Here is a 110,823-nt window from a genome sequence, read left to right as displayed (position 1 = left end):
CTGGAGTGGCTGGCTCGCCGAGGACCTGGCCTGGGGCGCCGTCGAACTGCACACCGGTCTCGCCGGCCCCACCGGAACCGTCCGCGCGGCGCTCGCCGCCCGCCCCGCCCTGCGCGACCGCCTGACCGAGCTCGCCCTGCCCGTCCGGCCGTGGGGCTGCACCGCCGGGCCCGGCCTGGACGCCGTCCGGCGCTACGAGTCCAAGGCCGCCTCGCACCGGCTCTTCACCCGGCTCGCCCCCGCCCACCCCGGCATCCGGGTGCCCCGGCAGGAGGCCGCCGACGGCCCCCGCCGGGCCGCCCGCCTGCTCGCCGCCCGGGCCCGCCGCGGAGAGACCACCGTCCTGAAGGCCCACCACGGCGTCGGCGGGTACGGGACGGTCGTCGTCACCCCGTGGGAGGTCGCGGCGGCCGGCGGCGCCCGTGCCCTGCTGCGCGGCCTGACCGCCGCCGGCCTGCTGCCCGACGGCGCCCCGCTGATCGAGGAGTACGTGCCGGGGCGGGGCCGGCTGCGCAACCTCACCTTCGACGCGGTCGTCGCCGAGGACGGCAGCGTCCATCCGGTCGGCACCGCCCTGATGCACGTGGACGGCACCGCCTACCGGGGTGCCACGGTGGGGCCCGCGGCCGGCCCGGGCGGCCCCGTGCCGGCCGGGACGGCCGCCACCGCCGAGGCGTTCGGCCTCGCGGTCGGCGCCGAGCTGGCCGCGGCGGGCCACCGCGGCTGGTACGACGTGGACTTCGTCACCGACCCGGCCGGCCGGCTCGCCCCGACCGAGGCCAACCTCCGGCTGACCGGCCCTGCCGTGGCGTTCATGCTGCAGGCCCGGCTGGACGCCGTGCACGGGCCGGGCCACCTCGTCCGGACCTTGGACCGGATGCCGCTCGGCGCCCGGCTCCCGCAGCAGGCCCTGCTCGGACACCTGCGCGAACTCGCCGAGCGCTGCGCCCGGTTCGGCACCCGGCTGCTGCCGACCATCCCGACCGCCGGCGACGACGGGTTCCCCACCGCGGGCATCGCGCTCGCCGCCCGGGACGGCGACGCCCTGGACGCCGCCGAGGCGGTGGTGCACGCTGCGAACGCCGGGCTGGCCGACGCGTTCGCCGCCCTCCCGGATCCCGGCATCGCGGACCGGCCGGGCCACGACGGCCCGCCCCGGTTCAGCGCTTCGCTGCTGCCGCTCCCGGCCGGCCGGCCTTGGCCGCGGGGCCGTCGGGGCCGGTGGCCCGCACCGGTCGGCGGGCCAGGAACACCAGCACCACCAGCGCCGCCACGATCAGGGTGACGTTGTAGCCGTAGACCAGCCCGGCCTGCGCGGGCCAGTCGTGCGGCCGGGACACCCGGTAGGCGTTGTCCTGCGGCCACCAGGCCGCCAGCAGCCAGGCGACGGCGACCCGGGCGAGCCCGGTGACCACCGGCCCGCGGCCCTGGCGGGCCATCAGCGGGCCGCCCAGGACCAGGAACGTCACGCCGAAGCCGAACGCCACCACCTCGATCAGGTAGAGCCCCTCGAACATCGACGCCCACGGCTCCGGCACCGGGCCGAGGTCGGTGGAGCCGGGCCAGAGGGTGTCGGTGAAAGCGCTCGCCAGCACGGTGACCAGCAGGGTGACCGCGACCCAGACGCAGCCGCCGGCACCCTGCGTGGCTCCGGCGGCCCGTCCGCCGCCGCCCTTTCCGGAGGGCGGGGCCGTCTTGCCGGGCCGGGGCGGCCCGTCCGCCGCGTCACGCGGGGCCGGCAGCGGCAGTGCACCGCGGTCGACCTTGCCGGCCCGGGTGCGGGGGAGCGACGGCAGCGGGACGACCGCGTCCGGGAGCAGCGGCTCGGGCAGCCGTTCCGCGAGGTAGGCGCGGACGGCCGCGGCCTCGGGGCGGCGCCGTCGGCGCCGACCAGATAGGCGACCAGGTGGGCGACGGGTGCGCGGTGCCGTCCGCCGCGCCGTCCGCCGCGCCGTCCGTCGGGCGGTGCGGTGACGGCGTTGACCGCGCACTCGCGGACCTCGGGGTGACCGCGCAGCACCGCCTCGACGCGGGCCGCGGTCACCTCGGCCGACTCGGTGTCGCCCTCGCCCGCCTGTGTCCCGGGCGCGCCGGCGCTCCCCGCCCGGCCGATGTACTCCAGGACGCCGTCGGGGCGCAGGCGACCGAGGTCGCCCGTCCGGTAGAGGCGGCCGTCCGGGTCGAGGTCGGTGGGGGTGAAGCGGGCCGCCGTCAGGTCGGGCAGCGCGGGGTATCCGGGCCCGACTCCCGGGCCGGCCAGGCAGATCTCGCCCGGCACGCCGTCCGGGACGGGCCGGCCGGCCGCATCCAGCAGGTGGACCCGGTTCCCGGGGAACGGGACGCCGATCAGCGAGATCCGCTCCGGGTGCTCGGGGACGTCCCCCAGCGTGGCCGGGTCGAAGTAGGTGCTGTCGACGGCGGCTTCGGCGACCCCGTAGACGTTGATCACCCGGACACCGGGGCCGAGGTAGCCCTGCAGGCGCAGGTGTTCGTCGAGGTACCACTTCTCGGCGCCCACCGTGAGCAGCCGCAGGCCGCCGAGCTCCAGGCCGCGGGGCTGCAGATGGTCGAGCAGCCGCCTGGCGGTGTGCACGTTGGTCTCCATGACGGTGATCCGCTCGTCCAGCACCAGCCGGTGGAGTTCGGAGAGTTCGGCCGTCCGGTCGAGGGTGAAGTTGCGGCGGGCCAGCACCAGGGTGCCGCCGGTGCACAGCGCGCGGACGACGTCGGCGGTGAACACGTCGAACTCCAGGGTGGCCGTCTGGAGGAACCGGTCGGCTGCGGTCAGCCCGTACACCTCGCACCAACCGCGGTGCGAGTGCAGCAGGTTGCGGTGTTCGACCAGAGTGGCCTTGGGCAGCCCGGTCGACCCGGAGGTGGTGAAGAGGCAGGCCGCGGCGTCCGGGGGCAGCACGACGTCGAGCGGAGCGCTGTCCTCGGCGGCCGTCTCCGCGGCGGCGGTGTCCAGACAGAGCACCGCCCGCTCGCCGCAGTCGGCCAGCCGCACCCGGTGCGCCTCCTCGGTGACGATCACCGAGGGCCGGGCCGCCGCCATGGCATGACGGACCGTCAGATCAGGTCCGGAGGGCTCGACCGGCAGGTAGGCGGCGCCCGTCTTGAGCACGGCGAGGACGGCGACGACGAGTTCGGTGTCGCGGCCGAGTGCGATGGCGGCGAGCCTGCCCGGCCCCAGGCCGAGCCGGTTCAGGTGGCGCGCGAGCCGGTTCGCCCGGGCGTCCAACTCCCCGTAACTGAGCCGTACTCCACCACAGACCACGGCCGGTGCGTCCGGCGCGAGCGCCGCCAGCCGCTCGAACAGGCCGTGGACGGTCTGTGCCTCCCCTGCATCGGGCCACCCCTCCGTCGTGGCGGTGCGCCCCCGCGCCCGCCCGTACTGACAGTGTGCAGGCAGTACGGCTGAGTGACGAGCGGGGGAGTCGGGGTAGTTGCACACCTGTCACCGCATCGGGACCTTTTACTGACGCTCCGTCAGTCCCTTCCGCCTCCGGCGGGCGGCGGCGGCACATCACGGACCTGCGGCGTCGTCCTTCCGGGAGCGCTCGGAGCGGGCCAGGTGCAGCGCGCGCAGCGCCACCTCGGTGGCGAACCGGCTCTCCGGGTAAGAGAGTTGCGGACCGAAGATGCGTTCGAGCAGTCGCATGCGGTAGCGGACGGTCTACGGGTGCACGCCGAGGATCCGGGCGATCTCCGCGGCCGTGCCGCGGGTGGTGGGCCAGACCCGCAGGGTGTCGGTCAGCCGGTGGTGCTGGATCGGCGTCATCCCGGCCGGCGCGGAGAGGTACCGGCTGGTCATCCGGCGGACGAGAGTGGGGTCGCCGAGGAGCCAGAGCCGCACGAGATGGTCGTCGCAGTGCGCGATCGAGCGCTCGGGGGCGACGCCGGTCTCGGTCGCGAGCAGGTGCCGGGCCCGGCGCAGGGCGACCTGGCAGCCGGGCCGGTATGCGTCCTGCAGCATGTCCAGGCTGCGGCCCTCGTAGGCCTCGAAGCGGCCGAAGCGGCGGTACATGTCGTCGCGCAGGGCGGTGGTCGCGGTCGGGGCGGCGAGGTCGACGAAGGTGGCGACGTTCTGCTTGATGCCCATTCTGATCAGCCGGGCGTTCGGGCCGTCGAGCAGCTCCCGGTACTCGGGGATCGCGGCGACGATCTCGGTGGCCATCTCCTTGAGCAGACTGGGTAGTTCGGGCCGCGGATGGCGGCGGGCTCGCCGCGGAGCGGCCCGACCCCGCGCGGGGGGGGGGCGACCGCGTGCGGTCAATTCCTCGGTGGTTCAACGAAGATGGACCACGAGCGGCATCCGGCGCAGCACCGCCCGTACACGATTTCCCGGGCCGGTGCAGAGGGCTCCGGCCGCGGACGGTGGCAGATCGAGGCCATCGACACCCTGGGCCGGTGACGTTCCGTCGTCGCTGACGGTGCTTCAACTCCGTCCCCGGCGAACCGGCGACGGCGATCTGTGGCCGCTCCGCGCCGCCGGTGTGCGCAAGCCGCGGGCGGGCCCCGCAAAGAATTAACCTCCCGGGTCTACCCGCGTAAACTCCCCGGCCCCCATGCTGGTTGACCGTCCGGGCCGTATGCCGCCCGGGCGGTCCCGCGCTTCCCGCACCCCTTGGAGTCACGCATGCCCTGGATACGTCCGCTGCGCCGTGCCGCCGCCACCCTCGGCGCCACCGCGATCGCTGCGACCGCCCTGCTCACCGGCGCCGGTACGGCCGAGGCCGCCCTGCCCACCCCGGTCTCCGCCGCGACGGCCAAGACCTACCTGGCCTCGCTGACCGTCGCGGCCGACTCCCACACCTCGACCTACGACCGCAGCCTGTTCCCGCCCTGGATCACCATCTCGGGCACCTGCAACACCCGCGAGACGATCATCAAGCGGGACGGCACCAACGTCGTCGTCGACTCCGCCTGTACCGCCACCAGCGGCAACTGGTCCTCCCCGTACGACGGCGTCACCACCACCAGTGCCTCCAGCTTCGACATCGACCACCTGGTGCCGCTCGCCGAGGCGTGGCGCTCGGGCGCGTGGGCGTGGACGACCGCCCAGCGCCAGGCCTTCGCCAACGATGTCACCCGTCCGCAGCTGCTGGCCGTCTCCGCCAGCTCGAACCGCTCCAAGGGCGACCAGGACCCGACCACCCGGCTGCCGCAGGCCTCCTACCAGTGCACCTACGTCCGCGCCTGGGTGCAGGTGAAGTACTACTACGGTCTCGCGGTCGACAGCGCCGAGAAGTCGAAGCTCAGCAGTGTCCTGAACGGCTGCTGACGCCCGACACGCAGCACGCCGGCCGCACCCCGGGGGTGCGGCCGGCGTGCGGTGGCCACCGGAGCGGCGCCGGACGGGTCAGGCCGGCAGTTGCGCCTCGACGGCGGCGACGATCTCGTCGGCCTCCGGCTCGGTGCGCGGACGGAAGCGGCCCACCACGGAGCCGTCGGGGGCGACCAGGAACTTCTCGAAGTTCCACTGCACGTCGCCCGCGGTGCCCTCGGCATCGGCGGTTTCGGTCAGCCGCTGGTACAGCGGGTGCCGGTCGTCACCGTTCACGTCGATCTTCTCGAAGAGCGGGAAGGAGACGCCGTAGGTGGTGGAACAGAAGGTCTGGATCTCCTCGGCCGTACCCGGCTCCTGGCCCATGAACTGGTTGCAGGGGAAGCCGAGCACGGTGAAGCCGCGGGCCGCGTAGCGCTCCTGGAGGCGCTCCAGACCGGCGTACTGCGGGGTCAGGCCGCACTTCGAGGCCACATTGACCAGCAGCAGGGCCTTGCCCTTGTGGTCGCCGAGCGACGTCGGCTCGCCGGACAGGGTGCGCAGGGGGATGTCGTACAGGCTCAACGGAGGGTCCCTTCGGGGGCGGCAGAGGCTTCTGGTGCTCCGCAGCCGTCAACGCGGGCCTGCCCCGCGATGTTCCCCGAGGTCGGAACGGGTGCAGATCGAAGGGAGAGGCGGCGCGCGGGAGCCACCCGATCGGCGCAGGGTGCTGGCCCGCGCCGGTCGGCTGTGCTGTCCTGACCGGCATGAGCAACCAGGACGCGGGCCCCCGCTACGACGACCTCCGGGCGATCTTCCTGAACTGCACCCTCAAGCGGTCGCCGGAGCGGAGCCACACCCAGGGACTGATCGACGTCAGCCGCGCGATCATGGAGCGCCAGGGCGTCGCCGTGGACGTCGTCCGGGCCGTGGACCACGACCTGGCCACCGGCGTCTGGCCCGACATGACCGAGCACGGCTGGGAGACCGACGAGTGGCCCGTCCTCTACAGCCAGGTGATGGCGGCGGACATCCTCGTCGTGGCCGGCCCGATCTGGCTGGGGGACAACGGCTCGGTCACCAAGCACGTGATCGAGCGCCTCTACGCCTGCTCGTCGATCCTCAACGAGCGTGGGCAGTACGCCTACTACGGCCGGGTCGGCGGCTGCCTGATCACCGGCAACGAGGACGGCATCAAGCACTGCGCGATGAACGTCCTCTACAGCCTGCAGCACCTCGGCTACACGATCCCGCCGCAGGCCGACGCGGGCTGGATCGGCGAGGCGGGCCCCGGCCCGTCCTACCTGGACCCGGGCTCCGGTGGCCCGGAGAACGAGTTCACCAACCGCAACACCACCTTCATGACCTGGAACCTGCTCCACCTCGCCCGGATGCTCAAGGACGCCGGCGGCGTCCCGCCCACGGCAACCAGCGCTCCGAGTGGGACGCCGGCTGCCGCTTCGACTTCGAGAACCCCGAGCACCGCTGAGGACGCGGACACGCCTGAGCCGGTAGGTCCGCCGGCGCTCACGACCGCGGTTCACGGGGTCGCGCGCAGGGCGTGCTGAACGCTCGCGAGGAACCGGTCGAGGACGGCGGGGTATCCGGCGGCGCGGGAAGGGTTGAGCTCGCCGATCGAGAGCGCTCGGAAGCGCGGGTCCCGGCAGGCGGTGTCCAGTGCCTCGGACACGGCGTCGAGGGTGGGGCCGACGTTGCGGCCGTCCGTGCTCTCGGCGAGCGGCGCGTCGGTGAAGTCCAGGACGTCGACGTCGAGGTGCACGGCCAGGGGACCGGGCGGGAGCGTACCGAGAGCCCGCGTCACCTCGGCGCCCGGCGCCTCGGCGAGGTCGGTGTTCGAGCCCCAGCGCAGGCCCAGGCGTTCTGCCTGCTCGCGTTCCCAGGAGGTGGCGGCCTCGGGGTCGATGCCGAGGAGGTGGAGCCGGTCCGGGGTGAGCAGCGGGCGGCGCCCGAAGGCGGCCGTCAGCGGCTCCGCGGCCCCGGGCAGGTCCAGTCCGTGGGCGAGCCCCATCCAGTCGAAGGCGCCCTCGCGGGTGCTCGCGGGTGTGTTGAGATCGAAGTGCCGGTCGAGGTAGAGCAGGCCGGCGTCCGGTTCGTGTGCCGTGAGCGCTGACATCAGGCCCAGTGCGACGGTGCAGTTGCCGCCGATGACCAGGACGTCCGCGTCCTCCTCCAGGGCCCCGGCGACATGGTCGGCGACCGCCCGGACGGATCGGACCACTGCATCGAGGTTCTGGGCCCGCGGGTGCTGCGGGTCCGGCGCCCACACGTGCAGCGGCCCGTCCCCGGCGTCCCGGACCCGGCGGCCCGCCGCCCGCAGGCGATCGATCAGGCCCAGCTCACGCAGCACGCCCGGCGCCGCCTCCTGGCCGGGTGCGTAGCTGCCTGCGCTGCTCGGCGCGCCCACCACAACGAGATCCCGTCGCATCCACCCATCATTGCCGTCGGCCCGGATGGCCGCGAGCGGGCCGCGCATGAGGGTCGGCAGGGGGAAGGACGATGCCGCACGGCGGAGAGGGGCCGAGCCCCTCGGCTGCGGCGAAGGCCGGTTGACGTCCCCGCTACGCTCGGGGCTCTTCGACCGACCGATCATTCGACCGACCGATCAGGAGTCCTGCCGATGAGGATGGCCCGACTTCGTGGGCTGTGTGGTGCGGGCGTGTTCCGGCGAGGAGCGGGGCTCCTCGTGCTGACGGCCGTCGTCGCGGGGGTGCGGCCGGGTGCGGGCCGAACACGGACGCCTACGTCGACCTGCAGAACGCGATGAAGTCGCACCTGACCGATGTGGACCGCCGACCGGTCACCTCGGTGTCCTGCACCCCGCACGTCCACGGCACGACGCGCGGTGACACCGCCCACCTGCGCTGTTCGGTGGTCTTCGACGACGGGACGTCCTACACGGCCGACGCGCAGATCAAGAACCAGAACTCCGGCGGACGGCACAACATGCCAGACCTCTACAGCTGGGACAGCCCACCCCCGAAGTGAGCGGCCCCCGTTCCCCGAGGAGCAAGCGCGGTGCGGCGCCGGCCTCCTGACGCCGGTCGACAAGGTCCGCTCCCGATCCCGGCTCGGCCTCCGCACGTTACTGCTTGACACAATGCGTCATGCTGTAACGTGCGCAGTCCGAGACGCCGTCGGAGTGGGCAGCACCGACCGGCCCCGCAGGCCCGTCCGGTACCACGCCCTGCGACGCGGAGGACGACATGCACCCCTTCCTCGACCAACCCGGGCCGCTCGCCTTCGCGCACCGGGGCGGTGACCTCGGCCATCCCGAGAACTCGTTCGCCGCCTTCGCGGCTGCCGTCGCCCTGGGGTACCGCTACCTGGAGACGGACGTGCACGCCACGCGTGACGGTGTGCTCGTGGCATTCCACGACTCCCGCCTCGACCGGGTCACCGACCGGACCGGGGCCGTGGCCGACCTGACCTGGGAGACCGTCGGCCGGGCCCGGATCGGTGGCACCGAGCCCGTACCGCTGCTGGAGGACCTGCTCGACGCGTTCCCCGGTGCCCGCTTCAACGTCGACGTCAAGGCGGCGCCGGCCGTCGGGCCGCTCGTCGAGGCGATCCGCCGGACCAACGCCTGGGACCGGGTCTGCGTCGGCGGTTTCTCGGACAGCCGCCTCGCCGCAGTCCGTGCCGGCGCCGGCTCCCGCCTCGCCACCTCGCTCGGCCCGCGCGAGGTGGCCCGACTGCGGCTGCTCTCGTTGGCCGGGCCGGTGCTGAGCGGGCGCAGGGCGGCGTTCGCCGGGGTGTGCGCGCAGGTGCCGGAACGGCACCGGGGCGTGCGGGTCGTCGACCGGGCCTTCGTCCGCGCCGCCCACCGCCTCGGTCTGCAGGTGCACGTCTGGACGGTGGACGATCCCGCACGGATCAGGGCTCTCCTCGACCTCGGCGTGGATGGCATCATGGCCGATCGCATAGACGTCCTGCGGGACGTTCTCGCCGAGCGCGGGTGCTGGAGCGACGGCGGCACCAACTCCGTTACTGCGATGGGAGCCCCATGAACACCGCGGCCCACCTGCCGGATCACGTGCCGGACGACCTGGCCACTGCGGCCGACGGCCGCGCTCTGCGCCGGATGCAGTTCGGCTGGTACGTCAACGACTGGGCCAACGCCGCCTTCTCGGCCACCGTCCTGACGGTCTTCCTCGGGCCGTACCTGACCTCCGTCGCACGGAACGCCGCCGACGCCTCCGGCGACGTGCACCCGCTCGGCCTCGCGATCCCCGCGGGATCGTTCTTCCCGTACACGGTCTCCTTCTCCGTGCTGGTGTCGGTCGCCGTGATGCTGCTGACCGGCACGGTCGCGGACCGCACCGGGCGGCACAAGGAGCTGATGTGCGGCTTCGCCTATGTCGGCGCCTTCGCCACCATGGGGATGTTCTTCCTCGGCGGCGACCGCTACCTGCTCGGCGGGGCACTGCTGGTGGTCGCCAACATCGCCTACGCGGTGTCGGTCGCACTCTCCTACGCCTACCTTCCGGGCCTGGCCGCCCCCGACGAGCGTGACGCGGTCTCCTCCAAGGGGTGGGCCTACGGTTACGCGGGCGGCGGACTGCTGCTGATCGCCAACCTGGCACTGTTCGAGGGCCACGACGCGCTCGGCCTGTCCTCGGGCACCGCGGTGCGGATCTGCCTGGCCTCGGCCGGCCTGTGGTGGGCGCTCTTCACGATCGCCCCGATGCTGCGGCTGCCGTCCCGGGCCGGCGTGGCCCCGGACCGTGCCGCGGCGGTGCCCGGCCGGCCCGCCGCCGGCAGCCTGCGCGAACTCGCCCGCACGCTGCGCGGCATGCGCGAGTACCCGCTGACCCTGCTCTTTCTGGGTGCCTTCCTCTGCTACAACGACGGCATCCAGACCGTCGTCTCCCAAGCCTCGCTCTACGGCAGCGAGGAACTCGGCATGGACCAGACCTCGTTGGTCGCAGCGGTGCTGCTCGTCCAGATCGTGGCGATCGGCGGCGCACTGCTCCTGGGCCGGATCGCCCGCCGGTACGGCGCCAAGCGGACCGTCCTCGGCTCCCTGGTCGGCTGGGTGGTCACCCTCGCCCTCGGCTACCTCATGCCCGCCCACCGGCCCGCCTGGTTCTTCGCCCTGGCCTGCATGATCGGCCTGGTGCTCGGCGGCAGCCAGGCGCTCTCCCGCTCGCTGTTCTCCCATCTCATCCCGGCCGGCAAGGAGGCCGAGTACTTCAGCGTCTACAAGGTCAGCGACCGCGGCACCAGTTGGATGGGCCCGCTGGTCTTCGGTCTCGCGTACCAGATCACCGGCAGCTACCGCTCCGCGATCATCTCCCTGCTGGTGTTCTTCGTGATCGGCTTCGCCGTGCTGGTCAAGGTCCCCGTCCGCCGTGCCGTCGAGGCCGTCGGAAACCCCGTCCCCGAACGGTTGTGACAACCCGGCCCACGGCGCTCGGTGAGGTGGCGGCCGTGGCCGGAGGCGGTCGCGTGCCCACCGCGAGATCAATGACCGGAGAAGCCTTAGAATCCGAACTATGGGAGAGCGCCCGGGCGCGCCCACCGCGCCGCCACTGGTTCTCGTCACCGACACGGACTCGCAGCTGATCGATCCGTGCCGGGCCTACCACGTGGGCCGCGACCCCACCGGTGAGATCGTCCTCGACGACCCCCGGGTCTCCTGGCACCACGCCGTGCTGCGCGCCGCCGACGGCCACTGGCTGCTGGACGACGTCGGCAGCACCAACGGCACCTTCGCCGACGGACGCCGGATCCAGCACGAGGACATCGGCCCCGGCATGCGGCTGCGGTTCGGCAGCGCGGCCGACGGTCCGTCCGCGACCTTCGCCGACCTGCCCGTGCCGACCGACGGCCAGCGGACCTCGCTGCTCGCCCCGCAGAGCTCCAGCGTGTTCCGTCGGCCCACCACCGTGCTGCGGCTGCCCGGCCGGACGGTGCGGATCGGACGGGCCGGCGACAACGACCTCGTCCTCGACGACCTGGAGGTCTCCCGGCACCACGCCGAGCTCCGCATCCTGCCGGACGGCAGCCACGAGATCTTCGACCTGGCCAGCCACAACGGGACCTACGTCAACGGCCGCCCGGTGGTGCGGGCCCCGGTCGGCCCGGCCGACATCATCGGCATCGGCCACTCCGCCCTCTGCCTCTCCGGCGACGAGCTGGTCGAGTACACCGACACCGGCGAGGTCTCGCTCGACGTGCAGGGCCTTTTCGTCCGGGTCGGCCCGGACCGGCGGGTCCTGCTGGACGGCGTCGGCTTCCCGCTCGCCGAGAAGACGCTGGTCGCGGTGGCCGGCCCCAGCGGCGCCGGCAAGTCCACCCTGCTCAACGCGCTCACCGGGCTGCGCCCCGCCGACGAGGGCACCGTCCTCTACGACGGACGCGACCTCTACCGGGACTACGCCGAACTGCGGCGCCGGATCGGCCTGGTGCCGCAGGACGACATCCTGCACACCCAGCTGACCGTGCGCCGCGCGCTCTCCTACGCGGCCGAATTACGCTTCCCCGGTGACACGGCCAAGCACGAGCGGGCGGCCCGGGTCACCGAGGTGATCCGCGAACTCGGCCTGGACAGCCGGGCCGACCTGGTGATCTCCAGTCTCTCCGGCGGCCAGCGCAAACGCGTCAGCGTCGCCCTGGAACTGCTCACCAAGCCGTCGCTGCTCTTCCTCGACGAGCCGACCTCCGGTCTGGACCCGGGGATGGAGCGCTCGGTGATGCAGATGCTGCGAGGCCTCGCCGACGACGGCCGCACGGTGGTCGTGGTCACCCACAGCGTGCTCAGCCTGAACGTCTGCGACCGGCTGCTGGTGCTGGCCCCCGGCGGCCGGACCGCCTACTTCGGCCCGCCCGACGAGGCGCTGCCGTTCTTCGGCTACACCGAGTGGCCGGAGGCCTTCGAGGCCTTCGAGAGCGAGGACCACGCCACCTGGCAGCGCCGGTTCCGGGAGTCCCCGCAGTACCAGCAGTACGTGGCCGCCGGAGCCGCGTCGGCCGCACACCCCTGGCAGTCGGCCGCGCCGGGCGGCGGGGGCCCCGCCAGGACCCGGATCCGTCCGGAGCAGCCACAGGGCTGGTTCTCCCAACTGTCCACGCTGGTCCGCCGGTACACCTCGGTGCTGGCCGCCGACCGGCTCTTCCTGACCGTGATGATCGCCCTGCCGTTCGTCATCGGCGCGATGTGCCGGGCGATGGCCGGCTCGGCGATCTCCTCGGAGAACGCGATCAACGTCCTGCTCACGCTCTGCATCGGCGGCGTGCTCACCGGTTCCGCCAACGCGGTCCGCGAGGTGGTCAAGGAACGGCCGATCTATCAGCGCGAACGCGTGGTCGGCCTGTCCAGATCGGCCTACCTGGTCTCCAAGGTGGTGGTGCTCGGCACGGTCACGGTGGTGCAGTCGGCCCTGCTGACCGTGGTCGGTCTGGCGGGCGTCGACCTCAGCGCGAGCCTCCCGTCCGGACGGCGGGTGGAGAGCGGGGTGGTGCTGCCGCCGCTGGCCGAACTGGTCATCGCCGTCGCGTTGCTGTCGTTCGCCTCCATGATGCTCGGCCTGCTGGTCTCCGCACTCGTCCGCAAGGAGGAGGCGACCATGCCGATGCTGGTGCTCCTCGCGGTGGTGCAGATCGTGTTCTGCGGCGCCATGCTGAAGCTGCACGGGGTGCCCGGCCTTGAGCAGTTCGCCTGGCTGGTCCCGTCCCGCTGGGGTCTGGCCGCGATGGCCCAGACCATCGATCTGCACAAGGTCTTCCCGACCGGGATCACAGCCGACCCGCTGTTCCGGCCCGACCGCTCCCGCTGGCTGCGCTGCATGGTGATGCTGATCGCCCTCTCGGCGGCGCTGGGCGTCGCCGTCCTGGCCCTGCTGCGCCGACAGGAACCGGCGATCATGCGGAAGTAGCGGAACCGCACGCCGCGCTGCCGGGCCGCCGCGCCGCCGTCGTGCGGCGCCTCCCGCCGGCATCCCCCGGAACGACCCCTGGCCGCAGGCACGTCCGCGCGGCCTCATACGATCGTTTCGCATTCGTCGACTTCCCGGACGGGCGCTGCTGCCTGCTCGGCCGTGCGCCCGCCGTCCGACACCCCACCCGACATGATGGCTCCACCGCATGGCGACGGAGCCATGCATCGAGGAGGAACGTCCATGCAAGCCCGGAAGATCGGGGCGGCCGCCGCAACAGCGGTGGCGCTTCTGGCTGCCCGCGACCTCGTCCAGAAGCGGCACGCGCTGCTCCGGAACTTCCCGGTGCTCGGTCACGCCCGGTACCTGTTGGAGACGATCGGGCCGGAGCTGCGGCAGTACATCGTGACCTCCAACGAGGAGGAGCGTCCGTTCAGCCGTGACCAGCGCACGTGGATCTACGCGTCGGCGAAGGAGGAGAACAACTACTCCGGGTTCGGCACCGAGGTCGACGTCGAGCACGTCCAGGGGCACGCCTACGTCAAGCAGCGCACGTTCGCCGCCGCCCGGCCCGACCTGCACGATCCGCAGGCTCCGCTGCCCTCGGCCAAGGTGCTCGGCGGGCCGCGCGGGCGGGCCAGGGCGTTCCGGCCGGCGAGCGTCGTGAACATCTCGGCGATGAGCTTCGGATCCCTCTCCGGCTCGGCCGTCACGGCGCTCAACCGAGGAGCGGCGCTGGCAGGCACGATGCACAACACCGGCGAGGAGGCCTCTCGCCGTACCACCGCAACGGCGGTGACCTCGTCCTCCAGCTCGGCACGGCGTACTTCGGCTGCCGCAACGAGGACGGCACCTTCAACCTCGACAAGCTCAAGGACGTGGTCGCCGGTGCGCCGGTCAAGGCGATCGAGATCAAGCTCTCGCAGGGCGCCAAGCCGGGCCTGGGCGGGATGCTGCCGGGCGCGAAGGTGACCCCCGAGATCGCCGGGATCCGCGGCATCGAGGCGGGCAAGGACTGTGCGTCCCCGTCGCGGCACACCGCGTTCCACGACGTCGACTCGATGCTCGACTTCGTCGAGTTGATCGCCGCCGAGACCGGGGTGCCGGTCGGGGTCAAGAGCGCGGTGGGGGAGACGGGCTTCTGGCAGGAGCTGGCCACGCTGATGGCGCGTGGTGACCGCGGGGTCGACTTCGTGACGATCGACGGCGGCGAGGGCGGCACCGGTGCGGCGCCGCGGATGTTCGCCGACTCGGTGTCGCTGCCGTTCCGGATGGGCTTCTCCCGGGTCTACGGCACCTTCGCCGAGCTGGGGCTGACCGACGACCTGACCTTCATCGGCTCCGGCAAGCTCGGCCTGCCCGAGAACGCCGCAGTCGCCTTCGCCCTGGGTGTCGACATGATCAACGTGGCCCGCGAGGCCATGCTGTCGATCGGCTGCATCCAGGCGCAGAAGTGCCACACCGACAAGTGCCCCACCGGCATCGCGACCCAGAACCCGTGGCTGGCCCGCGGCATCGACCCGACCTCGAAGGCCGAGCGGGCCGCCAACTACCTGCGGACCCTGCGCAAGGAGCTGATGAAGGTCTCGGCAGCGGTCGGCGTCGCCCACCCGGCACTCATCACGGCCGACGACATCGAGATCATGAACGGCGACTACGAGGCCCGCACCCTGGCCGGCGTCTACGGCTACAAGGAGGGCTGGGGAGAGCTCGGCCCGCACCTCGCCGAGGAGATCACGGCCCTCCTCGCCGCCGCGCCGGCCCCGCTCCGGAAGCCGGCGGTCTGACGCGCCGGCCGCGGCCGACGACGACACGACGTGAGGGGCGGGACCGCCAAACGGTGGGCTCCGGAGCCGGGGAATCCCCGGCCCCGGACCCCACCCGGCGAAACCCCCGAACGCCCCGGGGCCCGGCCAGCCTGGCCGGGGCGGGGCGGGGCGACGGCGCATCGGGCGCTGACGCAGGCGCGTCGGCTGCGTCAGGACGCGGGCGACCCTGCCCGCAGGTCCTGCGGGCGCGGCCCGGTGTAGCTGCCGCGGGCGCGCATCCGCAGCGGCTCCTCGCGGTACTCCTCCACCGCGTGGGCCAGCCAGCCCGGCGTGCGGGCCACCGCGAAGACCACCTCGCCGGCGTCCGCCGGCAGCCCGGCGGCCAGGGCCATGGCGGCCAGGGCCAGGTCGACGTTGGCCCGCAGGGCCGGGCGCCCCGCCGGGCCGGCCGCCGCCTCCACCTCGGCGACCGCCGCCACCACGGCGGCGCCGCCGTCGAGCTGCCCCACCGCGTCGAGCAGGGCCACCGCCCGGGGGTCACCCTCCGGGTAGAGCCGGTGGCCGAGGCCCGGGATCGGCCGGCCGGTGCGCAGGTAGTCGGAGACCACCGGTACGGCGCCGCCGGCCAGGACCTCGCCGAGCATCCGGTGCGCCAGCGGGCTGGCCGCGCCGTGCAGCGGGCCGTCGGTGGCGCCGAGCCCGGCGGAGACCACCGCGTAGGGATGGGCCCGGGCCGAGGCCGCCACCCGGGCGGCCACCGTGGAGACCGCCAACTCGTGGTCGAGCAGCAGCACCAGGGCGCGGTCCAGGCAGGCCAGTGCCTCCGGCGAGGGGGCGGCGGTGGCCAGCCGGCTCCACAGTCGTGCCGCCAGCGAGGCGTCGGGCCCGGGGACAGGCGCGGTGCGCGGCAGTGCCTCCACCATTCCGGCGATCAGGGCCGCCCCGGCCGCGTGCACGGTCTGCTCACGCAGGTCGAAGCGGAGCGGGTCGAGCGCGGCGGCGACGGTGGCCGAGATCCGGAGCCGGTCGGGCAGCCGGATCCCGTCGGGCAGTGCGGCGGCGGCCCGGGCCAGCGCCTCGGCGGTGGCGGGCGGGACGCGCAGCGCCACCGGGGCGTCGGCGCCCATCCCCCAGAACCATCCGATCGCGGCCTCGAAGCCGTGCCGGGCGGCCAGTTCCACGGCGTCCCGGCCGCGGTAATAGAGCCGGCCGTCCTCGATCAGGGTCAGGCCGGTCCGCACCGTGACCGGCTCGTCGGCCGGTGGACGCACCGGGGTGCGGCGACCGCGGGCGGCCAGTTCGGCCACCTCGCCCGCGTCGAAGGTGCTGCCCTTGCCGCCCGGGGCCCGCTCGCTGCTGAGCTGGCCGCGGCTCGCGTAGGCGTACACCGTCTCCACCTTGACGCCGAGCTGCTCGGCGACCTGCTGGGTGGTCAAGCGTCCGGCCATGGTTCGCCCTCGTCCTCCTGCCGTATCCCGATGATGATCCACAGTATTGCACATTGATCAGGATCAACATTGACAACATCGATCAATGATCGGAGAGTACAGAACGTCCACGGAATCACCCACGAAAGGGGCCACTGCCATGCCGAGCACCACCGAGATCGAGGTCCCGCGCGGCCTGAAGGGCGTCGTGGTCACCGACACCGAGCTCAGCGACGTCCGCGGGCTGGAGGGCTTCTACCACTACCGCCAGTACTCGGCGATAGAGCTCGCCGAGGAGCGCACCCTGGAGGACGTCTGGCACCTGATGCTGCTCGGCGACCTGCCCGACGCCTCCCGCCGCGCCGCCTTCCTCGCCCGCACCGCACCGCTGCGCCGGCTGCCCGACGTACTGCGCCCGCTGCTTCCCGCGCTGGCGGCGGGCACCGTCCACGGCGGTCCGCTCGCAGCCCTGGGTGCTGCGCTCTCGATCGCCGCCGCCGACCGCGGCATCCGGCCGCTCTTCGACACCGGGTCCGACCGGCGGGTCGAGGACGCGCTGTTCGCCGCGGCGCTGGTGCCCACCGTCCTGACCGCGCTGCACCGGCTTCAGCAGGGGCAGCAGCCGGTCGAACCGCGCGACGACCTCGGCCACGCGGCCAACTACCTCTACATGCTGACCGGCGAGGAACCCGAGCCGGCCAAGGCGCGGGCGATCGAGCAGTACCTGATCTCCACGGTGGACCACGGCTTCAACGCCTCCACCTTCACGGTCAGGGTGATCGCCTCCACCGGGGCCGACCTGGTGGCCTGCCTGGTGGGCGGGCTGGGCGCGCTCTCCGGGCCGCTGCACGGCGGTGCGCCGAGCCGGGCGCTGGACACCCTGGACGCGATCGGCACTCCGGAGCGGATCGACGGCTGGATCCGCGAGCGCGTCCTGGCCGGCGACCGGATCATGGGCTTCGGTCACGCCGTCTACCGCACCGAGGATCCGCGCTCGCGGATGCTGCGCGGGATCGCCGAGTCGATCGGCGGCGAACTGGTCGACCTCGCCGTGCAGGTGGAGGTCCAGGTCGAGGCGATCCTGGCCGAGCTGAAGCCCGGTCGTGAACTCCACACCAACGTCGAGTTCTACGCCGGCGTGGTGATGCACCTGTGCGGTCTCCCCAGGGAGATGTTCACCCCCACCTTCGCCGCCGCCCGCGCGATCGGCTGGAGCGCCAACATCCTGGAGCAGGCCGCCGACCCGAAGATCATCCGACCGGCCGCCCGCTACACCGGCCCGGTGGCCCCGCAGCCGCTGCCGACGGCCTGACCGGCCCCGCCGGCCCTGTCGATGTCGGAGAGGCGCTCCGGGTGGGGGCGGCGGGGCCGCTCCCACCCGGGTGGTGGTGCGGATCAGATGATCGTCCGGCAGACCGTTCCGTTCAGCCTGAAGACGGTCGGGGACGGGTTGGCGCCGTTGTTGCCGCCGACGAAGCCGAAGTTGACGGAGTTGCCCCCGTTCGGCGCGAGCTTCGCGTTGTACTGACCGTTGGTCACCCGGACGTGCTGGCCCGTACTGGTGATGTCGGCGTTCCACCACGAGCTCGTGGACTGCCCGGTGGACGGCCAGTCGAAGTCCAGCGTCCAGCCGTTGATGTCCGCCGGGCCGAGGTTGCTCACCACGACGTTGGCGACGAAGCCGTTGCTCCAGCTGGTGGTCACCTGGTAGGAGACCGTGCAGGTGCTGTCGTTCGGCGTGCCGGTGGTGAAGGTCAGCGGGACGGAGGGCCGGGAGAGGCGCCCTGCCTGGTCCCGGGCCAGCACGTTGACCGTGTGCCGGGAGCCCGGCGGCAGGTTGTAGAGCGTGGCGGAGGTGCCGGTGGACGAACCGAGCAGCTGGATGGTGGTGCCGAGCTGCTCGTAGACCTCGTAGCGGTCCACGGCGCCGGTGGTGGCCGGCCAGCTCACCGTGACGGTGTTGGCGCCCACCGAGGTGGTCTGCGGAGCCCCGGGGGTGCCGACAGTGGCGGCGGACGAACCGGTGCCGCTCTTCGGGTGCACGGTCAGCACGGTGACGGAGTACGGGGCCAGGGTAGCCGACGCGGAGGTGGCCGTCCCGGTCGCGTCCACCAGTCCGTCGTCACCGGGCGCCCAGCGCTGGACGGAGGGGGCCGAGGAGTCGGCGGTGAAGCCCAGGTACCGCAGGTCCACGGTGTGTGAGGCGGTGGAACTCTTGTTCAGCAGCAGAACGCTGAGGTCGCCGTCGGCCCGGAGCACCGCGTGCGACGAGACCTGGGCCTCGGAGGCGCCGGAGGCCACCATGGTGTCACCCGGATCGCTCAGGGCGCCCAGCGCCTTGATGCCGTAGTACGGCGCGAACGGGGTGTCGACCGCCGGCTCGCAGACGCTGCCGGAGCAACTGCCGTTCGACAGCATGCCCATGTCGCCGAAGTCGGTCTCACCGCCCACCGTGGTGACGGCGCCGGCGCCGTTGTGGGTGTCCCACCAGTCCACGTTGAAGACGCCGTTCTCCAGGGCCGTGATCATGGCCTCCGCGGCGAACAGGCCGTTGGGGCGGCTGGTGAAGGCGCCGCTGCCGGAGTTGGAGTTCACCTCGGTCATCGCGATGCCGATGTTCGCGGAGTCGGCGCCCGCGTACTGGTTCACCAGGTTGCGCACCTCGCGGAGCTCACCGGGCAGTTGCTGCACGGCGGCGAGCGACTGGTCGCCGTTGCCGGTGTTCGGGTACCAGTGGACGCTGACGAAGTCGACGTCGTGGGCGACGGCGGCGAGCACGGTGTGGTTCCAGTCGCCGCTGTCGCCCGCGGCCACCGATCCGTCCGGCCAGTTGCCGGGCATGGTGAGCACCGCACCGATCCTGACGGTGGGGTCGACGGCCTTCATGACCGCGGCGTAGGCCTTGACCTCCCTGGCGTACTGGTCCGGCGTCTTGTCCGCGTGGGTGTCGTTCTCCCAGCCGCTGCCGTAGACGCCGTTGCCGTAGATCTCGTTGCCGATCTCCCAGTACTTCGCCCCGTAGCCCTTGGTGACGTTGGCGTAGCGGACCCAGTCCGCGGCCTCCTGGGGCGTGCCGGAGCCGTAGTTGGCGATCAGGATCGGCTGGGCGCCGGACGCCTTCACGGTTCCCATGAAGGCGTCGAAGTCGGTGCCCGGGGCGACGTAGCCACCGGGCGCGGTGTTGTCGACCCAGTGGTAGGTGTCGGAGTAGGAGCCGCCCGGGTAGCGCAGTGCGCCGATCCCGGCGGCTTTGTACAGGGAGACCACCTGGGGGTCGTTCATGGACGAGTCCCAGATGGCGGTGTTGGCGCCGAGTGCGGTGGAACCGACGGTGCCCAGGCCCGCGCTCGCGTTGACCGTGACCGTGGTGTCGCCGGTGGCGGCGGGGTCGGCCGCGGCGGCGGGGGTGGACAGCGGCAGTGCCGCGGCCACCACGGCCAGGGCTGCCGAGGCCGTCACGGCGAGGGGGCGGCGGAGCCCGTCTGGTCTCCTGCGGAACAGCATGGGGGTGTTCCTCCCGGGTGATACGCCGGCCCGGGGCCATGCCGCGGAGCCGGACGACGGACGGGTGGGTGTGCGGCGCGGGCGCCGCGTCGACCGTCGACGATGCGTGCGGCGGATGGGGATGGGAGCGCTCCCATGATGGGAGGGAGTGCCTGGCATGTCAATCTTCCTGACACGCCGAGGCGCAGGGCCCGGCCCGGACGCCGGGCGGCCGTCGGCATCCCGGCCCACGGCCGCCGGCGCTCCGCGAGGGCGCAGCCTGCTGCTTCGATACGAGGAGGGGAGTACCGCCGACCGCCGTGCGGCGCACGCGGTCGCACCGATCGGCCCCCGCCGGGTGGCAGGGGCCGACCGGGGTCCGCGGTGTCAGGAGACGTTGACCGCGGTGTCGTCCAGCACGAACGACGTCTGCTTGGTGTAGTCCTCGGCGCCGGTGAACTTCACCGTCACCGTCTGCCCGGCGTACGCGGCCAGGCTGAAGCTGTGCTGCTGGTAGCCGCTGGCGGCATCGGTGTTGGAGTAGGTGGCGAGGGTGGAGAGCACCGCGCCGGAGGAGTTCAGCACCTGGACCTTGAGGGTGTCGAAGACCGTGGTGCCCGAGCCGGCGGTGTCGATGTGCAGCCAGAAGCTCAGGGTGGCGCTGGCGCAGCCGGTCGGCAGGGTGACGGACTGGGCGAGGGTGTCGGTGGTCGTCGTGCCGTACCCGTCCAGCCAGGCGTCGTACGTGCCGGAGTGCGGCGGCTCGCTGGAGCTGCTGTTGATGCTGCTGGAGCCGCCGGAGTTGGTCTCCGTCCAGGAGGCGGTCGAGCCGGCCTCGAAGCCCGGGTTGGTGAGGAGTTGGGCGGCGGTGCACCCGCCGCCGGCCGTGCCGACCGTCCAGGTGAACGAGGCCGAGGCGGAGGGGCCGGTGGAGTCGGTCGCGGTGGCAGTCACGCTGTACGTTCCGGCGGTGGTGGGGGTGCCGCTGATCAGGCCGGTCGTGGCGTTGAGCGTCAGGCCCGCGGGGAGGCCGGTCGCGCCGTAGCCGAGAGTGCCGCCGGCGGTGTCGGTCGCGGCCAGCTGGAGGCCGGTGGCGGTGCCGACGGTGGCGGTGCGGCTGCCGGGATTGGTGAGGGTGACGCTGCCGCTGCCGCTGCCGGTGCCGCTCCCGGAGGCCAGCCAGGCGGTGGCGTTGAGGGCGAGGGCGGCGTCGGTGCCGGCGGGGTCGTCCCAGCCGTTGTAGAGGGTGTTGCCGCTCTGTCCGGTGCCGTCGTCGATGGTGGAGCTGTCGCCCCAGATGGCGACGCGGCCGCTGCCGAAGGTGCTGGTGACGAAGAAGGCGCCGGTGTTGCCGCTGTATCCCGTCCGGTAGACCAGGCCCTTCACCGACGGGTTGTCGGCGGGCTTGAGGGTGAAGGTGGTGCCGTTGCGCAGGATGGAGCCGGTGACGGTGCCGAACGGGCCGTGCAGCACCGGGTCCGAACTGTCGCTGATCGCGCGCGGGTTGTCGGTGGTGATGTTGAGGAGGTCCACCGAGAAGCCGAACGGGTCGGTGTTGTCGACACCGTTGTCGGTCAGCAGGTCGTTCATGATGGCGGGGAGTCCCAGCCGTCGTTGTTGCGGTCGCTGGCGGTGTGGTCGGAGATCAGGAACAGCCCGCCGCCGTGTTGCACGAACGTCATCACCGCGGTCTTCTCGGCGGTGGAGAGCCGGACGTTCGGCTCCGGGAGCACGAAGGTGTCGAAGTTGGCGAGGTCGAGCGCGCCGCCGGTGCCGTAGGTGATGGTGGAGCCGGAGGGCAGGGTCTTGAGGCTGTAGGCGCCGGTCTTCTGCAGGGCGACGCCCCAGGCGGAGAGTGCGCCCGTCCAGCTCGCCTCGGTGGTGGGGTTGGCGTTCTGGGCCAGCGGGTCGGGCTGGCTGGTGCTGATGATCCAGTCGGCGTTCCCGGCGGTCTCCGCCTTGGTGTTGTCGAACAGCACCCGGTGGGGGTGGCGGCAGCGGCAGCCGGGGCCGCGGCGGTTGCGGGGGCGACGGTCGCTGTCGCCGGGGCGGCGGTCGCGGCCTGCGGGGTCGCGGCGAAGCCGGTGAGGGCGGCCAGGGCCGCCGCCGCGAGCGCGAACCGGCTCCTGTGGGCTGGCATGTCGTTTCTGGGCATCCGTCAAACTCCTCGTGCCGTGGGGACAGAGGGCAGAACTACGCGCGTAGGCGCACTGCCGAGAGCAGCATGGGGGTCGCCGACGTCGAGTCACCCCATCATCGGGCAACGGGCGTTTGAACGGAACACGTCGAGCAGTGCGCGCCGCCGGCGGGCGTGGCGGGCGTGGCGGACCTGACAGGGTTGTCGGCGTCGGGCGCCGTCCCCGGAGGACCGCCGGCAGGCGGCGGCAGCGGCGCACTCCTGGCGATTGGTCCAGACCTATTGACCGCGCCTTGTCGCCCCTCCTACGATCCGGTTCGGCACAGCCCCACATGTCCCCACCTCACCCAGAGCCGGGCGTCACGCCCCCACGCGATGGTCATGTCCATGGCGCTCGGCGGGAAGGGAGCACAGCATGTTCCGTCGGAGGTCGCGTACGCCACGCCTGTCGGGCCCGGTCGGCCCCTGCCCGGATCCCGGCCGGCTCGAAGGCGACCGGGCCGGGAACGAGCCGTCCGGAACTCCCCGCCGGCAGAGGGCGACCCGCGCAGTGCAGGCGAACCGGAGCGGCCGCCGCGAGCAGCGTCCCACCGTCCTGCGGCGTTCCCTCGCGGGGGTCAGCGCTGCCGCAGTCATCGGAGCCGGGCTCGCCGTGGCCGGCTCCGTCACGGCCGGGGCCGCCACCCCCAACCTGGTGTCCAATCCCGGATTCGAGAGCGGTCTCTCCGGCTGGACGTGCTCCGGCGGTTCCGGCGCGGCCGTCGGCAGTCCGGTCCACTCCGGCGCCTCCGCGCTCAAGGCCACGCCGGCCGGCCAGGACAACGCCCAGTGCACCCAGACCATCAGCGTGCAGCCCAACTCGCAGTACACGCTGAGCGCCTACGTCCAGGGCAGCTACGTCTACCTGGGCGCCACCGGCACCGGTCTCGCCAGTGACCCGTCCACCTGGACGCCGAGCAGCCCGTCGTACGGCCAGCTCAGCGTCAGCTTCACCACCGGGGCGAACACCACCTCGGTGACCGTCTTCCTGCACGGCTGGTACGGGCAGCCCACGTACTACGCGGACGACGTGTCGCTCACCGGCCCCGGCGGCAGCAGCCCCTCGCCGACCGCCAGCCCGTCGAGCAGCGCTTCCCCGACTGCCAGCCCATCGACCAGTGCGTCGCCGACCGCCAGTCCGTCGACGAGCGCTTCGCCGAGCACCAGTCCGTCGACGAGCGCCTCGCCGACCACCAGCCCCTCGGGCGACACCTGCCCCACGAAGCCCAGGCCGTCGGGCAAGGTGCTGCAGGGGTACTGGGAGAACTGGGACGGTGCCGGCAACGGGGTCCACCCCGGCATGGGCTGGGTCCCCATCACGGACAGCCGGATCGCCGCGCACGGCTACAACGTCATCAACGCCGCCTTTCCGGTGATCCTCTCCGACGGCACCGTGCTGTGGCAGGACGGCATGGACACCAACGTCAAGGTGTCGACCCCCGCCGAGATGTGCCAGGCCAAGGCGGCCGGGGCGACGCTCCTGATGTCGATCGGCGGCGCAGCCGCGGGCATCGACCTGAGTTCCAGCGCCGTCGCCGACAAGTTCGTGGCGACCGTCGTCCCGATCCTCAAGAAGTACAACTTCGACGGGATCGACATCGACATCGAGACCGGCCTGTCCGGCAGCGGCACCATCACCACGCTGTCCGCCTCCCAGTCCAACCTGATCCGCATCATCGACGGCGTGCTGGCCCAGATGCCCGCCGGCTTCGGCCTGACGATGGCACCGGAAACCGCGTACGTCACCGGTGGCAGCGTCACCTACGGATCGATCTGGGGCGCCTACCTGCCGATCATCAAGAAGTACGTCGACAACGGCCGTCTGTGGTGGCTGAACATGCAGTACTACAACGGCAGCATGTACGGCTGCTCCGGCGACTCCTACCAGGCCGGCACCGTCCAGGGCTTCACCGCGCAGACCACGTGCCTGAACAACGGACTGACCATCCAGGGCACCACGGTCAAGGTGCCCTACGACAAGCAGGTGCCCGGGCTGCCGGCCCAGTCCGGCGCGGGCGGCGGCTACATGGCGCCGAGTCTGGTCAGCCAGTCGTGGAACGCCTTCGGCGGTGCCCTGAAGGGGCTCATGACGTGGTCGGTCAACTGGGACGGCTCGAAGGGCTGGACCTTCGGCGACAACGTCAAGTCCCTCCAGGGTCGTTGACCTTCCGCTGACGCTCCGCCGCCTTCTCGCGGACGTCCCGTCGCCTCCCGCCGACGTCCCGCGCCCCGGAGCACCGGGGCGCGGGACGTCCGTCGTCGGCGCGGGGTGCGGAGGCCTTCCGGCGGTGGGAGCCGGCCCGGCCGGCCGGTGTCTTCACCCCGGAGGGCCGGGCGGAGCGGATCGGCAGTGTCGCCCGGAACCGGGGACACGCCGGACGCGCCGTCGAGCTCGCACTGCGGGTGATGACGGACGAACTCGGGCTGCACCGCGCCGAGGCCTCCACCCCTCTCGAGAACCTGCTGTCGCAGCGGGTGCTGCGCCGCAACGGGTTCAGCCCGTCCGGCGTCGCGCACTCCTCGATCCTGCTCGACGGGAGCCGGCGGGACTCGCTGCTGTGGGAGCGGATCCTCGGCGACCGGCCGGTCGCCCCGGGATGAGTTCGAGCGGCTGGTTCCTCGCCCCCTCCGTGCGCACATGACTCGTCGACCCGTCTCCCTGGTCGGTGTGAGGGATGGTCGGCCGGGCAGCCCCAACCGTCGCCCGGTACAGGTGCTGTCGTCAAGACTTCGAGCCGGGAAACCTCGGCGGACGTGCGACGCGGCGATTCCGGCCCTACGTACGGAGCGCCCGAGGCGGGGCCCGATCCCGCCCATTCATCAAGTGAACACGAGTGGCGTTTCGAACCACCCGTTGCCTGCACCCTATTGACGCGGCATGACCCCGATGTTTCACTTCCTCCCGCGAGAGAGCGCTCTCACTCCGTCGAGAACCCTGCCCGGCCCCTCCCCATCCACCCACGCCAGGGAGAGTCATGTCTGTCACCCCGAACCGCAGAACCGTGCTCCGCGGCGCAGCGGTCGCCGCCGCCCTGCCCATGGTCGGCGGCCTCTCGGCCGGCTCGGCCTCGGCCGCGCCGGACGCCCGCGGGACCACCCACCTGGGTGCCAACGTCCTGGTCTTCGACCCCTCCATGGGCGATGCGGCGATCCAGGCCCAGGTCGACGCCGTGTTCAAGATCCAGGAGTCCAACCAGTTCGGCTCCGAGCGGTACGCCCTGGCCTTCAAGCCGGGCACCTACAACGTCGACATCAACGTCGGCTTCTACACGCACGTCCTCGGCCTCGGCGAGAGTCCCGACGATGTGGTGATCAACGGTCACGTCACCTCGGACGCACAGTGGTTCGAGGGCAACGGCACGCAGAACTTCTGGCGGGCCGCCGAGAACCTGTGCATCGTCCCGCCGGACGGCCTGGAGCGCTGGGCGGTCTCCCAGGCGGCCCCGATGCGCCGCACGCACGTCAAGGGCAACATGACCCTGTGGCCGAGCCCGCCCGGCAACCGCTGGTCCAGTGGCGGATTCCTCGCCGACAGCGTGGTGGACGGCCAGGTCGAGTCGGGTTCGCAGCAGCAGTGGCTGTCCCGCAACGACACCTTCGGCAGTTGGACGGGCTCCAACTGGAACATGGTCTTCGTCGGCACCGAGGGTGCTCCCGCGCAGAGCTTCCCCGCCCCTCCGATGACCACGGTCGACCGCACCCCCGTCGTCCGGGAGAAGCCGTTCCTCACCGTCGACGCCCACGGCTCGTACCACGTCTTCGTCCCGGCCCTGCGCCGCAACTCCGCCGGGACGACCTGGGCTTCGGGCAGGGCCGCCGGGCACAGCGTCCCGCTGTCGCACTTCTACGTGGCCCGGCCCGGCGACTCCGCCAGGACGATCAACCGCGCCCTCTCCCAGGGGCAGCACCTGCTGCTCACCCCGGGCATCTACCGGCTCTCCGACCCGCTGCGCGTCTCCCGGCCCGGCACGGTCGTCCTCGGCCTGGGTCTGGCCACCCTCCAGGCCGTCGACGGCAACTCGCTCGTCGAGGTCGCCGATGTCGACGACGTCACCATCGCCTGTGTGCTCCTGGAAACCGCCTCGGCCGGCTCCCGCGTCCTGCTCGGCGTCGGGGACGGCCACAGCCGGAGGAGCCACGCCGCCCGCCCCACCGCGCTCTTCGACGTGTTCGTCCGCGTCGGCGGTTTCGTGCCCGGCGGCACCGAGGTCGGCATCCGGATCGACAGCAACGACGTGATCGTCGACCACGTCTGGATCTGGCGTGCCGACCACGGCCTCGACGGCAGCGTCGGCTGGTCGGTCAACCCCGCCGGCATCGGCTTCCTCGTCAACGGCGACCGGGTCACCACCTACGGCCTGTTCGTCGAGCACTTCCAGAACTACGAGGTGCTCTGGAAGGGCAACCACGGCCGCACCTACTTCTTCCAGAACGAGCACCCCTACGACGTCCCCACCCAGTCCGCCTGGACGCACAACGGCACCAGCGGCTACGCCGCGTACAAGGTCGCCGACTCCGTCACCGACCACCAGGCCTGGGGCCTGGGCAGCTACTGCTTCTTCAACCTGCAGGCCGACATCCACACCGCGCGGGCCTACGAGGTGCCCGACACCCGCGGTGTGGTGCTCACCGACCTGATGACCGTCTGCCTCAACGGCCCCGGCGGCGGAGGCATCCTGCACTGCGTCAACAACAGCGGCGACCCGGTGCAGGACGGCTTCGGCACCTACTTCATGAAGCGCTACTCGAACGGTGTCGCGACCGTCTGACGCACCACCGGGGCGGTGTCCGGTCTCCCGGCACCGCCCCGGCCCGCCGGCCCGGGCCCGCCCCTGCGGGTCAGCGCAGTCCGGCGAAGAGGTCGTTCTCCGGCACGGCCGCGCCGGTGGTGTCCTGGACCCGCACGAAGGTCTCCACCCCCATCAGGTCGGTGAACCGCTCCTTGCCCATCTTCAGGAAGAAGATGTTCTCGCCCTGGCTGGCGTGCGCGGCCAGCGCGTCGAACTTCTGGCCGCCGAACTCGGTGGTGTCCACCCAGGTGGTGATCTCCTCGTCGGGGAGCCCGATCTCGGCCAGCGCGGCGGCCTCCGCCGGGTCCGGCTCCGCCTGCTCGCCACCGAACTCGCGCATGACCTCACCGAAGCGCTGCATCATCGAGCGCGGCGCCGTCGTCCAGTACACCTTCGGCGTCAGCCCGGTGATCGCCAGGGCCGCCATCGTGATCCGGTTCGCCTGGATGTGGTCGGGGTGACCGTAGAACCCGTTCTCGTCGTACGTCACCACCACGTCGGGCCGGTAGTGGTGCAGCAGTTCGGCCAGGCGGGCCGCGCCGTCCGCCACGGGCGTCCGCCAGAACGACCCGGGGGCGTCGTTGGCCGGCCAGCCCATCATCCCGGAGTCGGCGTACTCCAGCAGTTCCAGATGGTCGACCTTCAGGACCTCGCAGCTCGCTTCGAGTTCCTCGCGGCGCATGGCGACGACGGCCGCCGGATCGTGCCCGGGCTCGCCCGGCTTGGCACCCCGGTCCGTCGCCGCAACCACCGTCGGTACAGGTGACGAGGACCGTGCGAATGCCCTCCGCCGCGTACCGCGCCAGCACGCCGCCTGTCCCGGTGGCCTCGTCGTCGGGGTGGGCGTGCACTGCCATCAGCGTCAAGGGTCGTTCAGCCATGAAATCCGTCCTCCGGTGCGAAAGGTGCTCCGACCCAGTCTGAGCCCTCCTCCCAGGACGACGGACACCGGAGTCGGGACGACCCGGCCGTGCGCCGCCGCGTGCCGGGCCCATCGGGCCGCCGGGGCCGCCGACGGGCCGGGCGTCAGGCCGCGGCGGTCGTCCGTGCGGCCTCCCGCAGGATCGTGAGCAGGAGTTGTTCGTAGGCCGTCAGCGGGCGCGCCAGCGTCCAGTTGGCCATCACCGTGCGACGTTCGGGCGCCGGGCGGATCCCCAGCTCGGCCAGCACGCCGTGGCGGAGTTCGAGCCGGACGGACCCGCGCGGCACCAACCCCACCCCGAGGCCGATCCGCACGGCCTCCTTGATGCCCTCCGTGCCCCACAGGTCGAGGGTCCGGGCACCGGCGATGTCCCAGCTGTGCAGCAGGTCGGTCAGCTGACGGCGCGTCTGGGAGCCGCACTCGCGCAGCAGGAAGGTCTCCCCGGTCAGGTCCGCGGGTCGGACGTCCCGTCCGGCCAGCGGGTGGTCGGCCGGGCAGACGAGGAGCATGTCGTCGTCGGCGAGCCGCTCCGACCGGTGCCGGCCGGGCGGCAGGGTGCTGGCGCTCAGTCCGATGCCCGTCCGGCCCTCCTCCAGCGCCTCGGCGAGTTGACCGGCGGTGCTGACGGTGAGGCCGAACCGCACGGCGGGCTCCCGGCGCCGGAGCTCCTGCAGGACGAGGGGCAGGAAGTGCCCGCCGACGGTGCTCGTGCTGCCGATCACCAGGGGCTCCGAGCGGAGGAGCGCCGCGGCCTGGACGGCCGCGACGGCCTGGTCGGCCAACGCCAGCACCTCCTTGCTCTGCGCCAGCAGGACCTCGCCGGCCAGGGTGGGGCGGATCTTGGGGCCCGAGCGGTCGACCAACTGGGTCCGCAGGGCTATCTCCAGGTTCTGCACCTGTTTCGACACGGACGACTGGCTCAGGAAGAGGACCTGGCCCGCGGCCGAGAACCCTCGCATTCGATGACCTGTGCGAAGATCGCCAGTTGATTGAGGTTGAGCCGCATCATGGCCTCGCTCGCGTCCGGACGGTATGGGACACAGGGGCCGGCGCGGTGCCTCGTCGGCCCGGCCGGTAGGGCAATGTACCTTGCGCCGGGCCCTTCTCACAGCCTGGATCCCTCTCCGGTGCGGCCGGAGCGGCGGCGTGGGTGGGCCCGTCTCCCCTTCCTCGCACGGAGATTGACGGCCTGCCCGGCGGTGCCGGCCGGCGTCGGCAGAGTGCGGCCGGGCCCCCGGCCCAGGGTAAAGGATGGGCAAAGGCGCGGGACGTAAACCCGAATCGGGTCTCTTTCCCTGGTGACCGGCCCGCCTGTGGCCGGCAGTTCCCCGGGAGGTGTTCCGGTGCACCCTTGCCCCAGTGGTCGACCGGCAGCGCATTCTCCGTCCTGCGCTCTCACGCGCCGGATGCCCGCCCCGACCGGCCGGCGCACGGCCGATCTCGCCAAGTCCCGTGCCCGACCCCGGTGGTGCCGTCCCGGCACGCCGTGGAAGGAGCCGCTGTGGATTCACTGACCCTGACCGACGGCCGCCGCGAACCGGTGCGGCGCCGGTCGGCCGAGCCCGCCGGCCGGCCCGTGCTGCGGGACCGCCCGAGAGCGGTCCAGGCGGTGGCGCTCACCGTCTCGCCCGGGCCGCCCCCGCCCGGACTCTCCGCCGCGAAGGTCGTCGCCTACCTCCACGGCCCCGAGCCGTACCTCTTGATCCCGGACCCGGCCCCGGGGATGCACCGGACGCTCGTCCGCTGGCTCCAGGGCCGGTCGGCGGTGGTCGGCCCCGTGGTGGCGCGTGCGGACGCCGGAGCCTCGCTGCGCTGGGCCCGCACCCTGCTGGCGCTGACGCCGCAACGACCCGGCAGCACGGGGGAGATCCTCTTCGTCGAGGACCACCTGGCCAAGGTGGTGCTCCTCCAGGACCCGCTGCTCGCCGGCCACCTGTCCGCCAAATGGCTCGCCCGGCTCCAGGACATGACGCCGACCCAGCAGACCAGGATGGAACAGACCCTGCTCGCCTGGCTGGAGGGCGGGGGTGCGACCGGCGCCGCGCTGCTGCTGCGCATCCACCCGCAGACCGTCCGGTACCGGCTCCGGAAGCTGGAGCGGCTCTTCGGCAGCAGCCTGCGCACCTCGCAGGCGCGGTTCGAGATCCTGCTGGCGCTGAAGATCCACGGCATGGCCGCCGAGTGCGCCCGGCTGCGCCACAGAGCGGAGGAACTGCCGTCGCGTCAGGCCTCCGGGCCCCGGCAGGACATCCGGCCCATCGGACCCTGAGCCGTACCGCGTCCGGCCGTCCCGAATTCCCGTGACTTCCGACCGGGATCCCCGACGTCCGCATTCTGTCCATGTCGACGAATTCACCGACGGGCACCCCTGTGTCCCGTAGGTTGTTCGTCGCGGCAAGCCGGAAACCACCGGAAGGGAATTCCGGAGGCGGGCCGGCGTGTTCGCCCGCCCCGGCGTGATGAGGAAATCGATGTCATCTTCGAGGAAGAAGCGCGGACCCGGGAAAGTGGCCTATGGTTTCCCCAAGGCGACTCGTCTTCCGCGGTCGTTCGCCACTCTTCTCATCATCGTGGCGCTGATGTCCACGGTGACGGCATTGGTCGTGCCGGTGGTGCGTTCGGCGGGCTCGTACCGCAGTCCGCAGGCGGCGGGCGGCGCACCGGGCACGGTGCAGACACCGACCGGGCCGCTGACGGCGGTCGACCGGGACTTCGTCAAACGGGTCCGGTGGGCCGGGCTGTGGGAGATCCCCGCAGGCCGGATGGCCGTCACCAAGGGCGGCACCCCTGAGGTCAGGACGGCCGGCCAGCACCTGATCGACGGGCACACCGAGCTCGACCAGGCGGTGCTGCAGACGGCGGGGACACTGGGGCTGGACGTCCCCAGTGCACCCTCCGCCCAGCAGCAGGCCTGGCTGAAACAGCTGGACGCCGCCCAGGGCGACGAATTCGACCGGCTCTTCGCGAATATCGTGCGCAATGCGCACGGGCAGGTGTTCGCCGTCGTCGCCCAGGTGCGCGCCAGTACCCAGAATTCCGCCGTCCGGGATCTCGCGACCCTGGCGAATTCGACCGTTCTCGACCACATGATGGTCCTGGAGGCCACCGGGCTGGTGAAATTCGGAGACCTGTCCTCGCCGCCGGCCGCCGCGCCCTCGCCGTCCGCGACGCGGCGCTAGGCAATCTCTCCGAAGCAGTGCCGTCCGACAGGTCCCGGGACCTTTCCGAAATCCCCTGACACATGCAGCAACAAGGCTGCCCACGGCCTGTCCCACAGGCCCGATCCCGTTCCGAGGGTGCGAACATGAGGATTCACAAACGTGACAAGGCCAGGCGGAGGATGCTGGCCCTGCTGCTGGCCGGGGTGCTGGCGGTCACCGGAGCGTCGGTGCTCACGGTCGCGGCGTTCGCCGGGCAGCGCCAGCCGCCCGCGCAGCCGGCCGCCACCCGGATGGGCACGGTCGCCTGCGGCGACGTCGGCTCACTGCTGGACCAGGTGCCGGCGGCCGCCCAGCCGGCCGTCGACCGGGATCTCGCCGACCTCGACGTCCAGGTGGCGGACGCCTACCGGAGCCTCATGGCTCCCGGCGCCGGGGGCGGCGAGCAGCGCGTGATGGACGCCCTGGTCGCCAAGCGCACCACCACGCTGCGCAACCTCAAGGCCAGCGCCGGGCCGGACGCCGGTCTGCCCGGGGACCTCACCGGGCTGGCGAGCTGCGGGATCCGGCGCGACCTGGTGGTCGACGCGTCCGCCCGGGACTACGCACCCGACGCCCAGGCCGGCTCGTCCGGCTCGTCCGGCCCCTCGGGCCCGGCCGCCCTGAGCAAGGGCTCCGGCAATCGGGGAGCGGCCTCGGACGCGGCTTCGTCGACATCCGCACCGTCTCCCCGAACGTCGCCAAGCCCGCCCGCACCGGGTCGGCCACCGGCACCTTCACCTCGCAGTGCGGCCGCAACGAGAACCGCCACCTCAACCCCGACAACGTGATCGTGGCCCCCGGGGTGAGCAACGGCGCCCACCACATGCACGACTACGTGGGGAACCTCATCACCGACGCGTTCTCCGCGAACAACCGGCTCGCCCGCGCCGGCACCACCTGTTCGAACGGGGACCAGTCCGCCTACTACTGGCCGGTGCTGCGGCTCCTCAACGGCGTGACCGAGAAGGACGCCAAGGCGCCGGGCGGCGGCCAGGACAGCAACGTGGGGCGCATCCTGCAGCCGGCGGACGTCCAGATCACCTACAACTCCGCCGCCGGGAACAAGGTCCAGCCGATGACCCGATTCCTGCGGATCATCACCGGCGACGCCAAGGCCCTCACCAACGGGCCGGCCAACGCCCACGCCTCGTGGAGCTGCACCGGGTTCGAGAACCGGCAGCTCGCCGACAAGTACCCGATCTGCCCCAACGGCAGCCGGGTCGTGCGGACCCTGAAGTTCCCGGACTGCTGGGACGGCAAGAACATCGACAGCGCCAACCACCGCACCCACACGGCCTTCTCCCAGGCGAACGGCAGCTGCCCCAAGAACTTCCGGGCGATCCCCCAGCTGGTGGAGCGCGTCGCCTACGACGTGCCGACCGGCGTGCGCTTCGCCGTCGACAGCTTCCCCGAGCAGCTCCACAACCCGGTCACCGACCACGGCGACTTCATCAACGTGATGAACCGGAACCTGCTCGACCAGATGGTGAGCTGCATCAACGAGGGGCGTCGCTGCGGATGACCGCCACGGGCCACGGCAGCGGCCGGTCCGGGAGCCCCGGTCACCAGTCCTCGCGCGGCCCGCCCCGGGGCCAGGGTCCCCGTTCCATCGGAGCACAGCAGCACACGCCGGAGGGCGCAGCGATGTTGACAGGGCAAGGACGCCGATCCTGGCATTCGGCCGCAGGGCCGGCGCGAACGCGCCGGGGCGGCCGGGGAGGCCGGACGGAGCGGGTGGACCGGGCGGGCCGCACCGCCCAGGGGCCGGCCGGGCCCGGCGGAGGCCGGCCCGAGACCGGCGGCCGGGGTGCACCCACGGTGTGGTCGCTCCTTCCGCTGCTGGCGGTGGGGCTGGGCCTGGCGGCGGTGGTCGTCAACGGCGCGCTGCAGGCTTTCCTGGGGGCCGCCGCCGGGGTCCTCGCCCTGGTGTCGTTCTCCTCCGCCGTCCTGTGGGGACTCGCGGCGACCGACCGGCTGCTGCTGTACCCCGTCCACCGGCTGGCCGCCCAGGCGATCCACCGGACGATGGGTGTCGCGGGCGTGGTCTTCCTCGCCCTGCACGTGTGGATGAAGCTGATCCAGGGCCGGATCGGCGCCCTCGCCGCCATCGTCCCGTTCGCCGACCCGCAGCGGCCGGTGGTGCTGGGCCTGGGGGTCCTCGCGGGCTACCTGCTCCTGGCGGTGGCCCTCGCCGGGGCGGCCCGCGGGCTGCTGGCGCGGACGGGCGAGGCGAGGCGCTGGCGGATCGTCCACATCTGCGCCTACCCGGCCTGGGGCGCCGCGCTCGTCCACGGCCTCAACGCCGGCCGGGTGCCCGCCCCCTGGGTGAACGTGCTCTACAGCGTGGCCGTCGTGGGGGTGATCGGCGTGCTCGGGCTGCGGCTGGCCCTGCAGGGCCGGGACGCCCGGCGCCGGGCCGCCGCCCCCGTCCGGCCCGCTCCGGCCCGGCCCGAACCCGCCGCCCGGCCGCCGGTCGGTGCCGGAACCGGCCGACGACGGCAGGACGGATGAACGGCGCACCCATTGCCTGGCTCAACCGGCCGGTGCTGTTCGCGGGTCTGGAACACACCGAGCGGCTGGACTTCCGCGGCCACCTCGTCGTGCACGGCCGGCCGCCGGCGATGTCGGCGGAGGAGCTGGCCGACCTGGCCGAGAACGTGGACCTGCGGGGCCGGGGCGGGGCCGGATTCCCGTTCGCCAGAAAGCTCCGGGCCGTCGTCAAGGCGACCGCCCGACGCCGCAGCCGCCCGGTCGTGGTGGTCAACGGAACGGAAGGAGAACCGAGTTGTCTGAAGGACGCCGCACTCCTGCTGCGCACCCCCACCTGGTCCTGGACGGGGCCCTGCTGGCCGCCGACGCGCTGGACGCCGACCAGGTCGTCCTCGGCGTCACCCGGGCCGACACCGAGCAGTCGCTGCGCAGGGCACTGGACGAGCGGCGCTTCATGCGGCTGCCGGTGTCGGTCGTCCGGCTCCCCGAGCGGTTCGTCTCGGGGGAGGGGAGCGCACTGGCCCGCGGCATCACCAGCGGGATCGCCCTCCCGCGCGGCGGCGGCGTGCGGACGAGCGACAGCGGCGTCGGGGGTCTGCCCACCCTGCTGTCCAACGCGGAGACGTACGCGCAGCTCGCGGTCGCGGCCCGCCTCGGGGCCCTGCCCTACCGCGAGGTCGGCCTTCCGTCGGAGCCGGGGACGGTCCTGCTGACCCTGGCCGGCTCCCAGGTGGTGGAGACGCCCACCGGCGTCCCGCTCACGGAGCTGCTCGCGCTGTTCGGCATGGACGTCGGGCAGGGCGTCCTGGTCGGCGGCTACCACGGCAAGTGGCTGACCGCCGAGGCCGCCGCGCGGGCCCTGGTGTCCCGTCAGTCCATGCAGAGCCTCGGCGGGGCACTGGGCGCCGGCGCCGTCCTGCCGCTGCCGGCCACGACCTGTCCGCTGGGCGAAGTGCTCAGGATCGCCGGTTGGCTGGCCGAGGAGACGGCCGGCCAGTGCGGGCCGTGCTACCTCGGACTGCCCGCCCTGGTCAAAGCCCTGGAGGAGGTGGTGAGGGGCGGCGGCCGGGCCGCCCTGGAGCTCGTCGAGAACCGGATGCGGGCGGTCACCAAGCGGGGTGCGTGCAGCCATCCCGACGCCGCCTCCCGGTTCGTCGCCTCGGCCCTGGAGGTCTTCGACGACGACCTGCAGCTGCACTCGTACCAGCGCGGCTGCGGCCGGCCCGTCCAGGACGTGCTCCCGCTGCCGGTCGTGGAGAGCGCCGGAAGCATCGTCGTGGACTGGACGCTCTGCGAAGCCCACGGGCTCTGCACCAGCGTCCTGCCCGAGGTGATCAGCCTGGAGGCGGACGGCTTCCCTGCCGCCGGTGTCATGCCGGTGCCGCCGCAACTGCTCCAGCAGGCGGCCCGGGCCGTCGACCGGTGCCCCGCGCTGGCCCTGCGCATCCAGTGAGCGCCGCCCGGCCCGGGCCGGCCACCGCGCCGACCGCCGGACCCGAACACCCATCCCGACCACCACCGACCCGAACGCAGTTCCCCGACCGTTCCGTTCCACCGATGGAAAGGCAAGGAAGATCTTGACGACGAAACGATACGGCCTCGTGGCGGTCTGCCTCGTGCTGGCCGGCCTCGTGCTCATGGCGGCCTTCGGAGGCGCCAGCAGCAGTGCCACCACGTCCTACGGGGCCTCCGGCCAAACCCAGTTGGCCGGTGCGACGCCGTCCCCGGCCGGCGCCTACGGCGACTACGGCAGCACCGGGGCCTCGCCGGCGGCCGCCAACGGCAAGTCCGGCGGACAGCTGGCCGTCCGGGTGGACGACCAGCTCGGCCCGGTGATGACCGACGGTCAGGGCTTCACCCTCTACCGCTTCGACAAGGACACCGCGAAGCCGCCAGCGTCCAACTGCTCCGGGGCTGCGCGACCACCTGGCCGCCCGTCATCAACGACGCCAGTACCGCGGCGGGCACCGGGATCGATCCGGGCAAGCTCGGCGAGATCACCCGGGCCGACGGCACGCACCAGCTGACGGTGGGCGGCTGGCCCGCCTACCGGTACGCGCAGGACACCGCCCCCGGCGACACCAAGGGCCAGGGCGTGGGCGGTACCTGGAACGCCCTGGCGCCGGACGGGTCGAAGGCCAAGGCGGCCGGCGCCGGCGCCTCGGCGTCCGCCTCGGCGACGGCCGCGCCGCAGCCGTCCCAGCAGGCCCCGACCGGAGCGCAGATCTCCGTCATGAACCACCCGCAGCTCGGCCCGATCATGGTGGACGGCTGGGGCCGGACGCTGTACCACTACGGCAAGGACACCGCCTGGCCGATGCGCTCCAACTGCGAGGGGGCGTGCCTGAAGATCTGGACGCCCGCGCCCCCGGTCGACGCCAGCAAGATCAAGGGTGTGAACCCGAAGCTGATCGGCAAGATGAAGCGTCCGGACGGCACCTGGCAGCTGAGCATCAACTGCACGCCCGCGTACACCTACACGGGCGACCAGGGCTACGGTGACGCCCTCGGGAACGGGATGGACAACCAGTGGACGGCCATCAACCCGATGGGCAAGGCGGCCACCGGCCCGTGAGTGCCACGGGTACCGCCCGCGCACCGGCCGGCCGGGCCCTGACCGTCCGTGGCGCCCTCCGGTGGGCCGCGCTGCTGGCCCTGCTCCTCCTGGGGCTCACGGAACTCCTCTGGGGGCCAGGCGGGTTGACCGGGTCCTCGCAGGCGTCGCCGGGCCCCGTCCGGAGGTCGGTGGAGGAGCTGGCCCGGCGGATCGGCTGCACGGCCGAGATCACCGCCGACGCGGCCGACCTCCGGCAGGGCCTGTGCACCGCGGGCGGGGACGAGATCTGGATCGCGACCTTCCCGACACCGCGTGCCCAGGACGCCTGGACCTCGGAGGCGGAGGCCTACGGCGGGTCGTACCTGGTGGGCGACGGATGGGTGGTCGTGCTGTCCGACACCACGACGGACCGGTTGCACGGCCTGCTCGGAGGAGTGATCGTCGGCGGGGCCGACCACGGCGGTGCGCACGTGCACGCCGGTGGTGGGTGACCGGGCAAAGGAATGGCAACAGGGTGGGGGCTCCCACCGGCTATCGGCCGGCGGGAGCCCCCACCCTGTTGCCGCTGTGCGTGCCCGACCGGTGCCGGAGCGCCACCCGACAGGGCTGACGCAGAGTCATGATTCTGCCTCGGCAGAGACGTTCAACCATGCGAATGCCGTATGAACTTTCCCGTTATTTACCGGGAGTCACACTTGACGCGGCCTCGCCACGGGGTCGCCGGGCCCCGCGGTCGGCCGCCACGGCGCGCGCGGCGGCGGGTGTGCGCCTCCGGGCACACCTTCACGCGGATTCCCCACATTCGGATCCGGAATCGCCGGGCGTACGACCGTTCATGGCGACAGTTGCCTTGAAACCCGTGGGACTGGTGTGCTGTGGCCCTTCCTGCCACACCGTCCCGACGGCCCCAGCAGCAGACCGCCGTCGATGCCCTTCATGAGGCAGTTCGCCGTCCCGGCCCCGCACGGTCGTCACACCGGTCAGGCCCACGAACTCCCCATCGTGAGAAGGCCAGAGCTGAGGAGGAACAAGGTGACCCTTCGGACCAGCACCCGCGAATCGGGTATGAGCGCGCTGAGCGACGCGGAACTCGCGGCGGCGCTCGCCACCTCGACCACCACCCGCAACTCCCGTATCCGGGACGTGATGGCCGAGGTGTTCCGGCGCCACCACGCCGCCGTGCTCGCCTACGCCCGCCGCTACTGCCGCGACCCGCAGACCGCCCAGGACCTCGCCGCCGAGGCCTACGCCAGCACCTACCTCTCCGTCGCCCGCGGCCGCGGCCCGCGGTACGCCTGGCGGCCCTACCTGATGGCGTGCGTCCGCCGCACCGCGATGGAGTGGAGCGCCCAGACCACGGACCGGATCCTGCTGCCGGAGGACTTCCACACCTGGGCCGAGTGCCTGGCCGACGAGGCGGAGACCGAGGGCGCGCTGCTCGCCGCCGAGGAGACGGCACTCGTCGCCCGGGCGTACCGCACCCTGCCCGACCGGTGGCAGGTGCTGCTGTGGTTCTTCGTGGTCGAGGGCGAGCCGGCCGCCACCGTCGCCCAGCGGATGAGCATGACGCCGAGCGGGGTGCGCTCCCTGGCGGCCCGCGCGCGTGCCGGGCTGCGAGAGGCCTACCTGCGCGAGAACGTGGACGAGGGGACGGGGCTGGAGTGCCGCTACTTCACCTCGCTGCTGGCCGGCGCCGTCCGCCGGCCGGGCCGGCGGCGGGGGCGTGAACTGGCCCGGCACCTCCAGGAGTGCCCCGGCTGCGGGCGGGTGGCCGCGGAGTTCCGCCGGGCCAACCACCGCATCGCGATCTCCGCGCTCGTCCCCATCGGCCCCGAGGCGGTGCCGTCGTGCTGAGCCCCGCGGGCCCGCCCGGCAGCTGCCGGCCTCCCACCCGGCCCCCCACCCGGCGACCCGGCCCGATCCGGGCGGTCCGCGGCACCTACCCGGGCGCACGAAGGCGGCACGGACCGCCCTGAGCGGGGAGGCCCGGGCGGGCGGCGGCTTCAACTCCGAAGCGGCCACCCGGGGTGGGGCCTCGGCACGGAGCAGTCCCGGAACGTACGATCGGCCAATGTCTGACATGACGGAAACCACGCCGGGCTGGCTCGCTCCCGAGGAGCTCGAATCCACCCGGGCCCGGATGCCGATCCTCTACGTCGAAGCCGTGCCGGTGCGTGTCGACGACGCCGGCGAGGTCACCAGGATCGGTCTCCTGCTGCGGATCGGACCGGACGGGACGGTCAGCCGGACGCTGGTCTCCGGCCGGGTGCTGCACCACGAGCGGATCCGCGACGCACTGCAACGGAACCTGGAGAAGGACCTCGGGCCGGTGGCCCTGCCGCGGATCCCGGCCTCGCTGCAGCCGTTCACCGTCGCCGAGTACTTCCCCACCCCGGGGATCACCGAGTTCCACGACCCCCGGCAGCACGCGGTCTCGCTCGCCTACATCGTGCCGGTGGCCGGCGACTGCAGACCCCGGCAGGACGCGCTCGACCTGGTCTGGTTCAGCCCGGAGGAGGCCGCGTCGCCCGTGGTGCAGCAGGAGATGCCCGGCGGGCAGGGCGTGCTGCTCAAGCGGGCCCTCGCCCACGTCGGTTGCCTGAGCTGACCGTCCGTCGTCCTCCGGCGGCGTCGTCTGCCGGTGGCGTCGGCCGCCGCACCGTCCTCGCGCTCCGCGCCGCCGTGGTCGACCCGGTGACGACGCCGGGCCGGAGGAGGCCGCGGCGGCCGAGGGCGGCGGTCGGCCCCGCCCCGGGACTCAGGCGAGCCAGCGGGCGCTGTGCCGATGGCGCCCGGGCTCGACCTCGATGTCCGACACCTGCCCCAGGCGGACCCGGTCCAGCTGTCGTCGCGTCAGCTGACGGGCACGCCGCTCCGCGACGTACGCGTCGGCAGCCACTCCTCCTCCCCGCGGATCACTGCGGGCGAAGAAGTGCACGGCAACACGGCGGCGCACCTCCTGCGGCACCGGTCGCCGTCCTTCGCGGGCGGCGATGCGCACGCCTGCGGAGCTGTACCGGAGCTCGCGGACCAGGACGGCACGCCACGGCCTCGCGGTGCGGGCCCCGACCGGGACGGGGCGGACCTCCGGGCGGTGCGTGCGGTGCGCGCTTCGTGCCATGCCCCACTCCTACCGGCTCCCGGCACCGTGCCGCCAGTGGTTTCGGCCCGGGCCGGGACGCGGTGCGCGGGGGACGGCACAGGCCGGGCCGGGACCCCCGCCGGGGAGGGCCGTCCCGGTGCGGCACGGGCGGGGGCCTCCTACGGTGGTGGCAGGACGCCCGGCGCTCGCGGACACCCTCACTCTCCGCGCCTCCGCGTCGGTGCCTGCGACCAGGAGACCGATCGACATGACCATTGCCTCTGAGACCCCCGTCCTGGACACCCTCGCCGCCATGACCGTGGACTCGGTCGAGCGGTGCGGGATGGCCCCGGACATGCTCATCATGACCAGGATCGCCGCGCTGGCCGCCTCGGACGCGCCCCCGATCTCCTACCTCGCCCACATCGAGCCCGGTCTGCGGGCCGGCCTGACCGCCGCGCAGCTGCAGGACGTCCTGGTGGCCGTCGCCCCCATCATCGGGACGGCCCGGGTCATGACGGCGGCCGGCAACATCGCCTCGGCGCTCGGCGTCGCGATCGCGGTCGCCGACGCGGAGATCGAGGCCGAGACCCGGGGCTGAGACCCGGGGCAGACAGCGGACGCTCGTGCCGGCCTCCGGCCCCCGCCGCCGCCCGGCGGTGCCCCGGCGGCCGGGCTTCACCCGAACGGCCCTGCCCGCCGGTGCCGCTTTCCGAAGCGGCCCCGGCGGGCATCCGTCGGCCCGGCGGGGCGCGACCAGGCGCCGGCTCAGGCGAGGCCGTTGACCCGCACGGCGGTCGAACGGAACGCCGCCGTCCGCTCCGCCCCGGTCAGGCGCTCCGTCGACTCACCGGCCACCCGCACGACATCGCCGTAGCCGGCGGCCATGGTGGTCGGCTTCGGTCAGCAGCCCGGACAACTTGCACGCGGTGTTCGGCTGCGCCGTCAGCGCCCGGACGGCCGTCCGCCATCCGTCGGGCCGCCCCGACCGGACCGGCGGTTTACCCAAGTGGTCGAGGACGAAGGTGAGTTCCGGCACCCGTCGGGCGGCCTCGATGGCCGCGGGCAGCTGGTGCGGCAGCACCAGCAGGTCGTATGCGAGCCCGGCCTCGGCCACCGCCCGGAGCCCGCGCAGGGTGTCCGGCCGGGCCAGCCGGTCCGGGGCGGGCTCGCCCTGCACCTGGTGGCGACGCCGACGAGGAACTCGCCGCCGGGTGCCTCGCGCAGGGCGGCCAGGTCGCTCGCGACGTCCGCGGCCGCCAGGTCCGTCCAGCCGACCACCCCGGCCACCAGGTCGTCCGAGGCGGCCAGGGCGAGCAGCTCCGGGGTCTCCTCGGCCACCGTGACCGTCTGTACCGGCACCATCCCGGCGACCCCGGCCGCCCGGGCCCGCGGAGCCAGCTCGGACAGGGTGAAGTCCCGCCTGAGCGGCGCGAGTCCGGGGCCGATGATCACCACGCTGCGGCCCCGGGCGGCCGCCTCCGGGAGCAGGTCGGCGAGGCCGCCCTGGTCGAGCAGGCGGTAGCGGCCCGCCAGCAGGACGCCATCGCCGACCGCCGTCCCGATCTCGCGGAGGCCGGGGCGCGCGTGCACGTCGCAGGCGTCGAACAGTGGCTCCGCGGGGCGCTCGGCCCCTAGGTTCCGCGCCGCGGGGCCCCGGTCGCGCTAGCGGCCCGGCGCGCCGGGGGAGGGCCCGGGGCCGGGTGCCACGGGTGGGGTACGGCGGGCGAGCAGCTTGCCGAGCTCCCAGAGGACCAGGAGGGCGACGGGGGCCAGCAGGGCCCAGCCGAACTGGCCGAGGGTGATCTCGGTAGTGCCGAGCATGCGGCGGAAGGCGTCCATCTGGGTCACCAGGACGGCGAGGACGAACTCCGACAGGGCCGCCAGGTTCATCGGCCGGCTGTCGAACGTGGTGGGGGTCAGGGCGGTCGCGCGTTCGCTGCGGCATTCGTAGGCCGCCACGATCAGGCAGAGCGCGAAGGCGGTGAACGCGATCGAGTTGCCCGTCCTGATGTCGCCGAAGTGGTGCTGGCCCAGGGTGATCAGCAGCAGCAGGGCCACGGTGACGGCCAGTCCGCTGAGTCCGACGGTGACCATGACGGACTTGGTCAGCAGCGATTCGCCGCGCGGGCGCGGGGTGCGCCGCATCAGGCCGGGGCTCGCCAGGTCGAAGCCCAGGGCGAAGCCGAACGGCGCGTTGACGACGAAGTGGATCCACAGCACCTGCGGCGGGGTGAACGGCTCGCCGGCGGCGATGTTGAAGACCGTCGCGCCGAGGAACGTCAGGACGAAGGTGACCAGGAGCATCAGGACGAAGCGGATGTACTTGGTGAGGTTGTCGTAGAGCTTCCGCCCCTCCTCGACGGCGTAGACGATGGTCGCGAAGTTGTCGTCGGAGAGGATCATCCGCCCGGCGTTCTTGGCCACGTCGGTGCCGCTGCCCATGGCGATGCCGATGTCGGCGGCCTTGATGGCGGGCGCGTCGTTCACGCCGTCGCCGGTCATCGCCACGACCTCGCCCTTCTTCTTGAGCGTGTCGGCGAGCAGGACCTTGTGCTCCGGCGCGACGCGGCCGACCACCCCGATGTCGTCGATCCGGGCCATCCGTTCCGCCTCCGGCAGGGCGGCGAAGTCCGCCCCGAGGATCGCCGTGCCGGGGATCCCGAGCTGCCGGGCGATGGCCTCGCCGGTGGTGACGTCGTCCCCCGTCACCATGCGGACCCGGATGTGGGCGGCCTGGGCACTGGCCACCGCTTCCTCGGACTCCGCGCGCGGCGGGTCGACCATGCCGACCAGGCTGGTCATCCGCAGCTCGGTGACGAGCGCCAGCAGGTCGCCGTCCGGGTCGAAGTCCGCCGGGTCCAGGTCGCGTTCCGCCGCCGCCATCACCCGGCGCCCCTCGCCGCCCATCCGTTCGGACGCCGCGTCGGCGCGCCCGCTCAGCTCGGCGTCCCACGGCACCGTCCGCCCCCGGCGAGCGCCGTGCTGGCGCGGGAGGTGACGGCGGGCGCCGCGCCCTTGACGAAGCACCGCACCACCGGCCGTCCCGACGCGTCCACGGTCGAGGTGAAGGTCGCCATCAGCTTGTACTCGGGGTCGAACGGCAGCGTGGCGAGCCGCGGGTAGCGCTCCCGGGTGGCGTCGATGTCCAGACCCGCCTTGTGGCCGAGGACGAGCAGCGCCCCTCGGTCGGGTCGCCGACCACCGTGCCGTCCACCAGCTTGGCGTCGCTGGCGATCAGGTACGGCAGGATGGCGTCCTCAATGCCCGGGGAGGAGCCGGCGGCGTGGTGGACCCGGCCCTCCAGGCCGTAGCCGCTGCCGGAGACGGTGTAGCGGTCGGTCGGACTGAGGACCTCGACGACGGTCATCTGGTTCATCGTCAGGGTGCCGGTCTTGTCCGAGTTGATCGCCGAGGTGAAGCCCAGGGTCTCCACGGACGGCAGTTCCTTGACGATGGCGTTGCGCTTGGCGAGGTTGAGGCTGCCGACCGAGAGGATCACCTGGGTGACGGTGGGCAGGGCCTCCGGGATGGCCGCGATGGCCAGCGAGACGGCGCTGACGAAGAGCGCGTCCCAGGCCTGGCCGCGGCTGCGGCCGAGGACGAACATCACCACCATGGTGGCGCCGGCTGCCGCCGCGATCCACAGCGTCAGCGTGTTCAGCTCGCGGGTGAGCGGGGTCTGCTCCTTCTCCGTCGCCGAGAGCATCCCGGAGATCTTGCCCAGTTCCGTCCCGGCGCCCGTCCCGGTGACGACCAGCAGGCCGCTGCCGTGGGTGACCGGGGTGTTCATGAACGCCATGGTGGACTGCTCGCCCGGGCCGAGCCGGTCGCCCGTCAGGGTGCCCGCCTCCTTCGCCGCCGGCACGCTCTCGCCGGTCAGCGCGGACTCGTCGATCTGCAGCGCGCTCGCCCGGACGATCCGCCCGTCCGCCGGGACGGTGTCCCCGGCGGTGATGAGCACGACATCCCCGACCACCAGCTGCTCCGCCGGGATCTCCGACTCCACCCCGTTCCGCCGGACCCGGGCCGTGGTCTTCATCATCGACCGCAGCGCGTTCATCGCGCTCTCGGCCTTGCCCTCCTGCCGCAGGCCGACGACCGCGTTGAACAGCGTCAGGACGATCAGCAGGATCGCGGTGCTCCACTCCTTGATCGCCAGCGCGACCACCGCGGAGGCGACCAGGATGATCTGCATGTAGCTGCGGTACTGGTCGAGGAAGCGCAGCCAGCCCGGCTCGGTCTTCTCCTCGGGCAGCGCGTTCGGGCCGTGCGCGGCGAGCAGGTCCGCCGCCCGGGCGGCGGAGAGCCCCACCTCCGGGTCCACGCCGAGCTGCGCCGCGACCTCCTCCGGCGGCGTCGCGTACCAGGGTCGTGCGCCGGGGCCCGCGCTCACGGCCGTTCCTTCCCGCGTCCGGGCCGGTGCTCGGCCGCGTAGGGGTCGCGCGCCGCGCCCGCGGGCGCCTCGTCCTCCAGCTGTCGCCGGACAGCCCGCAACTCCTTGCGGGCCTTCTTGCCGACGGTCGGGTACCGGGGGTCGATCTCCATCAGCGTGTGCACGAGGACGGCCGCGGCGCAGATCCGCGCGAACCACTTCCGGTCGGCCGGCACGACGTACCACGGCGCCCACGGCGTGCTGGTGGCCGAGAGCATCTCGGAGAAGGCGCGCTGGTAGTCGTCCCAGCGCTCGCGCTCGCGGACGTCCGCCGCCGAGAACTTCCAGTTCTTCTCCGGCAGGTCGATGCGCTTCAGGAAGCGGGTGCGCTGCTCCTCCTCGGAGAGGTTCAGGAAGATCTTCACGACCTTGAACCCGTTCTCGCAGAGGTAGCGCTCCCAGTCGTTGATCGCCCGGTAGCGGTGCGTCCAGACGTCCCGGCCCTTCGCCTCCTCCGGCAGCCGCTGCCGGTCGAGGTTCTCGGGATGCACCCGCACCACGAGCACCTCCTCGTAGTGCGACCGGTTGAAGATCGCGATGTCCCCGCGGGCCGGCAGGCGCTGCGCATAGCGCCACAGGTAGTCGTGGTCGAGCTCCTCGGCGGAGGGCACCTTGAAGCTGCTGACGTGGACGCCCTGCGGGTTGACCCCGCTCATGACGTGGCGGATCGTCCCGTCCTTCCCGCCCGCGTCGATCGCCTGGAGGCAGAACAGGACGCCGTAGCTGTCCTGGGCGGCCAGCTTCGCCTGGTACTCGGCGAGCAGGCCGACGCCGGTGCGCAGCAGCTCCGCGCCGTCACGCTTCTTCACCCGGGCCTTGTAGCGGGGGTCGAAGTCCTTCGCGAGATCCACGTGCGAGCCGGGCTCCACACGCAGCGGCTCGATGAACTCAGCGATCCGTCGGGCCTGCTTGTCCACCATTGCCGGCACCGCTTCCTCTCGGTCACGACGGGTGCGGGGCGCCCGCCCGGTCCCCGCGGGCGCCGTGGGCGGGGCCGGTGCGGCCGGGCGCCCCGGGTGCGGGTGCGGCCGCGCCAGGGAGGGTCCGGCCCGCCGTCCGGAGGGGCATGGGTACCTGTCACCCTCCGGCCGGCCGTCGGCCCCGTCAAACCGGGCGCCGCCGTCCGGGGGCGACCCCGGCTCGTCCCGCCCCCGCTCGGCAGGTCACGGGCCCGGGCCGGCGCCCGCCTCCCAGGCCCGGTAGGCGGCCACCGCGGTGGGCAGCGTCGGGAAGATCCGGTCCGCGCCGACGGATCCGGTCAGGCCGTAGGCGTCCAGCTCGTCCTGGAGGTCCTGCTTGACCCGGGCCAGTGCGAAGACGACGCCGCGGTCGGCCAGCTCGGCCCGGAGCGCCTCCACCGCGTCCAGCGCGGTGATGTCGACCTCCACGTTGGCCTCGGTGTTGAGGACGAACCAGCGGACGGGGTCGCGCTCCTCGGCGACCGCGGCCAGCGCCCGGCTGCGGAAGTTCTCCGCGTTGGCGAAGAACAGCGGCGAGTCGTAGCGGTAGACGACCAGCCCGGGAACGGTCCGCGCCTGCGGGTAGTCGTCGATGTCGTGCATGCCGGGGACTCCGGGCACCAGCCCCTGGACGGCGTCGTGCGGCCGCGCCACCCGGCTCAGCAGCTCCGCCACCGACAGGCCCACGGCCACCAGCACCCCGTACAGGATGTCCAGCGCCAGGACACCGACCAGGCAGCCGATCGCGAGCAGCAGCTCCCGGCGCCGGAACCTCTTCAGCCGGCGCAGCCCCGACACATCGATCATCCGGATCGCCGCGAACACCACGAGGGCGCCGAGCACCGCCGACGGCGTGTACGTCAGCAGGGGGCCCAGGAAGAGCAGGACGGCGAGCACGACCGCACCCGCGGCCAGCGCGTACCCCTGGGTGCGGCCGCCGGCCGACTGGGCGAGTGCCGTGCGGCTGGCGCTGCTGCTCACCGGGAACCCGTGCAGGAAGCCGGCACCGAGGTTGGCCCCGCCCAGCGCGAGCAGCTCCTGGTCCGCGTCCAGCTGCTCGCCCTCCTCACGGGACTCGAAGGCCCGCGCGGTGAGGATCACGTCCGTGTAGCCGACGAGCAGCACCCCGAGGGCGGGCAGCAGCAGCCGGTGCACCTCGCCCAGATCCGGCAGGGAGAAGGTGGGCAGTCCGGCCGGGATCGTGCCGATGACGGCGATGCCGTGGTCCTGCAGGCCGAAGGCCGCCACCACCGCCGTGCCGAGGACGACGGCCAGCAGCGGCCCGGGGAGCCGCGGCAGCCAGTGCTGGAGCGCGAAGAGCAGGAGCAGCGCGGCCGCACTGAGGACGACGGTGGCGGTGTCCGCCTGCGAGAGGTGCTGCACGAAGTACCTCAGCTGCGGGCCGAAGCCCTCGCCCTCCACCGCGACGCCGGTGAGCTTGGACAGCTGGTCCACCATCATGATCAGCGCGACCCCGGCCAGGTAGCCGATCAGGACGGGATGCGAGAGCAGGTCGGCGACGAATCCCAGCCGGGCCAGCCACGCGACGGCGAACAGCACGCCGACGACCACGGCGAGGGTGGCGGCGAGCACCGCGTAGCGCTCGGCGTCCCCGCCGGCGAGCGGCCCGACCACGGTCGCGGTCATCAGCGCCGTCGTCGACTCGGGGCCCACCGACAGCAGCCGGGACGAGCCGAGGAGCGCGTACACGCCCAGCGCCGGAAGGATCGCCCAGAGCCCCGCGACCGGCGGCAGGCCCGCAACACCGGCGTACGCCATGACCTGCGGCACGAGGTAGGCCGCGACCGTGCCGCCGGCCAGCAGGTCGCCGCGCAGCCAGCTGCGCCGGTAGCCCCTGAACACGGAGAGCCCGGGCAGTGAAGGGGCGGCGGGGCGCCATCCGCCGCCCGGTGGGACAGGTCGCGGCATGGCTCTCCTTCCGTCCTTCCGGCCCATGATGCGCCGACGGCGGGCGACGCCGGGGGAGGCGGGCCCAGCGCGTCCGGGCCGGATGGGCGGGGCTGCCGGCCACCCCCGCCCGGCCCAGTCCGGAGGGTCCCGGGGCGTGACATCGTGGACCCTGGGGGTCTCCGGCGAAGACAACGGGAGGCTCTGTGCAGGGTGGCGTGCGGAACGAGTGGGCCGCGCAGTGGGCGTCGATGGCCCGCTCCGCAGGCGGCGGACTGGTCGGAAACCTGCTCGCCGACCTTGCCGACGACCTGCCGCGGGCCTGCACCGCGGCGCAGCTGAGCCTGCCGGTGGAGGCCGCGGCGGCCGCCCTGCGCCTGCCGCCGGCCGCACTGCCGACGACGCTGGAACGGCTCGCCGAGGCCGGGCTGCTGACGTACCGGCTGACCGGCCCCGAGGCGGAGCCGGTCCACGCCGACATCACCCTGCACACGGCGTCCGTGGTGACATCCGTGGCGACATCGGCGGCGACGCCGGTGGCGACCTCGGCCGTGGTGTCGGCACCCGGCGGATGACGCCGGGCCGGCGTCGCCGCACGCGGGTACGCTGCGAACACGGCACGTGCACCCGGCCGGGTCCGGTGCCGATCACCTCCGGGCCGTTCGAGGGAGGCGCGGATGGAGGACCAGGAGTCCCTGCGCGCCGCGACGCGAGCGTCCGCGCTGCGCGAGGCCGAGCACCGCCTGCACCGCCGGTTCGACGCCACCACCGGCCCCGCGGCCGTCACGAAGGCCGTGGCGGAGGCCCGCTCCCACTTCGACGGCAGCCGGGTCCTCGCCTTCATCCCGATCCTCGTCGAGCGCCGCGCAACCGACACCCTCGACCGGCTGAACGAGCCCCGGCAGGACCGGACGGCCCCCGAGCCTGATTCCTCGGCAGGCTAGACGGACCCGGGCGCGGTCCGGGCGGCCCGGAGCTCCGCCGGGCCGTCGTACATCCACCGGACCTCCCACCCCGCCCGGGCATCCCGCAGCAGTTCCAGGGTGGCGGACCGGTGCCGCATGGTGGTGCTCGGCCCCTCCCAGGCGAAGAGCATCAGAACCTTCCGGCCGAGGTCGATCAGCGCCGCGCCCTGGCACAGGCCGTCGTCCGGCCACCAGTCGTCCGTCCTCAGCTGCCGGATCATCGCGAGCGCCTCCGCCGGCCCGGCCAGCAGGTCGAGATCGATCCCCACCGCTCCGAACCGGGAGCAGCACAGCCTTACGCGCCGCTCTCGCGGACGACGACGACGTTCGCACGGTCAGCCATTTCCCCAGCATGGCCACCCCCGAACCGGGGCTCCACCGTATTGACGGTCGCCGCGCGGCCACTGCACCGTGCGGCCCTCTGTGCCTGTCGTGGCCGCGGTTGTTGCGCGTGCCCCGGGCCCGGCGCCCGCTTCGGATGGGAGAGTCTGCTGCGGGCGGTGCGCCGTCCGTGACACGGTGATCGGGACGGACGGAAGCGAGGAGGACGGTATGGCACAGCAGGTACAGGGAGTGATCGCCCGGTCGAAGGGTGCACCGGTGGAGGTCGTCACGGTCGTGGTGCCGGACCCGGGGCCGGGCGAGGCCGTGGTGAAGGTGCAGGCGTGCGGGGTGTGCCACACCGATCTCCACTACCGGGAGGGCGGCATCAACGACGACTTCCCCTTCCTGCTGGGCCATGAGGCGGCGGGCATCGTGGAGTCGGTGGGGGACGGCGTCACCGAGGTCGCGCCGGGCGACTTCGTGATCCTCAACTGGCGTGCCGTGTGCGGCCGGTGCCGGGCCTGTCGGCGCGGGCGGCCGTGGTACTGCTTCGACACCCACAATGCGACGCAGCGGATGACCCTGCTGGACGGCACGGAGTTGGCGCCCGCACTGGGGATCGGCGCGTTCGCCGAGAAGACCCTGGTCGCGGCCGGCCAGTGCACGAAGGTCGACCCGGCGGCGTCGCCGGCCGCCGCGGGCCTGCTGGGCTGCGGGGTGATGGCGGGGCTCGGGGCGGCGATCAACACCGGTGGCGTCGGCCGCGGCGACTCGGTTGCGGTGATCGGCTGCGGCGGCGTCGGCAACGCGGCCGTCGTCGGCGCGAAGCTCGCGGGCGCGGCCCGGATCATCGCCGTCGACCTCGACGACCGCAAGCTCGCCACCGCCCGCACCCTGGGCGCCACGCACACCGTCAACTCCTCGTCCAGCGACGCGGTGGAGGCGATCCGGGAGCTGACCGGCGGCCACGGGGCGGATGTCGTCATCGACGCGGTCGGCCGCCCCGAGACGTACCGGCAGGCCTTCTACGCCCGCGACCTGGCGGGCACCGTCGTGCTGGTCGGTGTGCCGACCCCCGAGATGGGGCTGGACCTGCCGCTGCTCGACGTGTTCGGCCGCGGTGGCGCGCTCAAGTCCTCCTGGTACGGCGACTGCCTGCCCAGCCGGGACTTCCCGATGCTGATCGACCTGTACCTGCAGGGCCGGCTCGACCTGGACGCGTTCGTCAGCGAGACCATCCCGCTGGACGGCGTCGAGGAGGCCTTCGCGCGGATGCACCGCGGCGAGGTGCTCCGCTCGGTGGTGGTGTTCTGATGGCCGCCCGGATCGAACACCTCGTCACCTCCGGGGAGTTCACCCTCGACGGCGGGACGTGGAAGGTCGACAACAACGTCTGGATCGTCGGCGACGACCAGGAGGCGATCGTCGTCGACCCGGCCCACGACGCCGATGCCGTCGCCGCCGCCCTGGGCGACCGCCGCCTTGTCGCGATCGTCTGCACCCACGCCCACAACGACCACGTCAACGCCGCGCCGGCGCTCGCCGCCCGCACCGGCGCACCCGTGCTGCTCCATCCGGACGACGAGGTGCTGTGGCAGCAGACCCACCCGGACCGCGCCCCGGACGGACCGCTGACCGACGGTCAGGTGCTGACGGTCGCCGGGACGGAGCTGACGGTGCTCCACACCCCCGGCCACAGCCCGGGCGCGGTCAGCCTGTACGCCCCGGCCCTGGGCACCGTCTTCACGGGCGACACCCTCTTCGCGGGAGGACCGGGCGCCACCGGGCGGTCGTTCTCCGACTTCCCGACGATCGTCGAATCGATCCGCGACCGGCTGCTCGCACTGCCGCCGGACACCGTCGTCCGAACCGGCCACGGCGACTCCACCACCATCGGCACCGAGTCCCCCCACCTCGCCGAGTGGATCGCCCGCGGCCACTGACGGCCGGCTCCCGCCGTCGGTATTCGCCGTCGGCTCTCCCCGGCAGTCTCCCTGTCATCTCTCCTCGTACGGGAACCGGGCGAGCGGGACCTCCTGGGCGAAGAAGGTCTTCGTCCGCGCGGCGGCCCGCTCGTCCGTCGGACCCGGCCCGGCCGGGATCCGTTGCCGAGCAGGACGCCACCGAAGCGCATGTCCATGTAGGCGGCGGTGTGGTGGAGGGTGAGAACCAGCGGCTCGGCCACCACCTCCTCGCGGTGCGCCATCGCCGTCACGCCCCACAGGGTGCGGCCGGCCATCGCGGCCCGGAAGCCCGGGTCCGGGGTGGACAGCCACTTCGACCAGTAGTCGAGGTAGCGCTTGGCCCAGGAGGACACCGAGTACCAGTAGAGCGGCGAGGCGAGCACGATGTCCGTGGCCGCGAGTGTCGCCTCCCGGAGCAGGGTCTCGTCCCCTTCGTCCGGCCGGGCCTGCGCCGCGTGGCGCGCGTCGCAGCAGTCGGCCGGCCGCAGCTGGGACGGGTGCAGCCACTGCTGCGCCGTGTCGGAGGGCAACTGCTCGGCGGCCGCGCGGGCCAGCTGTTCGGTGTTGCCGTCCACCCGGGCGCTACCGAGGAGGAAGAGGAACGAACGGGCCACGGCTTGCTCCGGTCGGCTGTCGGTCGGTCGACCTGTCGACCTGTCGGTCTGGCGGTCGGTCCTCGGGATCGTCACGTGAGCCAGGTCTCACGATGCGGCGCCCGGGCGTCCGAGTGCGGTGGCAACTCCTCCAGCAGTACCGCTCGTTGTCGTTCGCGCGGCCGAAGGGGGCCGGATCCGCACCCTGACCTCGGAGCGGCGGGAGAAATAATTTCCGCATCGTGGGCTCGGGCCTGCTAGAGTCGAGGCAGTTGCAGTAGTGGTTCCCATGAACTTTGTGTGCGCCTGCTGATGTTTCGCAGGCGCATTTTTGTTTCCCGGATCTTTTTCCGGGGCGGGTCATCATCGCGGCGACTCGGAGTCCGCACAGTGCGGACTCCGGCAGCCCCCTGAAGGAGAAGTTTTTATGGCTAATGGCACCGTGAAGTGGTTCAACTCGGAAAAGGGCTTCGGCTTCATCGAGCAGGAGGGTGGCGGTCCTGACGTGTTCGCCCACTACTCGAACATCAACGCCAACGGCTTCCGTGAGCTGCTCGAGGGCCAGAAGGTCGAGTTCGACGTCACGCAGGGCCAGAAGGGCCCGCAGGCCGAGAACATCCGCCCGCTGTAGTTCTTCCGCCACGGCACCCGCCAGGCAGCGAGGGGCCCGCACCGCGTACACGCCCGGTGCGGGCCCCTCGGCATTGCGCCGTGACCGCTCCCCGGTCACTCCGGCGCCCACAGGCTCGACCACCGGCAGCCATCCCCACGCGAGACGCACCGCGCCGCGTCCGGGATCGGCGCCGACCGTGTGATGCCACGGTTCGAGGTTCTTCGCTCCCGTTCCGCGGTGAGCGCCGACCGCAGGTGTGACGTGCCGCACGGTTCCACCGTCCACGCCCCCGCTCGTCCTGCTTTCCGGCCCGTTCGCTGCGACCTCTGCCGGCGCCCCGCGCTGCAGAAACCTCCTCGTGACGCGCCGCCTTGAGGAAGGTCTTCGCATGAACCGCTCCAGCCGCTCGTCCTACCAGAACCCGAACTCCCGCGCCGGCGCGGGCTCCGGCTCCCGCTCCGGTGGTGGCGGTGCCGCCCGCGGCTCCCGCTTCGGCGGCAGTGGCAGCGGCGGCTCCGGCGCCGGCTCGCGCTTCGGCGGCGCGCCGCGCTCCGGCGGTCCGCGGGCCCGTCAGAGCTCCGCCCCGCAGGGTGAGTTCGCGATGCCGGTCAGCATCACGCCGCCGCTGCCCGCCGTCGAGTCCTTCGAGGAACTGGACATGCCGAAGGCGCTCCTCGCGACGCTGACCCGGCAGGGCGTCACCGCACCGTTCCCGATCCAGGCGGCGACCCTGCCGAACTCGCTCGCCGGCCGCGACGTGCTGGGCCGCGGCCGCACCGGCTCCGGCAAGACCATCGCGTTCGGTCTGGCCGTCCTGGCCCGGACGGCCGGGCAGCGGGCCGAGCCCCGCAGGCCGCTGGCCCTGGTCCTGGTCCCCACCCGGGAGCTGGCCCAGCAGGTGACCGAGGCGCTCACCCCCTACGCGCACGCCGTGCGGCTCCGGCTGGCCACGGTGGTCGGCGGGCTGTCGCTCGGCCGTCAGGCCCACGTGCTGAACCGCGGCGCGGAGGTCGTCATCGCCACGCCCGGCCGCCTCAAGGACCTCATCCAGCGCGGTGACTGCCAGCTGGACGGGGTCGGCATCACCGTGCTCGACGAGGCCGACCAGATGGCCGACATGGGCTTCCTGCCCCAGGTCACCGAGCTGCTCGGCCAGGTCGCCGAGGGCGGCCAGACGATGCTGTTCTCCGCGACCCTGGACCGCAACGTCGACCGGCTCGTGCGCCGCTTCCTGGAGGACCCGGTGACGCACTCGGTGGACCCGTCCGCCGCGACCGTGAGCACCATGGAGCACCACGTGCTGCACGTGCAGAACGGCGACAAGGACGCGACGATCGCGCACATCGCCTCCCGCGAGGGCGGTGTGATCATGTTCACCGACACCAAGCACGGCGCCGACCGCCTGGTGCGGGACCTGCTCGCCAACGGAGTGAAGGCGGCCGCCCTGCACGGCGGAAAGTCGCAGCCGCAGCGCACCCGCACCCTGGAGCAGTTCCGCGACGGCCGGGTGACCGCACTGATCGCGACCAACGTCGCGGCCCGCGGCATCCACGTCGACGGCCTCGACCTGGTCGTCAACCTCGACCCGCCGACCGACCACAAGGACTACCTGCACCGCGGCGGACGCACCGCCCGGGCCGGACAGTCCGGCACGGTCGTCACCCTGGTGCTGCCCAACCAGCGCCGCGAGACCACCCGGATGCTGGCGAACGCCGGCATCACCCCCGCCTCCACCCGGGTCCACTCCAGCGACGAGGAGCTCGCCCGCATCACCGGCGCCCGGGTGCCCACCGGCATCCCCGTCGTGATCGCCGAGCCGGTGGTCGAGCGCCCCCGCCGCTCCGCGTCCGCCAACCGGGGCGGCCGCCGCTCCGGCGCCCCCGCCCGCAACCGGCAGAGCTCCGGCGGCTCCCGGAGCGGCGCCCCGAGGCGCTCCGCAGCCGCTGCCTAGGACACCCTCGGGCCCGGGCCGCCGCCCGGGCCCGAGCCGCGGTGCCCACCCCACGGGCACCGCGGCCGGCACCCGGCGGAGCGTCCGTCCGACGTCGCGGCCCCCGACATTCCCCTGCCACTGCCCGGTCACCGCCCCTGCCGGCGGGACCGAACGGAAGGACCGATGCCTGTGACCAGCACGCCCGTCACCACCACCCCTGTCACCACCACCGCCGAACTCCCCGCCGCCACCGTCGGCGAGCTCATGACGCGCCCGGCGCTGCAGATCAGCGACGACGTCATGGTCGACACGGCGATGGACATCCTGCTCGGCTCCGGCGCCGACCACGCCCTGGTCCGCGACGACGAGGACGCTGCGCGGGGCTGCTGACCCGGCTGCACCTTGCGCCGTTCCAGGCGAGGTCCTGGTACACCGAGCGCACCCCGGTGCGGGACGTCGTGCACGACCGCGCCCCGTTCGCCACCGCCGACATGCCCGCCGCCGAGGCCGCGGCCGTGATGCGCTCCCGCGGCCTGGACGCGTGGCCGGTGGTCGACGAGGACGGCCACGTCATCGGCCTGCTCAGCCTCTAGCGTTCGCCCGGCCGCCCCGGCCGCCCCCGGCACCACCGCGCGCCGGGGGCGGTCAGGTCCGGCCAGGTCAGCCGATCTCCGACGCCGCCTCCCGGACGGCCTGGTCGATGTCCTTGGGGCTCACCCCCAGCTCCTTGGCGATGTGCTTCTCGGCCTTCAGCCCGGCCTTCTCCACCGCCTGCGCGACCTTGCTCTCGCCGACGATGACCAGCGCGGCCTGCCCGTCGTCGATGAGCTCCCCGAACTCCTTCACATCCGCCCGGGACATGCCGCGCCACAGGTGGCCGCCGACGCCGCCCACGGCCGCACCGACCACGGCGGTGCCGATGACCGCGGGCGGGAACAGCAGACCGACGAGCGCACCGGCCGCGGCACCGCCCCACGCCCCGTGCCGGGTGGCCGTCTCGTCCTTGTTGACGTGTACCTTGCCGTTGTCGTCCTTGGTGATCACGGAGGCGTCGTACGTGCCGACCGCACCGAGCGAGTGCAGTTCCTTGACGACGTCGTAGTCGGCCCGGGCCGCGGCCTCGGTGGGGTAGGTGCCGATGAAGATGAACACTGCGTCGGGCTTCGTCACGGGATGTCCTGTCTGTGCTCGCCGGATCCGGGAGGACGCGGCGACGGGGGTCGGAACCGCAGGGGAGCCCGGGGCCGCTGCCGGTGTCGGCAGGTACCCGGGCGGGCGGTCTTCTCGTGCAGTGCCAGGATGTGCGCCGCGGGCCGGCCGGGCACCCGGGGACGGCCCGCGGCGGCGACGGCCGCGCTGCTGGGGCGGTGTCGGCCGGATTCCCGGCCTCACCCGTCCGGAGCAATCCGCCCGGGCGCGGCGCCGCGGCCGGGATTTTCGGCAGGCGGCCGGGCTAGGCTCGGGCCGCCGGGGAGTCCCGTGGTTCCGAGTGGGGAAGGCGGCAGCGATCAACCGCGAGCGCTTCGTCAGAACGCTGACCTTCTGGTTGCGTCCGGCCTTCGCGCTCCGCGTGGTGAACCGCTTCCAGCGAATCGCAGGCTTCGACCGCTCGATGGCACTCGCCTCCAGCATGCTGACCGCGATCATCCCGCTCGCGATCATCGGCGGAGCGGTGCTGGCCCGGATCGGCAATCCGCATGCCGCCGCCGACCGCCTCATCGACCGCTACGGCCTCACGGGCGACGGGGCCGACGCCGTGCGGAAGATGTTCTCCTCGGCCGCCGACACCAGCGCCGGTGTGTTCGGTCTCGTCTTCCTGCTGATCTCGGTGCTGAGCTTCGCGCGCGCCACGCAGCGGTTGTTCGAGCAGACGTGGCAGCTCAAGCCGCTCAGCGTGCGCAACACGGTGAACGACCTGCGATGGGCCGGTGCCTTCGTGGTCTACCTGGTGACGAGCGGCTGGCTCTACGCGTTCGTCGGCCGCGGCCGGATCGCGTTCGGCGCCTACCTGCTCGAAGCGCCCCTGACCGTGGCCTTCCTGACCTGGGGCGGCTGGGTCCTCGTTGCGAAGCGGGTCGGCTGGCGGGACCTCCTCCCGTTCGGTGTCATCGCGGCCGTGCTGGCGACGGTCTACTCGCTGGGCGCGACGCTGTACCTCCCGCGGCTCTTCAACTCCTACGCCACCCGCTACGGGGCGATCGGCGCCGTCTTCGCGATGCTCTCGGCGCTCTTCGGCATGGCGCTCGTGCTGGTCGGATCGGCGGCGCTGGGCCGGGAGGTCGGTGACGAACTCGACCGCATCCGGCGCGGGCAGCGGCCGCCGGACGACGAGATCCGCCAGGAGTGGCACAACGTGGTCAGCCAGATGCAGGAGCGCTGGGAGGTGGCCCGGGAGCGCCTCGCCCGGCACCGGGCGCGGCGGAAGGCGCGAAAGGCGGAGGAGTCGATCAAGGCGAAGGAACGGAAGGAGCGGAAGGAACGGCAGCAGCGGCAGCAGCGGCCCGAACGGAAGCAACCGAAGGACCCGAAGGACGGCTGACGGCGACGGCCCGCAGCGGCTTCTCACGGCGGCCTGCTCACGGACGCCGGTCCGCCGGACGCCGGCCCGGGAGGACGTCAGTCCGGGCGGCGCCACCAGTGGCGTTTCGGTGTGCGGCCCTTGGCGCCGTGCCGCTGACCGGTGGGGCCCCGCGGAGTGTGCCGGGCGGCCTCGACCGGGATCGGGCTGTCGACGAGATCGGGCAGCTCGGTGTCGGGGACTTCCTCCCAGCCCGCGAAGTCGTGGGTCATGTACGAGCCGAGCGGCTGGTCGGGCCCGTCCGGTCCCGGACCGCGGCGCCAGCCGAACGCGACCCCGTGCGCCTCCCGGGGGCTCCCGAAGCCCAGGGGGCGCGGCCGACGCAGGCGACCACGAACACGTCCTCCCCGGCCGTTGTGCCCTCCCGCTGGCGCCGGTAGACGCTGCCGGCGTGGAAGAACGTCTCGGTCATCGTCGGCTCCCTTCCGGATCGCGACGGGGTCGCAGCTCCATCGTCGCGCGTGCGTGGCGGCGGCGGCAGTGCATCGCTGGTGCGTTGTCTCCGGCCCGGCCGGTGGCACCCACCGCCGCGGCCCGGGGCCCCGGGAGACCGGGGCCCGGCCGTCGGCCCTGGGGCGGCGTGGGTCAGTGCGGGTGCTCGGCGCCGATGGCGTGCCGCTGGGCCCAGTAGCCGGCGGAGATCCGTGCCAGCAGCCGGGCTGCCGGATCGTGGATGTCGTGTCCGTCGGCCAGCGGGCCGGAGTAGCAGACGGCGATCGTGTACGGCGGGGCGTCGTGCGGGTACACGATGCCCGCGCTGTGCCGGACCCCGGGGAACCAGCCGTTCTTGAACGCGATCCGGGTCCCGGGCGGGAGGCCGGCTGCGAGGTCCACCCGGTGGGCGTTGGCGGCGAGCACGTCGAGGAGTTCCTGCGGCAGGCGGCACAGCAGCCGGGTGAGGTCGGCGGCGGTCACCAGGTTGACCACGCCGAGCGCCTGCGCGTCGAGGTCGTCGATGCCGCGGCCCGTCACGCTGTGGCGGGCCCCGGCCAGGTGCCAGACCTCCGCGACGGCCTCCAGCCCGACGTGCGACAGGCAGAGGTTGGTGGCGAGGTTCGACGAGTGGATGATCATGCGGCCGGCCAGCCAGCGCAGGCTCCGCTCCGACCCCAGCGCGTGCCAGGGCCCGGGGTCGCTGTCACCGTCCCGGTCGACGCCGAACGGGGTGCCGCCGGCCGCCGATGCGAACGCATTGTGCACCGGCACCGGCCGGTCCAGATCGGCGCCGCTGCGGTACAGGGCGGCCAGCACCGCCATTTTCATGGTGCTCGCCGCCCGGTGGGGCGTGTCGGCGCGGAATGTCCGGGTCGTCCCCCCGTACAGGTCGCCCACGTGGACCGACAGCACACTGCGGCCGGGGGAAGGTCCGGCGGGCACGGGGGCCGCCGCGCCGTGGGCGGCCGTGAGTTCGTCCCGCACTGCCGTACCTCCGCTCCGTGATCGTCATCGGAGCCAAGTCAGCCAGCCACCGGTTTCGGCCAGCAGGGCGCATCAAGGGCGCACGGCAGCACCGGCCCGGCACCGCGGTCCGCCGGGCGGTGCCGGGGCCGGCGCCGGACGGGTGTGTCGGTCACCCGGCCCTGGGAAGTATGCAGAGCCTTCTGAAGCAGCGTCAATGAAAAGTACAGAAGAAAATACCGAAAAAGTTTCGAAAGACGGCGAGAGGGTCGAATCGTTGCCGAGGGGCTCGTGTGCCGATCGGCCCGGGCGTGGCCGATGGTTCCAGCGTGCCGCCTGATCGGCATCACGCCTGTTCAAGTCGGTGATGAGGTGGTCGATCGGCCGGCGGATCGGGCGTCGGTCGGCATGGGCGGATGGCGCGGCGAGCAGCTCGCCGGCGGTCGTGCGGTCGAGAAATGTGGTGCAGGGGGATTGACCTTGGCTTTGAAGCGCCCCTAGGTTCCGGAACGTTCCGGACAACATGCCGAAACATTTCGAACTCGAAAGGACGCCTGTGACCAAGGCGAATCGCACCGCACTGATCGCCGCCACGGCGGCGGTCGTGGCGGCCTCCCTCTGCACCCTGCCCCAGGCCACCGCTTCCGCGCACGACGCCCCGCACCACGGCCGGCCGGCCGATACGGCCTCGCTGTCCCTGGGCTCGCTCGGGGATCGGACCGGGGTCCGGATCGGCACCGCGGTCGACATGGCCGCACTGGCCGCCGACGCCCCCTACAAGGCCGCGGCCGCCACCGAGTTCTCGTCCGTCACGCCGGAGAACGTGATGAAGTGGGAGTCGGTCGAGCCCACCCGCGGCAGCTACACCTGGGCGCCGGCGGATCAGCTCGTCGCCTTCGCCCGCGCCAACCACCAGCTCGTCCGCGGCCACACCCTGGTGTGGCACAGCCAGCTCCCGGGCTGGCTCACCGCCGGGAGCTTCACCCCCGACGAGCTCCGCGACATCCTGCACCGTCACATCACCGACGAGGTCGGCCACTTCAGGGGGCAGATCTGGCAGTGGGACGTGGTCAACGAGGCGTTCAACGACGACGGCACGCTGCGGAACTCGATCTGGCTGCAGGAGCTCGGCCCCGGCTACATCGCCGACGCCTTCCGCTGGGCCCACGAGGCCGACCCGAAGGCCAAGTTGTTCATCAACGACTACAACATCGAGGGTGTCAACGCGAAGAGCACCGCGCTCTACGACCTGGTCTCCCGGCTGCGTGCCGAGCATGTCCCGATCGACGGCGTCGGCGTCCAGGGCCACCTCGACGTGCAGTACCCGGCCCCGCACGACATCGCCGACAACCTCGGCCGCTTCGACGAGCTGGGTGTCCAGACCGCGATCACCGAGGCCGACGTGCGGATCACGATGCCGGTCGACAACACCGAACGGGAGGCGCAGGCGGAGGCCTACAGCGTGCTGCTCCAGGGCTGCCTGCTGACCGAGCACTGCACCGACTTCACGGTCTGGGGCTTCACCGACAAGTACTCCTGGGTGCCGGGCGTGTTCACCGGCGAGGGCTCGGCGAACCTGTTCGACGAGAACTACCGTCCCAAGTCCGCGTACACCGCGATCCGCCAGGACCTGATCCTGGCCGCACCGGGGAAGTGACCCCGGGCCGCCGTCCCGGGCCGCCGGCCCGGGACGGCGCGCCGTCTCCCGGCTCCGGCGCACCCCCACCCCGAACGACCTCGAAAGGCACGGTACTGCGATGCGACGCCCCACCCGGCTCGGCGGCCTCCTTGCGGGCGGAACGGCCCTGCTGCTCGGCCTCACCCTGACCGCCTGCGCCGCCGGGGCCGGCGCCGGAGCCGGGGTGGAGCCGTCGACGGAGGGTCCGTCACCGGCGACTCCGGCGAGATCCACGTGCTGGTCTACGGGGACGCCACCAACAAGGTCGAGAAGCAGCTGGTCGACACCTTCAACAGGACTTCCAAGGTCAAGGCCGTCCTGGACACCGTCCCGGGCGCCGACTACCAGCAGAAGCTCCAGACGATCATCAACACCAAGCAGGCCCCGGACATCTTCTTCAACTGGGGCGGCGGCTCGATCGCCCCGTTCGTCAAGGCCGGTCTGCTCATGCCGCTCGACGACATGATCGCCCAGGATCCGGGCCTCAAGGACAACTTCCTCCAGTCGGTGTTCAACACCGCGGTGGTCGACGGCAAGTCGTACGGCATCCCGATGCGCGGCACCCAGCCTGTCCTCCTCTTCAACAACAGGAAGGTCCTCGCCGACGCGGGTCTGACCGAGCCGAAGACCTGGGACGCCCTGCTGAACGCCGTGCGCGTCCTCAAGACGCGCCGGGTCACCCCGATCGCGCTCGGCGGCGGCGACCAGTGGCCGACCCTGATGTGGTTCGAGTACGTCTACGACCGCGTCGCCGGGCCCAGCAGCACCACCGACCCCGGCCTGTTCCAGAAGGCGCTGGGCGGCGACAAGTCGGCCTGGGCGAGCGCTGACAGCCGGCGGGCCCTGGGCATGCTGAAGCAGCTGATCGACGCCGGTGCGTTCGGCAGCCGCTTCGACTCGGTGAAGTTCACCGACGGCGGCTCGCCGGCGCTGCTGGCCCGCGGCAAGGCAGGCTTCGAGCTGATGGGCTCCTGGGAGTACTCCACCCAGCAGGACGCCAGCCCGGACTTCACCAAGAAGGACCTCGGCTACGGCTCCTTCCCGACCGTCACCGACGGCAAGGGCGACCCGAAGGACGTCGTCGGCAACACCAACAACTTCTACTCGGTGCTGAAGAAGACCAAGCACCCCGAGGCCGTCGCCGAGTTCCTCAAGCTCCAGTACTCCGACGAGTTCGTGCAGGCGCAGCTCGCCATCGGCAACCTGCCGACCACCACCAACACCTCGAAGTTCCTCGGCACCGCCGCCAACCCGGCCTACCTCGCCTACCAGTACGACCTGGTCAAGGACGCGCCGGCGTTCGAACTCTCCTGGGACCAGGCGTACCCGCCCGCCGCGAGCTCCCCGCTCCACCGGGCCGTGCAGCAGTTCTTCGACGGAGAGCTCGACGAGAGCGGGTTCATCAAGGCCATGCAGGCGCTGCCGACGGGCTGAGAAAGTGTTGGGTAATTGATCAGCTGCATGGAGTGATGCATGGGTTGTGATCTTCGCGGGCGAGGTGTCCGCGAAGATCGCCGCCATGTGTGTCTGTTCGTGTAAGCCGTCCTATGAATCGTCGTTGACGGATGCTCAGTGGGCGGTGATCGAGCCGTTGCTGCCGGAGCGGGACCTGCGTCGGGGTGGCCGTCCGTTGAAGTTCCCGCGCAGGCTGATTGTGGACACCGTGCTGTACGTGCTGGTCAGCGGCTGTGCCTGGCGGCTGGTGCCGCATGACCTGGCGCCGTGGGACGCGGCCTATCGGTGGTTTCGTGCCTGGACGGCGGACGGGACCTGGGACCGGGTCCACGACGCGCTGCGCGAGCGGGTCCGGCTGGCGGACGGCCGGGATCCGCAGCCGTCGGCGGCGGTGCTGGACTCGCAGTCGGCTCGCAGTCACCAGGGCGGGCAGGCGATCGGCTACGACGCGGGCAAGCGTGTGCGTGGCCGCAAGCGGCACCTGCTGGTGGACACCTGTGGACTCGTGCTGCGGGCGGTCGTGCACTCGGCCTCGGTGCAGGACCGGGCGGGCGCGAAGCTGGTCCTTGCCGGGATCCGGAACCTGTTTCCGCAGGTCGGGCTGGTCTGGGTCGACGGCGGCTACGTCAATGTCGTCGATGCCAGCCTGGTCGGCTGGGCGGCGGAGCACGAGAACCTGGAGATCGTCGCGGTGCCGCGGAACGCCGATGTGAAAGGCTTCCGGGTGCTGCCCCGCAGGTGGGTGGTGGAGCGGACTTTCTCCTGGCTGGGGCGGTGCAGACGGTTGGCACGGGACTACGAACGCAAGACCGCGCACGCCGAGGCGATGATCAAGGTTGCGATGATCCGGCTCATGGCCGCTCGCCTCGCCGGCGAGGAGATCGAACCGCGCGGCCCCATCGAGACCGAAGCAGCCCGCCGCCTCGCCGACGACCTCAAAACCGAGTAGTCCCCCGCTTACCCAACACTTTCTGAGGCGGGCCGGTCGAGGGCGGGCGGGCCGGTGGCGGCGGAGGCCGGCGCCGCGGTCAGGTCGGGAACACGCCGCGCACGAAGTCGTTGCGCAGCTTGCCCTCCGGGTCGTGGTCCGCCATGAGGCGGCGGAAGTCCGCGGCCCGGGGGTGGAGCGCCGCCACGTCACCGGGGGCGAGGGCGGTCAGCTTGCCCCAGTGCGGACGGCCGCCGAGCGGCAGCAGCTCCTCCTCCACGGCGGCGACGGCGCGCATCACGGCCTCCGCCCGGTCGCTCCAGGTGAAGTGGAGGGCCACGCAGTCCCGAGCGTGAGCGGGGCTGAGCCAGAGGTCGTCGGCAGCGACGGTGCGGACCTCCGAGATCTGGAGGACGGGCGCGATCCGGTGGCCGATGCGGCGCAGCGCCTCGACGGCCTGCGGTGCGGCGCTGCGCGGCAGCAGCAGCTCGGACTGGAGTTCGGTGCCGCTGCTGGGGGTGAAGTCGGGTCGGAAGTGCGGGAGCCGTTCGTGCCACGGGCCGGGCGGCCGCCCTGCGTGGTGCAGGCGGCGGGGAAGATGCCGGGGATGGGGTGCAGCGCTTCGCCGGCGAGGCGCGCTCCCTGCCACGAGTCCCCGGGATGGTCCGAACCGTCCCTGTCGGTACGGCACTTGAGCCAGACTCGGGCCTCGCCCGAGGCCCAGTCGGTGAACACGCTGACGCTGTAGGCCGCACCCGACAGTGCGTCGAACGCCCCGGCCAGCCTGTCCAGCGGCAGGCCGGTGTAGACCCACTGGGCGACGTCGTACGTCGGCTCGATGTCCAGGGTGAGTTCGGTGACGATCCCGAGTGCCCCCAGGGCCACCACCGCGCCGTCGAGGCGGTCCTCGGGAACGCCGCGACGCAATTCGACCAGCCGGCCGTCCGGTGCGACCATGCGCAGGCCGGCGACCGCCGCGGCCAGGCCAGGCCGGCCGTTGCCCGAGCCGTGGGTGCCGGTCGCGCAGGCGCCGGCCACGGAGATCTGCGGCAGGGAGGCCAGGTTGGCGAGGGCGAAGCCGTGGGCCTGCAGGTGCTCGGCCAGCCGCGCGTACCGCAGCCCGGCCGGGACGGTGGCGGTCAGTGCCGCCGGGTCGATCTCCACCCGCCCGGGCAGGCCGTCGACCCGCACGAGGTCCCCGTCGGTGTCGGCGATCCGGTTGAAGGAGTGGCCGGTGCCGAGGGCGCGGACGCTCCGGGCCGCGGCCACGATCTCCTGGAGCTCGGCCACCGAGGAAGGGCGGTGCACCCGAGCGGCCCGGAAGGTGACGTTGCCGGCCCAGTTCCGGGGTGGGGCTGCCGTCATGGCCTGGCTCCTCTGCTCGCTGCGGTCGTGTGCGGGCCGCGCCGGTCGCGCGCGCCGTGGTGTGCTGCGCGGGCGGCGGTGCTGCACCCCGCTCATTTGTCATGGCAAAAAACAAACTAGCAGGACTGCCCGGCCGCGGAGAAGGGGAGGGGGATCGGTCAGCCGTGGGCCGCGCCGCGGTGCTGCCGCCCGGTGGGCCAGCTGCGGTGGTGGCTGTCGATCACGAAGGTGTGGCCGTGCCGCCATCCGCCGCCGCCGGCGTGGGCGCCGGCGAGGTGCGGATGGCCCGGCGGGAGGTCGGCGTGGACGTGCTCGACCCGGGCCGGGTCCCGCGCGGGCCAGACCACGGCGGCGGTGACCGCCGCGGCCAGGGCGACCAGGCCGAGGACGGCCGCGGTGGCGGGCAGGCCGAGGCCGGCGGCGAGCCAGCCGGCCAGCGGATAGGTGAGCAGCCAGCAGCTGTGCGACAAGGAGAACTGGGCGGCGAAGGCGGCGGGCAGGTCCGGGTCGGCGGCGGAGCGCCGGATCACCCGGCCGCCGGGCGTGAGGACGCCGGAGCAGGCCGCGCCGATCGCGGCCCAGGCCGCCAGCAGCGCGGGCCAGGCCCAGCCGCCCGGGGCGGTGGCGGTGACGGCGGCGACGCCGGCCAGGACGGCGGGCAGCGCGAAGGCGGCGGGCAGCATCACCGCACGGTCGCCGCTGCGCCGCAGGAGACGGGGGAGCAGGAGGGCCGCCAGCATGGAGCCGGCGCCGTACGCGCCGAGGGCGAGGAGACGGCGCCGGCCGGCCGGTGGAAGTGGTCGCGGACGACACCGACGGTGTCGACGAAGACGATGGCCCCGGCGGCGGCGACCGCCAGGTCCAGGGCGAGCAGCGCCCGCAGGCGCGGGGTGGCCAGGAACAGGCGGGTCCCGAAGGCGGCCCGGTCGCGGACGCCGCCGCCCCGCTCGACCGGCCGCGGCTTGGGCAGCACGGCGGAGACGACGAGTGCGGCTGAGGCGAGGAATCCGACGGTGGTGCCCGCGAACAGCCAGGTGTAGGAGACCACGGTGAGCAGTGCGGCGGCCAGCGCCGGGCTGAACAGGCTCTCCAGGTCGTAGGCGAGCCGGGACATCGACAGGGCCTGCGTGTAGTCGCGTTCGGCGGGCAGCACCTCGGGAATGGTGGCCTGGAAGGTCGGCGTGAAGGCGGCGGAGGCGGCCTGCAGCAGGAGGACGAGGATGTAGACCTGCCAGATCTCGGTGACGAAGGGCAGGGCGAGGGCGACCGCAGCGCGGGTGAGGTCCATGGCCGCCATCAGCGCGCGGCGCGGTATCCGGTCCGCGACGGCGCCGACCACGGGGGCGATCGCGACGTAGGCGGTCATCTTGATCGCCAGCGCCGTCCCCAGGACGGCCGAGGCGTTGCCGCCGGCGAGGTCGTACGCGAGCAGGCTCAGTGCGACGGTCGCCAGACCGGTCCCGACCAGTGCGACGACCTGGGCGGTGAACAGGTGGCGGTAGGTGCGGTTGCGCAGCACGGACAGCATCGGCCCCGTCCCGGAACTGAGGCGTGATCGGACCCCACCAGGATAGTCAACACGTGCATACATGCGCACATGTTGGCGGAGGCTCGCCATGCCGGTGCTCACTGCCGCCGGTGACCGGCAGGGGGCGGATGGAGGGTCAGTCGTGCGGCGGCAGTGCGCGGATCTGGTGGTCGGCGACGCTCAGCGCCTCGTCGACCAGGCGCTTCAGGTGGCCGTGCCGCAGCGAGTAGACCACGCGGCGGCCGTCCTTGCGGGCGGTGACCAGGCCGGCGAGGCGGAGCTTGGCGAGGTGCTGGCTGACGGAGGGGCGCGCGGCACCGCAGGCCTCGGTCAGGGTCGTCACGTCCGCCTCGCCCCGGCCGAGTTCGTGCAGCAGGGCCAGGCGTGTCCGGTCGGCGAGCAGTGCCAGGACGGCGGCGGCGACGTCCATCCGCTCGCCGTCGTGCTCCTGCGCATCGTGCGCACCTGCCGGGTGGGGGCGTGCCGTCATGGGCCCATCGTAGGGGTGCTTGCCCCGGACCCGCCCTCATCTACTAAGTTACTTCGTGGATGTGCGGAGGCGGATGCCTTCGTACCGTCCGGACCTGCCCGTGCACCGCGGGCCGGTGCAGGCCAGCGAGGGAGTGACCACACCGATGGGAACGCGCCGCAAACCCGGTCCGCCCAGCCGCGCACGGATCGCGATCGTCACCACGGCCGCCGCCGGATCGGCGCTGATCGCGTCCGCGGGCGGCGCGCACGCCGAGCCCAAGCCCGACCTGGCGGGCGTCAAGGCCCAGGTCGACGAGCTCGGCGAGCAGGCCGAGGCAGCCACCGAGACGTACAACCGGCTCAAGGAGGCCCAGCAGCGGCTCCGCACGACCGCCGCTCAAGCGCAGGACCAGGTCGCCGCCGCCCAGGAGAAGGCGAGCGGACTGCGGGAGCGGCTGTCGGCGGTGGCCGCCGACGAGTACCGCGGGGGCACGGTCGACCCGACGGTCGCCCTCATGCTGTCGGCCGACCCCGAGGACTACCTCACCCGGGCCGCCGCTCAGGACATCGCCGCGAGCTCGCAGCGCGACCTGCTGCGCCTGATGCAGAGTCAGCAGCGGCGCCTGGACCAGCAGCGCGCGGAGGCCACCGCGACCCTCGCGGAGCTCGACCGGGCGGACCGGGCGCTGGCCGAGCAGAAGCGGGCGGTGCAGTCCAAGCTGGCCGAGTCCACCGCACTGCTCTCCCGGCTCTCGGCCGCCGACCGTGCCGCGGTCGACGGGCAGGACGCCTCCCGTGCCTCCCGCGACTCGGCCCGCGCGACCTACGACGGCCCGGCCACCGGCCGTGCCGCAGCCGTCCTGCAGTTCGCGTACGCGCAGCTCGGCAAGCCGTACGAGTGGGGCGCCACCGGTCCCGGCACCTTCGACTGCTCCGGTCTGACGGGGGCGGCCTGGCGCGCGGGGAGTGTCCCTGCCCCGGGTCTCCCAGGACCAGTGGAACGCCGGCCGGCACGTCGCCAGGAGCGACCTCCAGCCGGGTGACCTGGTCTTCTTCTACTCCGACCTGCACCACGTCGGCATCTACATCGGCGGCGGCAGGATGATCCACGCCCCGCGCACCGGCAAGAACATCGAGATCACCCCCATCGAGTACATGCCCTACGTCGGCGCCGTCCGCCCCTGACCACCGGGGTGCCGGGAAACCGCAGGCACTCACGCCGCCTTGCGCTGTCGCACGGACTCCACGCCCGCATCGCGCCCGACGCACCCCGGCGCGCCGAGGTGGAGAAGGTCCTATGCCTCCGCCATGACGATGTAGAACGTCACCGCCGCGAAGAAGGTGCCGTTCGCAAGGTGGTCCAGCCAGCGTTGTGCCGCCTCGGGGGTGAAGTATCCGGCGGCAACGGCGCGACGTGTGACGCGCTCCAGCCCGATGACCTTGTCAGCGGCCTGGGCGTCCCGGAAGACGGGAGTGATCGGGATGACAGCGGGTACGGCGAAGCCGGCCTCGACTGCCAGCCGCGGGAGCCGGCTGCCGATGCGGGAGTTGTGCACGGCCTTCTCGGTGACGTAGCGGGTGAAGGCGTGGGACAGGCTGCTCTCCGGGTGGTCGACGGTCAGGGTGCCCCAGTCGGGTTCGCCCATGACGAGCCGTCCGCCGGGCCGGAGCGCCCGGCGGATCTCGCGCAGGGCCCGGGCGGGGTCGGCGACGTGCTGCAGCACCCGGTCGGTGCGGGCGCGATCGGCGGCGCCGTCCGGCAGCGGGAGGTCGTGGACGTCGCCGAGCCGGACGTCGATGGTGTGCTGCCCGGCTGTGCGCGCAGCCGCGGCGTCGACGGCAGCCCGATCGTGGTCGACACCGATCACCGTCCCCGTCGTGCCGGCCGCCTCGGCGAGCGCACCGAGGTCGGTGCCGGGGCCGCAGCCGAGGTCCAGCACCGTCTGGCCGGGTCGGACGTCGAGCTCATCGAGCATGCGCTTCTTGTAGGAGCGGCCCAGTTCGGTCGCGGCAAGCCGGTCAAGGTAGGCGATCGGGTCGGGAGTGTCGGTCTCGAATGCGATGGAGGTCATGCCCGCCAGTCAATCAACTCCGTTTCCAGGGTGGCGGAACTCGCCGTGCTCCGCCCGGCGGCGCCTGCCGCGGCGTCCTGATGAGGCATCGACCGGCTCCGGCCTCGGGTCGGGGGCTCGGCTGCCGGTTTCGCCGGGTGGGCCCGGCCGTTGGTGTGCGTGCGATAGGTTCCCCGCCATGAGCGTTTTTGGAAACGTGGTCTGGCCGCCCGTCCCGATCAGGACGGCGCGGCTCGTGCTCCGCGCGTCCGAGGCCCGGGACCGTGCGGCGTTCATCGAGCTTTTCGCCTCGCCCGAGGTCGGCACCTACGTCGGTGGCGCTCGACCGCGCGACGAGCTCGAGCGCACCATGTCCGAAGTGCCGGGCCGGCGCCCCGGGGTCTTCGTGCTCGAACTCGACGGCGCGATGATCGGTGTGATCACGCTCGATCCGCGTGCCGCGGAGCGTCCTGGCCATGTCCGTCCGGAGGCCGGGGAGACCGAGCTCGGCTACCTGTTCCTGCCGGAGGCCTGGGGCCGCGGATACGCCACCGAGGCGTGCACCGCGGCACTCGACTGGTTCGCCGCCGCGCTTCCCGGCGAACCGGTGGTGCTCAGCACCCAGACCGCCAACGCCGGCTCGATGCGGGTCGCGGCGAAACTGGGCTTCACCGAGGCGGACCGGTTCGAGGAGTACGGCGCCGAGCAGTGGTTCGGCGTGCGGTCCTCGGCGACTCCGTCCGATGGAGACACGGTGGACGCGGTGGACGGGGTGGACGGGGTGGCCGAGCTGGACGGGACGGGGGCGACGGGCGCGACGGCGGCTGGGAGCGCGGAAGCGGTCGCCGCCGGTCCAGGAACCGATGGCATATCGGGCAGGATCTCCAGCGCATCGCCGCCTTCCGCGCGTCCTTCGCCCGGCGTCAGGCCGCCGCGGTGACCGAGATTCCCGGCGGCGTGGTGGTCCTGGACCAGGAGTACCCGGCCTCCCACGAACACAACCAGCTGGTCATCGAGGGGCCGACGGCTCCCCACGACCTTCCCGCTCTGGCCGACAACGCACTCGGCCACCTGCGCCACCGCCGGATCACGATCCTCGACGAGGCCGTCGGCGCCGCCTGCGCGCCGGCCCTCACCGCAGCCGGCTACGCACACGAGACCGAGCTCGTCATGACCCACTCCGGCGCGCACACCGCCGCTGTCCCACCCGCGGAGACGGTCTCCGTCGCGGACCTGCGAACTGCCGTGGCGCGCCAGCTCCGCATCTGGATGCCCCGGGCCGAGGATGCCGTGATCCACCAGCTCGCCGACCGTCGAACGGCCCGGCTCCGCGGCGCCGACCAGGTCCACTTCCTCGCCGTCCGCGACGAGAACGGCACCGTCTGCGCCTGGGCCGACACCTACCTCGACGCGGCCCACGGGATCGCCCAGATCGAGGACGTCGTCACCGCCGACAGTCATGTCCGGCGCGGCCACGCGGACACCGTGCTTGCCACCGCCCTGCAGCGCGCATCCGGCTACGGTCTGGTCTTCCTCCTCGCCGACCCCGACGACTGGCCGAGCGGCTGGTACGCCCGCCGAGGCTTCACCCCGATCGGCCGCTCGCACGTCTTCACCCGTACGGCAGCCGGGAGCTGAGCCGAAGGCGCCGGGCTCATGGGACCCGAAACGTCGTGAACGGGCGCCGTCGACAGGTGGCCCGTCGTTCCGGGGCCGAGGAGACGTTCGGGCCCCGGAATCCGTCGGCATTGCCGATGAGCAGACCCCCGAGATCAGCCTCCCCGGCGATCGAAGCGGTGGCCCGGGCCGCGGTCAGCCGGGACCCGCGGCTGCGGCCCGGGGGTCGAACCGGTAGCCGACCTGTCGGACGGTGACGATCCCGTCCCGGTGCACCGGCCCCAGTTTGCGGCGCAGCCGGGCGATGTGGACGTCGACCGTGCGGACGTCCCCGTACGCCGTCTGGCCCCAGACCACGGTCATGAGCTGGCGGCGGGTGAAGACCTGCTGGGGGTGGCCGACCAGGTGGGCGAGGAGCTCGAACTCGAGGTAGGTGAGCGACAGCGGGCGCCCGTCCACCGTGACGGTCCGCCGGCCGCGGTCGACGGCCACGCCGCTCCCGGTGGTCGGGGCGGGCACCGGGTGATGGACGGTGCCCGGGTGTACGCCGCCGCGAGTGGCGGCGGATCCGGTCGCGTGGATGCGGGAGACCCGGGGGTAGTGCAGGAGCATCGCTTCCTCCTTCGACGGGATGTGGTGCCCGCCGGTGCGGAACGTCCGGCCGGGCGGACAGTCGGGGCCTTGCTCGGCGACGCTAGTCCTCGGCGCGCCCGGATCCGCGCTCCTGACGTCTCGTTGACTGCCTGAGGGACTCCCTGACGGTTCCTTGACGCCCGACACCCGGACGCTGTTCGCCGACTCCCGACTGCGGATGGCCCGAGGAGTTGGATACGGGGGTGCGGTCAGGTCGACGGTGCCGTGGCAGGCACGTGCAGGTCGCGCAGTGCGCGGAGGCAGGCCGCCACCGCGGGCTCCCGGGCCGTGCCGGGCCGGACGGCCGCCTCCACCTCGCGGGCCAGTCGGCCGTCCGCCACCGGGCGTGCGGTGAGCGAGGGCGGCAGCGCGGCGACGGCCATCAGTGGGACGAGGGCCACCTGCCCGCCGCTCGCCGCGAGCGCGAGCATGGCGGCGAAGTCCGAGCAGGTGTGCCGCACCTCGGGGGTGAAGCCTGCGGACCGGCAGGCGTGCAGCACGGCCTGACCGCAGGCGGACTGCGCCGGGGCGGCGATCCACGGGCTGTCCTTGAGCTGCGACAGCTCGACCGGGCGGCCGCTCCCGGCCGCGGCCGGGTGGTCCGTCCGCAGGACGGCGACGAGCGGGTCGGTGCGCACCGGGTGGGTCTCGACACCGGTGTGCGAGGGCGGCGCCAGGTTGGTGTACCGGTACAGCAGCGCTGTGTCCACCCGGCGCTGCAGCAGCAGGCGGACGGCGGCCTCGGGTTCGGCCTCCGTGATGTGCGGCTGGAGCCCGGGGTGCACGGTCTCCAGGGCCCGGGCGAGCGGGGCGGCCAGCGGGGAGAGCGCGCTCGGGAAGCAGGCGATGCGGAAGGCGCCGGTCGGGTTCGCCTCGCCGAGGTGGAGGCGGGAGCGGGCGCGTTCCAGCGCGGCCAGGACGTCCTGGGTGTCCTCGGCCAGCCGGTGTCCGGCCGCCGTGAGGTGGACGGCCCGGCCCGTGCGCTCCAGCAGGCGGCTGCCGGTCTCCTCCTCCAACAGGCGCAGCTGCTGGGAGACCGCGGACGGGGTGACACGGTGCAGCTCCGCGACCGCCGTCACGGTGCCGTGGTCGGCAAGGTCGCGGAGGAGGACGAGCCGTCTGACATCGAGCATAAGGCGAGCTTAATGCCGAGCTGAAGATGATGTAGCTGGACGAGTGGCCCGTCCGGGAAGCAGCATGGCGGCAGGCGGCCGACCGCCGCCGACCCGACCCCGATCCTCCAGGAGCTTCTTGTGCGTGCCACCGTGATCCACGGCCCGAACGACATCCGGATCGAGGAGGTGCCGGATGCCGCGGTGCGGCGTCCGACGGATGCGGTGGTGCGGGTGGTGAACGCCTGTATCTGCGGCAGTGACCTGTGGGCGTACCGGGGGGTGGCGTCGCGGGTGGCGGGTCAGCGGATCGGTCACGAGTTCCTGGGTGTGGTGGAGGAGGTCGGCGCTCAGGTGCGGGGGTTCCGGCCGGGTGATTTCGTGGTGGCGCCGTTCGTGTGGTCGGACGGGACGTGCGACTTCTGTCGTGAGGGGTTGCACACGTCGTGTCCGGAGGGCGGGTTCTGGGGCGAGGTGGGGTCGGACGGCGGGCAGGGCGAGGCAGTGCGGGTGCCGTTCGCGGACGGCACGCTGGTGGCGCTGCCGAAGGACGCGGTGGGTGAGGAGAAGCTGCTGCCGGGGCTGCTGGCGCTGTCGGACGTGATGAGCACGGGGCATCATGCGGCGGTGACGGCCGGGGTGCGGCCAGGGGCGACGGTGGCGGTGGTCGGCGACGGTGCGGTGGGGCTGTGCGGGGTGCTGGCCGCGCACCGGCTGGGTGCGGGCCGGATCATCGCGCTGGGGCGGCACGAGGCGCGTACCGCGATCGCGCGGGCGTTCGGTGCCACCGACGTGGTGGCCGAGCGCGGTGAGGCGGCGATCGAGGCGGTGAGGGAGCTGACCGGCGGGCAGGGCGCGCACGCCGTCCTGGAGGCGGTGGGCACGGAGGAGTCGATGCGCACCGCGATCTCGATCGCCCGTGACGGCGGCGCGGTCGGCTACGTCGGGGTCCCGCACGGCGGCAGTGCCGGCGTCGACATCGGCCAGATGTTCGGCCGCAACGTCTCGCTGCGCGGCGGGGTGGCGCCGGCCCGGGCGTACATCCCGGAGCTGCTGCCGGACGTGCTGTCCGGTGCGATCGACCCGGGCCTGGTCTTCGACCGGACGGTCGGCCTGGACGGGGTGCCCGACGGCTACCGGGAGATGGACAACCGCACCGCCCTCAAGGTCCGCATCGCCTTCTGACGTCGGGGCCGACCGGCGCCGACGGGGGCGGCCGACCGACGCGGTCGCCCCCGGGCGGCCGGGTCGGCGTGGCGGGACGTCGGGATTCCTCATATTGTTCATACGGAAAACAATTTTCTTCTGGAGGATCTGATGACTCCCGCTCCGTACCGGGCCGACGACGCCCGCTACAACGGTTCCATGCCCTACCGCCGCAGCGGCCGCAGCGGACTCCAGCTTCCGGAGATCTCGCTCGGGCTCTGGCACAACTTCGGCGACGACCGCACGCTGGACTCCCAGCGCGCCATCCTGCGCCGCGCCTTCGACCTCGGCATCACCCACTTCGACCTCGCCAACAACTACGGCCCGCCGTACGGCTCCGCGGAGGCCAACTTCGGCCGGCACCTGGCCGCGGACTTCGCCCCGTACCGGGACGAGCTGGTCATCTCGACCAAGGCCGGCTACGACATGTGGCCCGGCCCGTACGGCGAATGGGGCTCGCGGAAGTACCTCACGGCCAGCCTCGACCAGTCGCTGCGCCGGATGGGCCTCGACTACGTCGACATCTTCTACTCCCACCGGTTCGACCCGCAGACCCCGCTCGAGGAGACCATGGGGGCGCTGGCGTCGGCCGTCCGGCAGGGCAAGGCGCTGTACGCCGGCATCTCCTCCTACAACGCGGAGAAGACCCGGGAGGCCGCTGCCATCCTGCGTGACCTGGGCGTGCCGCTGCTGATCCACCAGCCGTCGTACTCGATGCTCAACCGCTGGATCGAGGTCGACGGGCTGCTCGACGTCCTGGAGGCCGAGGGGGCGGGCTGCATCGGCTTCGCGCCGCTCTCCCAGGGCATCCTGACCGATCGCTACCTGAAGGGGATTCCGGCGGGATCCCGGGCGGCGCAGGGCAAGTCACTGGACCCGGCCACCCTCACCGAGGCGACCCTCGGCAAGCTGACCGCGCTCAACGAGATCGCCGCCGGGCGGGGTCAGTCGCTGGCCCAGCTCGCCCTGACGTGGCTGCTGCGCGACCCGCGGATGACCTCCGCGCTGATCGGCGCCTCCTCGGTGGCGCAGCTGGAGAGCAACGTCGCGGCGGTGCGGAGCGCGCCGCTCACCGCCGAGGAGCTCGTGGAGATCGACAAGTACGCCACCGACGCCGACCTCAACCTCTGGGCGAGGTCGACCGAGGGCTGAGCCGGCCGGGCTCCGGCCCGGCGGCCGGTGTCCCGGGGCCTACAGCGTGCGGTGCATGACGTGCAGTCCGACGTAGCCCCGGGACGGGTGCCGGAACCCCTCCGGTACGGTGCCGATCACCGCGAAGCCGAGCGAGCGGTACAGGTGGACCGCGTGGACGTTGGTCTCGACGACCGCGTTGAACTGCATCGCGCGGTAGCCGTGCTCCCTTGCCCACGCCAGCGTGTACTCGACCAGCGCCCGGCCCACGCCCCGGCCCGCGTGGGCCGGGTCGACCAGGTAGCTCGCGCTGGCCACGTGCGAGCCGTTGCCCTGCTGATTGGTGTTCATCTTGGCGGTGCCCACGACCGTCCCGGCGTCGTCGAGGGCGACGACGGTGCGGTTCGGCGGTGGCAGGAGCCACCAGTCGCGGCCCTGCTGTTCGTCGAGGTCCGGTGGATAGGTGAAGGTCTCGCCCGCCGCGATGACGGTGCGGAAGAACGGCCAGACGGCGGGCCAGTCCGCGGCGGTGGCTTCCCTGATCGGCATGCGGCCAGGATGGCGGCCGCCGGGCCGGCCCGCCAACGGATTTCCGGGCGCACCGCATGTCCGAATGCCCACATGTCCGGATGGACCGTGGGCCCGGTCGATGCCGGGCGGTGGGCCGTTCGGCGGAGCGTACCCGCCCGTGCGGGTGAACCAGGGGCCGGCTCGGCCCTGCCGGCCGCCCACCGGCGGGGGTCGGCCCCGAGAGTGGACACCGCGGTCCGGCGCCGGACCGCCCGGATCCCCCTCCACGAACGGCTCCCGACTGTGACGACCATCCGCCTGCGCCTCGCCATCGGTGTCGCACTGCTGGCCCTCACGGCCGGCGCGTGCTCCAGCAGTTCGGGTGGCGGCGCGCCCGCCACCCCGGCCCCCGTCACCTCGGCCCAGGCCGCCTCGCCGTCGGCGAGCAGCAGTGCTGCCGCGCCGTCCGGCGCTCCTTCCGGCTCCGCCGCGGGCAGCGCGGCGCCGAGCGGCTCCGGTTCGGCTTCGACGGGCGCCCTGAAGATCACCATCAGCAACTTCAAGTTCGGCCCGGACGCGGCCACGGTGCACGCGGGGGAGACGGTGACGGTCGTCAACGCGGACACCACCGCGCACACGCTCACCGCGACCGACAAGTCCTTCGACACCGGGACGATCCAGCCCGGCGCCACGGCGACCTTCACCGTCCCGTCGGGCACCGGCGACCACCCCTACATCTGCACGATCCATCCGTTCATGCACGGCACGCTCACCGTCGGCTGAACCGGAGCCCGCGCCCGCGCGCCTGAACCGGTGCCCGGACCAGTGTCCGTGGACCGGCTCCGGCGCCCGCCGCGGGTGCCGGTACAGTCGCGGCCATGACGCTACTCGCCGGTAGGAAATGTCACGGGGTTCTCAACCCATTGCACTCGCTCGTCTACTTCGCGCCGGAGGCCGAGGAGGAGTTCACCCGTGCGGGCCTGGAGCCCGGCCGGATGGGGTACTTCGCGGGCCGGGCCGCCGCGATGGGTGCCGTCGGGGCGGGCCCGGTGGCGGCCGCGTTCTTCAACTTCAGCCCCGGGCTCGTCGCCCGCCATCTGCCGCGCGCCTGGGGCCTGGCGAGCCCGGAGCGCGTGCTGGACGCCAGGTACCGCGCCGTCGACCGGGTGCTGCGCCGGCTGCTGGGGGACGGTCTCGCCGACGACCCCGAGGTCGCCGAGGCGTCGGGCCTGCTGCTGCCGGCCGTCCGGGCCCTCCCGGTCGCGGGCCGGGTCCTCTATGCGGCACACGCCGCGCTCCCCGTGCCGGACGAGCCCCACCTGGCACTCTGGCACGCGATCACCCTGCTGCGGGAGCACCGCGGGGACGGCCACCTCGTCGCCCTGGCCGCGGCCGAACTGGACGGCGTGCAGGCGCTGATCACCCACACAGCCACCGGCCGCGGCTTCACCGCGCCGTTCGCCCGCGGCAGCCGCGGGTGGACGGACACCGAGTGGGCGCGGGCGACGGAGGAGCTGACGGAACGCGGGTTGCTCGACGCCGTCGGCGGCCTCACCACCGCCGGCCGCGACCTGCGACGCGCGGTCGAGGACCGGACCGACCGGCTGGCGCGGGCCCCGTACGAGGCGATCGGTGCGGACGGCGTCCAGCGGCTCACCGAAATCGGCGGCCGGCTCACCTCCACCGCCCTGGCCAACGGCGCCTTCCCGTCAGGGGTGTTCGCGAGCGCCTGACGGGCGAACGGCGAGCGGCGAGCGGCGAGCGGTGGATCGGCGGGTCGGCGGGTCGGCGGGGCGCCGGTGGTGGTGCTGCCCGGACCGTCGACCCGGGAGGCCCGGCCCTCCGGCCCTCCGGCCCCCGGGCTCCGGTAGCCTCCGGGGGTGAGCGGGACAGGCCGGTACCGGTGGCGCACGCGTATGCGCACGCTCCTGCCCTGGTGCCTCGTGGATCGGGGCATCCTCGGCAAGGGCACGCAGGACTGCGGGGCGCACGAGTGGTACAACCACGACGACCGCGTCGCCCGGTGCTACCACTGCGAGACCGGTGAGCGGCCCTGGCCCCCGACCGCCGACAAGGCCGCTCCGCCCCGGGAGGGTTGACACCCCCTGGTCCGCTAACAGGGCGGTTCGGCGTCGGTGAGGTCGACGTCGTCGAAGAGTTCCAGCATCCGGGCCAGGACGTGCACGCAGGCGGTGATGTCGGCGTCGGTGAGGTCGCCGCCGGCCCGGCGGAGCAGGGTGTGCTCGCGGGTGGTGATAACGGTGATCGCCGCGCGGCCGTCGTCGGTCAGCCGGATCAGCGAGGAGCGTCGGTGCGCGGGGTTGGGGATGCTCTCGACGAGGTGGCGCTCCGCGGCGTCGTTGACCATGCGCTGGACGAACTGGCGGCTCAGTGACTGGGCCCGGCCCATCTGCGGGACGGTCATCGGGCCGTTCTCGCGGAGCAGGTCCAGGACGGCGCGCACGCCCACGGAGACGCCCTGGGCGGCGTCGAGTTCGATGCGGCGCTGGACGCGGCGGTAGAGCGGGCCGACGAGCGCGAAGACTTCCATCAGGCGTCCGGGCAGCAGGTCGGGGGAGAGGGGTTCGGGGGCCGGTTCGGTCACGGCACCACTGTCTCACACCACATGACAACCGGGTTGCCATTCTCGCTCCGTCATGACACCTTGGTTGTCATGATGGAGATTGCGTTCGAGACCTTCCGGTCCACCGACGGCCTGCTCGCCTACCGCGACGAGGGGCCACGCGACGGCGAGGTGCTGGTGCTCCTGCACAGCGTGTTCGTGGACAGCACGCAGTTCGACAACCTGATTCCGGGCCTGACCGCCCTCGGCCACCGGGTGATCGCGCCCGACGCCCGAGGCCACGGCCGTTCCGCCAACGCGAGCGGGCCGTTCCGGCAGGCCGACGACCTCGCGGACCTGCTGCGGCACCTGGGGCTGCGTCAGGTCGTGCTGGTGGGCGTCTCGATGGGTGCGCTGATCGGCATCGACACGGCCGTCGCCCACCCGGAGCTGGTGCGCGCCCTGGTCGTCAGCGGCCGGGGTCTGGGCGAGCCGGACCTCACCGACCCCTGGTCGGCCGCCGTCGCCGGGCGGCAGGGTGCGGCGATGGCCGGCGGAGATGTCCACGGCTACCTCGACGGTTTCGTCGAGTGGATCGCCGGGCCGGAGCGCGGCGTCGACGAGGTCGACCCGGCGGTCGTGGCGCAGGTCCGTGCGATGGCCCTGAACACCCTGATGAAGCACACCCCGGACGAGCCGGACCACCGCGTGCCGGTCGAGGACCTGGCCTCCCGCGCCAGGGGCATCGCCGTCCCCGTGCTGGCCGTCAACGGTGCCTTCGAGGTGCCTGCGCTGCTCGACACCGTCACCGCCCTGATGGACATCGTCCCCGACGGCCGCACCGCGTCGCTGGACGGCGCCGGCCACTACACGACGATGGAGCAGCCGCAGGGATTCACCCGGATCCTCGTGGACTTCCTGCGCGAGATCGGTGTCCGGCGGGCGGACTGACCCGGCTCTGCCCGTCAGCCGCGGCCGGGCTGCTCCTGGACGGCGGTTGCGAAGACCCCACGCGCGGGAGTCCCGTCCGGCCAGGTCCAGCCCGCGACGAGGCGCACGGGGGTCGTCCCGTCGGCCTGCGCCGGCTGCAGGACGCGCCGGATCCGGACGTCGCCCGCGTGGAGGCCGGCGCCGTGGACCTGGACGGTGAGGTCGGGGGTGTCGCTCTGGTTCTGGTGCTGCGGCACCGCCTCGCCGCGCAGCAGCGCCCGCAACTGTGCCGTCACCACGGGATCGTGGACGCCGTCGTAGATCCACCGGGTGCCGAGCTCGCCGTGCTCGCAGGTGCCGATCAGTGCCGCACGGGACGCGCCGTCGTACGCGGCGCCGCGGTAGCCCATCGGCGCCAGGTAGGCCACGTGCTCGGGGGCGGCGGTGTCCACGACCACCAGGAACTCGATCCCGACCTCGCCCTCCGGGTCGTCCAGCCGGAAGCCGCCGGCCTTGACCAGCTCCGGCGCCCCGGCGTGGCCCGAGTACCAGGGCTGCGCAGGCAGCCACGCGGTGAGGAGCTCCAGCTTGGTCGGCGTGATGGTGGTGTGCTGGACGGTCGCCATGGGAGCTCTCTCGTGCCTCGGGCGGATCGGCCGCCTGACGGACCGTCCGGCAATCCTAGATGCCTGATGCCAAGGAGAAGATCATGGCCGCAGCGTAGCGCCGTACGTGCCGGGTGGGCCCGGCTGTTGATGCCTTGGGGATCGGGCGGAGGGCCGGCCTCAGGGGGCCTGGCGGGTGAGGAGGGTTGTGACCAGGGTGAGGGGTGGCCAGTTCAGGCGGCCGTGGCGGGCTGCGGCGTAGGCGCGCAGGACCACGTCGGGGGCGGTGAGCGGGACGGTCCGCACCCCGGGGTGCGTGGCGCTGCCGAGCGGCAGCAGGCCCACGCCGAGACCGGCGGTGATCATGTCCTGGACGAGGTCGAGACTGTCCGCGCGGTGCGTGACGCGGGGCGTGAAGCCCGCCATCGAGCCCAGGGCCCGGACGACGGTCTCGTCCGCGGTGTTGCGGGAGTTGACGATCCAGTCCTGCCCGGCGAACCGGGCGAAGACCTCCGAGGCCGGCCCCGGGCCGGCGTCGGCCTGCGCCGGAATGCCCAGCCCCCACCGCGCGGTCCACAGCGGGGTCGTGTGCACGGTGGGGTCGGTGGCGGCCGGCGCCAGGGTGTAGTCGTAGGTGAGGGCCAGGTCCGCCTCGTCGGTGGCCAGCAGCGCCAGTGCCTCGGCGGGCTCGTGCTCGCGGATCAGCACGCTCACCCGGGGATGGCTGACGGCGAGCCCCGCGACGATCGGCAGCAGGTGCGCGCGGATGGCGGTGGCGAACCCCGCGATCCGCAGGGTGCCGTTCGGCTCCGCGCCCGGGCCGAGGTCGAGATGCGCCGCCTCGACCTCGGCGAGGATCGTCACGGCGTGCTCGGCCAGCCGGCGGCCCGCCGGCGTGAGCCGGACCCGGCGCCCGTCCGGCTCGATCAGGGCGGTGCCCATCTCGCGCGCGAGCGCGGCGATCTGCTGCGACACCGTCGACGTGGTGGCGCCCACCACGTCGGCGACCGCGCGCATCGACCCCAGTCGGGACAGTTCCACCAGCAGGTGCAGTCGTCGGGTCTCCATCGCCCCATTGTTCAGGATTCCCGAACGGATCATCCATGATCGACACGTGGACGTGAACGAACCCGGAGACGTCTACTGGACGGCATGAGCTCGCCGCACACTCCCTTCCGCGCCCGCGCCCGGGCCGCCCGCCGCCCGCGCGGGGCCGAGGCCGGGGCCCTGATGGCCGTCGGATCGATGCTCAGCGTGCAGTTGGGGCTGGCCCTGTCGGTGCCGCTGTTCGACCGCCTCGGTGCGCTGGGCACGGCCGGTCTGCGCCTGGCCTGGGCCGGGGTCCTGCTGCTGGTCCTCGTCCGGCCGCGGCCCCGCGACTTCGCCCGGCGGGACCTGTCGGCGTGCGTCCTGCTGGGTGGCGTGACCGCCGGCCTGATGCTGTTCTTCATGCTCGCCATCGCGCGCCTGCCGCTCGGCACCGCGAGCGCGCTGGAGTTCCTCGGGCCGCTGGGCGTCTCGTTGTGGGGGCCGGCGGCGGGCGCAGGCGTTGGACGGGGCTGGCGGCCGCCGGGGTGGTGCTGCTCACCGAGCCCTGGCACGGCGGTGTCGATCCGGTGGGACTGGTCTTCGCGCTGGCCGCCGCTGCCTGCTGGGCCGCGTACATCCTGCTCACGCAGCGGGTGGGCGACCGGGTCACCGGGCTGAACGGCCTGGCCGTCTCCATCCCGGTGGCCGGTGTCCTCGGCGTGCTGGTGGCCGCGCCCGCCGGCCTGGGGCGGGTGACCTGGCCGCTGCTCGCCGCCATGCTGGGGCTCGCGGCGCTGAGCATCGTGCTGCCGTTCAGTCTGGAGTTCCTCGCCCTGCGCCGGATGACCAGCTCCGCCTTCGGCACCCTGATGAGTCTGGAGCCCGCGATCGCGCTGGTCATGGGTCTGCTGATCCTCGGCCAAGTCCCCGCCCCGCTCGCGGCCGCGGGCGTCGCCCTCGTGGTGGCGGCCGGTGTGGGCGCGACCCGTGCCGGGGAGCGTGCGGCGCCGGAGCCGGACGCGGCCCGTCCGCTGGTGTCCGCGCACGAGGCGCCCTGAGCGGGCGGACGGCACGAACGCCCGGCGCCGGTCGCCCGGTCACCGGTCCTGGCACGGGGTCTGCGCGGGGCCGGCGCGCACGTCCCGGCGGGCGCCGGTTGGGAAGACGATCGTCGGTCGGAAGGACGGGAGCCCGCGAGGGCGTGCCGTCCGGAAGGCCGATGCCCCGGCCCCACACAGAACATGCTGAAGCATCTCCATCGCAGTTGCAAGTGATGTGCAATAGTGTTGCCCCGGCATGATCGTCATCTTCGAAAGGGGCCGTGTCCCGGATGGGCGCCTACGTACTTCCCGACCTGCCGTACGACTACTCCGCACTCGAGCGGGCCATGTCGGCCGAGATCCTGGAGCTGCACCACTCCAAGCACCACCTGGCCTACGTGAACGGGGCCAACACGACTCTGGAACAGCTCGCCGAGGCCCGCGCCGAGGAGCAATTCGGCAGCCTGGTGGGCCTGCAGAAGACCCTGGCCTTCCACCTGTCCGGCCACGTCCTGCACTCGCTCTTCTGGGAGAACCTCTCCCCGGACGGCGGCGACCGCCCCGACGGCGCCCTCGGCGACGCGATCGAGGAGCACTTCGGCGGCTTCGAGGCCTTCAGGAAGCAGCTCACCGCCGCCACCGTCGGCGTCCAGGGCTCCGGCTGGGGCATCCTCTCCTGGGAGCCGCTCGGCCGGCGCCTGATCGTCGAACAGGTCTACGACCACCACGGCAACGTCGGCCAGGGCACCACCCCGCTGCTCGCCTTCGACGCTTGGGAGCACGCCTACTACCTGCAGTACAGGAACGTCCGCCCCGACTACGTCACCCGCCTGTGGGACGTCGTCGACTGGACGGACGTGGCGCAGCGGTTCGCCGCCGTCCAGGCCGTCTGACACCGCCCGGCCGGTGCCCGGCGGCCCGCCCCGCCGGGCACCCGGATCGCAGGGGCCTCGGAAGAGGTGCGACACGTTCGGCCGAGGCCGATGACGCGGGCCCTCCCCGTCGGTATGTACCGGTGAACCGTCGGCCGCCCGGCCGACGGGCGACCGCACCGGGAGGACCGACATGAACAGCACCGACACGTACCGCGGCAGCGCGGCGCCCACCGCGACCCGCCCCGCGGAGGAGGCCGCCCGGGCCGTGCTCGCGGGTCTGTACACGGCCTGGGCCGACAACGACGCCGACGCCTTCGCCGCCCACTTCACCGAGGACGTGACCTCGGTCGCGCCGGGTTCGTTCGGCGAGGGCCGGACGGTCCTCCGCGACCGGATGGCCGCCCGCTTCGCCGGCCCGCTCAAGGGCTCCCGCGTCGTCGACGAGGTGCAGAGCATCCGCCGGCTGGGGGAGGACACCGTGGTGGTGGTGTCCAGGGGCGGCGTGGTGATGGCAGGGGAGCAGGGCGTGCCGGCCGACCGCCTGCTGCTGGCGACCTGGACCCTGACCCGGGCCGGGGACGGCTGGCAGGTCGCGGCGTACCACAACAGCCCGGCCTGACCACCGCCGTCCGGTCGGACCGCCGGAGTCCGGCCGATCGCCACGGTCTCACCGCCCGCACGGCCCGGCCCGACCACCACGGCCCGGCCCGACCACCACGGCCCGGCCCGACCATCACGGTCGGGCCCGGCCGCCGGGGCGGCCGTTCGCCCCCGCACACCAGGAGCACCTGAGATGATCGCCACCATGGCCACCGGCGAGGATTTCGCGACCCGCACCGAGCCCGTGCGGCGGGAGCTGCTCGCGTACTGCTACCGCATGCTGGGCTCCGTCCACGACGCGGAGGACCTGCTCCAGGAGACCTGGCTGCGCGCCTGGCGCGCCTGGGACGGGTACGACCCGGCCCGTGCGTCGGTGCGCACCTGGCTGTACCGGATCGCCACCAACGTCTGCCTGTCCGCGCTGGAACAGCGGGCCAGGCGGCCGCTGCCCTCCGGGCTGGGCGCCGGCCCGGACGGCGATCCCGACGCGCCGCTCGTCAGGGGCGAGGGGGTGCCCTGGCTGCAGCCCTTCCCCCATCCCGAGGGCGAACCGGGGGCCGCGGACGGCCTGCGGCTGGCCCTGGTGGCCGCACTCCAGTACCTGCCCGCCCGGCAGCGCGCCGTCCTCGTGCTGCGCGAGGTGCTCGACTGGCCGGTGGCCGAGGCGGCCCGGGCACTGGAGATGACCCCGGCGGCCGTCAACAGCGCACTGCAGCGGGCCAGGGCGCGCCTCGCCGCGACGGGGCTGCGCGAGGACGAGGTCCGCGAGCCCGCCGGCCGTGAGGAGCGGGCGCTGCTGGACCGCTACGTCGCGGCCTTCCGGAACGCGGACCTGGAGACGCTGCGGACGCTGCTCGCCGAGGACGTGGTGCTGGAGATGCCGCCGTTCCTCAACTGGTACGTCGGCCCCGACGACTACGTCGGCTTCCTGCAGCGGGCCTTCCGCCTGCGCGGCACCGACTGGCGGATGGTCCCGATCGGTGCCAACGGCCAGCCGGCGGTCGCCGCCTACCTGTGCGGGCCCGACGGCGTCCACCGTATGCACACCATCCAGGTCTTCACCGTCGCCCGAGGAATGATCACCCGCACCACCGTCTTCCAGGACCAGGAGCTGTTCGCCGCCTTCGGCCTGGCGCCGGTCCTCGCCGACGAGGCCCGCCCGCTGCCGGGCTGAGCGGGCGTCGGGAGGCGCGGGGCCTTCCGGAGCCGCCCGGAAGGCCCCGGGTGCGTCAGCAGGCGCAGGTGATCGAGCCGATCGGTGCGGTCAGCGGGTCCGCCGGGCGCTGCTGCACACCGGCCGCCGTCTCCAGCGGGAAGCCCTCGCGGATCCAGTACTCGATGCCGCCGATCATCTCCTTGACGCGGTAGCCGAGCAGGGCCAGGGCCAGTGCGGAGCGGGTCGCCCCGTCGCAGCCCGGGCCCCAGCAGTAGGTGATGACCGGGACGGCAGGGTCCAGCAGGTCGGCAGCCCGGGCGGCGATGTCCGCGGTGGGCAGGTGCAGCGCACCCGGAATGTGCCCCTGCTGCCAGCCCGCTGCCCCGCGGGAGTCGAGCAGGACGAACCCGGGGCGGCCGGAGCCGAGGGACGCGTGCACGTCGGAGACGTCCGCCTGGAAGGTCAGTCGCGCCGTGAAGAAGGCAACGGCCTCGGCCGGGGCCGCGGGCGGCGTGCTGAGCGCCGCGCTGGTGTCGGTGATCGTCATGCCCGTAACGCTATGACGCGGCGGCCGGCAGGAGAACCGACGAACGCCGCCCAGGGACTTGATCGGCCGGTGATTCCCCGGTATTCATCTGCCATGACCGCTCATTCCACGGACGACGTCGACATGCGCATCCTGGAGGCCCTCCAGCGCGACGGCCGGGCCAGCTACGCCGAGCTCGCTCGTGCCGTCTCGATGTCCGCCAGTGCCGTCACCGAACGCGTTCGGCGGCTGGAGGAGAGCGGCGTGATCGCCGGCTACGCGGCCGTCGTCGACCCCGAGCGCCTCGGACTCGACATCCTCGCGTTCGTCCGGCTCCGCTATCCCACCGGCAACTACAAGCCCTTCCACGACCTCGTCGCGACGACGCCGGAGATCATCGAGGCCCACCACGTGACCGGCGACGACTGCTTCATCCTCAAGGTCGTCGCCCGCTCGATGCGGCACCTGGAGCAGACCACCGGCCGGATCGCCGGACTCGGCTCCGTGACCACCACCGTCGTGTACTCCAGCCCGCTCAAGAACCGCGCGATCACCGCGGCCGCTCTGAAGGCCTGAGTCCGCGCCGCCGCAGGCCTCCCGATCGGCCACGATATTCACCTGTCCCCGCCGGCGGCACCGACTAGGGTCCTGCCCATCGGCCGCGCCGGGCGCCGGTGCGGCGGACCGGGCGGACCGGGTGTCCCGGGGTGTCGTGGGGTGCCCTGGCGTCGTCGTCGGCCAGGGGCGCCGTACGGCGAGAGGCGAGGGCGAGGGAGAGGGCGGGCGATGGCCGATCGGGTGAGCGGGGCGGACGTACGGATCGAGCCGTGGACCGAGGGCGACCTCGGACTGCTGCGCCGCGTGAACACCCCGGTGATGAAGAAGCACGTGGGCGGCCCGGAGACCGAGGAGCAGTTGCTCCACCGGCACCGCCGCTACCTGGACTTCGTCCCGGCGGGCAAGGGGTGCATGTTCAGCATCGCGCTGCTGCCCGACCGCACGGCGGTCGGCACCGTCGGATACGGCGAACGCGTCTGGCAGCAGGAGACGGTGTACGAGATGGGCTGGAACGTGCTGCCTCCGTTCCAGGGGCGGGGCATCGCGGCCGTCGCCGTGGCGGCTGCACTCCGGCGGGCCAGGGCCGAGGGCCGGCACCGTCACCTGCACGCCTTCCCGTCGGTGGACAACCCCGCGTCGAACGCGGTCTGCCGCGCGGCCGGCTTCACCCTGGTCGGGGAGTGCGCCTTCGAGTTCCCGCCGGGCAGCTGGATGCGCAGCAACGACTGGCGCATCGACCTTGCCGCGATCGAGGACTGACGGCCGGGAGCAGGACCGGGGGCGCCGGTGCCGGCGCGCTCAGGGCCGGTGGTGGCGCGAGGGGCGACACCGGCCCTGGCGGCAGCCTTGTCCAGGGCGCGCAGGGCCAGCAGCAGGACACCGATGTCGTCCAGCAGGATCGGGTCCGGCAGCAGGTCGAACGGCATCACGACGTAGGCCACCGCTGCCCAGAAGCCCATCCGCGTGGAGAGCGGAAGCCCGGCGGAGCCGACCAGCCGGCGGGCCCGGACCAGCCGGATCCACAGCCGGACCACCACCACGGCGGTGGCCGCCACCAGCAGCCCTGCCACACACCACCACACCACCGGGTCGATCCTCATCCGAGGCCTCCTCCTGCCGCCAACCCCGGGCGGACGCCTCCCGTGTTCCCCGCGGGACGGAGACGATGCCTGCCGCCCAGGCCCCGGGTGGTTCGTGGACGGGCCGACCGTCCGGGGTGCCCGCGCTCGGCTGCTCAGGCCGGGCCCGCGTCGTCGACACACACGACGGCGACCCGCTGGACCAGGTTGTTGGCGAACCCGCCGCGGTTCCAGGGCTGGTCCAGCGGCTGGGTGCCGCCCTGCGCGTCGGTGGCGCGGGCGGTGAGGAGATGGCGGCCGGGCACAGCCGTCCAGACGTGGTGCCACCGCCGCCAGGCCCACGGGTGGTCGCCGTCGGAGGTGCCGAGCACGGCGTCCGACCAGGTGCGCCCGCCGTCCGCACTGACCTCCACCGCTGTCACCGGGCCGTGGCCCGACCAGGCACGGCCCGCCACCCGGACCGGGCCCGGGCGCACCACACGGGTCCGCGACATGAAGTCCGGGAAGCCGGGCGGCGTCAGCAGCGCGCGCGGTGCGATCCTGGTGACGGGCTCGCCCGGGTCCGCCGCCGTCTGCCGCAGCCGGTAGGCCTGCGCCTGCTGGAAACCCGTGAACGGGCTGTCGGTGAGAGTGATCTCCCGGAGCCACTTCACGTGCGCCATGCCGTACCAGCCGGGAACCACCAGCCGCAGGGGGTGGCCGTGCTGCGGGGGCAGCGGGCCGCCGTTCATGGCGTAGGCGACCAGCACCGGCGGGTCGGCGCCGGTCGCGACGCCGAGCGGCAGGCTGCGCCGGTAGTCCTGCTCGACGCCGCGTTCGATGCCGTGGTCCGAGCCGGTGAACACGGCTTCGACCGCCTCCGCCCCGACCTCGGCGGCCGCGAGCAGGCTCCGCAGCGGCACGCCCGTCCAGTCCGCGGTGCCGACCGCCTCGACCAGCCAGGGCTGGCTGACGGGCCGCGGGGACAGCAGGGCCCGGCCGTTGCCGGCGCACTCCATGGTGACGCGCACGGTCAGGGCCGGGAGGGACCGCAGCGCGTCGAGGTCGAGGGAGAGCGGTTCGCGGACCAGGCCGCCGACCCGGAGCCGCCATCGTGCGGCGTCCGTCTCCGGGATGTCGTAGTGGGTGAGCACGTAGTGCAGCCCCGGCGGGGTGACGTCGTAGCGGAGCGCCTCCAGCGGCAGGCCGTGGTTGCGCGTCGCGAGGGCGAGTTCCTCGCGGGAGATGCCCTCACCCGGGTCGGCGAGCCGCGCGGGCGCGCTGACATCGCCGAGACCCGGTTCCAGCTCCGGCCCCATGGCCCCATTGTCGTTCCTCGGGCCGCGCGCTGCCGCCCCGTGCACCCGCCCCGCGCCCCCGCGCTGTGTGCCGCCGCCCGTCGCTGCCTGTCGCCCTGCCCTGCCTTTCCCGGCCGGTGGCACGGGTGTTCCCGGCGGGAGCGGGCCGGCGGGGACTTGGCCGCCGGAGCGCCACCGGCCGTTGGCCCGGGGCAGGGCGGGGCTTCACCTTGTCCGGCCACGCTGTGAGCGGTCACTCCCGGTGACCGAGCACCGGGCGCTCGTCCGCCCCCGAGGAAAGGCACCGGCCGCCGATGGCTCCCCGGATCTCCGTCGTGGTACCGATCTACAACGTCGAGCGCTACCTCCAGGAGTGCCTGGAGTCCATCGCCGCACAGACCTTCGGCGACCTGGAGTGCGTGATGGTCGACGACGGATCGACGGACTCCAGCGCCGCGATCGCCGAGGCGTTCGCGGCCCAGGACCCGCGCTTCCGGCTCGTCCGGCAGGAGAACAAGGGGCTCGGCGCGGCCCGCAACACCGGCTGGCGGCACCTCGCCGACGGCACGGAGTTCCTGGCCTTCGTGGACAGCGACGACACCCTGCCGCCCGGGGCCTACGAGCTGATGGTCCGTACGCTGGAGGAGAGCGGGTCGGACTTCGTCGCCGGCAACGCGCTGCGGTTGCGCTCCACCGGGTACGAGCAGTCCCACGCGCACGTCAGGCCGTTCAAGGAGACCAGGCTGCGGACCCATGTCACCGAGCTGCCCGCGCTCGTCACCGACCGCACCGCGTGGAACAAGGTCTACCGGCGCAGCTTCTTCGACCGCGCGGGCCTGACTTACCCGGAGGGCATCCTGTACGAGGACGCCCCGGTCAGCGTCCCGCACCACTACCTGGCCGCGCGGGTGGACGTCCTCGCCGACCACGTCTACCACTGGCGGGTCCGTGAGGGCGGCGACAAGTCCATCACGCAGCAGCGGACCGACCCGCGGGGGCTGATCGACCGGATCCGGTCGATGGAACTCGTCCGCGCCTGGCTGATCGCCCGGCCCGAGCCGGAGTTCGCGGCCCACCTGCAGTCCTACGACCGGAACTCGCTCGTCGAGGAGATCCCGATGCTGTTCTGGTCGGTGCCGGACGGCGACGCGGCGTACCGCAGCGCCTACCAGCAGCACGTGTCGCGGCTGCTGGGCGCGATCGGCACCGAGCAGCTCGCCCGGCTGGGCGTCGTGCTCCGGGTGAAGTACCGGCTGACGCTGGCGAACCGGATGGCCAGCTTCGTCGCCGTTCAGCGGCTGCACAGCTCCGTGCGGGAGTGGCGCAACCGCCGGGCGGACGTGCGGCGCACCCGCGCGGCGGACCGGAGCCGGAGCGCGGACCGTCCGGCCGAGCTCCCCGTCCGGCTGGGCGTCCCGGCGGACGCCGTCGAGCGGTCCTGACGGCGAGAGCCGTCCGCGACTCCCCGCGGGTCGGCGGCTCCGCGCCGACCCGCGCGTCCCCTGCCGTCGGGCCGGGTGCTTCTGGTGCCGCGTCGGCGGGGGAGGAGGAGAGTGGAAGGCAGCGCGGTCGGCGGACGGGGAGACCAGGGGGCGCGAACGGAGGTCCCGATGACCTTTGTACAGATCGTCGAGTGCCGTACCGAGCAGCCGGACGAGCTCAACCGGCTGATGGACACCTGGATCGAGCAGACCCAGGGCAGGCGCACCGCCACCCACACGATGGTCGGTGCCGACCGGGCGGACGCCCGGCACATCGTGGAGATCGTCGAGTTCCCGTCGTACGAGGCGGCCATGCGGAACTCCGGTCTGCCGGAGACCGACCGGATCTTCCGGGAGATGGTGGGGCTCTGCCAGGAGCCCCCACCTTCACCAACCTCGACCTGGTGCGTGACGAGCAACTCCTCAAGGAGACGGCCCGCAGGCTGCTGGTGGAGCCGCCGACAGGGGACATGTCGGCGATCGACCAGTGCCTTGCGGCGGACTACCGCGACCACGACCCCTCGATGGACGGCGACACGGTCGGACCGGCGGCCGTCAAGGCGATGGTCGAGGGATACCGCAAGGCGTTCGACTTCACCTTCGAGGTGCAGAGCCAACTGGCCGAGGGTGATCAGGTGGCCAGCCGCTGGATGTGGCGCGGCACGCACATCGGGGAGTACATGGGGATGCCGGCCAGCGGGAAATCCTTGGAGGCCGCCGGGATGACGATCTTCCGGTTCGAGGACGGCATGGTCAAGGAAGGATGGTGGAGCTGGGACTCGGTCGCGATGATGCGCCAGCTCGGCATGATGCCCGGCTGACCGGATCTGCGTGCGCCCTGCGCCGCCCGGACCTGCGTGCGCCGTCCGCCGTCCGGGCCTGGGCGTGCGCCGTCCGCCGTCCGGGCCTGGGCGTGCGCCGTCCGCCGTCCGGGCCTGGGCGTGCGCCGTCCGCCGTCCGGGGTCGGTCGGTCGGCTTGCGGCCCGTCGCGCGAGGGCATCCGTCCGAACGGATGACCGACGGCAAGGCGCACGCTCGCCTCGGCCGCCGACCGGCGGTCCTCGCCGACTATGGACGGGTGACCGCCGCGACCGCCCTTGCCCCGGATCCCTCGCTCTCCGGCCTCGAAGCCCTCGCCGGGAACCGGCTGATCGCCGGCATGGCGCGAGCCGCGCGGCGCCTGAGCCGGATCGACGAGGACCGCCCGTGGGTCCTGGACACCGCGCTGGTGGCCGTGGTGTTCGTGGTGTTCTGCCTGCCCGATCTCGTGCACGGCGGAGTCCCGCGCGGGCTGCGGCACCGGATGACGCACCTGCCCGAGGCGGCGAGGCTGGTCTGGCAGCTGGCCCTGATCCTCCCGCTGTGGTGGCGCCGCAGGGCACCCGCCGCCGCGTTCGCGGTGATCGCCGCGGCCTTTGCCGCGCAGTGGATCGCCATGGTGTGGCTGCGCGCCGATGTGGCGCTGCTGATCGCGCTGTTCAGCCTGGCGCTGGACGGCAGGCTGCGGCACCTGGCTTGGGCCTGCGGGGCGACGGCGGCTCTGCTGGGCCTGGTCGCCGTCCGGCTGTCGCCGACGGTCTTCCTCGGCGACGCGCTGTTCTTCCTGGCCGCCACCGTGACGGCATCCGTGGCCCTCGGCCTGGCCCTGCGGATCCACCGGGCCTACGTCGACGCCCTGCGGGAACGGGCCGTCCGGCTGGAGATCGAACGCGACCAGCGCGCCGAACTCGCCGCCGCCGGCGAGCGCGCCCGGGTGGCCCGCGAGATGCACGACATCGTGGGCCACAACCTCTCCGTCATCATCGGCCTGGCCGACGGCGGTGCCGCCGCGGCCGTCGGCGACCCCGGGCGCGGCCGGGAGGCCCTGGTGCTCATCGCCGGGGCCGGACGGCACGCACTCGGCGAGATGCGGCGCATGCTCGGCGTGCTGCGCGACCGCGACGACGGTGCCGAGTTCAGCCCGCAGCCCGGCGTCGCGGACCTCGGCGCGCTGTGCGAACGGATCCGCGCCGCCGGCCCCCGGATCGCCTACCGCACCACCGGGGACCCGGACACCCTCGATGCCGCCGCCCAGCTGACGGTGTACCGGATCGCCCAGGAGGCCCTGACCAACACCCTGAAGCACGCCGGCGCCCGAACCCGTGCCGAACTCCGGATCGTCGTCGACGACGGCGCCGTCCGGGTCCTCGTCCAGGACACCGGCCCGCCCGCCGGCGTGCTGCCGCGCCGCAACGAGGACGGCCACGGCCTCGTCGGGATGCGCGAGCGGGCCGCGCTGTACGACGGAACCGTCACCGCCGGCCCGCGGCCCGGCGGCGGATGGGCGGTCGAGGCGCGGCTCCGGCTGGCCCCGCTCGCCGTACCCGGGGGCGGCACCCCGTGACCACCGTGCTCGTCGTCGACGACCAGCCGCTGCAACGGCTCGGCTTCCGCATGCTGCTGGAGAGCACCCCGGACACCACGGTGGTCGGCGAGGCGGCGCACGGTGCCGAAGCGGTGCGGCAGGCCGCCGAGCTGCGCCCCGACGTCGTCCTCATGGACGTCCGGATGCCCGGGATGGACGGGGTGGAGGCCACCCGGCGGATCGTGGCCTCCGGCGGCCGCTGCCGGATCCTGGTCCTCACCACCTTCGACCTGGACGAGTACGCCCACGCTGCGCTGCGTGCGGGTGCGAGCGGCTTCCTGCTCAAGGACGCGCTGCCGGAGGAACTGCTGGCCGGCATCCGGGCCGTGGCCGCCGGGGACGCCGTCATCGCGCCGCGCCTGACCAGGCGTCTGCTGGACGCCTATGCCCACCACTTGCCGGCCGGGAGCCCCGGTGGCCGTACTGCGGGCGATCCCCGGCTCGGTGCGCTGACCGATCGGGAGCGGGAGATCCTGCTGGCGATCGGCCGGGGGTGGACGAACGGCGAGATCGCCGAGCGGCTGGTGCTGGCGGAGTCCACCGTGAAGACGCACGTCGGGCGGGTGATGGCGAAGATCGGTGCCAGGGATCGCATCCAGGCCGTCATCCTGACCTACGACCTGGGCCTCACCCGTGCCGCGGGGCCCGGGTGACGAGCAGTGGGAGGCCGGTGTCCCGGCGACTCGCCGCTGTCTACACTCATGTAGACCGAGTGGGGATCGACCGCGACCTCCGCGACGAGAGGCGTGCCTGCGATGCCCCACCCCACGGGCCTGGAGCCAGTGAGCTCCGCCGACCAGGGCCGGACTGCGGGCACCGGCCGCACCATCGCCCTGGCGGCCGGGATCCCGCTGCTGCTCTTCACCGCGGTGACCGTGCTGGCGGCCGCGCACGACTGGGCGCCGCGCGCGGCCGAGTCGTCCATCCATGCGTGGGTACTCACCCACCGACCGGCCTGGGCGGTGCGGGTCGCGGGCGTCGTGACCGACCTGGGCACGGGCGTGCCGCCGTATCTCGCCGCCGTCGCCGCCGGAATTCTGACGCTCCGGCGCTCCCCGCGGACGGACCGCCGCCTTGTCGCGCTCTGCGCGCCCGTGCTCGTGCTCGCCGTGGGACAGCTGCTCCGTAACGGGCTGATGCGGGGGTTCGCCCGGCCCCGCCCGCCGATGGCGGACTGGGTCGCCGCGTCGCCCAGTGGCTACTCCTATCCCTCCGGCCACGCCTTCACCTCTGCTGCCGCCGCGGGCCTGCTCGGCTGGGCCCTGATGCGTGGCGTGCGGCGCTCCGTGGCGCTGCCGCTGACCTTGGCCCTCGGCGTCGCGGCAGTGGCGGTCGGTCTCACCCGCATCTACCTGGGTGTGCACTGGCCCCTGGACGTCCTCGGCGGCTGGTGCCTCGCCGCGGCCTGGCTGGGCCTCACACTCCCACTGCTGGCGGTGGGCGTCCGCCCCCGTCCGGCCGCCCCGCCGGCACAGCCGGTCCGTGATACGGACGGTGGGGAGGCCGGTGGGGAGGCCGGTGGGTCTGAGGGTGGTGCGTCGGCCGGGTCGGCTGGTGGGGCAGCCGGTGGGTCGGCCGACGAGGCGCGCGGTGAAGGGCGCGGCACCGCGGCAGGCGGCGCGGACGGTACGGCGGAGGGCGGTGTCTGAGCCGGTGACCGCCGCGGCGGTCACCAGGTCGGACCTGTCGCCGACCAGGTCCAGGGTGCCTGCCCGGCCGTCCCCGACGAGGACGCCGAGGACGGGGCGACGTACTCCGGGCGCGTCGGCCGGGGCGTCGTCCAGGCGGCGGGGACGGTAGCCAGGAGTGGCGCGGTGCGGCCGGGAGTGAGGGTGGATGCGACAGGCGGCGCGGACGCGGTCGGCGGCATCCACCGGGCGCGCTTGGCCCACTCGGCGGGGACGACCGCAGGCCCGGCGGCCGGGTCGGGTGTCCGTACCACGCGGCGCGGGCGGGGCGCCGGACGCTCCGCGGGACCCGGGTGGCCAGGGAATGTCGACGGGAGGACGAAGGCCGGCCGCTCCAGGAGCGCGGGCCCGGCCTCCGTGGTGACGGACTCGGGGATGTGGACACAGGTGGTGGTGCTCATGTCGCCCTCCGCAGTCGTGCCGGTGGTGCCGTCGAGCCGGATGGAACGGTGGGGCCCCGGAGCCGGGTGTTACCGGGGTGGAGCCCCGGGCAGGTGCGGCGCGATCCCTGGGGAGGTTCGGCCGGTTGCCCTGTTGTCCACGGTAGGCGGGCGGGGGCCGCCGACCGTGGTACCGCAGGGGTAACCCGGCGACGGCCGTGATACCGCGGTACCACCCGGACACCGAGGCCCGAGACGGCGACGACGGGCTGCATCGTGCGGCCGGGGCCCCAGGGCGAAGGCGTGCTCACCCTCCGGCTCCGCCCAGCGGTGGCCGAACACCTCGGTCATGCCCGCACCCCACTCCGTCATGCCCAACCCCTCTCGTCCTGCGCCGAGGCGCTCCGCCGGTCGCTGTCGTCACAACCGGCACCTGTCGAGAAGGAGCCCCCGAACGGTGCTTGGGTTCCCTCGGCCCGCACAGATGACCGAGGTTCACTCGTCAGGGGTGCTGCGCAGTTGTCATACTCGCCACGCCAGGGCACCGAACGGCGGCAGTGTCCGAACGACGGGGGTGCCTGGACGAGGACAGTGCCCGACGAAGACAGCGACCGAACGAAGACAACGACCGGACGTACGGAACGGGCCGGCGGCAGACGGAGGATCGCATGACAGAGCCCGCCACGTTCGGCATCGTCGGCACCGGCTGGCGGGCCGAGTTCTTCGCCCGCCTCGCCGCCCTGCTGCCGGAGCGGCTGACGCTCGTCGGTGTCGCCGGCCGGCGTCCGGAGGCGGCGGAGGAGGCCGGCCGCCGGTGGGGCGCGCCGGCGTACCTGACGCCCGACGATCTCGTCCGCTCGGCGAAGCCGGACTTCGTGGTCAGCTCGGTGCCGTGGGCGGCCAATCCCGAGGTGGTCGTCCGGCTCGTCGAGCTGGGGGCGAAAGTCCTGGCCGAGACACCCCCGGCCCCCGATCTCGACGGCCTGCGCGCCCTGTGGGCACGGGTCGGCGATCGCCGGGCCGTCCAGGTCGCCGAGCAGTACCTCCTGATGCCGGGTCACGCGGCGCGCCGCGCCCTGGTCGCCGAGGGCGCGATCGGGCGGGCCACCTCCGTCCAGGTGTCCTCCACCCACGGCTACCACGCGGTGTCCATGATGCGCGGCCTCCTGGGCGTGGGCTTCGGCCCGGTCACCGTCCGCGCCAGCCGCCACACCGCACCCCTGGTCGACCCGCTGAACCGCGACGGCTGGACGGGCGACGACACGCCCCGTCCGGCGTCCACCGTCCTGGCCACGCTCGACTTCGGGGACAACCTGCACGGCCTCTACGACTTCACCGACAACCAGTGGCACAACCGGCTCAGGCAGCGACGGATCGTCATCCGCGGGACCCACGGCGAGATCGCCGACGACACCGTCGTCCGGCTCGCCGGGCCGCGCACCGTCCTCACCTCCGCCCTGCACCGCACGCAGCTCGGCCAGGACCTCAACCTCGACGGCCACGACACCGAGCACATCGCCTTCGACGGCCGTGTCCTCCACCGGAACCCGTTCGTCGGCCTCCGGCTGATGGACGAGGAGATCGCCATCGCCGCGCTGCTGACCGCGACCGCCGCCTGGGCCGCGGACGAGGGCCCGGCGCCGTACCCTCGCCGAGGCGTGCCAGGACCACCGGATCGGCCTAGCCGTGGACGAGGCGCTGCTCCGCGACGGTGCCGTCACCACGGAGGTCGAGTCGTGGGCGCGAGCGGGCTCCTGAGCGGTCCGGGCGGTGCCGCGGCGTTCCCCGCCCGTTGTCGGCGGGCTCTCGTAGGGTGGGCGGATGACGACCAAGGCGTACGCGGCGCTGCTGCGCGGCATCAATGTGGGCGGCCACAAGAAGGTCCCGATGGCGGACCTGCGCGCCCTGCTCACCGGTCTGGGCCACGGCGAGGTGCGCACGTACCTGCAGAGCGGCAACGCGGCCTTCACCAGCGTCGAACAGGACGAGGACGTGATCGCGGCCGGGCTGCGCGAGGCCATCGAGGAGCACTTCGGTTTCCCGGTGGAGGTGCTGGTCCGCGACCACGCGTACCTCGGCGCCGTGGCCGATGCCTGCCCGTTCCCGGCGGCCACACTGGAGGGCAGGCAACTGCACGTCACGTACTTCTCCGCGCCGGTCGATGCTGCGCGGTTCGCCTCGCTCGACCCGGCCGCCTACCTTCCCGAGGAGTTCCGGCTGGGCGACCGCGCACTCTACCTCTACGCCCCCGACGGCCTCGGGCGGTCCAAGCTGGCCGAGGCCCTGGCCAAGGGGGCGCCGGCGAAGGGCATCGTCGCCACCACTCGCAACTGGAACACCGTCCTGAAACTCGTGGAGCTGACCGAAGTCTGACGCCGTCGTGACTCAGGACAGAGGGCCAGAGGGCCAGAGAGCCGGGGTCAGGGCGGACGGTTGGGTGCGCGACTTCGAGGACAGCGACTTCGAGGACAGCGACTTCTAGGACAGCGTCTACGAGGAGAGCGTCCTCCGACCGGTCGACCGGGCCCGCCGCCCCGCGGCCTCGGGCGCATCCATCGACCGCGCCGGCGGGCGGGTCAGCAAAACGCGGCCGAGCACCGCAGGAGCGAACAGGCGCTGCGGCGGGTCCTGCAGGTTGGCCACGCGCAGGAACGCGCGTCCCACCGACGGGTGCGCCGCGGCGGCGCGGTGCAGGCGCGCGACATAGCGGTTGAGCAGCCGCACACGCGCCGTCCGCGGGCCCTCGACGAACGGGAACCGCAGGTCGCCGCCGACGGACATGTCCCACGGCACGTCGGTGATGCGGGCGGCGCGTCGGAAGAAGCGCCCGGCGAGCCCGTCCCCCGGGTTCTGCGCGAGGCACTCCCGCAGGGCGGCGGCCTCGCACGCGGCGACCGTCATGCCCTGCCCGTACGAGGGGTTGAACTGGCAGAGTGCGTCGCCGAGCACCAGATAGCCCTCCGGGAACCGCTCCAGCCGCTCGTACCGGTGGCGGACGGAGACCGGGATGCGCATCAGGCGCGGGGCGCTCAGCGGTTCGAGCCGCTGCAGCAGGTGGTACAGGTCCGGCACGGGCAGCCGGGCCGCGAACGCGTGGTAGCCGGCCGGGTCGGTGGGCGGCACGTCGTCGGCCATGCCGAAGAGCGTGACCAGCCAGCGGTCGCCCTCGGCACTGAGCGCCACGCCGCCGCGCGGCGCGTCCGCCTCCGCCCCGACGAGGTACGCGTCCGCCTCCGCGTCGTCCGGCCGTCGCCGGTACTCCCGTGAGACGTACACCAGACCGGAGTCGATCCGCTCCTCCGGGGCGGGGTCGTAGCCCAGCGCGCGCAGCCAGGTGGCACCGCGGTTGCCGCGTCCGGTGGCGTCCACGAAGAGTTCGGCGGCCACCACCTCGGGCTCGGAGTTCACCCGCAGCAGCCGCACCCCGGTGATCCGTCCCCCGGCCCCGTCGGCGCCTTCGGCCACCGGCTCGACGACCTCGCAGCGCTCGTGGATCTCCACACCGGGGAGGGCGGCCACCCGGGACCGCAGGTAGTGCTCCAGCTCGGGCCGGCTCACCAGCAGACACGGCAACTGCGAGGCACCCGGCTGCAATCGGTGGCCGTCGTTGAACCACCGCACGTCCGCCTGCGCGTCCCGGACGAGCGCCCCGCGCGCGGCCAGATCGACGGCCAGACCCGGGAAGAGCTCCTGCAGTACCTCGAAGCCCCGGGAGAGCAGCCCGTGCGCGTGGCGGCTCTGAGGTACGCCGCGGCGCGGGCCCCGGCCGCGGACAGCGCGTCGCGGTCGATCAGACTGACCCGCCCGTACGTCTCGCTCAGGACGCGTGCGGCCAGCAGCCCGCCGATCCCCGCCCCGGCGACGACCGCGTGCCCGGCGCCGCTGCTGCCGTGGCTCATGCCGCTGCTCTTGCCGCCGGTGCCGTCGCCGGCTCTGGTGTCCTCGTCCACGGTGCCCCCTCGTCGTTGCCGCGACGAGCATGCACCGGGCCGGTTGACGGCGGATTGGCGTTCGATTGCCGACCGCCTGGGTGGGTGGCGGTCATCGGCGCGGACAGCCGCGCGGCAGGGATGCGGCGTCCTGGGCCGTGCGATGTCAGTGGCCGGGTCGACGGCCTCGCGCAGCCGGGTCAGGACGGCGGCGGTTGCCTCGCGGGTCACGGCATCCCCCTCGTGGTCGAGGTGGTCGGCGAGGAGCTCCACCGCGGCGGCGATCACCGCGGCGGGCAGCACCACCTCGCGCAGCGCGAGCAGTTGGGAAGCGGCGCGCTGACCCGCAGTGAGCGGGGAGCGCTGCGCCGGCGGCACGCGGGTGCCGCCGCGGGTGGTGGCGGGTTGTTCATGGCCGGCCGGCGGTGCGACGGGCTTGCGGTGCCCGGAGTCGAGAGCGTCAGGCACGGCCGGCCACCCCCGTACGCCCAGGCCGGACCGGTCGGCGGGGGAGGAGCGGCATCCGGGGCAGAGTCGTCATACCCGCACCAACCCCCGCCGTCCCCGCCCGGTTACGCCCCGGACGGCCGGATGTGTGCAGCGCCCGACGCGGGGTGCGACCGGGGACGGCCAGGACCTCGCCCGGCCCGCTGCTACGGGACGTTCCAGGCGGAGATGACCGGCTGCCCGTGCTCGACGGCCAGGAAACCGAGAGTGCCCGGGGCCGGATGGCCGAGCAGGCGGGCGGCGGAGGCGTCGAGCCCGAGCCAGCGCACGGTGAGCACGCGCGCCAGATGGCCGTGAGCGACCACGGCGACGTCGCCCGCCTCCAGCAGCGGCCGGATCCGGTCCAGTGCCGCGTCCGTGCGCGCGGCCACCTGCTGGAGCTGCTCGCCGGTATGGGCGGTGCCGCCGGGGTGGGCGGTGCCGCCGGGGAGGACACCGTCCCGCCACAGATCCCATCCGGGCCGCGTCTGCCGGATCTGCTCGGCGGTCAGGCCTTCGTAGCCGCCGTAGTCCCACTCCACCAGGTCCGGATCGGGCGTGACACCGGCCAGGCCCGCGAGCTCGGCCGTCCGCATCGCACGGCTCAGCGGACTGCTGAACACCGCGACCGGACGACGCAGGGCCAGCCTCGGCGCGAGCGCCCTGGCTGTGGCCTCACCCGCATCGGTCAGCGCAACGTCGGTACGGCCGGCGTGCCGACCCGACAGGCTCCATTCGGTCTGGCCGTGCCGGACAACGATCAGCTCTCCCATGGCCGTGCACGATAGCCCCGGCTGTCGCGCCGACGCCATCCCGTAAGGAGGTTGTCAGGTCGTCAGGACGGCGGGAGCGTCACCACCGGGGGTTCCTGACGATCGGGCAGGTGTTCCACAGGGCTGTGCCGGCGGTGAGCAGGTCGATCACGGCGCGCTGTTCCGCGGGTGTCCACCGGCGGTCCGGTGGTGCTTCGAAGATGGCGTGGTAGGCGCTGTCGTGGACGGGGCCCTGGGCGGGCAGCAGGTCGGCCACGGCCGTGCCGGACTCCGGGGACAGGCCGCGGGCCAGGTCCTCGAAGAAGTTCCATGCGCACAGGACTTCGCCCCACGGCGGCCGCCGGCGCGCGGGGTCGGCCAGCCAGTGCTGGACCCGCTCCAGTTCCAGGGTGTGGTACTCGGGAGTCTCCAGGGCCAGGCCGCCGCGCCGCAGACGGGCCGTCGCCTGCCGGCCCGTCACGAAGATCGGTACCCGGGGGCCGTCTGTCCCCGGCTCGGTGAGCACCCGGTCGTCCGACCCGTCCGTACCGTTCACCCACACCACCAGGCCGCTGCGCTCACGGCCGCGTATCCGGTAGGGGTAGAGGCCCCCGTCGTGCTGCCCGGCCATCCGTGCTGTCCTCTCCTGTGCGGTCGCTCCGTGCCGTCCCTCCCTGTCGGGCGGCCCGGTCAGCTGGGCGTCCCGGCCAGGACCGCGTCGGTCAGCGGGGTGAGCCCGCCGACCAGGGCGTTGAAGTCGCTGCTCCGGCCGTCCGCCCACTGGGCGAGGCCGACCAGCAGGGTGTGGCCCCGGCCGGCGAACGTCTGGACGAGACCGCTGTCGGCGGGCAGGGCGCGCAGCCCGGAGTCCTTCGGCGGCTCCTGGACGGCGACCTGGTGGTCGTCCGGGCGGGTGCCGAGCGTCATGGCCAGCGTGACCGCCTCCACCGGGTCCTTGAGAGTGAACAGCACCAGGGTGAACCGGTCGCCCCCGGCGTCCCGGTAGAGGGCGGTGTCCACGCCGAGGCAGCCGTGGCCCCGGGCGAGCAGCCCGGCGAGGGTGGGTGCGACGGTGTCCGGGTCGGTGCAGCTCGGGTGGGTGGCCTTGGCCAGCAGGGTGTGGCCCCGGACCTGGGCCGGGAAGACCGAGAGCGGTGCGGCGGCGGTCGGCGTCGCACCGGAGGCCACCCCCGGAGCCGTCGCGGAAGCCGCCGCGGACCCGCTCGGAGCGGTCACGGAGGGCGGTGCCGCCCCGGTCGCCGAGGACACCGAACGCACGGCCGGGCTCCCGCCGGGCCCGGGCCAGAGCAGGAACGCGGACAGGCCGCTCAGCACCGCCAGGCCGGCCGCCAGTGCGGCCGCCAGTGCGGCCGCCCACGGCCTGCGGCGGCTGCGGGCGGGCCCGGTCGTCCGTCCGGCCTGCCGTTCGGCCGCGGTCGGTTCGTGTGCCGCGTTGTTCTTCCCGAACTCCCGGTCGAACTCGGCCCACAGCCCGTCGTCGGTCCCGTGATCGTCGTTGGTCCCATGATCGGCCACAGGCGCACCCTAGATGATCGATTCCCCGGGGTTCAACGGCTCTGCACCGTCGGCTGGCAACCGCCGGCCCCGCTCCCGCCCCCGGGCAGGGCCCGGTCAGGGCCCCCGCTCAGTGCCCGGCCGCCGACGGCTCGACCGGACGGGCCCGGAAGGCGATCATCGCGGTGTCGTCCCGCCCGTCGCTGAGCTCCTGGAGCCGGTGGAGCAGCGGCTCCAGGGCCAGGTGGCGGTGGCCGGCGGCGGCGACGGCGAGCTGCCGCAGCCCTTCGCCGATCTGGGCCGTCGGCCGTTCCACCAGGCCGTCCGTGAAGAGCAACAGCGTGTCGCCGGGCGCGAGGAGCACCTGCTGGACGGTCCGCGCCGTGCCGGGGGCGACGCACAGCGGCGGGTCCTGCTCGGCGGCGGTGAGGAACCGGGCGGGCCCCGAGGCGGGCAGCAGCAGCGGGGGCGGATGGCCGGCATTCGACCAGGCCGCCAGCCAGCCGCGGTCGGTGGGGGTGAGACGGGTGTGGATGGCGGTGGCGAACGCCGCGACCGTCAGGCCGTCGCCGACGTTGTCGAGCTGGGCGAGGACGTCCGCCGGTGTCTTCCCGGGGGCCTGTTGTACGCAAGGGCGCGCAGCATGCTGCGCATCTGTCCCATGGCCGTCGCCGCGTTCAGGTCGTGGCCCGCGACGTCGCCGATGTCGAGGACGACGGCGCCGTCCGGCAGCACGAAGGCGTCGTACCAGTCGCCGCCGATCTCGGCGGTGGTCGCGGCCGGCTGGTAGTGCGCGGCGATCTCGGCCCCGGGGACGGCGGGCGTGGGGGAGAGCTGGGCGCGCTGCAGGGTGAGTGCGGTCTGCCGGGCGCGCTGGTGGTCGAGGGCCTGGCGCAGCGGCCGTTGCGCGGTCTGGAGGACCTCGCGGAGCAGGGCGAGGTCGGCCTTGCTGGGAGGCGGGCTGTTGCCGCAGCTCGCGGCGGCGGCATAGGCGAGCACCGTGCCGTCGACGGTCATCGGGATGATCGCGAGGCTGGTGGCGCGGGTCGCGGTGAGCCATCGCATCGAGACCTCCGGCACGATGCCCGGCGGCACCCGCCCGACCGGGAAGCCGATCAGGAAGGGCTCGCCGTCCGTGATTGCCCGAGCGGCCTCGGGGCCGAGCACGACGCTCTGGTGGCGCATCGCGGGCGGTGCGGCCAGGCCCGCGCGGGTGGCGGTGGCGATCCGGGAGGCGGTCAGCGCGCCCCCGGGTTGCTGCTCGGCGCCCTGCGGGAGCAGTAGGACGAGGCAGGCGTCGGTGAGCTCGGGGACGACGACGCGGGCCATGGCGCCGAAGGCGTCGGTCAGGCTGTGGCCGGTGGCGTCCGCGACCTGGGCCAGCAGGCGCTGGCGCAGCCGGGCACGCCAGTGGTCCTCGATGTCCGCGGTGGCGCCGATCCACTCGGTGACGGTGCCGCTCTCGTCGGCGACCGGGACGGCGCGTGAGCGGACGTGCCGGAACTCGCCGGAGGCGGCCCGGACGCGGAACGAGCACTGGAACATCGGGGTCGCCCCGGTCGCGGCGTCCCGCCAGGCGCCGAGCAGCCGCGCCCGGTCGCGCGGGTGGATGGAGTGCAGCCATCCTGGGCCGACCCGCGGCCGCCACGGCGTGCCGGTGAACCGCTCCCAGCCGGGGACGAGTTCGGCAGCGGTGCCGTCCGGGCGCAGCACCCACACCATCTGGGAGACGGCGGAGACCAGGGCCCGGTACCGGCGCAGGGCCACCGCCTCGGCGGTGGTGTCGATGGCGAGGGCCAGGACGCCCGGGCCCTCGGGGGTGGTGACGGGGCTGGCGCTGTAGACGAAGTGCCGACGTCCGGGGGCGGTCGGGGCGGTGGTGCGGGCGGCGGTGACCTGGCGGGCCCGGTGCCGGTCGCGGACGTCGTCCAGCAGGGCGAGGAACGGGTCGGCCTCGGGCTCGGGGAAGGCCAGCCGGGCCGGCAGGCCGTTGGTGCGCCCGCCGAACAGGGCGGCGAAGGCCCGGTTGTGGTAGATCAGCCGGTGGTCCCGGCCGGCCATGACCGCGACCGCGACGATCGCCGTGTCGAACGCTTTCGGGTCGAGGAGGGGGTGGTCGTCCACGTGCGTCGGCCACCTTCCAGCACACACGTGGGGCGCGCGGGAGCGCGCCCGGGAACGGTAGGGGAGCGGGCAGGGAGAAGGCAGGGGGTGAGGAGTCGTCCCTCCGGTCGGGGGTGTCGGGACCGCCGGCGCAGCGGTCCCAGTCTCCTCCCACCCTGTCCCGTCGGACGGCGCTCCGCCCGCCGGGCTCGGCCGCCCCGGTGAGGGCGGGGCCGGGCGGCCCGTTCCCCGACGGCCGCCCGGCCCGCGCCGCGCCTCCGGGCCTCCGGGCCTCCGGGCCTCCGGGCCTCCGGGCCTCCGGGCCTCCAGGCCTCCAGGGCTCCCGGCTTCCTGCCGCTCCCGGCCCGCCGGTCAGTGGCCGGCGGGCGGCTGCGCCTGCGCGGCCAGGAAGGCGCGGTACCAGGCCACGGTGGCGGCCAGCCCCTCGGTGAGCGGGGTCGGGGCCTCGCCGAACGTCCGCTCGAACGCGGAGGAGTCCATCACCTGCGGCTCGGTGTGCTGGTAGAAGAGCTCGGCGTACTCGGCCATGAAACCCTCGTCGAACGGCCCCCACGGGCGGGGGAGTCCAGCAGGTGGGTCTCGAACGGCACGCCGGTCAGCTGTCCGACGAGGTCGAGGGTGTGCCGGACGGTGGGGGCGGCGACGGTGGGCAGGTGCCACACCCGGCCGAAGGCGTCCGGCTCCTCGCCGAGCCGGGCGAGGCCGCGGGCGACGTCGCCGATGTAGGTGAAGCTGTGCGGCATGTCGAGGCTGCCCAGGGCGAGCGCCGTGCCGCCGCTCAGGGCCGCGGGGAAGGTGGCCGCGCCGAGGCTGGAGTTGAGCACCCGCGGGCCGTAGAAGTCGGCGGCCCGGGCGAGCACGACCCGGGCGCGGCCCTCCTCGTGGGCGCGCAGGTAGGCCGCGTCCAGTTCGGCGCGCATCCGGCCCTTGCGGGAGGTGGCGCGCCAGGGGGTGTCCTCGGTGAGGGGCTCGCCGAGGGACGGACCGTACGGGTACAGGGTGTCCATCACCACCAGGCGCGCGCCGGTGTCCTGCACCGCGTCGAGCAGGACCTTCTGGAGCCGGGGCATCACCTCCACCTGGAGCTCGTACGCGACGTTGACGCAGTGGTGGACGACGTCGGCGCCCTCGATCGCGCGGCGGGCGGCGGCCGGGTCGCCGAGGTCGGCGGCGACGGCCTCGGCGCCGGGGAGCCCGCCGCGGCCGCTGCGGTCGACGGTGCGGACGCGGTGGCCGCGGCGGAGCAGTTCCTCGGCGAGGGTGGTGCCGGCGGGGCCGGTGCCGAGCACGACGTGGAGCGGAGCGGACATGGCGGTTCCCTTGGTCGCGGTGGATGCGATGGCTATAGCCACATTCTAGAGTTAGAACCTCTAACTCTGTCTATAGTGTGTGTCGCCGATCACGTGCGCACGCCGTCCCGTCACCCGTGCAGACCGCACGCCGCCAGCAGAAGGAGCCGACCGCGATGCCCGACAGCGCTCAGACGCCGCGCCAGCGGTACCGGGCCCAGGTCCAGGACGAGATCAAGCAGGCCGCCCTGGACCAGATCGCGGAGGGCGGCACCGGCGCACTCAGCCTCAACGCCATCGCCAAGTCGATGGGGGTCTCCGGGCCCGCGCTCTACAAGTACTTCCGCAACCGCGACGACCTGCTGACCGCCCTCATCGAGGACGGCTACGGCGACGTCGCCGCAGCCGTCCGGGGCGCCGCGGAAGGGGCCGCCCAACTGCCCGCCCGGGCCCGGCTGCACGCGCTCGCCGAGGCCTACCGGGCCTGGGCGCTCGGCCAGCCGCACCGCTACCTGCTGCTGGCCGGCACCCCGTCGGCGGGCTACCAGGCCCCGCCGCACACCGTCGACAGCGCCCGCGCCGTCCTCGGCCCCTTCCTGGCCGTCCTGGGGGCGGGCCGGCCGTGGCCCGCCGCCGAGGCCCTGCACGGTGGCCTGCGCCGGTGGGTCGAGGAGACGCCGGCCGTCGGCGCCTGGGTGCACGAACACGCACCGCAGGCCGATCCGGTGCCCGTCCTCGCCGCGGTCCTCGTCCTCTGGTCCCGCCTGCACGGCGTCGTCAGTCTGGAGGTCGAGGGCCACTACCAGGGGATGGGGCACGACCCCGGCGCGCTGCTCGCCGTCGAGATGGACGCGCTCGCCGACGCGCTCGGCCTGGCGCCGGTGGCCCGCTGAACCCCGGCCGGGTCGCCGCCGGCCCGGTCAGGGGCGCAGCTCCAGGGTGCAGCACTTGACGCTGCCGCCGCCCTTGAGCAGCTCCGACAGGTCGACCGGCCGCGGCCGGTAGCCGCGGGCCCGGAGCTGACCGGCCAGGTCCTGGGCGGCCTCCGGGAGGAAGACGTTCAGCCCGTCGCACACGGCGTTCAGGCCGAAGGCCGCGGCGTCGGCGGGCGAGGCGAGCAGGGCGTCCGGGAAGACCCGGCGCAGTACGGACCGGCTGCCCGGGGAGAACGCCTCGGGGTTGTACATGATCTCGTCGCCGTCCAGCACGGCCAGGGCCGTGTCCAGGTGGTAGTAGCGCGGGTCGACGAGGTCGAGCCCCAGCACCGGGCGGCCGAAGAACTCCTGCGCCTCCAGGTGGGCGAGCGGGGTGCTCCGGAAGCCGCGGCCGGCGAGGATCCAGCTCCGGGTGGCGAGGAAGTCGCCCTCGCCCTCGTTCACGTGCTCCGGGTCGCGGAGCCGGCCGAAGCCGTGCTCGCGGAACCACCGCAGGTACGCCGGGCCCTCCTCGGCCCGTTCCGGGTTGCGGAAACGGGCGCCCAGTACCCGGCCGTCGACCACGGTGGCGCCGTTCGCCGCGTACACCATGTCGGGCAGGCCCGGGACGGGCTCGATCAGTTCGACGGTGTGGCCGGCCTCGGTGTAGCGGGCCAGCAGCCGCTCCCACTGGGCCACGGCGAGGGCCGTGTCGACCGGCTTGCTCGGGTCCATCCACGGGTTGATCGCGTAGCGCACCTCGAAGAACTCCGGGCGGCACATCAGGTACCGGCGGTGGCGGGCGGTGCGGCGGACGGTCGCCGGCGGCGCGGCGTGGTGCGTGGTCACGGCTACTCCATGTCGGAAGAGGGGAGTTCGGCGGCGGGCTGCGCGTCAGATGAGTCCGTGGCGCACCGCGTGGGCGACCGCGTGGGCGCGGTTGCGGGCCTGCAGACGGGCCATCAGTTCGTAGATGACGTTCTTGACGGTGTGTTCGGAGCAGCACAGGGTGCGGGCGATCACCGCGTTCCCGTGGCCGTCGGCCATCAGGTCGAGTACGGCGGTCTGCCGTGCGGTCAGCGGGGACCCGGCGGTGGGGGCCTCCGGGCGCGGCCCGGCCGTCCCGGCCCCGGCGAGGAGCTGGGTGAGTGCCGCGTACGGCATCCGGCCGTCGCCGTGGTGGGCGCCGTGCACGGCGGCGGCGAGCTGCGCCGGGGTCAGGTCCGCGGACCTCAGCACGGCCGCGGCCCCGGCCCGGATCGCCAGCCGCAGTCCGCCGGGGGTCACGGTGTCGCAGACCACCAGCAGCCGGCGGCGGCCGGCGCCCGAGCCTGCCCGCAGGGCCTCCTCGACACCCGTCCCGGCGGCCACCCAGACGGTGTCCGCCCCGAGGGCGGGGCGGGGGCTCGCGGCGATTCCGGCCCGGCCCAGCAGCGCGGCGACCCGTGCCGCACCGGGGCCGGCGGCGACGTACACCTGCGGGGACCCGGGCTGCGGGCCGCCGGGCCGGTCGGCGGCGGTCGGCGGGGCGGCCGTGCGGGGGAGTACGGCCAGGGGGCACGTTCGGCGAGGATCGTCACAGCAGACCTGCCCTCAGGGCGTAGGCGACGGCGTGGGCGCGGTTGCGCAGCCGGAACCGCTGGGTGATGTCGTGCACGACGGTCGTCACCGTGCGCTGGGAGTAGGCGAGGCACTGCGCGATCTCGCTCGTCTCGTGGCCGTCGGCGACCATCCGCAGCACCGAGCGCTCCCGGTCGGACAGCCCCGCCGCGGCCCACCCCGCCGGCGTGCCGGAGGCGTCCCGGCCGGGTGCGGCCGACTGCTCCAGCAGCCGGTCCAGCAGGTCCGGCGGCAGCGTGCAGTCGCCGCGGGCGGCGGCCAGGACGGCCCGGGCCAGCCGCGGCGGGTCGGCCTCCCGGCGCCGCAGCAGGGCCCGGGCGCCGGCGGCGAGGGCGTGCAGCGCCTCGCCGGGAGCCAGTTCGCTGGCGACCAGGACGACGGCCGGCCGGGCCGCCGTGTCGCGGGTGGCGCGCAGCATGTCCAGCTCGGTACGGGCGAAGCGGTCCACGGTCATCACCACGACCCGCGGCTGCTCTCCGGGCGCCGCCACGGACAGGTCCGGACAGACGGCCAACGTGCTCTCGGTACCGGCTTCCAGCACCGGGTCGAGGGCGACGACGCTGACAGGCAGGGGTTCTCCCACGGGTCCTCCGAAGGTCATCCGCCCGGCGATCGGTGCGGCGGAGCGGGCAGGGGGCGGTGACATCAGGCTGCGGTCCGGGGGCGGGCGGCGGCATCGGGAGCCTCCCCCACCTTTGTCCGCGCCGCCGTCGCGCTCTGCGCGGCCGCCCCCATCCGCCCGTCGCGGCCGGGCGGCCCAGGGCCCGGCGGAGCGTCAGGGCGGCTGCCCGGCCCCCGGGTCGGGACCGCGCCGACCAGCACCGACGGCCCGTCGGGCGCCGCCGGCGCGGGGCCGCCCCCGCCCCGGGCGCGGCGGACATGGGGGCTTCTGGGGGGCCGCCGCAGAATATGGGGGTCCGACCCCCATGCGGGGGGTCGGGCACTCTGGGACGTTGTTCCTGTGACTGATCCCGCCACTCTCCGAGAGACCCGGACCCCGACCCTGCCGCAGTGGTGGTGGGCGCGGGGGCTGACGCTGAGCGAGCGTCTGGCCGCGCCGGGGAGCCCGGCCGCCGCGCCCGCCGCCGCGCCGGGCCGCCGCCCGGTGCCGTGGGCGCTCGGGGACCGGGTCGGCTTCACCGCCCGACTGGCCAGCCTCGGGCTCGGCGACGACCTCGCCTCCGCCCTCGGGGACGAACTCCCCGGCCGCCTCGGCGCCCGGGCCGCGAAGCCCCGCTGGGCGGAGACCGTCGAGCGGGCGGTGGCCGCGGCCCACGACCTGCCGGCCGCCCCCGGCCGGTCGGCCGCCGACGGCCCGGCGGCGTTCCTGCCGGCCGTGCACCCGCTGATCGCCTCCTCCTGGGCCGACGCGGCCGCCCGGATCGACCTGCCCGAGGCCGAACACGCCGCCGTGCGGCAGGCGTTCGAGGAGGCCCTGGGGCGGCAGCTGGTGCGGCAGGCCGCCCGCACCCTGGTCAAGGAGCTGCACCTGGCCCGCACCGAGGGCCGGCTCGCGGGCGCCACCCCGCAGGACCGCTTCGCCGCGTTCACCGCCGGCGTCGGCACCCGGCAGGGTCTCGCCGACCTGTTCACCCGCTACCCGGTGCTGGCCCGGATGCTCGGTCAGACCGCGTTCGACGCGGCCCGGGCGGTGGCGGAGCTCGCCGAGCGGTACCGGGCCGACCGGGACCGGCTGGTCGCCGAGCTGTTCCACGGCACCGACCCGGGCACCCTCGTCCGGGTGGACCTCGGCCGCGGCGACGCCCACCAGGGCAACCGCTCCGTGGCGCTGCTGCACTTCGCGAACGGCGGCGCCGTCGTCCACAAGCCGCGTCCGGTGGAGCAGCACGCCCTGCTCGACGGCGCGGTCGGCTGGCTCAACGGCAAGGTGCCCGGGCTGGGCCTGCGCACCCCGCGCTCGGTGCGCGGCGACGGCTACGGCTGGCTGGAGTTCGTCGAGCACCGCTGGTGCGGCTCGGTCACCGAGGCGGACGCCTTCTACCGCCGCCAGGGCGCGCTGCTGGCGCTGCTGTACGCGGTGGACGGCGCCGACATGCACTACGAGAACGTCATCGCCTGCGGCGACCAGCCGGTGCTGGTGGACGCCGAGACGCTGTTCCACACCGGGCTGCCGTCCGCGACCACCACGGGCAGCGACCCGGCGGCCGACGCGCTGAACGCCTCGGTGCACCGCACCTGCCTGCTGCCGCACCTGCTGATCGGCGAGAACGGCGCGCTCGACATTTCCGCCCTCGGCCGCGACGACAGCGGCGCCTACCCGAGCGACGGCGTCCGCTGGGAGGGCGCCGGCACCGACACGATGCGCCTGGTCCGCGGCCCGGTGGAGAGCCCGGCCGGCCAGAACCAGCCGCTGCCGCCCGGCCGCAGGGCCGGCCACGCGGACCACCGCGCCGCACTGATGGAGGGCTTCCGGGCCGGGTACGACGCGATCGCCGAGCACCGCGACGAACTCCTCGCGGCGGACGGCTTCCCGGCCCGTTGGGCGGACACCCCCGCCCGGCTGATCGTCCGCTCGACCCGGCTGTACATCACGCTGCTGGAGGAGTCCACCCACCCCGACCTGCTGCGCGACGCGCTCGCCCGGGACTCGGTGTTCGCCGTGCTGTGGACGGAGTCCGCCGGCGACCCGGCCCGGCAGCGGCTGATCGAGCACGAGATCGCCGACCTGTGGCGCGGCGACGTGCCGCTGTTCTTCCACCACCCGGCGGACACCGCCGTCCGGACGTCCCGCGGCACCCGCCTGGAGGGGCTGCTGCCCGAGCCGGCCCTCGGCGCCGTCCGCGGCAAGATCGCCGCGATGAACGAGGTGGACCGCTACGACCAGGAGTGGGTGATCGCCGCGACGCTGGCCGTCAGCAGCGCCAACTCGCCGGCCGGGAAGCCCCGTTCCGAGCTCGCCGTGCGGCCCTCGCCGGCCGTGGTGCCGGAGCCGGCCCGGCTGCTCACCGCCGCCTGCGGCATCGCCGACGAGATCACCGCCCGCGCGGTGCACGGCGGCGGCCGGGTCAACTGGCTCGGCCTGGAGCGGGTCGCCGGGACGCACTGGGCGGTGCTGCCGATGGGCGGCGGTCTCGCCCAGGGGTACTGCGGCGTGGCGCTGTTCCTCGCCCAGATCGGTGCCCTGGCCGGGGCCGAGCGGTACACCGCGCTGGCCCGGGAGGCCGTCCGGCCGCTGCCCGCCCTGCTCTCCGCGCTGGTCGCCGACCCGGAGCTGAGCGCCGCGGTCGGGCCGGGCGCCCTCAACGGACTCGGCGGCATCGTCTACGCCCTGCTGCGACTGTCGGACCTGCTGGGCGAGGACGTCGCCGACTGCCTGCCCGACGCGCTGACCGCCCTCGCGGACGCCGCCTGGACCGCCCCCGACGAGGTCGGCCGCACCGGCCTCGCCGACGGCACCGCCGGCGCGCTCGCCGCCGCCGTCCTGGCCCACCGGGCCACCCGCAGCGACCAGGCCGCGGGGCTGGCCCGCCGGCTCGCCGGGCGGCTGCTCACCCGCGCCTCGGACGCCGCCGCGGTGCCCGGCTTCGCGCACGGCGCCGCCGGCACCGGCTGGGCGCTGCTGCGCTACGCCGCCCACGGGCCCGACCGCGGGCCGGCCGCCGAGCCGTACGCGGCCGCCGGCGCCGCGCTGCTGCGGTCGGCGCTGGCCACCGCCGTGCGCCGGGGCACCGACCTCTCCTGGCACTCCGGCCTCGCCGGGGTCGTCACGGCCGCGGCGGACGTCCTGCCCGGGGCGGGCCGGCCGGAGCCGGGCGGCCTCCTGGACCGCAGCGTCCGGCTGCTCGCCGACGCCGACACGGGGGGTGACCTGAGCCTGCGTCACGGCGCCCTCGGCACCCTGGAGGCCCTGGCCGCACTCGCCGGCCGCGGCCACACCGGGGCCGGCGACCTCCTCACCCGCCGCACCGGCGAGGTCCTGGGCCTCATCGAGGAGCAGGGCCACCGCTGCGGAACCCCCGACCACGTGCCCTCGCCCGGGCTGCTCACCGGCCTCGCCGGCATCGGATACGCCCTGCTCAGGCTGGGCCACCCGGAGAGCGTCCCCTCCGTCCTGCTCCTCGACCGCCGCTGACCCGCTCCCCACCACCCGCGGCACCCCGGCTCCACCCGACCGCCCGGCCCGACCACCCGCGGCACCCCGGCTCCACCCGACCGCCCGGCCCCACCCCACCGCATGCTCCGCGCCACCCGACCGGTGCTCACCCGCCGATCGACCGTCATCACCCGTCGCCTGCCGCCGAACCCGCGCAGGCCACCGAAGGACTCCCGCCATGAACAAGACCGCCGTCGACGCCGCGTCCGCCCTCGCCGCCACCACCGACCAGGCCGTCCCCGCCGTCCTCGACGCCGACCAGGACCCGGCCGGCGGGATCGCCCTCTCCGGCCGCAACCGGGCCTGCGCCCGCGCCCGGGTGCTGGCCGGACTGGTGCTCACCAGCGGCATCGTGATCACCCTCAGCTCGATCGACACCTCGGTGTCGGCGCCCCACTGATCCTCGGCCGCCCCGGGTGCGGGTCCGCTGCGTCGCGGATCCGCACCGCTCCGTCACCACCCGTCGCCACCTGTGGATGCGACGTGGTCTGACGGTGATGGGTACGTATCAACTACTATCCGGTCATGCGTTCCCATGCGCCCTATGTCATCGGTCGTGACGCGGAGTTGCGTCACCTGCAGCAGGCGCTCGCCGGAGCGCGGCAGCAGCGCGGCGGGGTCGTCTTCCTGGTCGGCGAGGCGGGCATCGGCAAATCCCGGCTGGCCGCCGAGGCGGTGGGTGCCGCCTTCGACTCCGGGATGCGGGTGCTGCGCGGCCGCAGCAGCACCACCGGCCCCACCGTGCCGTTCCGGCCGCTCACCGAGGCCCTGATGTCGCTGTTCCGCAGCGGGGAGCCGATCGACGACCTGGCACTCGGCCCCTACCGGCCCGTCCTCGGCCGCCTCATACCGGACTGGAACACCGGGGACCACGAGAGCAGTTCGATGGTGATCCTCGGCGAGGCCGTCCTGCGGCTGCTCATCGGCGCCGGCAAGGGACGCGGCCAACTGCTCCTGCTGGAGGACCTGCACGACGCCGACCCGGAGACGCTGGCCGTCGTCGAGTACCTGGTCGACAACCTCGAGTACACGCCCGTGCTGCTGCTGGCGACGATCCGCACCGAGTTCTGCGACGCCCTCGACCTGGCCGCCTCGGCCCGCCGCCGCGGCACCGGCACCGTCCTCGAACTGCCCCCGCTCACCCGGCCCCAGATGCAGGACCTGATCGCCGCCCAGCTGGGCACCGAACCCGACCGGGTGCCGCCGGAGGCGCTGGAGCGGCTCTGCGACGACAGCGCCGGCAGCCCGTTCCTGGTCGAGGAACTGCTCCAGTCGATGATCAGCGGCGGAGCGCTCGTCCAGGGCGCCGAGGGCTGGCGGGTCGTCGGCGACCTGCGCAGCGACGTCTCCACCGCCCTCGCGCGCGGCATCCTGCGGCGGATCGACCGGCTCGGCCCGCAGGGGCTGACCCTGCTCTCCGCCGCCGCCGTGCTCGGCCGGCGCTTCCCGCTGACGGTGCTGCAGCGGATGACCGGCATCGACGACCGCAGCCTGCTCAGCCACCTGCACGCCGGGGCGGCCGCCCAGCTCGTCGTGCCCGACGGGCCGTCACCCGACTGGTACGCCTTCCGTCACCCGCTCACCGTCGAGGCACTGTTCACCCAGCTGACCCCCGGGACGCGGGCCGAACTGGCCGGCCGGGCCGCCGACGCCGTCCAGGAGCTGCACCCGGATCTGCCCGGCGAATGGTGCCCGCTGGTCGCCGAACTGCGGGCCCAGGCGGGCGACCCGGCCGAGGCCGGCCGCCTGCTCGCCGAGGCCGGCCGGCGCGCCCTGGCGGACGGCGCGATCGGCTCCGCGATCACCCTGCTCGACCGCGCCGAACGGCTGCTGGCCGGCGGCGCGGACGCCGCCAGCCGGGCCGAGGTCCTGGAGTCGCTGCTGCCCGCACTCGCCGAGGCCGGCGACTTCGCCCGCGCCTTCGACCTCGCCGAGCACCTGCACGCCCTCGGCGGCGCCGGCCTCGGCGCCCCCGCCTCGCCGCGTTGCACACCCGGCTGGCCAAGGTCGCCCACACCGCGGGCCGCTGGGCGGACGGCAACCGCCAGATCGCCCGCGCCCGCACCGTGCTCGGCCCGGCCCCCGACGAGGCCGTCGCCGCGGCGGTCGACGTCGCCGCGGCCTATCTGGCCCTCGACACCCCCGGCGCCGACCGCACCCAGCAGGCCGAGAAGCTCGCCCGCTCCGCCGTCGAGGCGGCGCAGCGGCACGAACTGTCCACCGTCGCCTGCCAGGCCTGGGAACTGCTCGCCTCGGTGGCCCGCGAACGCGACCCGGGCGAGGCCCACGCCATGTTGGAACAGGCCCTGTCCACCGCCGAACGCCACCAGCTCCCGCTCCAGCGCATGTACGCGCTGACCCGGATCGGCGGCAACGCCTGGCTCGCCGACGGCGACACCGCGGGGCTGGCCGCCGCCCGCGACGAGGCGCTGCGGCTCGGCTCCGCCACCATCGTCTACACCATCGACGGGATCCTGATCCTCGACGCCGTGCTGCGCGGCGACTTCACCACCGCCAGGGCCGGCGCCGACGAGTGCCTGACCGTCGTCCGGCGTCTGCGGCTCGCCCCGGCCGTCCGCTACGTCCTGATGGCGAAGGCCACCCTCGCCGCCCACCTCGGCGACCGGGCGGCCATGGACGAGGCGCTGTCCGCGTTCGCGGCCTGGGACGGCGCGGGCTCCCAGGAGGAGCCGCTCACCCTCGGCCTGGCCCGGGCGTTCTGCGCCCTCATGGAGGAGGACCGGGAGCAGGCCGTCCGCGAACTGCGGGCCGTCGCCGACCTGGAGCGCGACAACCCCACCACCTACTACCTCGGCGGCGCCCACGGCATCGCCCTGCTGCTCGACGTGCTCTCCGGCGACGCCGACCGCGCCCGGCAGGAGCCGGCCGCCGCCACCGCGCCCGGACGGATGCGCTGGAACCGCCAGTTCGTCCTGCTCGCCGAGGCCGTCCTGCTCGGCCGCGAGGGCCGGCCCCGGGAGGCCGAGGCCGCCGTCGCCCAGGCCCTGCTCGCCGCCGAGCCCTACCCCACCACCCTCCACCTCGGCCTGCGCCTGGTGGCCGACGCCGCGCACGCCGACGGCTGGGGCGAGCCGGTGGCCTGGCTGCGCCGCGCCGAACACCACTTCCACCAGCACGACGTGCCCGCGGTCGCCAACGCCTGCCGGGCCGCGCTGCGCCGCCAGGGCGCCCCCGTCCACCAGCACCGCACGGGCACCAGCCGGATCCCCGAGGAGCTGCGCGCCCTCGGGGTGACCGTCCGGGAGTTCGAGGTCTTCGTGCTGCTCGCCGAACGCCTCGGCAACAAGGACATCGCCGACCGCCTCTACATCTCGCCGCGCACCGTGGAGAAGCACATCGCCGCACTGATGGCCAAGACCGGCGAGCCCAACCGGGCTGCGCTGTGCGCCCGTTCGGCGGCCCTGTAGACCGGGCCGGCGACGCGCGCACGCCGGCCGGGGGCGGCTGTCAGCG

Annotated in this window: 101 protein-coding genes and 14 pseudogenes (2 of these 115 running past the window's edge); 66 read left to right on the top strand and 49 right to left on the bottom strand. The window is 73.7% G+C overall.

Going from position 1 to position 110,823, the window contains the following annotated elements; all coding sequences use genetic code 11:
* A protein-coding gene (locus tag ABEB13_RS05705) for a hypothetical protein (protein WP_345704561.1) crosses the window boundary here: on the top strand, positions 1-1,285 show its 3' portion. Its footprint begins 170 nt before the window's first position; 1,285 of the gene's 1,455 nt are visible here — the last part of the coding sequence; its start codon lies beyond the left edge, outside the window; the stop codon is at positions 1,283-1,285.
* A 210-nt stretch (positions 1,286-1,495) separates the two neighbouring features.
* Here ABEB13_RS05705 and ABEB13_RS05700 read toward each other — a convergent pair whose 3' ends face one another.
* From ABEB13_RS05700 to ABEB13_RS05695, 3 genes are all read right to left on the bottom strand, one after another.
* A complete protein-coding gene (locus tag ABEB13_RS05700) occupies positions 1,496-3,454 on the bottom strand; it encodes an AMP-binding protein (RefSeq protein ID WP_345704560.1) in 1,959 nt (652 codons plus the stop codon).
* A 72-nt stretch (positions 3,455-3,526) separates the two neighbouring features.
* Positions 3,527-3,661, bottom strand: coding sequence for a hypothetical protein (locus ABEB13_RS41090; protein ID WP_380230604.1), 135 nt, complete (start codon positions 3,659-3,661; stop codon positions 3,527-3,529).
* 15 nt (positions 3,662-3,676) lie between these two features.
* Positions 3,677-4,177 carry a PucR-like N-terminal domain-containing protein gene (locus ABEB13_RS05695; protein ID WP_380230605.1) on the bottom strand — a complete coding sequence of 167 codons (501 nt, stop codon included), beginning with the start codon at positions 4,175-4,177 and terminating at the stop codon, positions 3,677-3,679.
* A 462-nt stretch (positions 4,178-4,639) separates the two neighbouring features.
* Between ABEB13_RS05695 and ABEB13_RS05690 the strand changes: the two genes are divergently transcribed.
* Complete coding sequence (locus ABEB13_RS05690; RefSeq protein ID WP_345704559.1) at positions 4,640-5,284, top strand: HNH endonuclease family protein; 645 nt, start codon at positions 4,640-4,642, stop codon at positions 5,282-5,284.
* A 78-nt stretch (positions 5,285-5,362) separates the two neighbouring features.
* Here ABEB13_RS05690 and ABEB13_RS05685 read toward each other — a convergent pair whose 3' ends face one another.
* Positions 5,363-5,851, bottom strand: a complete 489-nt coding sequence (locus tag ABEB13_RS05685) for a glutathione peroxidase (protein WP_345704558.1) — start codon at positions 5,849-5,851, stop codon at positions 5,363-5,365.
* Positions 5,852-6,033: 182 nt separating this feature from the next.
* Here ABEB13_RS05685 and ABEB13_RS05680 point away from each other — a divergent pair.
* Positions 6,034-6,755 (top strand): annotated as a pseudogene (locus ABEB13_RS05680) (flavodoxin family protein).
* 51 nt (positions 6,756-6,806) lie between these two features.
* On the opposite strand, the gene ABEB13_RS05675 reads toward ABEB13_RS05680, so the two are convergent.
* On the bottom strand, positions 6,807-7,712 hold the full coding sequence (locus ABEB13_RS05675; RefSeq protein WP_345704557.1) for an arginase family protein: 906 nt from the start codon (positions 7,710-7,712) through the stop codon (positions 6,807-6,809).
* Between the two features lie 335 nt (positions 7,713-8,047).
* On the opposite strand from ABEB13_RS05675, the gene ABEB13_RS05670 reads away from it, so the two are divergent.
* The 5 genes and pseudogenes from ABEB13_RS05670 (at position 8,048) to ABEB13_RS05650 (ending at position 14,951) form a co-directional block, all read left to right on the top strand.
* On the top strand, positions 8,048-8,272 hold the full coding sequence (locus ABEB13_RS05670; RefSeq protein ID WP_345704556.1) for a hypothetical protein: 225 nt from the start codon (positions 8,048-8,050) through the stop codon (positions 8,270-8,272).
* 218 nt (positions 8,273-8,490) lie between these two features.
* On the top strand, positions 8,491-9,294 hold the full coding sequence (locus tag ABEB13_RS05665; RefSeq protein ID WP_345704555.1) for a glycerophosphodiester phosphodiesterase family protein: 804 nt from the start codon (positions 8,491-8,493) through the stop codon (positions 9,292-9,294).
* On the top strand, positions 9,291-10,682 hold the full coding sequence (locus tag ABEB13_RS05660; protein WP_345704554.1) for an MFS transporter: 1,392 nt from the start codon (positions 9,291-9,293) through the stop codon (positions 10,680-10,682). The genes ABEB13_RS05665 and ABEB13_RS05660 overlap by 4 nt, the downstream gene beginning before the upstream one ends.
* A gap of 100 nt (positions 10,683-10,782) precedes the next feature.
* Positions 10,783-13,164, top strand: a complete 2,382-nt coding sequence (locus ABEB13_RS05655; RefSeq protein WP_345704553.1) for an FHA domain-containing protein — start codon at positions 10,783-10,785, stop codon at positions 13,162-13,164.
* Between the two features lie 243 nt (positions 13,165-13,407).
* Positions 13,408-14,951, top strand: a pseudogene (locus ABEB13_RS05650) (FMN-binding glutamate synthase family protein).
* A 191-nt stretch (positions 14,952-15,142) separates the two neighbouring features.
* Here the strand turns inward: ABEB13_RS05650 and ABEB13_RS05645 are convergent.
* A complete protein-coding gene (locus ABEB13_RS05645) occupies positions 15,143-16,381 on the bottom strand; it encodes a citrate synthase (protein ID WP_345704552.1) in 1,239 nt (412 codons plus the stop codon).
* A 139-nt stretch (positions 16,382-16,520) separates the two neighbouring features.
* Here ABEB13_RS05645 and ABEB13_RS05640 point away from each other — a divergent pair, with 139 nt between their 5' ends.
* Positions 16,521-17,672, top strand: coding sequence for a citrate synthase/methylcitrate synthase (locus ABEB13_RS05640; protein ID WP_345704551.1), 1,152 nt, complete (start codon positions 16,521-16,523; stop codon positions 17,670-17,672).
* Positions 17,673-17,755: 83 nt separating this feature from the next.
* On the opposite strand, the gene ABEB13_RS05635 is transcribed toward ABEB13_RS05640, so the two are convergent.
* From ABEB13_RS05635 to ABEB13_RS40315, 3 genes are all read right to left on the bottom strand, one after another.
* Positions 17,756-19,864 (bottom strand): cellulose binding domain-containing protein, encoded by a 2,109-nt coding sequence (locus ABEB13_RS05635; RefSeq protein ID WP_345704550.1) that lies wholly within the window; start codon positions 19,862-19,864, stop codon positions 17,756-17,758.
* Between the two features lie 366 nt (positions 19,865-20,230).
* Positions 20,231-21,433: a putative Ig domain-containing protein gene (locus ABEB13_RS05630; RefSeq protein WP_425559866.1), complete on the bottom strand. Its 1,203-nt coding sequence runs from the start codon at positions 21,431-21,433 to the stop codon at positions 20,231-20,233.
* Positions 21,430-21,822, bottom strand: coding sequence for a hypothetical protein (locus tag ABEB13_RS40315; RefSeq protein ID WP_425559865.1), 393 nt, complete (start codon positions 21,820-21,822; stop codon positions 21,430-21,432). Before ABEB13_RS40315 ends, ABEB13_RS05630 begins: the two co-directional genes overlap by 4 nt.
* Positions 21,823-22,530: 708 nt before the next feature.
* On the opposite strand from ABEB13_RS40315, the gene ABEB13_RS40310 reads away from it, so the two are divergent.
* The 3 genes from ABEB13_RS40310 (at position 22,531) to ABEB13_RS05610 (ending at position 26,788) form a co-directional block, all read left to right on the top strand.
* Positions 22,531-24,183 (top strand): carbohydrate binding domain-containing protein, encoded by a 1,653-nt coding sequence (locus tag ABEB13_RS40310; RefSeq protein ID WP_417466426.1) that lies wholly within the window; start codon positions 22,531-22,533, stop codon positions 24,181-24,183.
* Between the two features lie 179 nt (positions 24,184-24,362).
* Complete coding sequence (locus ABEB13_RS05615) at positions 24,363-24,620, top strand: GNAT family N-acetyltransferase (RefSeq protein ID WP_345709550.1); 258 nt, start codon at positions 24,363-24,365, stop codon at positions 24,618-24,620.
* Positions 24,621-24,994: 374 nt separating this feature from the next.
* Entirely contained in the window at positions 24,995-26,788 is a 1,794-nt protein-coding gene (locus ABEB13_RS05610) for an adenylyl cyclase (protein ID WP_345704549.1), read from the top strand.
* A gap of 70 nt (positions 26,789-26,858) precedes the next feature.
* Here the strand turns inward: ABEB13_RS05610 and ABEB13_RS05605 are convergent.
* Positions 26,859-27,690: pseudogene (locus tag ABEB13_RS05605) on the bottom strand (PIG-L family deacetylase).
* Positions 27,691-27,835: 145 nt separating this feature from the next.
* Positions 27,836-28,690 carry a LysR family transcriptional regulator gene (locus ABEB13_RS05600; protein ID WP_345704548.1) on the bottom strand — a complete coding sequence of 285 codons (855 nt, stop codon included), beginning with the start codon at positions 28,688-28,690 and terminating at the stop codon, positions 27,836-27,838.
* Between the two features lie 542 nt (positions 28,691-29,232).
* Here ABEB13_RS05600 and ABEB13_RS05595 point away from each other — a divergent pair.
* The 12 genes and pseudogenes from ABEB13_RS05595 (at position 29,233) to ABEB13_RS05540 (ending at position 38,586) form a co-directional block, all read left to right on the top strand.
* On the top strand, positions 29,233-30,000 hold the full coding sequence (locus tag ABEB13_RS05595) for a helix-turn-helix domain-containing protein (protein ID WP_345704547.1): 768 nt from the start codon (positions 29,233-29,235) through the stop codon (positions 29,998-30,000).
* A 310-nt stretch (positions 30,001-30,310) separates the two neighbouring features.
* Positions 30,311-30,910, top strand: coding sequence for a DUF4142 domain-containing protein (locus ABEB13_RS05590; protein WP_345704546.1), 600 nt, complete (start codon positions 30,311-30,313; stop codon positions 30,908-30,910).
* A 125-nt stretch (positions 30,911-31,035) separates the two neighbouring features.
* Positions 31,036-31,719 carry a hypothetical protein gene (locus ABEB13_RS05585; protein WP_345704545.1) on the top strand — a complete coding sequence of 228 codons (684 nt, stop codon included), beginning with the start codon at positions 31,036-31,038 and terminating at the stop codon, positions 31,717-31,719.
* Positions 31,716-32,453 carry a DUF1996 domain-containing protein gene (locus tag ABEB13_RS05580; protein WP_345704544.1) on the top strand — a complete coding sequence of 246 codons (738 nt, stop codon included), beginning with the start codon at positions 31,716-31,718 and terminating at the stop codon, positions 32,451-32,453. The genes ABEB13_RS05585 and ABEB13_RS05580 overlap by 4 nt, the downstream gene beginning before the upstream one ends.
* 296 nt (positions 32,454-32,749) lie before the next feature.
* Positions 32,750-33,442 (top strand): hypothetical protein, encoded by a 693-nt coding sequence (locus ABEB13_RS05575; protein WP_345704543.1) that lies wholly within the window; start codon positions 32,750-32,752, stop codon positions 33,440-33,442.
* Positions 33,439-33,998: pseudogene (locus ABEB13_RS40305) on the top strand (oxidoreductase); the annotation flags it as partial. The gene ABEB13_RS05575 and the pseudogene ABEB13_RS40305, both read left to right, overlap by 4 nt.
* A gap of 207 nt (positions 33,999-34,205) precedes the next feature.
* On the top strand, positions 34,206-34,874 hold the full coding sequence (locus tag ABEB13_RS40300; RefSeq protein WP_425559952.1) for an NADH-ubiquinone oxidoreductase-F iron-sulfur binding region domain-containing protein: 669 nt from the start codon (positions 34,206-34,208) through the stop codon (positions 34,872-34,874).
* Between the two features lie 124 nt (positions 34,875-34,998).
* The gene (locus ABEB13_RS05560) at positions 34,999-35,448 is read left to right on the top strand and encodes a hypothetical protein (protein WP_345704541.1); all 450 of its coding nucleotides are present in this window, start codon (positions 34,999-35,001) and stop codon (positions 35,446-35,448) included.
* A gap of 2 nt (positions 35,449-35,450) precedes the next feature.
* On the top strand, positions 35,451-35,996 hold the full coding sequence (locus ABEB13_RS05555) for a hypothetical protein (RefSeq protein WP_345704540.1): 546 nt from the start codon (positions 35,451-35,453) through the stop codon (positions 35,994-35,996).
* Positions 35,993-36,469 (top strand): hypothetical protein, encoded by a 477-nt coding sequence (locus ABEB13_RS05550; RefSeq protein WP_345704539.1) that lies wholly within the window; start codon positions 35,993-35,995, stop codon positions 36,467-36,469. Before ABEB13_RS05555 ends, ABEB13_RS05550 begins: the two co-directional genes overlap by 4 nt.
* Positions 36,470-37,010: 541 nt before the next feature.
* Positions 37,011-37,832: an RNA polymerase sigma factor gene (locus ABEB13_RS05545; protein ID WP_345704538.1), complete on the top strand. Its 822-nt coding sequence runs from the start codon at positions 37,011-37,013 to the stop codon at positions 37,830-37,832.
* A 226-nt stretch (positions 37,833-38,058) separates the two neighbouring features.
* Positions 38,059-38,586: an NUDIX hydrolase family protein gene (locus tag ABEB13_RS05540; RefSeq protein WP_100891887.1), complete on the top strand. Its 528-nt coding sequence runs from the start codon at positions 38,059-38,061 to the stop codon at positions 38,584-38,586.
* 150 nt (positions 38,587-38,736) lie between these two features.
* On the opposite strand, the gene ABEB13_RS05535 is transcribed toward ABEB13_RS05540, so the two are convergent.
* Positions 38,737-39,099: a hypothetical protein gene (locus tag ABEB13_RS05535; protein ID WP_345704537.1), complete on the bottom strand. Its 363-nt coding sequence runs from the start codon at positions 39,097-39,099 to the stop codon at positions 38,737-38,739.
* 229 nt (positions 39,100-39,328) lie between these two features.
* On the opposite strand from ABEB13_RS05535, the gene ABEB13_RS05530 reads away from it, so the two are divergent.
* Entirely contained in the window at positions 39,329-39,661 is a 333-nt protein-coding gene (locus ABEB13_RS05530; RefSeq protein WP_345704536.1) for a carboxymuconolactone decarboxylase, read from the top strand.
* Positions 39,662-39,952: 291 nt separating this feature from the next.
* On the opposite strand, the pseudogene ABEB13_RS05525 reads toward ABEB13_RS05530, so the two are convergent.
* The 5 genes and pseudogenes from ABEB13_RS05525 to ABEB13_RS05500 form a co-directional block, all read right to left on the bottom strand.
* A pseudogene (locus tag ABEB13_RS05525) lies at positions 39,953-40,551 on the bottom strand (amidohydrolase family protein); the annotation flags it as partial.
* A 174-nt stretch (positions 40,552-40,725) separates the two neighbouring features.
* Positions 40,726-42,206, bottom strand: a pseudogene (locus ABEB13_RS05520) (HAD-IC family P-type ATPase).
* Positions 42,140-43,456 carry an HAD-IC family P-type ATPase gene (locus tag ABEB13_RS05510; RefSeq protein ID WP_345704534.1) on the bottom strand — a complete coding sequence of 439 codons (1,317 nt, stop codon included), beginning with the start codon at positions 43,454-43,456 and terminating at the stop codon, positions 42,140-42,142. The pseudogene ABEB13_RS05520 and the gene ABEB13_RS05510 overlap by 67 nt, the downstream one beginning before the upstream one ends.
* Positions 43,453-44,415 (bottom strand): polyphosphate kinase 2 family protein, encoded by a 963-nt coding sequence (locus tag ABEB13_RS05505; RefSeq protein ID WP_345704533.1) that lies wholly within the window; start codon positions 44,413-44,415, stop codon positions 43,453-43,455. The genes ABEB13_RS05510 and ABEB13_RS05505 overlap by 4 nt, the downstream gene beginning before the upstream one ends.
* Before the next feature lie 243 nt (positions 44,416-44,658).
* The gene (locus ABEB13_RS05500; protein WP_345704532.1) at positions 44,659-46,383 is read right to left on the bottom strand and encodes a SulP family inorganic anion transporter; all 1,725 of its coding nucleotides are present in this window, start codon (positions 46,381-46,383) and stop codon (positions 44,659-44,661) included.
* A 197-nt stretch (positions 46,384-46,580) separates the two neighbouring features.
* Between ABEB13_RS05500 and ABEB13_RS05495 the strand changes: the two genes are divergently transcribed.
* Both ABEB13_RS05495 and ABEB13_RS05490 read left to right on the top strand, forming a co-directional pair.
* Positions 46,581-46,937 (top strand): hypothetical protein, encoded by a 357-nt coding sequence (locus tag ABEB13_RS05495; RefSeq protein WP_345704531.1) that lies wholly within the window; start codon positions 46,581-46,583, stop codon positions 46,935-46,937.
* Positions 46,938-47,039: 102 nt separating this feature from the next.
* Positions 47,040-47,306: a three-helix bundle dimerization domain-containing protein gene (locus tag ABEB13_RS05490; RefSeq protein WP_345704530.1), complete on the top strand. Its 267-nt coding sequence runs from the start codon at positions 47,040-47,042 to the stop codon at positions 47,304-47,306.
* On the opposite strand, the gene ABEB13_RS05485 is transcribed toward ABEB13_RS05490, so the two are convergent.
* Positions 47,303-47,596, bottom strand: coding sequence for a hypothetical protein (locus tag ABEB13_RS05485; RefSeq protein WP_345704529.1), 294 nt, complete (start codon positions 47,594-47,596; stop codon positions 47,303-47,305). The two genes, ABEB13_RS05490 and ABEB13_RS05485, sit on opposite strands and share 4 nt — an antisense overlap.
* Before the next feature lie 283 nt (positions 47,597-47,879).
* Between ABEB13_RS05485 and ABEB13_RS05480 the strand changes: the two genes are divergently transcribed.
* Together ABEB13_RS05480 and ABEB13_RS05475 are read left to right on the top strand one after the other, a co-directional pair.
* Positions 47,880-48,965 (top strand): S-(hydroxymethyl)mycothiol dehydrogenase, encoded by a 1,086-nt coding sequence (locus tag ABEB13_RS05480; RefSeq protein ID WP_345704528.1) that lies wholly within the window; start codon positions 47,880-47,882, stop codon positions 48,963-48,965.
* Positions 48,965-49,594, top strand: a complete 630-nt coding sequence (locus ABEB13_RS05475; protein WP_345704527.1) for an MBL fold metallo-hydrolase — start codon at positions 48,965-48,967, stop codon at positions 49,592-49,594. The genes ABEB13_RS05480 and ABEB13_RS05475 overlap by 1 nt, the downstream gene beginning before the upstream one ends.
* Before the next feature lie 54 nt (positions 49,595-49,648).
* On the opposite strand, the pseudogene ABEB13_RS05470 reads toward ABEB13_RS05475, so the two are convergent.
* A pseudogene (locus tag ABEB13_RS05470) lies at positions 49,649-50,229 on the bottom strand (flavodoxin family protein).
* 406 nt (positions 50,230-50,635) lie between these two features.
* On the opposite strand from ABEB13_RS05470, the gene ABEB13_RS05465 reads away from it, so the two are divergent.
* From ABEB13_RS05465 to ABEB13_RS05450, 4 genes are all read left to right on the top strand, one after another.
* The gene (locus tag ABEB13_RS05465; RefSeq protein WP_045694210.1) at positions 50,636-50,839 is read left to right on the top strand and encodes a cold-shock protein; all 204 of its coding nucleotides are present in this window, start codon (positions 50,636-50,638) and stop codon (positions 50,837-50,839) included.
* Positions 50,840-51,209: 370 nt separating this feature from the next.
* The gene (locus ABEB13_RS05460) at positions 51,210-52,772 is read left to right on the top strand and encodes a DEAD/DEAH box helicase (RefSeq protein ID WP_345704526.1); all 1,563 of its coding nucleotides are present in this window, start codon (positions 51,210-51,212) and stop codon (positions 52,770-52,772) included.
* Between the two features lie 171 nt (positions 52,773-52,943).
* Positions 52,944-53,144 carry a hypothetical protein gene (locus tag ABEB13_RS05455; protein WP_345704525.1) on the top strand — a complete coding sequence of 67 codons (201 nt, stop codon included), beginning with the start codon at positions 52,944-52,946 and terminating at the stop codon, positions 53,142-53,144.
* A 56-nt stretch (positions 53,145-53,200) separates the two neighbouring features.
* The gene (locus tag ABEB13_RS05450; protein WP_345704524.1) at positions 53,201-53,347 is read left to right on the top strand and encodes a CBS domain-containing protein; all 147 of its coding nucleotides are present in this window, start codon (positions 53,201-53,203) and stop codon (positions 53,345-53,347) included.
* Between the two features lie 67 nt (positions 53,348-53,414).
* On the opposite strand, the gene ABEB13_RS05445 is transcribed toward ABEB13_RS05450, so the two are convergent.
* Positions 53,415-53,924: a DUF1269 domain-containing protein gene (locus ABEB13_RS05445; protein WP_345704523.1), complete on the bottom strand. Its 510-nt coding sequence runs from the start codon at positions 53,922-53,924 to the stop codon at positions 53,415-53,417.
* A gap of 319 nt (positions 53,925-54,243) precedes the next feature.
* Between ABEB13_RS05445 and ABEB13_RS05440 the strand changes: the two genes are divergently transcribed.
* The gene (locus tag ABEB13_RS05440) at positions 54,244-55,293 is read left to right on the top strand and encodes a YihY/virulence factor BrkB family protein (protein WP_345704522.1); all 1,050 of its coding nucleotides are present in this window, start codon (positions 54,244-54,246) and stop codon (positions 55,291-55,293) included.
* Between the two features lie 77 nt (positions 55,294-55,370).
* On the opposite strand, the gene ABEB13_RS05435 is transcribed toward ABEB13_RS05440, so the two are convergent.
* The gene (locus ABEB13_RS05435) at positions 55,371-55,544 is read right to left on the bottom strand and encodes a hypothetical protein (RefSeq protein ID WP_345704521.1); all 174 of its coding nucleotides are present in this window, start codon (positions 55,542-55,544) and stop codon (positions 55,371-55,373) included.
* Positions 55,545-55,917: 373 nt separating this feature from the next.
* A complete protein-coding gene (locus ABEB13_RS05430; RefSeq protein WP_345704520.1) occupies positions 55,918-56,751 on the bottom strand; it encodes a serine hydrolase in 834 nt (277 codons plus the stop codon).
* Between the two features lie 535 nt (positions 56,752-57,286).
* On the opposite strand from ABEB13_RS05430, the gene ABEB13_RS05425 reads away from it, so the two are divergent.
* The 3 genes and pseudogenes from ABEB13_RS05425 to ABEB13_RS05415 all read left to right on the top strand — a co-directional run bounded on the left by ABEB13_RS05425 (position 57,287) and on the right by ABEB13_RS05415 (position 60,812).
* A complete protein-coding gene (locus ABEB13_RS05425) occupies positions 57,287-58,387 on the top strand; it encodes an endo-1,4-beta-xylanase (protein ID WP_345704519.1) in 1,101 nt (366 codons plus the stop codon).
* Between the two features lie 100 nt (positions 58,388-58,487).
* A pseudogene (locus ABEB13_RS05420) lies at positions 58,488-59,842 on the top strand (ABC transporter substrate-binding protein).
* An 85-nt stretch (positions 59,843-59,927) separates the two neighbouring features.
* Positions 59,928-60,812, top strand: coding sequence for an IS5 family transposase (locus tag ABEB13_RS05415; RefSeq protein ID WP_345709548.1), 885 nt, complete (start codon positions 59,928-59,930; stop codon positions 60,810-60,812).
* Between the two features lie 79 nt (positions 60,813-60,891).
* Here the strand turns inward: ABEB13_RS05415 and ABEB13_RS05410 are convergent.
* The 4 genes and pseudogenes from ABEB13_RS05410 to ABEB13_RS05400 form a co-directional block, all read right to left on the bottom strand.
* A pseudogene (locus tag ABEB13_RS05410) lies at positions 60,892-62,156 on the bottom strand (FAD-binding protein).
* A gap of 158 nt (positions 62,157-62,314) precedes the next feature.
* Entirely contained in the window at positions 62,315-62,896 is a 582-nt protein-coding gene (locus ABEB13_RS40295) for an MFS transporter (protein WP_425559864.1), read from the bottom strand.
* The gene (locus tag ABEB13_RS40290) at positions 62,839-63,684 is read right to left on the bottom strand and encodes an MFS transporter (RefSeq protein ID WP_425559863.1); all 846 of its coding nucleotides are present in this window, start codon (positions 63,682-63,684) and stop codon (positions 62,839-62,841) included. The genes ABEB13_RS40295 and ABEB13_RS40290 overlap by 58 nt, the downstream gene beginning before the upstream one ends.
* 136 nt (positions 63,685-63,820) lie before the next feature.
* Entirely contained in the window at positions 63,821-64,174 is a 354-nt protein-coding gene (locus ABEB13_RS05400) for an ArsR/SmtB family transcription factor (RefSeq protein ID WP_345704518.1), read from the bottom strand.
* A gap of 145 nt (positions 64,175-64,319) precedes the next feature.
* On the opposite strand from ABEB13_RS05400, the gene ABEB13_RS05395 reads away from it, so the two are divergent.
* A complete protein-coding gene (locus ABEB13_RS05395) occupies positions 64,320-65,198 on the top strand; it encodes a coiled-coil domain-containing protein (protein ID WP_345704517.1) in 879 nt (292 codons plus the stop codon).
* Positions 65,122-65,340 carry a C40 family peptidase gene (locus ABEB13_RS05390; protein WP_345704516.1) on the top strand — a complete coding sequence of 73 codons (219 nt, stop codon included), beginning with the start codon at positions 65,122-65,124 and terminating at the stop codon, positions 65,338-65,340. Before ABEB13_RS05395 ends, ABEB13_RS05390 begins: the two co-directional genes overlap by 77 nt.
* 110 nt (positions 65,341-65,450) lie before the next feature.
* Here ABEB13_RS05390 and ABEB13_RS05385 read toward each other — a convergent pair whose 3' ends face one another.
* Positions 65,451-66,227 carry a methyltransferase domain-containing protein gene (locus tag ABEB13_RS05385; RefSeq protein ID WP_345704515.1) on the bottom strand — a complete coding sequence of 259 codons (777 nt, stop codon included), beginning with the start codon at positions 66,225-66,227 and terminating at the stop codon, positions 65,451-65,453.
* 178 nt (positions 66,228-66,405) lie between these two features.
* On the opposite strand from ABEB13_RS05385, the pseudogene ABEB13_RS05380 reads away from it, so the two are divergent.
* Positions 66,406-66,948 (top strand): annotated as a pseudogene (locus tag ABEB13_RS05380) (GNAT family N-acetyltransferase); the annotation flags it as partial.
* 194 nt (positions 66,949-67,142) lie between these two features.
* The gene (locus ABEB13_RS05375) at positions 67,143-67,844 is read left to right on the top strand and encodes a GNAT family N-acetyltransferase (RefSeq protein WP_345704514.1); all 702 of its coding nucleotides are present in this window, start codon (positions 67,143-67,145) and stop codon (positions 67,842-67,844) included.
* Positions 67,845-68,018: 174 nt separating this feature from the next.
* Here ABEB13_RS05375 and ABEB13_RS05370 read toward each other — a convergent pair whose 3' ends face one another.
* Both ABEB13_RS05370 and ABEB13_RS05365 read right to left on the bottom strand, forming a co-directional pair.
* Positions 68,019-68,435: a winged helix-turn-helix domain-containing protein gene (locus ABEB13_RS05370; protein ID WP_380233199.1), complete on the bottom strand. Its 417-nt coding sequence runs from the start codon at positions 68,433-68,435 to the stop codon at positions 68,019-68,021.
* Between the two features lie 230 nt (positions 68,436-68,665).
* Positions 68,666-69,589, bottom strand: coding sequence for a LysR family transcriptional regulator (locus tag ABEB13_RS05365; RefSeq protein ID WP_345704513.1), 924 nt, complete (start codon positions 69,587-69,589; stop codon positions 68,666-68,668).
* Positions 69,590-69,709: 120 nt separating this feature from the next.
* Here ABEB13_RS05365 and ABEB13_RS05360 point away from each other — a divergent pair, with 120 nt between their 5' ends.
* The gene (locus tag ABEB13_RS05360) at positions 69,710-70,753 is read left to right on the top strand and encodes a zinc-dependent alcohol dehydrogenase family protein (RefSeq protein WP_345704512.1); all 1,044 of its coding nucleotides are present in this window, start codon (positions 69,710-69,712) and stop codon (positions 70,751-70,753) included.
* Positions 70,754-70,885: 132 nt separating this feature from the next.
* Positions 70,886-71,926 (top strand): L-glyceraldehyde 3-phosphate reductase, encoded by a 1,041-nt coding sequence (gene mgrA, locus ABEB13_RS05355; protein WP_345704511.1) that lies wholly within the window; start codon positions 70,886-70,888, stop codon positions 71,924-71,926.
* A 39-nt stretch (positions 71,927-71,965) separates the two neighbouring features.
* Here mgrA and ABEB13_RS05350 read toward each other — a convergent pair whose 3' ends face one another.
* A complete protein-coding gene (locus ABEB13_RS05350) occupies positions 71,966-72,454 on the bottom strand; it encodes a GNAT family N-acetyltransferase (RefSeq protein ID WP_345704510.1) in 489 nt (162 codons plus the stop codon).
* A 264-nt stretch (positions 72,455-72,718) separates the two neighbouring features.
* Here ABEB13_RS05350 and ABEB13_RS05345 point away from each other — a divergent pair, with 264 nt between their 5' ends.
* The 3 genes from ABEB13_RS05345 (at position 72,719) to ABEB13_RS05335 (ending at position 74,514) form a co-directional block, all read left to right on the top strand.
* Positions 72,719-73,198: a cupredoxin domain-containing protein gene (locus ABEB13_RS05345; protein ID WP_345704509.1), complete on the top strand. Its 480-nt coding sequence runs from the start codon at positions 72,719-72,721 to the stop codon at positions 73,196-73,198.
* A 95-nt stretch (positions 73,199-73,293) separates the two neighbouring features.
* Complete coding sequence (locus tag ABEB13_RS05340; protein WP_345704508.1) at positions 73,294-74,148, top strand: SCO6745 family protein; 855 nt, start codon at positions 73,294-73,296, stop codon at positions 74,146-74,148.
* Positions 74,149-74,331: 183 nt separating this feature from the next.
* Positions 74,332-74,514, top strand: coding sequence for a hypothetical protein (locus tag ABEB13_RS05335; RefSeq protein WP_345704507.1), 183 nt, complete (start codon positions 74,332-74,334; stop codon positions 74,512-74,514).
* 14 nt (positions 74,515-74,528) lie between these two features.
* On the opposite strand, the gene ABEB13_RS05330 is transcribed toward ABEB13_RS05335, so the two are convergent.
* Entirely contained in the window at positions 74,529-74,966 is a 438-nt protein-coding gene (locus ABEB13_RS05330) for a MarR family winged helix-turn-helix transcriptional regulator (protein ID WP_345709547.1), read from the bottom strand.
* A gap of 123 nt (positions 74,967-75,089) precedes the next feature.
* Between ABEB13_RS05330 and ABEB13_RS05325 the strand changes: the two genes are divergently transcribed.
* Positions 75,090-75,929, top strand: coding sequence for an alpha/beta fold hydrolase (locus ABEB13_RS05325; RefSeq protein WP_345704506.1), 840 nt, complete (start codon positions 75,090-75,092; stop codon positions 75,927-75,929).
* Positions 75,930-75,943: 14 nt separating this feature from the next.
* On the opposite strand, the gene ABEB13_RS05320 is transcribed toward ABEB13_RS05325, so the two are convergent.
* A complete protein-coding gene (locus ABEB13_RS05320) occupies positions 75,944-76,534 on the bottom strand; it encodes a maltokinase N-terminal cap-like domain-containing protein (RefSeq protein WP_345704505.1) in 591 nt (196 codons plus the stop codon).
* A 159-nt stretch (positions 76,535-76,693) separates the two neighbouring features.
* On the bottom strand, positions 76,694-77,581 hold the full coding sequence (locus tag ABEB13_RS05315) for a LysR family transcriptional regulator (RefSeq protein WP_345704504.1): 888 nt from the start codon (positions 77,579-77,581) through the stop codon (positions 76,694-76,696).
* Between the two features lie 84 nt (positions 77,582-77,665).
* Between ABEB13_RS05315 and ABEB13_RS05310 the strand changes: the two genes are divergently transcribed.
* From ABEB13_RS05310 to ABEB13_RS05290, 5 genes are all read left to right on the top strand, one after another.
* Positions 77,666-78,220, top strand: a complete 555-nt coding sequence (locus ABEB13_RS05310) for an EamA family transporter (RefSeq protein WP_345710001.1) — start codon at positions 77,666-77,668, stop codon at positions 78,218-78,220.
* A complete protein-coding gene (locus ABEB13_RS05305) occupies positions 78,130-78,600 on the top strand; it encodes an EamA family transporter (RefSeq protein WP_345704503.1) in 471 nt (156 codons plus the stop codon). Before ABEB13_RS05310 ends, ABEB13_RS05305 begins: the two co-directional genes overlap by 91 nt.
* A gap of 272 nt (positions 78,601-78,872) precedes the next feature.
* A complete protein-coding gene (locus ABEB13_RS05300) occupies positions 78,873-79,475 on the top strand; it encodes a superoxide dismutase (RefSeq protein ID WP_345704502.1) in 603 nt (200 codons plus the stop codon).
* 172 nt (positions 79,476-79,647) lie between these two features.
* Entirely contained in the window at positions 79,648-80,076 is a 429-nt protein-coding gene (locus tag ABEB13_RS05295) for an SgcJ/EcaC family oxidoreductase (protein WP_345704501.1), read from the top strand.
* Positions 80,077-80,250: 174 nt separating this feature from the next.
* Positions 80,251-81,231: an RNA polymerase subunit sigma-70 gene (locus ABEB13_RS05290; protein WP_345704500.1), complete on the top strand. Its 981-nt coding sequence runs from the start codon at positions 80,251-80,253 to the stop codon at positions 81,229-81,231.
* A gap of 55 nt (positions 81,232-81,286) precedes the next feature.
* Here ABEB13_RS05290 and ABEB13_RS05285 read toward each other — a convergent pair whose 3' ends face one another.
* Positions 81,287-81,760 (bottom strand): rhodanese-like domain-containing protein, encoded by a 474-nt coding sequence (locus ABEB13_RS05285; RefSeq protein WP_345704499.1) that lies wholly within the window; start codon positions 81,758-81,760, stop codon positions 81,287-81,289.
* 93 nt (positions 81,761-81,853) lie between these two features.
* Here ABEB13_RS05285 and ABEB13_RS05280 point away from each other — a divergent pair, with 93 nt between their 5' ends.
* Positions 81,854-82,315 (top strand): Lrp/AsnC family transcriptional regulator, encoded by a 462-nt coding sequence (locus ABEB13_RS05280; RefSeq protein WP_345704498.1) that lies wholly within the window; start codon positions 81,854-81,856, stop codon positions 82,313-82,315.
* A 210-nt stretch (positions 82,316-82,525) separates the two neighbouring features.
* Positions 82,526-83,056 (top strand): GNAT family N-acetyltransferase, encoded by a 531-nt coding sequence (locus ABEB13_RS05275; RefSeq protein WP_345704497.1) that lies wholly within the window; start codon positions 82,526-82,528, stop codon positions 83,054-83,056.
* 119 nt (positions 83,057-83,175) lie between these two features.
* Here ABEB13_RS05275 and ABEB13_RS05270 read toward each other — a convergent pair.
* Together ABEB13_RS05270 and ABEB13_RS05265 are read right to left on the bottom strand one after the other, a co-directional pair.
* A pseudogene (locus ABEB13_RS05270) lies at positions 83,176-83,256 on the bottom strand (DUF1232 domain-containing protein); the annotation flags it as partial.
* A 275-nt stretch (positions 83,257-83,531) separates the two neighbouring features.
* On the bottom strand, positions 83,532-84,674 hold the full coding sequence (locus ABEB13_RS05265) for a sulfite oxidase (protein ID WP_345704496.1): 1,143 nt from the start codon (positions 84,672-84,674) through the stop codon (positions 83,532-83,534).
* Between the two features lie 293 nt (positions 84,675-84,967).
* Here ABEB13_RS05265 and ABEB13_RS05260 point away from each other — a divergent pair, with 293 nt between their 5' ends.
* From ABEB13_RS05260 to ABEB13_RS05240, 5 genes and pseudogenes are all read left to right on the top strand, one after another.
* Positions 84,968-86,095: a glycosyltransferase family 2 protein gene (locus ABEB13_RS05260; RefSeq protein ID WP_345704495.1), complete on the top strand. Its 1,128-nt coding sequence runs from the start codon at positions 84,968-84,970 to the stop codon at positions 86,093-86,095.
* 168 nt (positions 86,096-86,263) lie between these two features.
* Positions 86,264-86,955 (top strand): annotated as a pseudogene (locus ABEB13_RS05255) (ester cyclase).
* A gap of 338 nt (positions 86,956-87,293) precedes the next feature.
* Complete coding sequence (locus ABEB13_RS05250) at positions 87,294-88,517, top strand: sensor histidine kinase (RefSeq protein ID WP_345709546.1); 1,224 nt, start codon at positions 87,294-87,296, stop codon at positions 88,515-88,517.
* Entirely contained in the window at positions 88,514-89,191 is a 678-nt protein-coding gene (locus ABEB13_RS05245; RefSeq protein WP_345704494.1) for a response regulator, read from the top strand. The genes ABEB13_RS05250 and ABEB13_RS05245 overlap by 4 nt, the downstream gene beginning before the upstream one ends.
* A 102-nt stretch (positions 89,192-89,293) precedes the next feature.
* A complete protein-coding gene (locus ABEB13_RS05240; protein WP_345704493.1) occupies positions 89,294-90,187 on the top strand; it encodes a phosphatase PAP2 family protein in 894 nt (297 codons plus the stop codon).
* Between the two features lie 20 nt (positions 90,188-90,207).
* Here the strand turns inward: ABEB13_RS05240 and ABEB13_RS05235 are convergent, their stop codons facing one another.
* On the bottom strand, positions 90,208-90,627 hold the full coding sequence (locus ABEB13_RS05235; RefSeq protein ID WP_345704492.1) for a hypothetical protein: 420 nt from the start codon (positions 90,625-90,627) through the stop codon (positions 90,208-90,210).
* A 647-nt stretch (positions 90,628-91,274) separates the two neighbouring features.
* Between ABEB13_RS05235 and ABEB13_RS05230 the strand changes: the two are divergent.
* Positions 91,275-91,556, top strand: a pseudogene (locus ABEB13_RS05230) (Gfo/Idh/MocA family oxidoreductase); the annotation flags it as partial.
* Between the two features lie 871 nt (positions 91,557-92,427).
* Positions 92,428-92,979: a DUF1697 domain-containing protein gene (locus ABEB13_RS05225; RefSeq protein WP_345704491.1), complete on the top strand. Its 552-nt coding sequence runs from the start codon at positions 92,428-92,430 to the stop codon at positions 92,977-92,979.
* 117 nt (positions 92,980-93,096) lie between these two features.
* Here ABEB13_RS05225 and ABEB13_RS05220 read toward each other — a convergent pair whose 3' ends face one another.
* The 8 genes and pseudogenes from ABEB13_RS05220 to ABEB13_RS05185 all read right to left on the bottom strand — a co-directional run bounded on the left by ABEB13_RS05220 (position 93,097) and on the right by ABEB13_RS05185 (position 100,722).
* The gene (locus tag ABEB13_RS05220; protein WP_345704490.1) at positions 93,097-94,164 is read right to left on the bottom strand and encodes an NAD(P)/FAD-dependent oxidoreductase; all 1,068 of its coding nucleotides are present in this window, start codon (positions 94,162-94,164) and stop codon (positions 93,097-93,099) included.
* Positions 94,161-95,003: a hypothetical protein gene (locus ABEB13_RS05215; RefSeq protein WP_345704489.1), complete on the bottom strand. Its 843-nt coding sequence runs from the start codon at positions 95,001-95,003 to the stop codon at positions 94,161-94,163. Before ABEB13_RS05215 ends, ABEB13_RS05220 begins: the two co-directional genes overlap by 4 nt.
* Before the next feature lie 185 nt (positions 95,004-95,188).
* On the bottom strand, positions 95,189-95,794 hold the full coding sequence (locus tag ABEB13_RS05210) for a histidine phosphatase family protein (RefSeq protein ID WP_345704488.1): 606 nt from the start codon (positions 95,792-95,794) through the stop codon (positions 95,189-95,191).
* Between the two features lie 79 nt (positions 95,795-95,873).
* On the bottom strand, positions 95,874-96,404 hold the full coding sequence (locus ABEB13_RS05205; protein ID WP_345704487.1) for a hypothetical protein: 531 nt from the start codon (positions 96,402-96,404) through the stop codon (positions 95,874-95,876).
* Positions 96,405-96,463: 59 nt separating this feature from the next.
* Complete coding sequence (locus ABEB13_RS05200; protein ID WP_345704486.1) at positions 96,464-97,309, bottom strand: hypothetical protein; 846 nt, start codon at positions 97,307-97,309, stop codon at positions 96,464-96,466.
* 109 nt (positions 97,310-97,418) lie between these two features.
* A complete protein-coding gene (locus tag ABEB13_RS05195) occupies positions 97,419-97,850 on the bottom strand; it encodes a PP2C family protein-serine/threonine phosphatase (protein WP_345709545.1) in 432 nt (143 codons plus the stop codon).
* Complete coding sequence (locus ABEB13_RS05190) at positions 97,847-99,412, bottom strand: SpoIIE family protein phosphatase (protein ID WP_345704485.1); 1,566 nt, start codon at positions 99,410-99,412, stop codon at positions 97,847-97,849. The genes ABEB13_RS05195 and ABEB13_RS05190 overlap by 4 nt, the downstream gene beginning before the upstream one ends.
* Before the next feature lie 351 nt (positions 99,413-99,763).
* Positions 99,764-100,722 (bottom strand): annotated as a pseudogene (locus tag ABEB13_RS05185) (NAD-dependent epimerase/dehydratase family protein).
* Positions 100,723-100,877: 155 nt separating this feature from the next.
* Here ABEB13_RS05185 and ABEB13_RS05180 point away from each other — a divergent pair.
* Positions 100,878-101,594 (top strand): TetR/AcrR family transcriptional regulator, encoded by a 717-nt coding sequence (locus ABEB13_RS05180; protein WP_345704484.1) that lies wholly within the window; start codon positions 100,878-100,880, stop codon positions 101,592-101,594.
* A gap of 27 nt (positions 101,595-101,621) precedes the next feature.
* Here ABEB13_RS05180 and ddaH read toward each other — a convergent pair whose 3' ends face one another.
* The 3 genes from ddaH to ABEB13_RS05165 all read right to left on the bottom strand — a co-directional run bounded on the left by ddaH (position 101,622) and on the right by ABEB13_RS05165 (position 103,818).
* A complete protein-coding gene (ddaH, locus tag ABEB13_RS05175) occupies positions 101,622-102,464 on the bottom strand; it encodes a dimethylargininase (protein ID WP_380232533.1) in 843 nt (280 codons plus the stop codon).
* A 45-nt stretch (positions 102,465-102,509) separates the two neighbouring features.
* Positions 102,510-103,091 (bottom strand): response regulator transcription factor, encoded by a 582-nt coding sequence (locus tag ABEB13_RS05170; protein ID WP_345704483.1) that lies wholly within the window; start codon positions 103,089-103,091, stop codon positions 102,510-102,512.
* Positions 103,092-103,191: 100 nt separating this feature from the next.
* Positions 103,192-103,818 carry a helix-turn-helix transcriptional regulator gene (locus tag ABEB13_RS05165; protein WP_345704482.1) on the bottom strand — a complete coding sequence of 209 codons (627 nt, stop codon included), beginning with the start codon at positions 103,816-103,818 and terminating at the stop codon, positions 103,192-103,194.
* Positions 103,819-104,196: 378 nt separating this feature from the next.
* On the opposite strand from ABEB13_RS05165, the gene ABEB13_RS05160 reads away from it, so the two are divergent.
* The 4 genes from ABEB13_RS05160 to ABEB13_RS05145 all read left to right on the top strand — a co-directional run bounded on the left by ABEB13_RS05160 (position 104,197) and on the right by ABEB13_RS05145 (position 110,777).
* Positions 104,197-107,328, top strand: coding sequence for a type 2 lanthipeptide synthetase LanM family protein (locus tag ABEB13_RS05160; protein ID WP_345704481.1), 3,132 nt, complete (start codon positions 104,197-104,199; stop codon positions 107,326-107,328).
* Between the two features lie 199 nt (positions 107,329-107,527).
* Entirely contained in the window at positions 107,528-107,749 is a 222-nt protein-coding gene (locus ABEB13_RS05155; RefSeq protein ID WP_345704480.1) for a hypothetical protein, read from the top strand.
* A 125-nt stretch (positions 107,750-107,874) separates the two neighbouring features.
* Positions 107,875-109,707, top strand: a complete 1,833-nt coding sequence (locus tag ABEB13_RS05150; RefSeq protein ID WP_345704479.1) for an ATP-binding protein — start codon at positions 107,875-107,877, stop codon at positions 109,705-109,707.
* A complete protein-coding gene (locus tag ABEB13_RS05145) occupies positions 109,641-110,777 on the top strand; it encodes a LuxR C-terminal-related transcriptional regulator (protein WP_345704478.1) in 1,137 nt (378 codons plus the stop codon). Before ABEB13_RS05150 ends, ABEB13_RS05145 begins: the two co-directional genes overlap by 67 nt.
* A 40-nt stretch (positions 110,778-110,817) precedes the next feature.
* Here ABEB13_RS05145 and ABEB13_RS05140 read toward each other — a convergent pair whose 3' ends face one another.
* Positions 110,818-110,823 carry the 3' end of an MFS transporter gene (locus ABEB13_RS05140; RefSeq protein ID WP_345704477.1) on the bottom strand. 1,272 nt of this gene lie beyond the right edge of the window, so only the last 6 of its 1,278 coding nucleotides appear in the window; its start codon lies off the right edge, out of view — the gene reads right to left on this strand; the stop codon is at positions 110,818-110,820.

The organism is Kitasatospora paranensis (assembly GCF_039544005.1).
Taxonomy (GTDB): Bacteria; Actinomycetota; Actinomycetes; order Streptomycetales; family Streptomycetaceae; genus Kitasatospora; species Kitasatospora paranensis.
The sequence above is the reverse complement of the archived record's forward strand: the minus strand, read 5'-3'. Positions and strand labels throughout refer to the sequence as shown.

Bases quoted from the DNA above. Each gene is read 5' to 3' on its own strand.
- ABEB13_RS41090 (WP_380230604.1), bottom strand. From the start codon at position 3,661: ATGCGACTGCTCGAACGCATCTTCGGTCCGCAACTCTCTTACCCGGAG.
- ABEB13_RS05695 (WP_380230605.1), bottom strand. From the start codon at position 4,177: ATGGCCACCGAGATCGTCGCCGCGATCCCCGAGTACCGGGAGCTGCTC.
- ABEB13_RS05690 (WP_345704559.1), top strand. From the start codon at position 4,640: ATGCCCTGGATACGTCCGCTGCGCCGTGCCGCCGCCACCCTCGGCGCC.
- ABEB13_RS05675 (WP_345704557.1), bottom strand. From the start codon at position 7,712: ATGCGACGGGATCTCGTTGTGGTGGGCGCGCCGAGCAGCGCAGGCAGC.
- ABEB13_RS05670 (WP_345704556.1), top strand. From the start codon at position 8,048: ATGAAGTCGCACCTGACCGATGTGGACCGCCGACCGGTCACCTCGGTG.
- ABEB13_RS05665 (WP_345704555.1), top strand. From the start codon at position 8,491: ATGCACCCCTTCCTCGACCAACCCGGGCCGCTCGCCTTCGCGCACCGG.
- ABEB13_RS05660 (WP_345704554.1), top strand. From the start codon at position 9,291: ATGAACACCGCGGCCCACCTGCCGGATCACGTGCCGGACGACCTGGCC.
- ABEB13_RS05655 (WP_345704553.1), top strand. From the start codon at position 10,783: ATGGGAGAGCGCCCGGGCGCGCCCACCGCGCCGCCACTGGTTCTCGTC.
- ABEB13_RS05645 (WP_345704552.1), bottom strand. From the start codon at position 16,381: ATGGCCGGACGCTTGACCACCCAGCAGGTCGCCGAGCAGCTCGGCGTC.
- ABEB13_RS05640 (WP_345704551.1), top strand. From the start codon at position 16,521: ATGCCGAGCACCACCGAGATCGAGGTCCCGCGCGGCCTGAAGGGCGTC.
- ABEB13_RS05635 (WP_345704550.1), bottom strand. From the start codon at position 19,864: ATGCTGTTCCGCAGGAGACCAGACGGGCTCCGCCGCCCCCTCGCCGTG.
- ABEB13_RS05630 (WP_425559866.1), bottom strand. From the start codon at position 21,433: ATGAACGACCTGCTGACCGACAACGGTGTCGACAACACCGACCCGTTC.
- ABEB13_RS05610 (WP_345704549.1), top strand. From the start codon at position 24,995: ATGTCTGTCACCCCGAACCGCAGAACCGTGCTCCGCGGCGCAGCGGTC.
- ABEB13_RS05600 (WP_345704548.1), bottom strand. From the start codon at position 28,690: ATGCGAGGGTTCTCGGCCGCGGGCCAGGTCCTCTTCCTGAGCCAGTCG.
- ABEB13_RS05590 (WP_345704546.1), top strand. From the start codon at position 30,311: ATGTCCACGGTGACGGCATTGGTCGTGCCGGTGGTGCGTTCGGCGGGC.
- ABEB13_RS05585 (WP_345704545.1), top strand. From the start codon at position 31,036: ATGAGGATTCACAAACGTGACAAGGCCAGGCGGAGGATGCTGGCCCTG.
- ABEB13_RS40300 (WP_425559952.1), top strand. From the start codon at position 34,206: ATGGACGTCGGGCAGGGCGTCCTGGTCGGCGGCTACCACGGCAAGTGG.
- ABEB13_RS05540 (WP_100891887.1), top strand. From the start codon at position 38,059: ATGACGGAAACCACGCCGGGCTGGCTCGCTCCCGAGGAGCTCGAATCC.
- ABEB13_RS05535 (WP_345704537.1), bottom strand. From the start codon at position 39,099: ATGGCACGAAGCGCGCACCGCACGCACCGCCCGGAGGTCCGCCCCGTC.
- ABEB13_RS05530 (WP_345704536.1), top strand. From the start codon at position 39,329: ATGACCATTGCCTCTGAGACCCCCGTCCTGGACACCCTCGCCGCCATG.
- ABEB13_RS05505 (WP_345704533.1), bottom strand. From the start codon at position 44,415: ATGGTGGACAAGCAGGCCCGACGGATCGCTGAGTTCATCGAGCCGCTG.
- ABEB13_RS05500 (WP_345704532.1), bottom strand. From the start codon at position 46,383: ATGCCGCGACCTGTCCCACCGGGCGGCGGATGGCGCCCCGCCGCCCCT.
- ABEB13_RS05490 (WP_345704530.1), top strand. From the start codon at position 47,040: ATGGAGGACCAGGAGTCCCTGCGCGCCGCGACGCGAGCGTCCGCGCTG.
- ABEB13_RS05480 (WP_345704528.1), top strand. From the start codon at position 47,880: ATGGCACAGCAGGTACAGGGAGTGATCGCCCGGTCGAAGGGTGCACCG.
- ABEB13_RS05475 (WP_345704527.1), top strand. From the start codon at position 48,965: ATGGCCGCCCGGATCGAACACCTCGTCACCTCCGGGGAGTTCACCCTC.
- ABEB13_RS05465 (WP_045694210.1), top strand. From the start codon at position 50,636: ATGGCTAATGGCACCGTGAAGTGGTTCAACTCGGAAAAGGGCTTCGGC.
- ABEB13_RS05460 (WP_345704526.1), top strand. From the start codon at position 51,210: ATGAACCGCTCCAGCCGCTCGTCCTACCAGAACCCGAACTCCCGCGCC.
- ABEB13_RS05435 (WP_345704521.1), bottom strand. From the start codon at position 55,544: ATGACCCACGACTTCGCGGGCTGGGAGGAAGTCCCCGACACCGAGCTG.
- ABEB13_RS05415 (WP_345709548.1), top strand. From the start codon at position 59,928: ATGTGTGTCTGTTCGTGTAAGCCGTCCTATGAATCGTCGTTGACGGAT.
- ABEB13_RS40295 (WP_425559864.1), bottom strand. From the start codon at position 62,896: ATGCTGGCGGCCCTCCTGCTCCCCCGTCTCCTGCGGCGCAGCGGCGAC.
- ABEB13_RS40290 (WP_425559863.1), bottom strand. From the start codon at position 63,684: ATGCTGTCCGTGCTGCGCAACCGCACCTACCGCCACCTGTTCACCGCC.
- ABEB13_RS05400 (WP_345704518.1), bottom strand. From the start codon at position 64,174: ATGACGGCACGCCCCCACCCGGCAGGTGCGCACGATGCGCAGGAGCAC.
- ABEB13_RS05395 (WP_345704517.1), top strand. From the start codon at position 64,320: ATGGGAACGCGCCGCAAACCCGGTCCGCCCAGCCGCGCACGGATCGCG.
- ABEB13_RS05385 (WP_345704515.1), bottom strand. From the start codon at position 66,227: ATGACCTCCATCGCATTCGAGACCGACACTCCCGACCCGATCGCCTAC.
- ABEB13_RS05370 (WP_380233199.1), bottom strand. From the start codon at position 68,435: ATGCTCCTGCACTACCCCCGGGTCTCCCGCATCCACGCGACCGGATCC.
- ABEB13_RS05365 (WP_345704513.1), bottom strand. From the start codon at position 69,589: ATGCTCGATGTCAGACGGCTCGTCCTCCTCCGCGACCTTGCCGACCAC.
- mgrA (WP_345704511.1), top strand. From the start codon at position 70,886: ATGACTCCCGCTCCGTACCGGGCCGACGACGCCCGCTACAACGGTTCC.
- ABEB13_RS05350 (WP_345704510.1), bottom strand. From the start codon at position 72,454: ATGCCGATCAGGGAAGCCACCGCCGCGGACTGGCCCGCCGTCTGGCCG.
- ABEB13_RS05340 (WP_345704508.1), top strand. From the start codon at position 73,294: ATGACGCTACTCGCCGGTAGGAAATGTCACGGGGTTCTCAACCCATTG.
- ABEB13_RS05335 (WP_345704507.1), top strand. From the start codon at position 74,332: ATGCGCACGCTCCTGCCCTGGTGCCTCGTGGATCGGGGCATCCTCGGC.
- ABEB13_RS05330 (WP_345709547.1), bottom strand. From the start codon at position 74,966: ATGGAAGTCTTCGCGCTCGTCGGCCCGCTCTACCGCCGCGTCCAGCGC.
- ABEB13_RS05325 (WP_345704506.1), top strand. From the start codon at position 75,090: ATGATGGAGATTGCGTTCGAGACCTTCCGGTCCACCGACGGCCTGCTC.
- ABEB13_RS05320 (WP_345704505.1), bottom strand. From the start codon at position 76,534: ATGGCGACCGTCCAGCACACCACCATCACGCCGACCAAGCTGGAGCTC.
- ABEB13_RS05315 (WP_345704504.1), bottom strand. From the start codon at position 77,581: ATGGAGACCCGACGACTGCACCTGCTGGTGGAACTGTCCCGACTGGGG.
- ABEB13_RS05310 (WP_345710001.1), top strand. From the start codon at position 77,666: ATGAGCTCGCCGCACACTCCCTTCCGCGCCCGCGCCCGGGCCGCCCGC.
- ABEB13_RS05300 (WP_345704502.1), top strand. From the start codon at position 78,873: ATGGGCGCCTACGTACTTCCCGACCTGCCGTACGACTACTCCGCACTC.
- ABEB13_RS05295 (WP_345704501.1), top strand. From the start codon at position 79,648: ATGAACAGCACCGACACGTACCGCGGCAGCGCGGCGCCCACCGCGACC.
- ABEB13_RS05290 (WP_345704500.1), top strand. From the start codon at position 80,251: ATGATCGCCACCATGGCCACCGGCGAGGATTTCGCGACCCGCACCGAG.
- ABEB13_RS05285 (WP_345704499.1), bottom strand. From the start codon at position 81,760: ATGACGATCACCGACACCAGCGCGGCGCTCAGCACGCCGCCCGCGGCC.
- ABEB13_RS05280 (WP_345704498.1), top strand. From the start codon at position 81,854: ATGACCGCTCATTCCACGGACGACGTCGACATGCGCATCCTGGAGGCC.
- ABEB13_RS05275 (WP_345704497.1), top strand. From the start codon at position 82,526: ATGGCCGATCGGGTGAGCGGGGCGGACGTACGGATCGAGCCGTGGACC.
- ABEB13_RS05265 (WP_345704496.1), bottom strand. From the start codon at position 84,674: ATGGGGCCGGAGCTGGAACCGGGTCTCGGCGATGTCAGCGCGCCCGCG.
- ABEB13_RS05260 (WP_345704495.1), top strand. From the start codon at position 84,968: ATGGCTCCCCGGATCTCCGTCGTGGTACCGATCTACAACGTCGAGCGC.
- ABEB13_RS05250 (WP_345709546.1), top strand. From the start codon at position 87,294: ATGGCGCGAGCCGCGCGGCGCCTGAGCCGGATCGACGAGGACCGCCCG.
- ABEB13_RS05240 (WP_345704493.1), top strand. From the start codon at position 89,294: ATGCCCCACCCCACGGGCCTGGAGCCAGTGAGCTCCGCCGACCAGGGC.
- ABEB13_RS05235 (WP_345704492.1), bottom strand. From the start codon at position 90,627: ATGAGCACCACCACCTGTGTCCACATCCCCGAGTCCGTCACCACGGAG.
- ABEB13_RS05225 (WP_345704491.1), top strand. From the start codon at position 92,428: ATGACGACCAAGGCGTACGCGGCGCTGCTGCGCGGCATCAATGTGGGC.
- ABEB13_RS05210 (WP_345704488.1), bottom strand. From the start codon at position 95,794: ATGGGAGAGCTGATCGTTGTCCGGCACGGCCAGACCGAATGGAGCCTG.
- ABEB13_RS05205 (WP_345704487.1), bottom strand. From the start codon at position 96,404: ATGGCCGGGCAGCACGACGGGGGCCTCTACCCCTACCGGATACGCGGC.
- ABEB13_RS05180 (WP_345704484.1), top strand. From the start codon at position 100,878: ATGCCCGACAGCGCTCAGACGCCGCGCCAGCGGTACCGGGCCCAGGTC.
- ABEB13_RS05155 (WP_345704480.1), top strand. From the start codon at position 107,528: ATGAACAAGACCGCCGTCGACGCCGCGTCCGCCCTCGCCGCCACCACC.
- ABEB13_RS05150 (WP_345704479.1), top strand. From the start codon at position 107,875: ATGCGTTCCCATGCGCCCTATGTCATCGGTCGTGACGCGGAGTTGCGT.
- ABEB13_RS05145 (WP_345704478.1), top strand. From the start codon at position 109,641: ATGTTGGAACAGGCCCTGTCCACCGCCGAACGCCACCAGCTCCCGCTC.